We start from the raw sequence: 107,171 nt of genomic DNA on the forward strand, positions 1-107,171 counted from the left end.
GATCGGCGTTACGGCGGCCATAGCGGCGAGGTGCCTCCCGTACCCATCCCGAACACGGAAGATAAGCTCGCCTGCGTTACGGTTAGTACTGGAGTGGGCGACCCTCTGGGAACTTCGTTTCGCCGCCTCCACTCATATCGACCAATTCGGTCGACATTCACCGATCGTGGTCTAACGGCGGTTCGATTCCGCCGATCGGCATTACAGCGGCCACAGTGGCGAGGTACCTCCCGTACCCATCCCGAACACGGAAGATAAGCTCGCCTACGTTACGGTCAGTACTGGAGTGGGCGACCCTCTGGGAAATCCGTTTCGCCGCTTCCATTCATACTATCTCCCCACACAGCGCTCGCTGTGTGGTTTTTGTATTTATATCACAACCGAGATAGCATTGCCTGCTACTTGAAACCGAGGTCAAAAAATCGGAGTCGCGTCGGCTTAGACCAGTTCGATGACGTTTCCGTTCGAGGTAACGTGGAGATCGCGGCCGAGCGTGTAGCCGCGGTTGGATGCCAGTTCGACGTACCCCGAGAATCCGCTCATGTCCTGGTGGGCCGGGATGATGTGCTCGGGCTGTAGTGCATCGAGCATCTCGTAGTGGCCCTCCTGACAGAGGTGGCCGGACACGTGAATGTCGTCGTAGATGCGTGCACCCTGCATGCGGAGGAGCTTTTCGGCCTGGTAGCGCTGGCCTTCGTTCGTCGGCTCCGGGATGACTCGCGCGGAGAAGACGACTTTGTCACCGTCCTCGAGCTGGTACGGTGTTTCGCCACGGCCCATTCGCGTAAGCGTTGCTCGAGGCTCACCTTGATGGCCGGTGACGACGGGAAGGAAGTTCTCTTTCCCCTCGTTCATGATCCGCTCGAACGTCTGCTCGATGGATTGGCGATAGCCGACCATCTCGACGTCGGAGGGGAAGTCGATCCCGATCCGTTTTGCGGTCCCGGAGTAGGTCTCCATCGAGCGGCCGAGGAGAATCGGCTCGCGACCGATGTCGCGGGCGAACTCGATGAGCGATTTGACGCGAGCGATGTGGCTCGAGAAGGTGGTGGCGACGATGCCGCCGTCGTAATCCTCCATGCTGTAGAGGGCGTCGCGCAGGTGCTCGCGGGCGACGGTTTCGGAGGGCGTACGCCCTTTCTTGTTCGCGTTGGTACAGTCTTCGATGTAACAGAGGACGCCGTTGCCCTCGCGACCGATCTCGCGGAACCGCTCCATGTCGATCGGGTCGCCGATGACGGGCGTGTGGTCCATCCGTTTGTCGAGCCCGTAGACGACCGCACCCTCGGGGGTGTGGAGAACGGGGTTGATGGCCTGGACGATCGAGTGCGTCACATTGACGAACTCGAGGTCGACCGCGCCGGAGTCACCGATCGACATCGTCTCGCCGGCCTCCATCTTGACGAGGTCGTTGTCGGTGTTGAACTTCCCTTCCTCCTCGAGTTCGCCTTTGACCAGTTCGATGGTGAACGGGGTCGCGACGATGGGTGCGTCGTACCGGTGTGCGAGTTTGCTGATCGCACCGATGTGGTCCAAGTGGCCGTGGGTGGGGACGATCGCTTTGACGTCCCCTTCGAGGTCGCTCATGACCCGGTCGTCGGGGATGGCGCCCATATCGATCAGGTCGAGACTGTGCATGCCTTCGGTTCGGATGTTGTCGTGAATGAGTACCTTCGAGAGGTTGAGTCCCATGTCGAAGATCACGATGTCGTCACCGGCGCGGACAGCTGTCATCTGTCGGCCGACTTCCTCGTAGCCGCCAATTGTCGCGATTTCAATATCCATTGGTAGGGCCGATCATAGCAGTCCTGTGGACAGTCGTGCAGCCGGAATGGCTGCTGGGAGCCGCGTCCTGCAACGTGAGCCGGCTTCGATCACGTCCTCGGTGGATCGAATCGACGGCTCAGTCCCAACTGTGCCAGGGACAGCGCCTGTTTCGGTTAGTGAATCAACGACTCTCCCGACGTAAGTAGTTCTGGGTTTCAACGCGAGTTCGATGAGAGGGTCGGTCTCGAGGCGGCCATCGAGAGTGGAACGCTGGCGTTCGATCGGTACGTACACGGGTCGTATCTCCGCTCCGCGCTGTCGTCCGGGACGACGGACGGGTCCCTGTCGGCGTCGTGATGTGCCGAGCGTGAATCGACGACACTGGGCTGTGGCTCGCGGCCCGTCTCGTCGACGACCGCCCGTGGTGTTTCTGGACGGAGTCGTTATCTGCACGGTCGGACTGATCGACGCGGGCGAAGCGTGGCTGTGCGGCGGTGGGTGAGCCGCGAGTCCGTCGGACGGGTGTCGTAATAGTCTCGTGTACGTATCCCGAAGGGGTAAAGACGAGTTACCCGTCGATATACTGTTGTTCCCATTCCCGGCGCTGTTCGATGGTTTGTTGGCCGGGATCGCTGATCTCGTAGTAGTTGGTGCGGCGGTCGAGTTGTCCTTTCTCGACGAGGTCTTTGTTGACGAGCGTGTCGAGATTGGGGTACAACCGCCCGTGGTTGATTTCGCTGTTGTAATACGTTTCGACCTCGTCTTTTACGTCCTGCCCCGACGGTTGATCGGCCCCTGCGATCACGTACAGCAGGTCGCGTTGAAACCCAGTCAGATCGTCCATTTTGTACTCGGATGGACGAACGGGAACCCGACTATTTGTTATCGATTTCGTATCAACCGGTCCGAGTACGTTCAACGGGGCTAACTGAGTCATTCGTGGTACTGTCTGTCCTTTCGTCTAGTAATAGCGGCCTACAGTCGGTCGTTTGCTCCCAATCGATTTACAGCGGAGCAGCTCGACCGTTGGAACGATTCACACGCTGATCGCGTCGCTGGGCGTACGAGCAGGTCAGTGGTTGTCAGTGGATACTACAGCAGCCGTCCGCTGTTGGTCTCCCTCTCGGGTGTCGTGCTCCAGTGACGGCGGCCGACAAGCGAGTGGTACCCCTCACTGGGACAGCGGGTTCGGGCCGAGCAACGGGTCGGCGATAGCGTCCGCTGGTTGTCGAGGTGGATGCTGAAGAATGATATTCGAAGTGTGAAACCCGTTACCGAACGTAAAAAGCCGTATTACAGGCGGGTGACGTTGGTGGCGCGGGGGCCCTTGGGGGCCTGTTCGATATCGAATTCGATGTCTGTGCCTTCTTCGAGGTCCGGACCGCCAACGTCTTCCATGTGGAAGAAAACGTCATCGTCCGCGTCGTCCGTCTCAATGAAACCGTAGCCGCCTGTGTCGTTGAAGAAATCAACGTTTCCTTTCGCCATTGCAATTCAATCGAGGCCGGGGACACGTATAACAGTTGTGTTATAGGTCGTGTGTCGAAACAAAAATAATTAGTGCCGAAAGACGACGATCGGACGCCATCTCGCTCGGGAATCGGCACCTCTGTCTTCACTGTTCACTGATGGGTTGACTCTCGAGACGGTCATTAGGATGGCGCTCCGTGCTGGAGCAGTCGTCTGAGACGAGCTGATGGGCTCACTCGCGAAGAAAAGGTCCGACGAACGCAGTCGATCCCGCCCGATTCGGGGCGACTCGAACCGACTGTTCGTCCAGAGTCGGGTTCGAACTCACCGTGGTCTGTTCGGCGGGCTTTCGACTGGGATGGTCGAACGGACCCGCGAGCGGACCCGAATCCGATTCCGTCCATACTCGAGTACTCCGTGAATAGTACCGTTTAGGTGGATTCGGTGGATACGCCGTCCTATGAGTCAGACACAGACCCGTCACGGGCCGACGATCGCGCAGGTCGCGCTGATCGGCCTCTTCGTGACGGCGCTCGTGACCGCGCAGTTGACCGCGTCGAAGGTGCTCGCGTTCGAACTCCCCGTTGCGCTGCCGATCACGGGCGCGCAACTCGCGTTACCCGGAGCCGCGCTCGCGTACGCGCTGACGTTCCTCGCGAGCGACTGTTATACCGAACTCTACGGGCGTCGTGCGGGACAGATCGTCGTCAACGTCGGCTTCGTGCTGAACTTCGTCGTTCTCGCGCTCGTCTGGTCGACGATCGCCGCGCCGGCGGCCCCCACGAGCGTCGATCCCGGCGCGTTCGAGACGGCCCTGGGGGCGTCGACGAACATCGTTATCGGGAGCCTGCTCGCGTACATCGTCAGCCAGAACTGGGACGTGATCGTCTTCCACCGCATTCGGGAGTTCACCGGCCCCGAGAAGCTCTGGCTCCGTAACATCGCCTCGACGGCGAGCAGTCAGGCGGTCGACACCGTCATCTTCGTCACGGTGGCGTTCGCCGTCGCACCCGCTGTCCTCGGCGTCGGTGCGGTCCTCAAGCCCGACCTCCTGGTCTCGTTGATCGTCGGCCAGTACCTGCTGAAACTCGCGATCGCCATTCTGGACACGCCGGTCGTCTACGCTATCGTCTCGCTCGTGCGCTCGCGCGAGGGGAAGCCGGCCGAGGACGCCAGTACCGCCTAAGCGCCCACGGCTCGCAGCCACTCCCCTCATAGCCGCCCCGGGGTTTTCGGTCCGAACGGGGAGCGTTTAGTAGCCCGCTCGAGAGGGTTGAATATGGACGAACGTGTGCGCGAACACGCCGCCGTGCTGGTCGACTGGAGCGCTCGAGTCGAAGCGGGCGACGACGTGGTCCTCTCGGTGGGACCCGACGCCCACGAGCTGGCGGTCGCCGTCGCCGAGAAACTCGGCGAACGGGGGGCGAACCTCCTCGCGACCTACAGTTCGGGCGAGATCACCCGGGCCTATCTCCGGGCACACGACGGAGACTTCGACGAGAACCCCGCCCACGAACTCGCCGTCGTCGAGAACGCCGACGTCTACCTCTCGCTGGGCGGGGGCCGGAACACGAGCGCGACGGCCGACGTTCCCGGCGAGCAGCGCCGATCGTACAACGAGGCGCGAGCTGACATTCGTGAGCGGCGGCTGGGGACCCGCTGGGTCTCGACGGTCCATCCGACGCGATCGCTCGCCCAGCAGGCGAACATGGCCTACGAGGAGTATCAGGACTTCGCCTACGAGGCGATTCTGCAGGACTGGGAGTCGCTGGCCGACGAGATGGCCCAGTTGAAGGAGGTCCTCGATGCCGGCTCCGAACTGCGGCTGGTCTCGAGGGGGACCGATCTCACGATGAACATCGAGGGACGGACGGCGGTCAACAGCGCCGCGTCGGTGGCGTACGACTCGCATAACCTCCCCAGCGGCGAGGTCTTCACCGCGCCCGACGCGACCGAGGGCGAGGTGACTTTCGACGTGCCGATGACGATCCGGGGCGAGTCCGTCCGGAACGTCCGCCTCGAGTTCGACGACGGCGAGGTCGTCGACTACGACGCCGAGCAGGGTGGAGACGTCATCGACGACATCCTCGAGACCGACGCGGGTGCACGTCGGCTGGGCGAAGTCGGTATCGGGATGAATCGCGGGATCGACCGCTACACGGACAACATCCTCTTCGACGAGAAGATGGGCGAGACCGTCCATCTGGCGCTCGGGCGAGCCTACGACGCCTGTCTCCCCGACGGCGAGTCGGGCAACGAGTCGGCCGTCCACGTCGATCTGATCACTGACGTAAGCGAGGAGTCCGTCCTCGAGGTCGACGGGGAGGTCCTCCAGCGCAACGGCGTCTTCCGTTTCGAGGACGGGTTCGACGCGTAGCTCCGCCGCACGTCGTGTCCCCATGCCGGAGGCGGAACGCCCGTCGGTCGGCGGTGCCCGGGGTGGGCTCGGCTCGGTGTGGCTCCGACCGCGACGACCGAGGGTCCTGCCGGCGGTCTCCGTTTCCGTCACGCTCTCGAGTCTCGAGCCCTAACGACGGCTATGCGCGATCGGATCCGGGCCGGCGTCGCCGTCTTCAACGACGGCCACTACCACGCCGCCCACGACGCTTGGGAGGACTGCTGGCTCGATCTCGAGTCGGGGAGCGACGACGAGCAGCTGCTCCACGGCCTGATTCAGTACAGCGGCGCGGTCTATCACGCCCGCGAGGGGAACTGGGTGGGAGCCGTCGGGCTCGCGGTGAGCGGCGGCGAGTACCTCGCGGAGCTGCCGGCCGACTACCGCAACCTCCGACTCGCGCCGGTTCGTTCGTTTCTCGCACAGCTCGCGGCCGATCCCGAAATCCTCGAACGCAGGGGGCCAGTTCGAATCGAACACGAGGGCACGCTCCCGACGCTGTCGACACTCGGGTTCGAGCCGACGGCGATCGCCGCCGTCGTCCTCGCCGAGGCGTTCGGCTACGACGAGGAGCCGGTCGACCGAGCGCGCACGTACGCCCGGCAGGACCTCGAGGCCGGCGCGGACGACAGCACGTTCATCACGCTGCTGTTCGATTTCGTCCGCGAGGACGAGAATCGCGGGATCGTCTATCAGCGGCTCACCGAGCACGTCGGCAGGCGGCGGGCACGCGAGGAGGACGTGACGGGACTGTTCTGAGCGCGGTCTCCCGTCGGGACTCAAGCGATGAGTGCTACGGTTGTCCGCACGTCCGCCGAACCGCATGGTACTTATCGACGCTTTCCCTTCCATCGAACGAATGGCACAGTCAGTCCTGCTTACGGGGGCTGCGGGGCGGGTCGGAGAGGCCATCCTCGGCGGCCTCGCTGACGACCACGAGTGGCGATTACTGGATCGGAATCCGCCGACCGACGACCAGCCGGGCGAGTTCGTCGTCGCGGACATCACGGACGACGATGCCGTCCGCGAGGCGATGGACGGGATCGACGTCGTGATCCATCTCGCGGGCGACCCGCGCCCCGAAGCGCCGTGGGATAGCGTGCTGACCAACAATATCGACGGCACGCAGACCGTCTTCGAGGCGGCCGTCGACGCGGGCGTCGAGAGCGTCGTCTTCGCCTCGTCGAACCACGCCGTCGGCAACTACGAGACCGACGCGCGCACGCCCGAACTGTACCGCGAGCACGACGACTACCTGCTCGACGGTACCGAACTCCCCCGCCCGAGCAACCTCTACGGCGTCTCGAAGGCCGCCGGCGAGACCCTCGGCCGGTACTATCACGACGAACACGACCTCTCGGTCGCCTGCGTCCGCATCGGCAACCTCACCGAGGGTCACCCGCCGATCGACTACGAGCGCGGGCAAGCGATGTGGCTCTCCTACCGCGACTGTGCGCACCTGTTCGACCGCTGCATCCGTGCCGACTACGACTACGAGATCGTCTACGGCATCTCCGACAACGACCGCAAGTACTACTCGATAGCGCGCGCCCGCGAGGCCCTGGGCTACGAGCCACAGGACAACTCCGCGTACTACGACGGCGAGGAGCGGGTCGCCGAACCGGACGCCTGACCGGTCGCGATCGGACCTCGCTCCCGCATTCCCCCCGAGAGCCGGCAACCGACTCGGACGAGCCACGACGTTTTGTCGCCGGCGGTCACACTCCTATCCATGGAGTACACCACGCTCGGATCGACTGGGATGACTGTCAGCCGCATTTGCCTCGGCGGTATGAGTTTCGGGACCGGCCAGGAATGGATGCTCGAGCCCGAGGAAAGCAAAGCACTCATCGAGCGCGCGCTCGATCTCGGGATCAACTTCTTCGACACCGCGAACGTCTACTCCACGGGCGAGTCCGAGGAAATTCTGGGCGAGGCCCTCGACGGCTACGATCGCGATTCGTATGTCGTCGCGACGAAGGTCTTCGGCGACATGAACCCCGAGAACCCGAACGCGAGCGGGCTCTCCCGCAAAGCCATCGAGCAGGAACTCGAGGCGAGCCTCGACCGGCTGGGCATGGACACGATCGATCTCTACCAGACCCACCGCTGGGACTACGACACGCCGATCGACGAGACCTTGCGCGCGCTCGACGATGCGGTCCGTCGCGGACAGGTGCGGTACGTCGGCACCTCGTCGATGTGGGCACACCAGTTCGCGGAGGCGTTACACACCAGCGACGCGCTGGGCCTCGAGCGGTTCGTGACGATGCAAAACCACTACAACCTCTTCTACCGCGAGGAAGAGCGGGAGATGTTACCCCTGTGCGAGCGGGAGGATATCGGGGTCATTCCGTGGTCGCCGCTGGCCCGCGGCGTCGCGACTCGCCCCCACGAGGAGATCGAATCGACGACGCGCGGGCAGACTGACCAGTATCTGGCACAGATGTCGTACCTGCAGGGCGGCGGCGAGGAGATCAACGAACGAGTCCAGGAACTTGCCGCCGAAAAGGGCGTTTCAATGGGGCAGATATCCCTTGCCTGGCTCTTGCACAACGAGTGGGTCGACGCCCCGATCGTCGGGACGACCAGCATCGAACACCTCGAGGACGCCGTCGAAGCCCTCGAGATCGACCTCTCCGATTCGGACATGGAGTATCTCGAGGAGCCATACGAGCCGCTGCCGGTCGCGGGCCACGAGTAAGGAGAGCGCCCCGGCTGTCCGCGCTACAGCAGACCGGCCTCCGCGAGTACCGCCGCGACCCGCTCGAGGTGGGCCGCGTGTTCCTCGCCCTCGAGCCCCTGGTACATCGTCGTGATCGAGAGGAAGTCGGCTCCGAGGTCCCGCCAGGCCTGGGCGCGGTCGATCCACTCGTCTTCCTCGCCAGGCACGGCGTACAGCCGGCCGTTGAGGCCGATCTCGTCTGGGTCCCGGCCCGCGTCTTCGGCGTATTCGTAGAGATCCGCGAGGTGGTCCTCGGCCTCGTCGCCCGGCTGGAACTGGGGTATCCAGCCATCCGCGAGCCGGGCGACGCGGCGCTTGACCGGCTCGGCCATGCCGCCCATCCAGAGCGGAATCGGTCGCTGGACCGGCAGCGGTCGGATGCCGGCGTCCGGAAGCTCGTGGAACTCGCCCTCGAATTCGACGAGGTCGTCCGTCCAGAGCCGCCGGAGCACCTCGACCTGTTCCTCGATGCGCTGTCCGCGCCGCGAGAAGTCCGCGCCCAGCCCGACGTACTCGGGTTCGTTCCAGCCGACACCGACGCCCATACGGAACCGGCCGTCGGTGAACAGATCGAGCTGTGCGGCCTGCTTCGCCACGAGCGCGGTCTGGCGCTGTGGCAGGACGAGAATGCCGGTCATAAACGTCAACTCGTCGGTCCGACCCGCCAGGTAGGAAAACGTCGTCAACGGTTCGTGGAACGTGCTCTCGTAGTCGTACGGGCCGTCCCAGCCCTCCCGATCCGGGTTCACGCCGAGGACGTGATCGTAGGCCAGAACGTGCTCGTACCCCGATGTCTCGACTCGGTGCGCGTAGTCGGCGATCGTCTCCGGGTCGTTGCCGATCTCGAGTTGTGGGAGGACGGTCCCGATTTCCATACCGTTGCCTTCGACCGAGCCGAACTTGAAACGATAGCCGTGGCTGACACTCCGTGACGCCGACGGCCATCGCAATCCCCTTCCACGCCGCACTCGAGTGTTCGTCCATGTCCACGGACACGACACCGACGGATGCCGAGGCCGCCTGTTTCGAGGCCGGCATCAAGTTCGGCTCGCTCTACCACCAGTTCGCCGGCACGCCGGTCTCGCCCGACACCGCGCCGAGCCTCGCGACGGCGATGGCGGACGCGATCGAGAACCAGCCCCACTGCCGCGAGGTCACCGTCGACGTCCGAACCGACGAACTCGAGGCCGCGCTCGCCGAGTCGGCGGCCGACTACACCGAACTGACGGGCCGCTTTCTCGAGGTCGAAATCGTCGTCGACTACGAGGACTGTGTGGTCGTCACCCGTATGGAAATGGAGGACGGCTATCCGTTGATGCGACTCGAGTCGGTTCGGGAATAACCGCGTGCGACGGTCGAACTGGACGGCGTCGACGACTACAACAGCATCGGGATCATGGATCAAGGTACCGAAACCAAGTAGCTCTCCGTCCAGCACGATCGCCTGGAGTACCCGTCCTGAGCGCTCATTCGACTGCCTCCCTCCGAGCACGCAGTCGTCCGACTCTGTACTCGGTCGGTACGATAGCGGCGAGCCCGCGGGGAATGCCGTCGGCGACCTTTCTTTCGAAATCCGATTCCCGTTCGACCGATATCGATCCGCTCCCGACCGATTTCACTTTCACTTTCGGGCTATCTTTTAACCATGGTGCCCGCAAAGACGATGACATGAGCCAAGCCACGCTCGGCGACGACGAGGAACTGTTCGGCGAAGCGGCCAACGAGATGCGCGAGGACGTCGAAGCCTCGCTCGAGGCGGCCTGGGCGGCGCTGCCCGACGCCGACGATATCTGGGAGACCGACGCCGACAACGTGCTGGGAGTGCTCAACGGACTCAACTCGGCGCTCGAGGCCGGCGACGCGGAGGAGAACCTCCGCGATGCGAAGAAGTGGTTCACCATGGGACAACGCGCCGACGCCTTCGACGACGCCGCCGATCTCGAGGCGGAGATCGAAGCCCTCGAAGCGGCCATCACGGATATTTCCGCGGCCGGCGAACAGGTCGGCGAACTCACGTCGACGGTTCCGGCCCTTCGCGGAACGCTGCAGGACGCGGGTCCCGCGGCCGACGACGACGAGGAAGCGGACGCCGATGCGGACGAAGACGAGGAGTAGCTGCTCCGCCCGCCGCCGACGGCCCGCTCGCCCGTCCGCCTTCTATCGGCGCTCGGGCCGCGAGACATCGCGCTCGGCGACCGCCTCGAGCAGCCGAGCCAGCGCATCCGCCGCTCCCTCGAACAGTTCTTCACCCCGCTTGGCGTCACCGTCGTCCGGATCGCCGACGACACCGTTTTCCGTAAACTCCGCCGCGTCGTAGGCCATGTTGACGTAACTCGTCCACTCGCCCCAGCCGTCGGCCCCGCCGGCTCGAGCCGCTTCGATCCGGTCCTCGCGGATCAGTGCCGGCTCGAGGTGTCGCAGGAGCCCCGTCTCGAGGGGGCCGCCGTGGCCCATGTCGTCGCTGTGCTCGCCGACGGCCGCGAACCAGGTGAAGGGGACGACGTACGCGTCGCCGGCCCGCGTGAGCCGGCCGCCCACCTCGCGGAGCGCGTCGACGTTGCCGCCGTGACCGTTGACGAGGACGACCCGATCGAACCCGTGGTGAGCGAGGCTGGCGACGGCCTCGCCGACGTAGTCGCGGAACGTGTCCTCGGAGACCCACATCGTTCCGGGGAACTGCCGGTGTTCCTCGGCGATCCCGACCGGAATCGCCGGCGCACGCACGACCTCGCGGTCGACCCGCTCGATCCCGGCGTCGGCGATCGCCTCGGCGGTCAGCACGTCCGTCCCGAGAGGCGCGTGGGGACCGTGTTGTTCCGTGCTTCCGACGGGGACGATCGCGAGGTCGGTCTCGAGGTCCCGAACGTCCGTCCACGTCGCTGTTGTGAGGTCCATACCGGAGTATGCCGACCGTGTCGGCATGAAACCCGCGGTGGTCGACACGTTCAGGTTTCGCTCACCGGAACCGCGGACCCTGCATGTTCCCGCCCGAGCGTTATCCACGCGACCGTCGAAGTGAGACCGTATGAACCGCGGCGCTGCCCTTCTCGAGTCGATTCGCGACTTCGTCCCGCAGTGGGGTGTGGCCGTTGCCGCGGCCGTCACTCGACTCGGCGACGGCCTGCTGTTGCTCGCGCTCGGCATCGGCGCGTCGTGGGCGATCGCGTGGCGACGGGCGGGTCATCGCGGCCGGCAGTTCGCGACCGGTCGTCCCTGTCGACGGTCGGACGGACCCTGGTTCCTCGCCGTTATCGTCGGCGGCCTGGCGACGCTAACGACGCTGAAACATCTCTTTTCCTTACCGCGTCCCGAACTCGCGACGGTCGAACCGACCGTCTTCCCGTCGCCGATCCGCTCGGTGTCCAACTCGAGCGCCGGCAGCTACGGGTTCCCGAGTGGCCACGCGGTCGGTGCGACCGTCACCTACGGGCTGTTCGCGATGGTGTTCGAGGCGGGGACGCGACGCCTCCGTCTCGCGGTCGCCGGTGTGATCGTCGCCGCCGTCTGTCTCACGCGGCTCGTGCTCGGCGTCCATTACCCGCTCGATGTCGTCGTCGGCGTCGTCGTCGGGTGGTGCTATCTCGCCGGCGTGCGGTGGTTCCTCGAGCGGTCCCCGTTCGACCGAACGGCAACCGCGTTCGCACTCGCACTGGGACTCGCCGGCGCAGCGATGATCGCCAGCGGCCGTGCGGACAGTGCCGTCGCGTACGCCGCGCTCGCAGCCGGCGCGCTCGCGGGCTGGACCCTCGAGCAGTCGACATTACCGCTTGGATCGACAGCCGTCGATCGACGCCGAATAGAGCCGGCGGCGCTGTTGATCGCGGTCGTTTTCCTCGCCGTCGTCGGCGGGGTCGGCGTCTCGAGCGGGCCGTCGAAACTGATCGTTGTGGCCGCCCTTCTCGGTCTCCTGTCGGTACTGCCGGCGCTCGCCGTGTCGCGCTTGCGGATGGCCGACCCAGCGCCGTGCCGCTCACAGCGGTCTCACGGCGAACGCAGGCCGAACCCGTTTGGGTCGCCGACCCCTTCTCGTACGCATGTCCGAAGATAGCCGCGAACTCGGCGTCGAACTCGGTGAGCTACGGGAGACGCTGGAACGCGAGGAGTATCCCATCGGCCACGACGAGTTGCTCGAGAAACACGGCGACGAAACGGTCGAGATGAGCGGCAATACGACGACGCTCGCGGACCTCATCGGGCCGCTGGGCGAGGACGAGTATCGGGATTACGGCGCGGTCGAGCAGGCGATCATGAACATGGTCGGCGACGAGGCGATCGGACGGAAGAACTACAGCGACCGCACGCCACCCGCGGTGGGCGAAAAGCGGCAGGACGAGGGTGGACCGGGGCAGGACGGCCACGGGGAGCAGGAATCGTTCTAGACTGCCGGTCGGAGACGTCGACTGTGGCGTCGGCCCCGGCACCCGTCAGTCGTCGTCGCCGACTTCGGTCCGCGCCTGCCTGCGCTGGGCGCGCTCGATGAACTCCTCGGGAAGTTCGTCGATCTCGCCAGCTTGCACGCCCCAGAGGTGCGAGTAGAGCCCGCCGTTCGCGAGCAACTCGTCGTGTGTCCCCCGCTCGACGATCTCGCCGCCCTCGAGGACGAGGACCTGATCGGCGTCCTTGATCGTCGAGAGCCGGTGGGCGATGGCGAACGTGGTTCGATCCTCGGCGAGGTCGTCGATCGAGCGCTGGATGAGCATCTCCGTCTCGGTATCGACGTCGCTGGTGGCCTCGTCCAAGACGAGGATGTCGGGGTCTTTGAGGATCGCGCGGGCGATGGAGATCCGCTGGCGCTGGCCGCCCGAGAGTTTGACGCCCCGCTCGCCGACTTCAGTGTCGTAGCCCTCGGGGAGGTTCCGGATGAACTCGTGGGCCTCGGCCATCTTCGCGGCCTCGATCACGTCCTCGCGGTCCGCGTCGAAGGCACCGTACGTGATGTTCTCCTCGACGCTCCCGTAGAAGAGGAAGGTATCCTGGCTGACGTAGCCCAGCGATTCGCGCAGGCTCTCGAGGGTCACGTCCCGAATCCGTTGGCCGTCGACCCGAATTTCCCCCTCGTCGACGTCGTACATCCGCAAGAGGAGTTTGAGGACCGTCGACTTGCCGGCCCCGGTGGGACCGACCAGCGCGAGCGTCTCGCCGCCCTCCACGGTGAAGTCGATATTCTCGAGGATCGTCTCGTCGTCCCCCGACTCGCGGCGGTCGCCGTCAGACTGAGCGGCGTCGGGCCGAGTCTCCCCCTCGCCGTACCCGAAGGAGACGTCGTCGTACTCGACGCGGCCCTCGGTCACCTCGAGACCGGGGGCGTCCGGCTCCTCGCCGACCCGGTTGGGTTCGTCCATCAGCCCGAAGATGCGGGCGCTCGAGGCGCGAGCCCGCTGGTACATGTTGATGATCTGGCCGAACTGGGCCATGGGCCAGATGAACCGCTGGGTGTAGAGGATGAAGACGACGAACATGCCGGTGCTGAGGTCGCCCGAGAACGGGCCCGGTGGCCCCTCGATGACCCAGAGCCCGCCGACGAGGAAAGTGATGACGAAGCCGATCCCCGCGAGCACGCGCAGGCCGGGGAAGAACTTGATTCGCGTCCGAATCGCCCCCCAGTTGGCGTCGAAGTACTCCCTGGAAACGGCTTCGACGCGGTCGGACTCGTAGGCTTCGGTCGTACTGGACTTGATGACCTGAATTCCGCCGAGGTTGTTCTCGAGCCGGGAGTTGACCTTGCCGACGGTCGAGCGGACCTGGGCGTACTTGGGCTGGATCGTCTGGATGAACAGGTAGGTGAAGGCGGCGATTAACGGCACCGGGAGCAGGGCGACCAGTGCGAGTTGCCAGTTGATCGCGACCAGCAGCCCGCCGATGCCGAGCACCATCACGAGGAGCCGAAACAGGGAGTTCATCCCGTCGTTGAGGAACTTCTCAAGGCGGTTGACGTCGTTCGAGAGGATCGACATCATCTCGCCGGTCTGCTTGTCGGCGAAAAAGCCCATATCGAGGCGCTGCATCTCGTCGTAGGTATCGGTCCGAACGTCGTGTTGGACGTTCTGAGCGAAGGTGTTGAACCCCCAGTTTCGGGTCCAGTGAAAGACCGCCGAGAGCAGAAAGGCACTCGCGATGATCCCGATCGTCAGCCAGAACTGCGCCAACCGTCCCTCGGGGACGGTGGATGCGATGAGCCCCCCGCCGACCGGGAATGCCTCCACGTACGGGACATCCTGACGGATCACGGCGTCGATCGCGACCCCCAGCATGAGCGCCGGGAGCAGGTCCAGGATCCGCGCGAAGAAACTTGCGACGATGCCGATGACGGCAGCACCCGTGTAGTTCGACCCGTACTCGAGGAACAGCCGTTTCATCGGATTTTCGACCTCTTCGCGCTGTTCCTCGAACGGATCGTCCGCGTCCGGCTCGGCGCTATTCATTGGCCGTGCTCAGGGGTCGCCGGCAATAAGGATTATCGACGTACCGACCCACGCTCGGCGACGACCGCTCCCGGCGCGATCGGCTCGTGCTCCGCCATCGTGACGGCCTGCGTGACCGTCTCGGGGCTGCTCCAGATGATACCGCCCCGATTCTCGAGGTCGATATCGACCTCGTCCCCGACTTCGATGCCGGTCGCGTTCGCGTAGCCGCGTGGCACTTCGAGGACCCACTTTCCGCGCCCGGTATATCTGAGCTCCTCCCCGTCCTCGTCGGGACCGGGCGCGCGGGCGTGGTGGATCGTCGTGATCTCGCGATCCGCGTCGATGAAGACGATGTCGATATCGAAGTCCATCCCGCGCATCACGTAGGTCTGTTCCCGTTCCTCGTCGTGGACGAACAACATGCCATTACCCGGCTCGAGGGAGTCGTGGTCGCTCAACCCGGTGTACCGCTCGACACCGGAGTCCGCGACCGCCACGTCGACGACGGCTTTGGGGGTGCGGTTACCGTCACCGTCCGCAGTTGACTTCTCGTCGACCTCGCCATCGAAAACGCGGACCTCACCTTCGTCAGGCCCCCATGGAGCCGAGACGAGTCCCACCTGAACGAGGAGCATACCGACGAGAGACAGACCGGCGATCACGAGTAGGCCCCGCAATACGTACTCGACTGCCATGCAGGTGTCCTGCACGACGAGAGAGTAAAGGTTATTCGGACGGACCCACTCGTTGCGGATGCGGGCTCGTGGTCTAGCTGGTCATGACGCGGCCTTTACAAGGCCGAGGTCGGTGGTTCGAACCCGCCCGAGCCCACTATTGCTGGCGCGAACGATTTCGTGAGCGCCGGCAGTGTGACGAGAGGGCGGTTCGAATCAGGGAACAGCTTCGTTGTGACCGTGGTTCGAACCCGCCCGAGCCCACTTCCCGTTGGAACTATCCCACGAGCAGCGGGTGTAATCTCAGTTGCGGGTCGACCGCATCGCCCGCTCGATTTCGACTGCCTCGAGCGGTGGCGCTATCCGGATTCGTTCGAGCTGGCAGGATGTCATCGTCTCGTTCCGACGACCGAACGCAGTAGTCCCCTCGAGTCGGCCTCCTCCGTTTCCCTCTCGACCCGAGACCCTCCCGGACCAGTCACTGCTTGAGTCGTGCGACGTTTTCGCGGATCTGGCCGAGGAGGCCATCCCCGGACTCGGTCTGGAGCGCGGCGTGCAGCGTCGAGTTCTCCGGCTCGTCCTCGACGACGATCCGGAGGTACGGCTCGAGCTGTTCGAAGTTGTCCGCGAGGACGACTGTGTGATTGTCTTCGTCGTGGTCGACGACGCCGGCGTCGTCCAGTTTCGGGACGTGGCATTGGACCGACGAGACGTAGACGCTCTTGTATTCGTTCTTCGCGACTTCGTCGGGCGGCACGTCGTGTTCCCAGCCCGCGACCGTCTCCGCCAGTGTCGAGAGTTCGATCGGTTCTTCGTGTCCGCGCAACGCATAGAGGAGGTAGCGACGGCGGCGGTTCGCCAACAGCTCGAGGATGGTATCGGCGTCGAGTTCTCGGGCCTCCTGACTCGAGGTAAGGGCTGCCATAACACGATATTACCCCCCAGTGCTGAAAAGGGTGTCTTGAATATCCGAAATTCCAACAGACGGCGGGTAATCACGTATAGAGATTCCGTATCGTTCACGTTACTCGGTTTTCCGGCACTTACTTCGATCATCGGACCGGTGTCGGGTCTCCTGTAAGTGGCGTGGAACACCGATTCCGATTCGAAATCCTTTTTTATACCCTGGACGGAGAATGGAGTAGGCCGCCTTAGCTCAGACTGGGAGAGCACTCGACTGAAGATCGAGCTGTCCCCGGTTCAAATCCGGGAGGCGGCATTTCTGCTGCGAGCAACTCCGCCAGCAGCGGCAATCTATCCGAGCGGATTTGAACTAGACTGAGGTTCTGCGAGCAAAGCGAGCAGGTTCTCAGACGTAGTTCACAATTCGGGAGGCGGCATGACTTATTTCAGAGCGGTACTTTCTGTAGTGGTGATTATCTCAGCGTACTTTACAGCGTCCGGGTTGCGTGCATTCCGGACAAGAACCAACAGAGATTCGGTTCTTTCGATGATTATGAGGGAGAAACTGGCGTATTCTGTCCGACTTTCCCCGATTCGCGGACACCATCTCCAACCGGACATAGTGAACTTCTACTAATATCGAGTTGTGACACGATCCTGTTGACGGGTAGGCTGGAGCGACGAGTACTTTGTAGTCTGTCTCTCAGAGCATCAAAAGCTATATTTTTCTCCCTACTGAAGGGGATTATAATGTCCAAAGATTGGATCGGTACTGAAGACTTTGCCAGCTATATATTGTCTAAGGGGTGAACTGAATATGAGTAATACTGGAGATCAAAATCACTATATGAAATATACTAATATCGAGGATGGAATTGCAAGATTCACCCTCTACAAGAATAATAAGGCGATTCATGGGTTCAACGAGCGTATTGAAAATGTTCCTGATGAGTACGACATAGGTGATTACTTCTCTACGCAAATTAACTCTGAGGACCCTGATGAGACCGATTTCAATCCCGAGAATCTCAACTTCGATCCCGAATTAACCGAGAAAAAAAGAAAAGAGAATGAAGAAGTGATCGATGAGTTCAAACGGTTACAATCATCTGCCGAAAAAGAATTGGAAGAATGAGTGGGAGTCCTGCACAGAAAATTTTCTCACTCGATGTCGGTCAAGCAGATGCTAAACTTGTCGTCTCTTCTGATGGCACGAAGACACTCATAGATGCAGATGAGTCGAAAGTGATTGATGAATTAGATCGGGTCTTTGAGGAAGAACTCTCAATCGATAACGATAAAGAAAAAACGATTGACCACTTTATCGCAACCCACCTTCATCAGGATCACATACTTGGCCTTTTCGACCTGAAGCAATCCGGGTACAAAATAAACAGTGCTTCACAACCCAACTTAGCAAGATTTGAGGTGGGTGAAGAAAGGGGGCAGGTTGATCCGGACCTCTTTAGAAACTACATTGAAGCACTGTCTGAGCACGGTATTGCAGCAGACGATATTAATAACCTCAGCAGTGGGGATACTATTGAATCAGTCTCTGGCGAAATTCTATCACCACCAGCAAAATCGGGGACTGTTCCATTTAAGAGCCCAAAGACAGAACGCGAGCGGAATTTAAAACCTGAAAAGGCAAACGAGAACGGCCTCGTTATTAAACTCGAGTCGGAGGGAGGAAAATCGACGCTTCTTATGGGCGATATGCAAGATAGTAGCGCCCACCACGGAGAAGACTGGCTCGTCAAACAACACAAGGATGGCAACCTAGATCTAAATGCAGATACACTGCATATCGGCCATCACGGTTCTGATAAGGCTACAAAAGATGGGTACGGCGACACAAACAAGGGGAGTTTCCTTAGCGCTGTTAATCCAGATCTGGTAGTTGTATCCAGTGAATTAGAGAGTGAATATTCACATCCCAGAGATGAGGTATTGGAACGGCTTGAAGAGCATGGAATAGATGTCTTCTGGACGGGTGTCCATGGGACAATCAAACAGGAAAGTGACAAAGAAGCGGAAATAGAACAGATCCCTGAAGTTGATGCCTCATCCCCAGCCGATATTTTGGCACTGAAGTACTTCGCAAAAGCCAATGACGTGACTCAGGAGGAGATCGCTGCTCTTGAAGAAGGTTCAATCTCCGCTGAGGATCTTCCGCGAGACACACCAGAGCTCGCGTTCAAATCTGACTATCTCGAGACTGCATCCAAAGCCTCAGACACGATTCGACGCTACCCCAAAGATGCCGAGAGACTCACCCTCAATCGCTTCCCCAACGCGATGAGCACCGAATACGTAAGCGTCGACGAACACGGAGCCGAATCATCTGTCGCAGAAGGCAATGCAGATGATCTGTCGCCGGAAGCCCAACAAGTGAGTCAATCACTTGGAGCAGCCACTGAGGCGTCCCTAGAGGACATTCTAGAGCAGCGCAAGAAAGCCCTCCAGCGACTCGCTGATACGTCCCCACAGTCGATGTCTCGGTCTTCACAAACGGCGTCCACAACATCGGACCGGTCGACCTCACAAATCCACACCGGAACGAAGCAATCCGGTCAATCAGAAGAGTCTAATAAGCGAGCCCGAAAATAAACCAAATCCATCACCTGATCCGTGACTGAGCCAGCTGGTACGTCTGCTCAGAGATATCGAGTCCAAGCGAGTATCTGTTATGAAGATATTCGAGTAGTTGGCTTGCTTCCGGACCGTGATCGAACGCCTCTGGATCGTGGAGCGCAGCTGTAAGCATGATTTCGTAGAACTGTTCACCTACGTCGTCGCCCTTCTGAAGAATGATCGAATCGAGTTTGTCCGTCCGGAATTGCACGTAGGGGTCAGCGAATCGGTCCTTTGGATATTCACATGGAATTGCCGTGATGGCCGTCGCCGCGGCGATCCCGACGTGGGCATCGGTTGTCTCTACCACCACTCGTTTGAGTACGTCCGCTATCGCCAGCGTTGAGGATTCGTCAAGCCCTTCAGCGTGAGCGAGCGCACGACAGCCATACACTTTCGCGAGTCGACTACCGTCGACGATTCTGGTGAGCAACAAATCCAGGTCATATTCTACGATATCAGGCTTTGTCTCAGCCAAGACAGCGATCACCCGCATTGCATGGCCAGCAACGGTCCCACCGGACTCTACTGGTCGCGTGTCAGCCAGTAATTCTACGAGGTCTGTGCTGTAGCGCTCAACTCGTTCAGGTCTTTTCGAAGCAACCTCAGCGAAAAGTCCTAACGCCGAGACAGCTTCTGCTATGCTCCCATTCTCAATGTTCGTCCACCAGTCTTCGATTTCAGAGTGGTCTATTCTTTGAGTTTCTGTCCAGTTTTGAAGCTGTGGAATTCGATTATTCTTGTTCTCCCCTTCTGTACTATCGGTCATTAATACAGGATAGGAAATAGAGGTATGTAATTCTATTCAGTGACCTATCGAGATATATCGAGCACGAAACCGACCGAGAAAACAAGAGTTCAAAGCGGGTGTCTAATGACGGCCTCAGTTCGCACAACGTCGGCGAACTCACCCGCTTCCCGAAGCACCCCAGCATTCTCGTCGGCGAGTCGGACGAACTGTCCGATTCGCTCGAGAGCGTCGCTACTGATATCTTCGCTGTCCTCGATACGCTTTTGCAGCCGTTCGAGCCGACGGTCAGCATCGCGGGTCATCGTCTATTCAGGGGGTTATCGTATGAGAACGTAAACAACCGATTGAGGTCCGAGAGGCGGTATCCTTCACGATTCGTTACGGAGTGACCGTGATGTGGTAGACTTCGGTAGTGTTTCTCGCATCGATTTCCGGAAGATTTGAACCGGCTTACGAACGTATCCGTCACCGTCGGGCGTTTCGTTATTCACGAAAACACCGGGGGCGAAGCCGCAGCACCCATTGCCCGCGTGATGATCCAGCATATTAACTGTACGTGGAGCGTTCCCCTCGACAATGACGGTTACTACTGAATTACGGCTCCGTTCGCCCTCGCTGCCGCTCGTGGAACTCACTGCCTCACTGCAGCCCGACGAGATCGAGTGCGTACACGCACTCTGTCTTCAGTCGGACGTGCGGATATTTACCGTCCGGATCGATTCGACGGACGATGTCTCCGAGACCGAACTCGCGGCGCTCGAGGAGGTCGTGGAGGTGACGGCGCTCGGACGCACGAACGGGAAACGGATCTACCAACTCACCGTCGAACTCACGGACGCCATCTCGGAGGCGTTCGACCCCGACCGGTTCGACGGGGCACAACTGGAGCCGACGACCATCACGCCGGAGGGGTGGCACGAGAAGAAGGTGTTCAAAGACTACGAGACGTTCGCCGAGTTCCGAACGAGTTGTGAGGAGCACGGTATCCCGATCGAACTCGTCTCGATCACGTCTGACGCCGTACCGACTGCTGACTCGTCACAACACGGATTAACCGACCGCCAACACGAGGCACTCACGCTCGCGATCGCTCGCGGCTACTACGACAGCCCACGCCGAACCTCGACGGAGGCGCTTGCCGAAGAGCTGGACATTTCACAGCCCGCGCTATCGACCCTGCTCCGTCGCGCGGAGCGGCAGGTCCTCACGTCCGCACTCGACGCGCGGAGACACGTCGAGACGGTCTCCGGCTAATATCGCCTACATGTGTGTCTCGATCCGGATGTTGACGATGGGGTTGGGAACAGTCTCGAGTCGCTAACAAGAGACTCGTCGGCGTGTCGAGATCGACTCGCCGACGGACTTCGGCGAGTCGCCGTTCGACGCACCGGTCCGGACGCGAGTACGCGCCCGAGAGTCTCGATCCGGTCCACGATACTACTTAAACACCCTTTCCATATAACAGCAGCCCCAAACCGGTCGCGACCCTCGATTCGGGTGATGACAACAGCGTTCGGTTCTGAACTGGACGGGCAGGTCGCGATCGTTACGGGAGCGTCTTCCGGCATCGGGGAAGCAACGGCGACCGCGCTCGCATCGCGCGGTGCGAGCGTCGTCCTTGCCGCCCGACGCGAGGATGCACTCGAGGAAGTCGCCGCTCGGATCGAGGACGAAGACGGGGAAGCGCTCGTCGTTCCGACCGATATCACGGCTGACGACGACATCGACGAACTGGTCGAGACGACGACTGACGAATTCGGGCGGATCGACATCCTCGTGAACAACGCGGGCTACATGCCACTCGCACACATCGCGGATGCGGATCGGGAGACCCTCACGACGACTATCGACGTCAATCTCGACGGGCTGCTTACACTTACCCACGCCGTCGTTCCCACGATGCTCGAGCAAGAACGCGGGCACGTCGTGAACCTCTCTTCGGTTGCCGGACGGTTTGCGATGGAGAACAGCTCGCATTATATGGCGGCGAAAGCCGGCGTGGCCGGCTTCGGCCGGGCGCTTCGACGCGACATCGCCCAGGAGGGGATCCGCGTTTCGACCATCGAACCGGGGGCAGTCAATACGGAACTCACCGAGGACATCCCCGACGACGAGGTCAAGTCGTACGTCGAGGACTACAACCAATCGATGCGACAGCTCGAGCCCGCTGATATCGCCCGGACGATCGCGTTCGTCGTGACACAGCCAGCCCACGTAGACATCAACGAAGTCCTGATTCGGCCGACGGATCAGGTTCAACCGTAGCACACACCCGAGGGCGGCAAACTCGGCCGGCATCGGTATCGGACAGCGCCGGTGACGGTCGGTGGACGAGACGACGGCCGCCCCGGAGGTGCCCATCGTCTTGTAGACAAGATACTCCTGACCGGAGTCGTAATCCGTGATCGAAACGCCAATCATGACGGCTATTACTCACTCGAGACGTCCGATAACGGAGGCAAACCCCATCCGATGACGATTACGACCGAATTCCGCCTCGAGTCCCCTTCGCTTCCGCTCCTCGATGTCGCCGAATCGGTCCGGAGTACGGAACTAACGTGCGTTCACGGGCTCCAGCTCCGAGACGGCGTCCAGTTGTTCCTCGTCCAGATCGACAGCACCGACGACGTCTCCGAAACGGAACTCACAACGCTCGAGAACGTGAGGGCGGCGACGCTGGTCGGACACACGAGCGACGAAGCGATTTACAAGATCATCGTCGAACTCGAGGAGCGGCTCACACGCCTCTTCGACCCCGAGCGGTTCGATATCGCGCCAGTCGAACCGCCCACGATCTCGCCGAACGGCTGGTACGAGCACAAAATATTCAAGAGCTACGCGGAGTTCAACGACTATCGAACCTATTGTCAGGAACGTGATATCGAGGTCGAACTCGTTTCGGTCAGCCCCGATCCGTCTGCGATCGAGGACCCCTCACGGCACGGGTTAACGGAACGCCAACACGAGGCGCTCACGCTTGCGCTCGCTCGTGGCTACTACGACAGTCCGCGCCGAACGTCGACCGAAGACCTCGCCCACGAACTCGGTATCTCGCAGCCGTCGATGTCGAGTCTCCTTCGCCGCGGTGAACGGCAACTCCTCTCTTCCGTACTCGACTCTCGGAAAGAAGGTCGGATTCGTTCCGGCGGGGAGTGACCGTCACCGGGACGAACTCGCCTCGTCCGTCTTCCGCTCGGTGGGACACTTAAACATGCTTTCTGAATAGCATCGAATCCATGCGAGACGACACCCAACGATGAGTTGGGTAGCACCTCTCAATCATGGAGTACACAACCCTTGGATCGACCGGGATGGAGGTCAGTTCGCTCTGTCTCGGGTGCATGAGTTTCGGATCGAGCGAGTGGCAACCGTGGGTCCTCGACGAGGAGGAGTCGCGGGAGATCATCGAACGGGCGATCGATCTCGGCATCAACTTCTTCGACACCGCGAACGTCTACTCGTCGGGCAAGTCCGAGGAAATCCTCGGGAACGTTCTCGCGGAGTACGATCGTGACGAACAGGTCGTCGCGACGAAAGCATTCTTGCCCCCCGAGGAGGACCCGCACCCGAACGCGACGGGGCTCTCCCGGAAAACCATCGAACAGGAACTAGCGAACTCGCTCGATCGGCTCGGCATGGAGACGGTCGATCTCTACCAGATTCACCGCTGGGACTACGAGACCCCTATCGAGGAGACGCTGCGAGCGCTCGATGACGCCGTTCGTCGCGGGCAGACTCGCTATATCGGTGCCTCCTCGATGTGGACGTATCAGTTCGCAGACGCGCTCCACACCAGCGACCGTCTCGACCTCGAGCGGTTCGCGACGATGCAGAACCACTACAATCTCGTCTACCGCGAGGAGGAGCGCGAGATGCTCCCGTTCTGCGAACGGGAGGGGATCGGCGTGATGCCGTGGTCGCCGCTCGCGGGCGGCTACCTCACCCGTCCCCACGACGAACTCGATGCGACGACGCGCGGCGAGACGGACAAGTACATCGATCGGCTCCCGTATCGGGATGGCGGCGGTCCCGCGGTCAACGAGCGCGTGGCGGAACTCGCCGCCGACCACGGTGTCACGATGGCACAGATCGCGCTCGCGTGGCTCCTCCACAAGGAGTGGGTCACGACACCGATCGTCGGGACGACCAGCGTCGAACACCTCGAGGACGCCGTCGAGGCGCTCGAAATCGATCTGTCGGACTCGGACATCGAATACCTCGAGGAACCCTACGAACCGCTGCCGGTCGCCGGACACGAGTAACTGCGCGCCGTTCGGGCGGTCCCGCGATCGACTCGAGAGGGGAGGTCCAATACCGTCACGGGAGTCGAGCGACGGGAACTCCGTTCGATAACCGGCATTCTATCCGGGGAAGCCAACCCCTCAAGGGGGACGAGGCTGTCAATCCGATCGTGAGCAGCAACTCGATCACAAACGAGAGCGATACGTTCGAGATCGGCGGTTCGACCGTTCGTCGGCTGGGGTTCGGCGCGATGCGGATCACCGGCGAGGACATCATCGGTGCACCGGAGGACGAGGAGTCCGCACGCGAGGTCGTCCGGCAGGCGGTCGACTGCGGCGTCGATCTCATCGATACGGCGGACTCCTACGGTCCCGCAGTGAGCGAGCGCCTCATCGGCGAGGCGATCGGCGACCCCGACGACGTCCTGATCGCGACCAAGGCCGGTCTGCTGCGCAACAGTGAGGGCGAATGGCTCGCCCACGGCGACCCGGACTACATCCGCAATCAGGTCCTCACGTCCCTCGACCGGCTCCGGACGGACACGATCGATCTCTATCAGTTCCATCGGCCGGACGACGACACGCCCTTCGAGGACTCCGTCGCGACCTTCGCGGAACTCAAAGACGAGGGCCTCGTCGACGCGGTCGGCGTCAGTAACGTCTCCGCGGAACTCCTCGATCGGGCCCGCGAGCAGGTCGAGATCGAAACCGTCCAGAACCGGTACAACCTGAACGACCGCGGCAGCCGGGAGGTACTCGAGATCTGTGACGAGGCGGGGATCGGCTTCATCCCGTGGGCCCCGATCGACGGCGACGATCTGGCCGAACACGGCGACCTCCTCGACGGGATCGCCGAGACCCACGACGCGACGCGACGACAGGTCGCGCTGGCCTGGCTCCTCGAGCGGTCCGCCGTCATGCTCCCGATTCCGGGAACGTCCGATCCAGCCCACCTCGAGTCCAACCTCGCGGCCTCGCAACTCTCGCTCGGCGACGACGAGGTCCGCCGACTGACCGCGGCCGCCGACTGAAGCCCGCCGTCCGCCGGGCGTCCCTCGAGCGACCGGTCACTCCTCGAGTCGGCCGGCGATACGCCGGGAGAGTGCCGTGAGGTAGAACGAGCCCCAGATCGCGGCGACGACGGCCCCGACGACGTCGTAGACGAGATCGACGATCGTGTCGTTGAGACCGTGCTGGGCGAGGACCGCGTCGAGCCCGACCCGTTGTGCGCTTCGGTCGATCCCGAACTCTATGAGTTCCCAGACGACGCCGAATGCCAGGACGAACACGAGGATGAACGCGAACAGCATCGCGGGCGGGACGTAGATCTCGTCGGTGTGGAAGTCGATCGCCCGGACGACCGCGTAGCCCGCCGCAGCGACGATCGATGCTGAGATCGTATGTGTCATACTGTCCCACGGCCCGATCCGGGCGTACAACCCAGCCGAGCCGAGGACGTGGAGAAACACGGCCGCCGTGAGCCAGAACACGAGCCCCGACTCGAGTGGCAGTTTGGCGTCTCGCTCGAGGACGGCCGAGAGGAACGTGATCGCGAGCGCGATGGCGGCGTTCGAAACCGTCGTCAGATCGCGGCCGGCGATGCCATACAGTAGGAGGACGGCGAGGGCCACCTGCATGAGCCGCGAGAGCCGTCTGACGGTCCCGTCGGGAACGTCCAGGAGATCACGGATCAGGGACGGAACGGGGGCGGGTTCCCCGTCGGGCGACGTCTTCCGCGGCGTCGGCGGGCGTCTGGCCTCGTTATCGTCCGCGCCGTAGGACCGGAAGTAGCGCCCGAAGACGGTACCCGCGAGCAGGCCGGCGACCGCCGCGTAGGCGAAGTTATGCATCAATGCGCGGTTGGCGGCGTCCTGCGAGCGGCCGTCTAGAATGTAGTCAGTTTCGAGGGTCACGTCGGCGAGCCACTGGGCAACGTGCCACGCCCCGGCGACGGCCAGGGTCGTCAGCACGACGAGCACCACCGCGAACGCGTGGTTCATTCGTACCGCGGTAAAGCGGTCGATCTCGACGCACGCGACGAGCGCGACCGCAGCGACGGCGACGTACACGGCGATCGACGTCAGAAACGACGCACCGGAGACTGCCGCATCGATGACGGGGAGTAGGACCAAGCCCAACAGTTTCCAGGGTGGCATCACGAGCGGATTTCGGAACGCGGCGGCCGGTAGCAGGACGATCGCGACCGCGAACGCGGTAAACGCGAACCAGCGGTAGGCGTCGGAGAGCCCGTGGGCGATCGTGAGGACGACGAGTGCGCTCGTGACCAGCCAGGCGAGCACCGCGTTTCGCCGCGTTTTGTCGAACCGCTCGCCGAATCGACCGTCCGCCATATGCCCCCTACGCGACGACGCTCCTAAACGCGAGAGCATGCGAGAGCCACCGAACGGCCGGCTGTCCGTCAACTGGCATCGTCCCGGTCACGTTCGACTCACCCGCCGCCGATCGTCTTCGGTTGCGCTCCGCAAGCCGCCAACAGGCCTCTGCCACGTCGTTGGCCCGAGCCCCCGCCATCGCCCGCTCCGGCGGTCCCCGTCGAACGGGCTCGGATTCCCGCAGGAACCACGCGGGAACCGCTCGCTCGTTTCGTTCCGTACCGAAGACTGATATTTCAGCCTCCGAACGTTGTCGTATGGTCGCACACGACGACCTCGAGCACGGACGGGCCCGCGTCAACGGCGTCAAACTGCACTACGTGACCGCTGGCGACGGACCGCCGCTGGTATTGCTCCACGGCTGGCCACAGACCTGGTACGAGTGGCGGGACGTGATCCCACACCTCGCCGACGAGTACACCGTTATCGCGCCCGACCTTCGCGGACTGGGCGACTCCGAAACCCCCGTTTCGGGGTACGACAAGGACACCGTCGCGACCGACGTTCGGGTCCTTCTCGACCACCTCGGACACGGCGACGACCCGATCGCGCTCGTCGGCCACGACTGGGGAATGCCGACTGCGTACGCCTACGCCGCCCAGTACCGCGACCACGTCCGTGCACTCTGCGTACTCGAGGCGGGACTGCCGGGGATCAACGAGGACGAGAAACGCCCGCTGTGGCACACGCGCTTTCACAGCGTTCGCGACCTCCCCGAACGGCTGGTCGCCGGCCGAGAGCGGCTCTACCTCGACTGGTTCTACGGTGAGGGTGCATACGATCCCTCGGCGATCGACGACGCCGCCCGCGAGGAGTACGTCCGCTGTTACTCGCAGGCCGGCGGGCTGCGGGGTGGCTTCGAGTACTACCGCGCCTTCGACACCGACGCCGAGCACAACCGGGACCACGCGGACACTCCCCTCGAGATGCCCGTGCTCGCACTCGGCGGCGCGGCGTCTTTCCGGGACCGTCCGATCAGGGATATGGAAGCGGTCGCGACCGACGTCGAGGGCGAGATCGTCGACCGCGCCGGTCACTGGATCCCCGAGGAACGGCCGGCGTACTTCGTCGAGCGGCTGACCGACTTCCTCGCGGACGCGGCGTGAACGGCCGGGACACGAGCCGGTGGCTCGCCTCGAGTTCAGTACTGGTCTCGAACGCGGTCGATCTGACACCGGACACAGAGATCGTCGGCGAAACAGGCGATGTCGTCGTACGGGCACTCGTATTCGTCGACGTCGACGGAGAGACGGCGCTTTGCGCGCTCCCACTCGGTCTCCCAGTCGCCGATGTCCATCTCGGACGACGTGAAGACGACGGCACCGTCACGATCCAGGATCTTCGCGACGGTGACCGAGCGGTGGTTCTCTTTGACGACGGCGATCGCGTCCTGGTAGGACGGACACCGGATCTCCTCTCGTCCCGCCTGATCGTCCAAGAGACGGACGACGATGGAGCCGTCGTACTCCTCGGTCGGCTCCAGTCCATTGGTCATGGCAGCAACTGTTGGAACGCCGCGACAAAAAGTTGCACGTCGGGACCCGGACTCGCGTCTCGTCGGATTTGCCCGCTCACCGTTTGACTCGCCGCGAAAAAGTCCGGGTGCGAGAATCGAACCGTAGCCAGACGGTCGGCCTCGCTTCGCTCGACCGCTGCGACTGGCAGGGTTCGATCTCGGTCGGATTTGCGCCGCTCACGGATTTGTTCGCGGCGACAAAGTCCGGGTGCGAGAATCGAACCCGCGTCTCAGCCTCCACAAGGCTGAAGGATAACCACTACCCCAACCCGGACACGTGTACACGTTACCCTACAGCCGGTTGGACTAAAATACGTTACGACTCTCCGACGCGGTGTGGGTCTCCGTACCGCGCGATTTCCGTCCCGTGACTGCGCGACGGTCGCTCGAGACATCTGCCCCGCTCGCGACCGGGACGCTTTTCGGCGTACGGCGGGTAGCGCCCACAAGCGTGGCCATCACCGACAAGATCTATATCAAGAACCACCGGCAGCTCAGCTCCCAACTCGAGACGAACATTCCCAAGGGGGCGTTCAAGGGCGCGACGCTCGACATGCTCTTTCAGGGCGACGGCCTCGAGAAGTTAGACGACGCGACCCGCGACCGGGTGCTCGATTTCACGCAGGACTTCCTCGACTGCAACTGCGACAACAATCCCTACTGTGGCTGTCCGGAGCGGAAGTTCATCCAGTACCTCCTCGAGTTACGCGCTCAGGGGCTTGGGCCGGACGCGATCGTCGACGTGATGACCGACGACTACATGGTCTATGCCTATCCCGGCGACGTGCTGTCCTTCCTCGACAACGGCGTCCGCACGCTCGAGGCCGCGGAGGGGCTCGCTCGCGTCGAGGGTGCGGACGAGAAGTACGATCAGATTCGGCAGGCGAAACGGGAACTCGAGCGATAGGTCCGTCTCGAGGTGTGCGGATGAGTGTACTACTGTGAGCGCGTCTACCGCCCACATACGGCCATTCTGGAGGCGCTAAGCCCCGTCCGTGGTTCCTGCTGGATCGGAACCGTAACCGCTCATATACGTCGCAGCCGGCTAGCCACAAACGATGTCTCAGACGGCTTTCGAGACCATTGATACGATGCTTGCGAGCGTTCAGTCGGACGTCGATGACCCGGACCTCCGGTTCAAGCTCCGGACGTCCCGACAACTCCTTCGCTTGCTACACGAACGACACGAGGCGGGACGTGACGCGTTGGAGGAGACCGATCTCGATGAGGCGACGCGTGCGAACCTCGAACGACTCGGCTATTTGGAGTAAGCCTTTGACTCTCTCTTCTACCCGGTGATCTGAACCGTTTCGGGCCTGCGTCTCCTGTCTCCGTTCGCTATCGTAGCTGGTACGATTCGTCTTCGTCGTCTAACTCGTCGAGCAACAGCACTTCGTCTTCCTCGTCCTCGAGTCGGTCTTGCAGGTCGTTGACGTATCCTTTGTACTCGTCGAGTTGTTCCCGGAGGTGCTCGGCCTCGAGTTCGAGCCGTTCGTGTTCGCGGATGAATCGCTTCGGGACTTCGACGGTCGGCGGGAACGAGATCTCCTCGTCGGCTCCCGCTCCGCCAGCGCGGGCCTCGAGTTCGTCCTCGGGGATGACTTCGACCCGGCCGTCGTGTTCGACGAGTCGGTCGACGTAATCCCGGAAGACGGCGGACAGCGAGATATCGCGTTCCTCGGCGATCGCCTGTAGCGCCTCGAACGCGTCCTCGTTGACCCGGAACGAGATCGTCTTGTTCTTGTTCCCCATCGATACCTCTAGTCGTCGGTCACGATACTTAACCATTTGTCAGACGACTGTGCGAGCGACGACCGGGCCGTTCGTCCGGTGCTCGAGCGAGCCGGTGGGCACGCTCGAGCGCGCCGAAACAGACTCGTCCGGGAGTCGCGTTCAGTTCGTCGCTTCCGCGTCCGCGTCGTCCGCGCCCCCGACGTTTTCGAGGCTCTCGAGCGCCTGAATCACGTCGTTGCGGTAGTTGACGACGGGGGAACCGTATCGTTCACGGGCCATTTCGGCGTACTCGTTGGTCGGTGCCGTCGAGCCGCTTTCGGGCGCTTCCTGCTCGGCTTCCCAGGCCTCGAACGCCTCGATGCGATCGAGTGTTCGCTCGGCCGTTTCGACGACCCAGCGGTCGCGGGTCTCGTCGTCGACGACCGCGATGGACTCCGGTCGCAGGGAGACGTTGACCGTCCCGTCGTCGGTCTCGTAGGTGCGCGGTTTGCCGACGATGGAGACGTACTCCGGCGGTTCCGTGTCACGGAGCACCGATGCGGCCTCGGGTTGGTACTGACCGGCGTAGACGAAGAACGTCCCCGTCGGATCGACGACGCGGCCGCGCCAGTACTCGCTGTCGTCGCCGACGTCCTCGGTCTCGGTAAGGGTCCCGACCACGAACACGCGGTTCGCGCGGTCGCCCGTCGGGAGCAAGGCGTAGTTGGGTGCTCGCTCGTCGTCGCTCTCTTTGAATGCGTACGTCGAATCGTTGAATTCGGAGGCGAAGACGCGGCGGGCGACTTCGCGCGTGAGTTCGGACTGGCTCATGTTACATCGACCTCGCTTTGATCAGCAGTTCCTCGGGATCCGCCGGCCCGTCGAGTTCCTCGACGTCGTCGGCAAGCACGTACCGGCCGAAGGTGGGCCCCTCGATGCGGTAGTAGGTGCCGACGATATCCGCTCTGATCTCGTCTGCGACGACGGTCGTATCGAGCGCGTCCATCGCCATGTCCTTGGCCTCTTCGAGGCTCAATCCCGTCAGGTCCTCGGTCGCGTCCTTGTCGAAGATGACCTCGTGGGCGTCGATGCCGTCGTCGACGACGGCCTTGATGCGGAGGTCGAACTCGCCTTCGCCCTCCCCGTGTTCGTTACAGCGCCCGTTCTGCAGAACGCGGGTACAGTCCTCCTCCGGACAGCGCTTGATCAGCCCGCTGCCGCTTTGCATGTCGACCAGTGCACCCTCGATTTCGCTGGTGTCGTTGCCGACCTCGAGTTCCTCGTCGAGTTCCTCGATTACCGTCGTCGAGTTGAGTTTGACCGAGTATCGGCCCTGATACTCGTCGGTGACGACGTTGCGAAGCTCGTAGACGCCGCCTTCCTCGAGCGCGGGCAGATCGGATTTGGCCCACTTGGTGAACTTGATCGTCCCGGTCGGGTCGCCCAACAGGCCGACCTGTGCAACCGAGTCGCTGCGGGGGTCCCAGAGTTCGATGACCTTCGCGGTGAGGTCGATCCACTCCTCGGGTTCGTCGACGTCCTCGATGGTGGCCGCCTCGCTGTCGCCGCTCGAGATGTCCTCGCGCTCGAGGCCGGCCTCCTCGAGATAGTGGTTGGTGACGCTTCGCCGTGCCTCGTCCATCGGCACTTTGTACTCGTCGACGAGCGTGGTCAGGCGCTCTTCGACGTCCTCGACGTCGACGTCGAGGTGGTCCGAAAACTGCTCGTGGATGTCGTCCGCGTGTTGTCGTACGTCGCTCATTGTGTCTCGCCTCCTCTTTGGTTTCACTGGGAGGCATACGTCCGTTCGCGCCCGATAGTATTTAAAGTACCGCCACCGGAGCGAAAGTGAACGTCGGTGAAAGAAACCGCTAGGCGGCGTCGAGGGGTCGTGTGCGGGACGCCGATCAGTAGCTGTTGGCGTCGCCGACCACGAGTACGGCTTCGAGGGCGTCGCGATCGGTCCGTCGAACGGCGTCGCTGTCGACCGGGTGCTCTCTCGTCGTTCCCGCCGGTCGCCGTGTCGATCGTCCCCACCGGCGACGGGCCTATGTGCCCTGCGGTCGAACGGTGTGCCAATGCCGGATCGGCGTCAGCTCGAGCGGCTCCTCCGCTCGACGCTTCAGGAGGCGGGCGAGCAGTTCGAGGAGCTCCGGAAATCGACCGACGAACAACTCGAGGAGGCCCGCGATTCCTACGAGGTCGCGAAGAACGCTCGCGGGCTGCCGGCCGACGACGCGGGCCGGGCGAAGATCGTCTGTCGACGCTACGCCGAACAGCGGGCGGCGAAGCTCGACGCGGAGTACCGGCCGGCCTGTTACGAGGCGGACCACCCCGACTGCGAGGGGTGTGCGGAGGACGTCCGAGCCGGCCGGATCGAAACCTGGTAACCCGGCTCGATCCGTTGCCGCCCCTCGTCGCCGAACTGCTACAGTGCGTTCGCGACGTGGTCGCCCACCGTCGTGGCCCTCGAAAAATCGATTCTGCGGCTTAGCTCGAGCCCGATAGCTCGGCCTCGGCGTTCCCGTTCGGGGGCCACACCGCCCAGAGCACGACCGCGAGGACGGCCATACCACCGAGGACGAGCGACTCGAGGATCGAGAGTTCGATCCCGAACCACGAGAGCGCCGTCCGGAACTCGACCACGAACGGGACGAGGACGGCGATGACGACCAGCAGTGCGCCCTTCGAGATGCGCACTACGGCATCACCTCGCGGACCGACTCGAGGACGAGTGCGGGATCGGTTTCGATGGCGAGTTGGAAGCCGCCGATGTCGGGACCGAACAGGCCGCCGGAGTCGACGATGCTCGCGAGCGGCAGCGTGTAGCCGACGATCACGAGCACGACGGCGATCGCGGTCCAGAGCTTGAGGTTGTCGAGGACGGCCGGCGAATCCTCGGGGCCCGAGAGCGTACCGGCGTAGGTGTTTGCGGGAAGCGAGTCGCTATCGTCGTTGAACGAGGTCATGACCATGTTCAGCAGGAACATGGCCAGCGCGACGGTCAGGAGCACTGCGCCGAGTGCCACCTGTGCGTTGATCTCGCCGACGGTCCCGACGGCCGGTTCGAAGTCGAAGCCCTGGTACTGCGGTTCGGCGGTTCGGCGTGGCATCCCGAACAGCCCGGAACGGTGCATCGCGTTCGACATGAACGTCATGCCGACGAACCAGACGAGGACCTGTCCGAGTGCGAGCCGGCGACTCCACAGCTCCTTGCCGGTGACCTGCGGGATGAACCAGTACGCGGCCGCCATGAACGTCAGGGCGACCGCGGTCCCGACGGTGAGATGGAAGTGACCGACGACCCACCAGGTGTTGTGGACGAGATAGTTGATATTCATCCCGGCGTTGATCATGCCCGAGAAGCCGGCGGCGGCGAACATCAGGCCCGCAAGCGCCATCCCGGTAAACACCGGGTCGCGCCACGGGAGGGCCTTGAGCCAGCCGAGATAGCCCGTTCCGCCGCGCTGTCGTGCGCCGTGTTCCATGCTGGCAACGACGGTAAAGGCCGTCAGCAGGCTGGGCAACAGCAGGAACATCGTGTTCGTCATCGCGATGAACTTGTACCCTTCTGCGATGCCGGGATCCAGATACTGGTGGTGGATCCCGACCGGCGTCGACAGCAGCAGGAAGAGAACGAAGACCACGCGTGCAAGCGGGTCGCTGAACAGTTTGCCGCCGGAGAGTTTCGGCAGCATGATGTACCACATCATGTACGCCGGCATCAGCCAGAAGTAGACGACGGCGTGACCGAAGTACCAGAACAGCGTTCTGGTCAACAGCGGGTTGACGGAGTCGACGATCCCCAGCGACCACGGCAGCAGGAAGACGAGGATCGACAGCGCGACGCCGAGCGTACAGAGATACCAGAACAGCGTCGTCGTCAGCGCCATGAACGTCGGCAGCGGGATCCGCTCGTCGGGGTTCTCTTTCCGCCAGGCCCACCAGGTCCGGAACCAGTCGGCGCCGGCGAGCCACGAGCCGACGACGAACAGCACCAGTCCCACGTAGAACGCGGGATGGGCCTGCAACGGAGCGTAGAACGTAAAGAGGACGTCGGCGTTCGTCGGAATCGCGTCGACGACCCCGCCGAGGATCGAGACGCCGACCAGTATCGTTCCGACGACCATCATGATGTACCAGGCCCAGGTAAAGCGGATATCGACGACGCCGCGATCGAGGCTCGTCGTCACCGCCCAGGTGAAGATCCCCACGAGGAAGAAGATCGTGAAGGTGATCGCCAGCAGTACGCCGTGGGCGGTGAGGACGGTGTAGTAGTCCGCCGAATCGATGAACCGGAGGACGTCCGTCCGGTGGAGCGCCTGCACGAGCCCGAGCAGGCCGCCGATCGCCAGCGCCATGAACGAGCTCCAGAAGGCCGCCTTGATTACCTTCGCCTCTGCCGGGAACTGATCGAGATAGGTTTGACCCGCAGTACTACTCATTCGTGTCACCTCCATCCGTCTCGCTGACGACCGAAAGCGTCCCGCTTTCCTCGTGGTCGTCGACCGTGAACGTCCAGTCGTGCTCGCCCTCTCCGAGCGCGTCAGTATCGACGTCGAACGTGAGTTCCGCGCTGCCTTCGCCGTCGATGGTCACATCCCGTTCGTACTGCTGCTCACCGATCTCGAGGGTCGCGGTCGTCTCGAGTCCGTCCTGCATCCCGTTGCTCACGGTGGCGTTGATCGTCGTCTCGTTGCCCACCTCGACTTCGCGTGGCGCGTCGGTCGAGAGTTCGGTCAGATCGAACTCGTCCTCGGGGACGACGGTCAGCAGGCCTTCCATCGTGTGATGGCCTTCCCCGCAGTACTCGTTACAGAGGATGCCATACTCGCCCGGCTCGTCGAATTGAACCGTCATCTCCGAGATCTGGCCGGGAACGACCATCGTGTTGACGTTCGTTCCGACCACGGTGAAGCTGTGGGTCACGTCGCGGCTCGTCACGTAGAACGTCACTTCGCTGCCGGCCGGCACCTCGATTTCGCTCGGCGAGTACGCCCACGCCTGGGCGACGACGTTGACTTCGTACTCGTTGCCGCCGAGGTGTTCGACGCCGGTTTCGCCGAACCGTTCGTGATCGGAGATCTCGTTGGGATCGATCGACCCGGCGTCGTCGTCGATCATCGCGATCCCGGGGCCGACCGCACCGTAGGTAATCGTCGCGATAAACCCGACGATCAATACCATGGCCGCGACCAGCCATGCCTTTTCGTAGGTGTGGATATTCATGCCAGTCCCACCACCGTCAGGAGCGCCCCGACGACGGTCGGCCCGTTGCCGAGGAACTCGACGAAGTACATGAATAGCCACAGCAGTACCAGTATTAGGAAGTAGATCCCGATCAGGATCGCCGTCCCGATCGGATCGTACTCCTCGTGACCGATCTCGTGAACCTGATCGGTCTCCCTCTGTTCCGTTGCTGAAGCCATACGGAGTGGTAGGTGAGGGGGATGACTTACCACCGGCCGTGCTTCCCACTCCTTGGGAACGTCTCGTGGTTTTAACTCGTCTACGACCTCACCCACGGGTATGTTCGAGACCGCCACGCCGCGACAGGCGGCGACTACCGGATTGCTCGCGTTCATCCCGGTGATCGTTTACGGAGTGACCCACTCGCTGTTCGCCAGCGGCGTTACTGCTGTCAACCTAGTCATCATCTTCAGTTCGCTGTATATCGCCATGTCGCCGGTCGACACCGGACACGGACACGACCACGCCGGTGACGCAAACGGTACCGCGAGCTGAGCCCCGTCTTTCTCATGCTTTCAGGGTCGCTCCTGTTGGACCCGGTCTCGGCTCTGCCTGCGGTCCCCCTCGAGAGCGCCGTCTCCCTGTGCTCGGGCGCCGAGCACGTCGACCTGCTCGTTCTCGTCGTCGTCGGACTCCTCGCGGGCGCACACTGTCTGGGGATGTGTGGCCCGCTGGTGACGACCTACGCGGACCGGATCGGCTCCGCGAGCGACGCGCGTCGCGACGACACGTTGACCGCCTTCGAGGTGCGCCAGCACGCGTTGTTCAACCTCGGCCGAACGGCGAGCTACGCGGCCATCGGCGGCCTGTTCGGGCTTTTGGGGGCGGTGACGATCGCCTCGAGCGAGGCCGTCGCAGCCATCGGTAATTCCGTCAGGGGCGCGACCGGCATTCTCGTCGGCATCGCGATCGTCGGGAGCGGCCTGTACTACCTTCGGGGGAAAACGGCCGTTCCCGGTCACGATCTGCCGGTCCTCGGCTCGCTGTTCCGACGGCTGTCGGGGCTGCTCTCGAGCCGGATCGATCGGCTCGCCACGTCGCCGGGGATCGTCGGGCTCGGGGCGGTCCACGGACTGATGCCCTGTCCGATTATCTATCCGGCCTACCTCTATGCGTTCGCACTGGGGTCGCCGGCGCGCGGGGCGCTCTCGCTGGCCGCGCTCGGGGTGGGAACGATTCCGACGCTGTTCCTCTATGGCACCCTATTGACCACGATCGAGGCGGACACGCGCGTTCGACTTCACCGCGGGCTGGGCGCGGCGTTCGTTCTCCTCGGCTACATCCCGCTCTCGCACGGACTCATGCTGTACGGCATCCACCTCCCACATCCGCCACTCCCGTTTGCACAACCGTTCTAACATGGGGTACGAATCACGACCGTCGACGGACCAATCCGCACCGGAAGCCGGCTCCTCGAGCGCGCGTTCGACGCGGCCGGCCAGCGACGCTGCGACCTGTGACCTCTGTGGCCTTCCGACTCCCGCGGACCCGCTTACCGAACCGGACGGCGACGGCACGTTCTGTTGTCGGGGCTGTCTCGAGGTCTCCCGAACGCTCGACCGGGCCGACGATGCGCCCGACGAATCGGCCGTCAAATCGCGCCTGGACGAGTCCCAAGACGAGGGCGGACTCGACGATCTCGACGGGGAGGACGCCTTCCTCGCTGTCGACGGCATGCACTGTTCGACTTGCGAGGCTTTCCTCGAGACGACCGCGGAGCGAACGGAGGGCGTCCTCGGGGCGACGGCCAGCTACGCGACGGATACGATCCGGCTCGTCTACGACCCCGATCTGATTTCGGCCGACGAGTTGCCGGAACTGGTCTCCGGTCACGGCTACACCGCGTCCGACCGAGCGGCCGCGGGCGAGGAGACGGGCTCCGACGACGGCCTCGCCCCGCTCCTGCTGGGCGGGTTCTTCGGGATGATGGTCATGGTGTGGTACGTTCTCTTCCTCTATCCCACCTACTTCGGCTACGAACCGGTCGCCGACTTCGGCGGTTACGCCGGCTCCTTTCTGGCGTCGAATATCTGGGTGTTCACCTCGTTCATCCTCTTTTACACCGGCTATCCCATCCTTCGCGGGGCGTACGTCAGTCTCCGCGCGGGCCGACCGAACATGGACCTGCTCGTCGCGACGGCCGCGTTAGGGTCGTACACCTTTAGCGCGGTCGCGACGCTGCTCGGGCGGGGCCACCTCTACTTCGACGTTACCGTCGCGATCGTCCTCGTCGTCACCGCGGGCACCCGTTACGAGCAGGCGGTCAAGCGCCGCGCGACCGGTCTCCTCTCCGAACTGACCGAACGACAGGTCGACGACGCTCGCCTCGAGACCGGCGAGACGGTGCCGCTCGAGGCCGTCGAGCCCGGCGACCGTCTTCTCGTACGGCCGGGCGAACGCGTGCCCCTGGACGGCGAGATCGCGTCGGGAACCGCCGCGATCGACGAGTCGCTGGTGACCGGCGAGTCCCTGCCCGTCGACAAAGCGCCGGGCGATTTCGTCCGCGGCGGGACCGTGGTCACGGACGCCCCGATCGTCCTCACGGTCGGGGACGAGGCCGAGAGCACGCTCGATCGGCTCGTTTCCCTGCTCTGGTCGATCCAGAGCGCCCGGCCGGGCGTCCAGCGACTCGCGGACAAGCTCGCGACCGTCTTCGTTCCGCTGGTCGTCGTCCTCGCCGTCGGCGCGGCGGTCGTCTCGCTCGCGACCGGCTCGAGCCCGTCGGACGCGTTGTTGCTCGGACTGACCGTCGTGATCGTCTCCTGTCCGTGCGCGCTCGGGCTCGCGACGCCGCTCGCAATCGCCGCGGGGGTTCAAGCCGCCGCGGAGCGCGGCGTCGTCGTCGCCACGGAGACGATCTTCGAGGACGCTCCGGACGTCGACGTCGTCGTCCTCGATAAGACGGGCACGCTCACGACCGGCACGATGACCGTCGAACGCGTCCACACCGCCGACGCGATCGCGCCGGACGACCTGCTCCGGCGCGCCGGGACGCTCGAGGCGCTTTCCGAACATCCGATCGCCACCGCCGTCGCCGACGCCGCACCGGGGTCCGCGACCGACGACGACGCTGCCGGGGACGCGGTCGCGGCGTTCGAGCGGGCGGACCGCGGCGTCACCGGGCGCGTCGATGGCGAGCACATCACGGTCGGTCATCCCGACTTCCTCCGCGAGCGCGGGCTGGACATCCCCGACGCGCTCGAGTCGTGCGTCGCCGACGTTCGCGAAGCCGGTCACGTTCCCGTCGCGGTCGGCTGGGACGGCCGGGTCCGCGGTGTGATCGCCGTCGGCGACTCGCCGCGCGCGGAACTGGACGACGCGCTCGAGGCCGTCGCCGCGGGCCGTGAGGTCGTCGTCCTCACCGGCGACGAGGGACCGGCGGCGGAGGGGCTCCGCGAGTTGGACGGCGTCGACGAGGTCTTCGCCGGCGTCCCGCCGGAAGCGAAGGCCGAAACCGTCGATCGGCTGCGGGGACGCGGGACGGTCGCGATGGTCGGCGACGGGAGCAACGACGCGCCCGCGTTGGCCGCCGCCGACGTGGGGATCGCGATGGGCGGCGGGACGAAACTCGCGACCGACGCGGCCGACGCGGTGATCGTCGACGACGACCTTGAGGCCGTCGCCGAGACGTTCACCGTCGCGACGCGGACGCATCGACGGATCCGACAGAACCTCGGCTGGGCGTTCGCTTACAACGCGGTCGCGATTCCCCTCGCGGTCGCCGGTCTGCTGAACCCGCTGTTCGCCGCCATCGCGATGGCCGCGAGCAGCGCGCTCGTCGTCTGTAACTCGGCCCGATCGATCTAGACCGGACCGACGACGGAGCTTACGCGTCGTCGTCGGCCGTTACGACCCGTTCGACCGCCCGGCGCTCCCCGTCCTCGTAGACGTAGGTCGTGCCGTCGTCTTCGTCGCGCGTCCGTCGATGGCTGCCGTCGCAGAACGGAAACGACTCCGAAAGCCCACACTGACAGACCGCGATATCGCCCTTTTCGTCGTCGAGATCCGACGGATCGAGTTTCCGTGGCCCCGTCTCCTCGAGTTCGACGAGTCGTGTCATCGAACGCCTTTCGGCCCGCCGACGACAAAAGTGACCCGCCGGTCTCGAGCGCGGGACCGTCGTGGCCGCTTCCCCGGCGAGCGGTCGGTTTGGCCGTCCGCGCTGCGATCCGGTTACGGGGTCCGCTGTCATGTCCCACGCCTTTCGGGAACGACAAGGTTCTTGGTACCGGTCTCGGATATCGAAACGAGAACAGTATGTCCTCCGCCGCGGCAATGCCGACTGCGATCGCGCTCGCGGTCGTCAAGACGCTCGTCCTCCTCGTCGGCGGCGTTATCACGTTCTTCGCGTACAAGGCCTACCGGCGAACCCGCCAGCCGGCGCTTGGCTATCTCTCGCTTGGCTTCGGCCTCGTCACGCTCGGGCTAGTCCTCGCCGGAATGCTGTACGAAATCCTCGACGTTCCGCTGATGATCGGCATCCTGCTCGAGAGTCTGCTCGTACTGGCCGGCTTCCTCGTTATCGCCCGCTCGCTTTACGTCACCTGAACCCCGTTCGATCCATCGAACTGACGGGTGCCCATCCCGACTCACTCACTGCCATCCGAGCGAAGCGTCCGGTCCGAACGGCGACCCACCAAATTCTTTTGGGAATACTGGTATGTGTGATGCCGTGAAACAACCGCGGTACGGCAGGAGAGACGGCACTGAACCATGGAGCTCGACCTGCTGTCGTACCCCTCCCCCTTCCTCCCGTCCGCGACGACTCGTCCCATCGAGGTCTCGGTCCGTCCCGACCGACAGCAGCGACGCACTCCCGCGTCGATCACCCAGAGGTAAGTGAGTCCCGACTCGAGTAGCGGCCATGCAAGCCGATTTCGATCGCACAACGGCAGCCGACGGTCGCGGCTCGAGTCGTCCGTTCCAATCCACGTTCCCAAGTGATCCGTCATGAGCGGGGCCGACGAGCCCGAACTGGCCGTCGGCGCGGACGCGTTCACAGAGCGAGGTGCGGGTCTCGAGGTCGCCGTCGTCGGCGCGGGAGCCGTCGGCGCGACTGCAGCCTACGACCTCGCGAGCGAGGGGGCGGACGTGACCCTCTACGACCGCGAGTCCGTCGCGAGCGATGCGACCGGGCGAGCGGCGGGGATCTGCTACGACGCCTTCGCTGACGGGCTCGACGCCGAGATCGCGAACGGCGCGCTCGAACGGTTCCGCGCCTTCTCGGGCGACGATACGTTCCCGTTCGTCGAATGTCCCTACGTCTGGCTCGCCCGCGAGGACGACGCGGACAGGGCCGATGCGATCCGCGAACAGGTGCGTCACATGCAGGACAACGACGTCGTCGCCTTCGAAATGGACGGTGATGCGCTCGGGGAGCGCTTCGCCGCCCTGCGAACGGACGACATCGCAGTCGCGGGGGTCGCTGGCGGGGCGGGCTACACCGATCCGGCCCGGTATACGGCTTGCCTCGCGGCCGCGGCCACCGGTGCCGGCGCGACCCTCGAGACCGATACGCCGGTCGAGGTACGGACCGACCCTCCCCGCGTCGTCCGTCCGGACGGCGCGGTCCACGAGGTCGACGCCGTCCTGGTGGCCGCCGGGTCCCGAACGAAAGCACTGCTCGCGGATGCGGGGCTCTCCATCGCGATGAAACCCTACCGCGTGCAGGCGCTCGTCGCCGACGGTGACCTCGCGGAGCCGATGTGTTACGACGCGACCGGTGACTTCTACCTGCGGCCCCATCCCGACGGCTTCCTCGCGGGTGACGGTACCGAGGAACGCGAGGCCGATCCCGACGCGTACGACCGCGGTGCCGACCCGAATTTCGCGGCCGATCTCAGCGAGCGGCTCACACACCGCGTTCCGACCGTTGCAGACAGCGACCTCGAGCGGGCGTGGGCCGGGCTCTGTACGGCGACGCCGGATCGTGATCCGCTGGTCGGGGCGCTCGAGGACGGGCTCTACGTCGCGACCGGGTTCCAGGGCCACGGCTTCATGCGCGCGCCGGCGATCGGCGAGCGGATCGCGGAAGAAATACTCGGCGGGTCGGGAATCGATGCCTTCGATCCGACCCGGTTCGACGGCGACGAGACGTTCGACGTCGTCGAGGGAATGACGCTCGATCGGGACTGAGTCAGTCGTCGATGGCGACCGGTTCCGTTTCGGTATCCGTATCCCGTTTGCGGTCCGATTCGGACGCCGACTCGCCGCTCTCCGCGGTATCACCCACCGCCGATCCCTTCGGCAGTTCGACGCTCAACGTTCCCGTTTCGCTGAGTCGCGCCGTGCCGGCGTCCGGATCGACGACGGCGTCGGGCGGGAGTTCCGCTTCACCGTTCAGCGACATTCCGCGACCGGGGAACCGTCGCTCGTACCCCTCGTGGAACTGCCGGAACCGGTCGATGCGAATCTTGACGTTTCCGTCGAGGTAGCGGACCTGTACGTCGTCCGGTTCGGCTCCGGGTGCGTCGAAGACGACGCGATACGAGGAGTCATTTTCGAGAATGTCGACGGGGAGCGACCGGTGGTTCTGGACGCGGCCGTTCGCGCGACCGACCTGTCGGTAGAGCGCGCTTCCGACGGATTTCCCGAACTCTTTGAGGCTCACGGAGGGTCACCTCGGGCGGGGTGGACGGCGGCCGCGGGGACCGAGAGAAAGGTCTGAGAGTGTATGGCAGACATGGCCGTACGGACGGCTACGGCAGCCCCATTCATATCTCTTTCGTCAGGATAAAAAGAAAGGTCTGACGGGGGTGCCCACACTCGAGTCGCTCTCGTCGGGATGGGGTGCCGGACGAACACCGCTCAGAGTTCGACCCGCTCGAGGCAGTCGGTCCCGCCACAGACCGGACACGACAGTTCCGAGACGTCGAAGTCGTCGGGGACGTCGTAGGTGTAGTGGTTCTCGAAGATATCGAGAAAACAGTCCGAGGCGGTACAGACGATCTCTTCCGTCGGAGGCATATCGGCCCTTGGCGGGCCGAACTAATCAACATTGGCTTCACCCCCGGTGGCTGCAGGCATCGCGTCCGTTTACGGAGGCTCGGGACCCGTCCACGGCTGTCGGCTGCGGTCACTCGGTCGGCAGTTCCACGTCCGACGCGAGCCGACTGATCACCGCCGGTCCCTCGCGCTCCCTGACGACGAGTCCCGCGTCCGCCAGCGTCGTGAGGTGGTGGGTTATCGTGCTCGGGTCCCGATCGAGTTCGTCCGCGAGCGTCGTCGTCTGTGCCGGCCCGCGCTCGGCCAGCACTTCGAGTATCCGTCGGGTCGCCGGCTTCTCGAGCGCCGTCCGGAGCGCGATGTCGACTTCGTCGGTCGCGTCAGCCCGATAGTAACACCGCTTTCCCTGGATCTTCTCCGAATGAACCAGTGTCTCCTCCTCGAGAATGCGGAGGTGGTGTCGAACCGTCGACAGCGATACATCGGTCGCGGCCGCGAGTTCGGAGAGGGAGATCCCGGGATCGTCGCCGACCGCTCGATAGATCTCCGCCCGGGACTCGTGTGCGAGCGGATCGGAGTCGTCGAACCGGCTGTACCGGAACAGCGATCCGAGATACCGCCACCAGTCGTCGGCACTGGCCCGCTCGACGGTCATCGTTGCCAGTCGAACCGTCCCCCCGAGCGACGACTGTCCGACGACGAGCGACGTGCGTCCGACCGCCGAGGCGTTGACAGCGGTTGCCGCGAGTAGGGTCGCAAGCGCAGTCCCGGTCGCTTCGCCTCGACTCGGTGATGTCTCCGGCGGCGTCTCATCACCTTCGTCAGCGTTCGTCTCGTCGGCTGCGGTCGTCGTTACGCCGGGGTCACTCGTCTCGCCGACCGCAGCGTCGTTTTCGACGCCAGACGGGAGGTCGGTCGCGTTGCTCGAGTCGCCGGCATCGTCGGAGTCGTTCGAACCGTCTGAGGTATCGGAGGCGTCCGAGTCGCGGGGGCCGTCCGAGTTACTTGACTCGTCGGGGTTGTCGGAGGGACCAGGGGTGTCGGCAGTATCGGACTCACCAGCGGAACCGGAACCGTTGGCGGTATCAGACGGGTCGGAGTCGTCAGGGCTGTCTGAAGTGTCGGAGGAATCAGACGGGTCGAAGTCGTCGGGACTGTCTGAAGTGTCGGAGGAATCAGACGGGTCGGAGTCGTCAGGGCTGTCTGAAGTGTCTGAGGGGTCAGATGGATCGGAGTCGTCGGGACTGTCGGAAGTGTCGGAGGAATCAGACGGGTCGGAGTCGTCGGGACTGTCGGAAGTGTCGGAGGAATTAGATGGGTCAGAATCGTCGGGACTATCGGAAGTGTCTGAGGGGTCAGATGGATCGGAATCGTCGGGACTGTCTGAAGTGTCGGAGGAATTAGATGGGTCAGAATCGTCGGGACTATCGGAAGTGTCTGAGGGGTCAGATGGATCGGAATCGTCGGGACTGTCTGAAGTGTCGGAGGAATTAGATGGGTCAGAATCGTCGGGACTATCGGAAGTGTCTGAGGGGTCAGATGGGTCAGAATCGTCGGGACTATCGGAAGTGTCTGAGGGGTCAGATGGATCGGAATCGTCGGGACTATCGGAAGTGTCCGAGGGGTCAGATGGATCGGAATCGTCGGGACTGTCGGAAGTGTCCGAGGGGTCAGATGGATCGGAGTCGTCAGGGCTGTCTGAAGGGTCGGAGGTGTCAGATGGGTCGGAATCGTCGGGACTGTCGGCGGAATCAGGAGCGTCGGGCTCGTCGGGTTCGTCTGAATCGTCTTGGATCGCAAGTGACGGATAGCTGTCGTCCGCACGGTCCGTGAGCGTTTGTCCGGTCTCGAGGCCGACGGTTGCCGTCGCTCCCGCAGTGAGCGTTGTCGCGACGAGTACCGCGACGATACTCGCACGGAGTATCGATCGAAGCGCTGTTCTCCTGGTCATTATACTCGAGGGTCCGTCCGGGGTTCGTGAGCGTGGCGTCTGAACGTCGGGTCTCCGGTCGTGAGCCGAACCGGTGATCTGGCGGCACGGCTCACAGTGCACGGGGACGGATCGGCGGGCGGTACCACCGGGGGAGCGGAAACGGATGGAGACGGGCGGACGCACTGCTCGCCTGTTCGTGGACTCCTGTTCCGTCCGTTTCGCCCGCTTCGGTTGTTGGATACAATTCCTTCTCGCCGTATTAAACTAATGCAACCGGGCGATGTCGGTCGGTGACGGTCGTGCCGCGCCGGCCCCGTGACTCGCGTCTCGCCGCGTGGGCAGTGTCACGAACTCACGACCGCGCCGCGCCTGACGCGATCGACGGCCGCCGATCGACCGCTCGAGGCGGACCGGCGGCGTGTAGTCACCGTTTTATCACTCGAGGCGCTATCGGGAGCCATGACTGACCCCGAGACGCTGTCGGTGACGATCGTCGACGGCTACGTCGACGAGCCCGCACACTTCGGGGTGCCGCCGTACATCTCGACGTACCCCCGGTACGCGGCCGGCGCGCTCGTCGATGCGGGCGTTCCGCGCGATCAGATCACGTACCACACGATCGACAGGCTTCGCGAACAGCCCGACTATTGGCGGGATGTCGACGAGGCCGATCTCATGATCTACCTGGGCGGGATGACCGTCCCCGGCAAGTACGTCGGCGGCACGCCGGCCGAGCCAGACGAGGTTCGCAAACTGGCCTGGACCGCCAACGGGACGAGTTTGATGGGGGGGCCGGTCAAGTTCGGCGTCGGCGAGGAAAACGCCGGCGCGACCGAGACCGAACGCCAGGACTTAGACTTCGACTTCGTCGCCAAAGGTGACGTCGAGGCCGCCGTCCACGACCTCGTCGACAGCGGTCTCGAGGGGTTCAACAATCGAATGCGGGATCTCGACGAAGTGTCGCGGTGGGCCCAGGAGGGTGCGTTCATCGTCGAGCAGCATCCGAATCATCCGGCGCATCTCATCTGCGAACTCGAGACCTCGCGGGGCTGTGCGTATCGCTGTTCGTTCTGTACGGAGCCGCTGTACGGCAACCCCGAGTTCCGGCCGCCGCCGACGGTCGTCGGCGAGGTCGACGCCCTCTCGGACTACGGCGTCAAACACTTCCGGATCGGTCGACAGGCCGACATTCTCGCCTACGGTGGCGACGGCGAGGCCCCCAACCCCGACGCCTTGCGCCAACTCTATAGCGGCATCCGCGAGGTCGCGCCCGATCTCGAGACGCTCCACCTGGACAATATGAACCCCATCACGATCGTGAACTGGCCCGAGCGGAGCCGGGAGGGGATTCGGATCATCGCCGAGCACAATACGCCCGGCGACACGGCCGCGTTCGGCCTCGAGTCGGCCGATCCCGTCGTCCAGGAGGAGAACAACCTGAACGTCACCGCCGAGGAGTGTTTCGAGGCGGTCAGGATCGTCAACGAAGCGGCCGGGTGGCGGCCCGGCGAGGATCCCGCAGACGCGCCCACCTTCGGCGACGGCGCGCCGCGCCGACTCCCCAAGCTCCTCCCCGGGATCAACCTCCTGCACGGGCTCAAGGGCGAGCGCGAGGAGACCTACGAACGAAACCGTGCGTTCCTCCAGCGGGTGTACGACGAGGGCTACATGCTCCGCCGGATCAACATCCGGCAGGTGATGGCCTTCGACGGGACCGACATGAGCGATACGGGAGCCAAGATCGCAAACGACCACAAACAGCTGTTCAAACGCTACAAAAAGCGGGTCCGCGAGGAGATCGATAACCCGATGCTCGAACGGGTCGCGCCGCCGGGAACCGTCCTCCCGGACGTCCACCTCGAATACCACCAGGACGGCACGACCTTCGGCCGCCAGCTCGGGACCTACCCGCTGCTCGTCGGGGTGCCGGGCGAACGCGAACTGGGCCGGACGATCGATGTCGCGGTCGTCGATCACGGCTACCGTTCGGTAACCGGCGTCCCCTATCCGCTCGATCTCAACGCGGCCTCGATGAACGAACTCACCGCCATCCCCGGCATCGGCGACAGCACCGCCGGCGACATCGTCGTCAACCGTCCCTACGACTCGATCGCCGACGCCGACCTCGGGACGGCGTTCGATCTCTCCCAGTTCGTCACGACCCGATCGCTCGAGTCCGCGGACTGAGCTTTGTAGTCCCGTCGAACCACGTCGCCTGCCAACTGACGGCACGGTGTCGGTAGTTCTATTATGGAGGCGGATCTGAGGTGAAATCGAGGGTCTGCCTGTGGAAATATCTGAAAAGCTGCTGTGTCTGTTCAGTACGGACGTTTCGGAAGAGGAGGATCGTTACGTCATCGAGGTACCACGTCAGGAGGTCGAGACCGGCGATATCGACCCGGGCGAGGTCTACCGCGTCGCGCTCATCTCGCGCGAAGACGAAGAGACCGGCGACGACGACGGCTCGGCGGCTACCGCGCCACAGAGTGCACCGTCCGAGCCACAGCCGCCGGTCGACTCCGGCGAAACGCGCTACGTCGAGATCGAAGACATCGGCAAGCAGGGCGACGGGATCGCCCGCGTCGAGCGCGGCTACGTCATCATCGTTCCCGGGGCCGACGTCGGCGAGCGCGTCAAGATCGAGGTCACCGAGGTCAAGTCGAACTTCGCTGTCGGCGATATCATCGAAGACACGTTCTAACGCGGCCTTTTTGCGTCCGGGTCGGCGACGCCGACCTCGCGCAAAACCTCGACGAGAAGGGGCGGGTACGAGCACCGTCCACGCTCGGCGATATGGGTTGCTCCTGACCTTCCGAGCAGTAGATTCCGAACTGCTAATCCGACAGCGTGGCCGATGTCGTCAGTTGCACAACTCACTCACTCACTCACTTTCCTCGAGCGGCGTCCCGTCGACTCGCTTTGCCCCCTCGGAATCGTGGACGACGATCTCGCCGGGATCGGGATCGGCGGGCGCGTACTCGTCTCTGACGGCGATGGCCTCCTCGAGTTCCCGCACGGCTCGTTCCTTCAGCGCTCGAGCCAGTGTCTCGGCGTCCTCTCGAGAGATATCGCGGCCGAGTCCGTCACACTCGTGGGCGCGGACGACGCCGCCCTCGTCGCCGGCGTCGTGTTCCGCGTCCAGCGCAACGCTGTCGACGGCTTCGCCCATCGGCTGGCTGGTTCCCGCGAGCGCGATACTGAACGGGTAGGTCCGACAGATCAACGGGCGGTCGTCGTGAGCGGTACAGGCCCCCGTTCCCGACTCGTCTTCCTCGTAGAAGGTACAGTCGCCACAGCCGTCGGTCTGCAGCGCCCACTCGAAGGTCTCGCCCTCGAGTCCGTCGTCACCCGTCGAGAGCCCGTATGGCATGGGCCGAGCGACATCACGCCAGTCGTAGTCGGCGTCCCTGTCGCTTTCCTCGAGCGTGCGCACTTCGTCAGGAAAGACGGTCGCCGTGTGATCGTCCTCGGCGTCGGCCTTGCAGCAGGCTCCACAGCGAGTACACTCGAAGCCGATCGATTCGATCGCGTCCGCGAGGTCGGCAACGGACAGTTGGCGGGCGTCTTCGAGTTCGGCGTCGAGCGATTGCACGCTCGAGGGGAGGGAGTCGACGCGGAAAAGTCAGTCGCCCTCGGGTGGGGTTGCCCGCTCGCCGTCCCACGCGACACGGCCTTCGACGGCGAGTTTCCCGAGGTGGGCGCGGACCGTCGCCCGCGCGAGGTCGCGCACGCCGGCGAGATCCTTCTCGTACGCTTCGTCGAGGAGTTCGCCGATCGTCTCGGCACCGTCGATGACGGCCTCGAGCACCCGTCGTTCGCGGTCGGCCCGGTGGGAGAGCAGTCGTTCGAGGGTCGCTCGCGGGGCGTCGATTTCGGGGCCGTGGCCCGGATATAGTGCGGGCGGGTCCATCGCCCAGAGTCGACGCAGCGTCGTCACGTACGCGCGCATGTCGCCCTCGGGTGCGCCGACGACGACGCTCCCCTCGCGGACGGCACAGTCGCCACACAGGATCGGGCCGGTGTTGCCGGCCGCGATCGCGACGTGATCCGGCGCGTGGCCCGGGGCGTCGAGGAGTCGAACGCGCTCGTCGCCGAGCGGGATCGTCGTCCCCGGCGCGAACGTCCGATCGGGGTCCCGACCCGTCGCATCTCGAAACCGATCGACGCGTCCGTCACGCGCCCAGACGGTCGCGCCGGTCTCGGCCGCGTAGGCGTCGACGGCACCGACGTGATCGGGATGGGTGTGGGTGACGAGGACGTGGTCGACGGAGCGCTCCCGGACCGCGCGGTCGAGGGCATCGGTTCTGGCTGCCGGGTCGACGAGGATGGCCGATTCGGGGCCGGATTCGCGACGGTCCCGGTCGTCGTTCGGCGACGAGCCAGTCGTCCCCCGAATCAGGTAGGCGTTGGTCTCGCCGGTCGGCGCACGCGTCGCAACCGGGACGGACCACCGAGTGACATCCATGTCCGGACCGTGCGACCGAGCGGAAAAAGGCGTATCGACGGACGGCCGGTGTGCGGTTCCACCCCCCTCGTAGTAGCCACCCGCACCGAGCGGATCAGTGGTTGAGGAAGTAGACCTGTTTGCGGGCGTCTCGGAAACTGTACCTCGAGCCGACGAGCCCGACGTCCTCGAGTCGATTGAGCGCGTAGCGAACGGTGCGGTCCGGAAGCAGCGATTCCTCGGCGAGTTGGCCCTGCGAGAGCGGCGACTCGGTCTCGAGGACTTTCGCGACGAGTTTGGCACTCGGTGGGAGATCACGGAGGCGGTCGCGGTACTCGTCCTCGGAAAGGGTTTCCTCGGCGGCAGCGCCACGGTTCTCGGCTGTACTCGTGCTCATACCTACGTCAGCGGAATCGTCAGTGGTAAAGCTTCCCTATATGTGGATACGAACAATGCAGTTTGTATAAGGCATATCGATACGATATTAACACACTAATATTCCGGTGCGTTTCCGGTGTCGATCGGTTCGTGACCGCGGCGACGGCGGGCGACGAATCGGCCGACCTCGTCGGCGGACTCCAGTATCGTTTTATCCCATCGCAACAGTAGATTCGCCCAGTGTGAAAGGACAGGAGTGGTACCAAGCCGACGACATCGCCGAGGAATACGACGACAAGCGGTTCTCCCAGGGTGGCCAACTGATCGACCGCCGGGAGAAGGAGGCCGTCCTCGAGGCCATCATGCCGGTCGAGGACCGGAAGGTCCTCGAAATCGCCTGTGGTACCGGGCGATTTACCGTCATGCTGGCCCATCAGGGGGCCGACGTCGTCGGACTCGATATCTCGGCAGCGATGTTACAGCAGGGACGCCGGAAGGCCAAAAACGCCGACCTCGCGGGGACGCTCGAGTTCCTCCGCGGTGACGCCGGGCGGCTGCCGTTTCCGGACGATCACTTCGATACCGTGGTCGCGATGCGGTTCTTCCATCTCGCGGACGACCCGAAGGCGTTCTTGGAGGAAATGCGGCGGGTCTCCCGCGATCAGATCGTCTTCGATACGTTCAATCGGTTTTCGACGCGCAGTGTCTACAACTGGGCGCTCCCGATGGGGTCGCGGCTCTACTCGACGAGCGAGGTCGCGGTCCTCCTCGCGAAGACCGATCTCACCCTCGTCGACGTCGAGGACGACTTCCTCCTGCCGTACGGCCTGTACCGGTCGATCCCCAACGGCCTCGCATCGCCGCTTCGCGCACTCGACAAGGCGGTCGGCGAACTCCCGATTACTGACCACTTCGCGTCGGTGTCGTACTGGAACGCGCGCGTTCGCTGATCGAAGCGAGTGAAATCCCATCTATTTACTATCAGGGGCTCCTATCGGACGGTATGGAGCTCTCGGTAGTCGTCTCGACGCTCAACGACCGGGAGCGATTGCTGTCGTGTCTCGACGCCCTCGCGGCGCGGACGCCGTCGTCGACGGAGATCATCGTCGTCAACGGGCCCTCCTCGGACGGGACGACCGGCGTCGTCCGAGAGCGCGACGACGTCGACGTCCTGGTCGAAATCTCCGAACGGAACCCCGGCGTCTCCCGCAACGCCGGCTTCGAACTCGCGACGGGGGACGTCGTCGCCTTCCTCGACGGCGAGTACGCCGTCGACCACAGCTGGTATTCCGCCATCGACGAGTCGCTGGCCGACGAAACGGCCGTCGTCACCGGCCCCGTCACCGGCGGTCCCGTCGGGACCGATCTGCAATCACCGCGGCGGGTCGCGGGGCAGCCGGTCACCCTCTTTCACGGTAACAACGTCGCGTTCGAGCGCTCCGTTCTCGAGTCCTTGGACGGGTTCGACGAGTATCTCGAGGACGGGAGCGAGCGGGATTGCGCCCACCGCGTGGCCGGCCTCGGCCACGACGTATCGTGGTCGGCGACGATGGCCGTCCGGTGTGAGATCGGGACGGACGGCGGCCGGGCCGACCCCGACTGGGGGGCGACCTACCGGTCGCTGTCCTACCGGCTCGCGAAGAATTACGGGCCGCGACCGACCGTCCTCGCTCGAGCCGTCGGAAGCGCACTGTACGACGGCGGCAGCGGCGTTCGTCGGCTGCTCTCCGGCGAGGCCACGCCGACGGGTTGGATCTCGGACGGCACTGACGTCGTGACGAACATCACGCGCGGACTCTGGGATGGCGTTCGCGCCCGGTATACCGATCGCTCGAGCCGGCGCAACCCGAACGGACTCTCGAAGCGCCACGACCGAGCGGTCCGGGTCTACGACCGGCGCTGATCCCCTGGGTTCGATTTCGGAGCCCGGACCGGCCGCGTCGCTCGACGTTTCCCCTCTCACGTCGCCTCCCTGGGTTTCGTCTCGGCACCGACGAACTCGAACGTGTCGGGCAACTGCTCTTCGGCGTGTGCCAGTTCCCCACCGGGGACCCGTTCGCTAACGAGTTCGACGACGGCCCCGATCCGGTAGACCGCCTCGGACCGGTCGACGCTCGCCGGGCGGCTGTACGAAACGTCGAGGTCCAGATCGTCGTCGTTCAGTCGCTCGAGCACTCGATCGACGAACGTGTCGTAGTCGGAGGCCTGACCGTGGTCGGCGGCCAGCAGGTACCGATCGATCTCCATCGGGAGCGGACTCGCGATGTCGGTCGCCCCGCCTTCGCCGACGAATTCGGTATCGCTCGTGCTCATGGTGGGGCCGGGGTCGGAACTGTCGAGCGTGCACTCAAAAAACGCCGCCCGCGGATTCGCAAGGCGGCCGTCGCCGTGACGGTTTGGCCACGGTGCTGCCGCGACCGCTGCTCGCCCGGATCGCCGACGCCACCGCTACAGCCGGGCCGGTGCGAGCGCGTCGATCGTCGTCTCCGCGACCGCGTTCGAGGCCGGTTCCGGAACCACGACGATCGGGTGATCGATTCCGGTCTCGGCGACGAGCGTCCGGAGTCGGTCGCGGGCCTCGGCGGGCGTTCCGGCGACACCGAGATCGGCGAGCATCTCGTCGGTGACGGCGCTTACGGCCGCGCTCTTCTCGCCGTCGCGCCACATCTCGGCGATCCGGTCCGCCTCGTCCGGGAACTCGGTCGCGACCGCTCTACGATACCCCTCGCCGCTTCCGACGTAGTACGCGACGTGTCGCCGCAGCGTGTCGCGGGCCTCTGTCGGGTCCGCGCTGACCGCCGCGGGCACGTAGGGCGCGATCGTGATGTCGTCCGGATCGCGGTCGCGTTCCCGTGCAGCCGTCGCGACCTCTTCGAACGCGTCATCGAGCCGCGAAAACGGGATATTGTGCGGAATCCAGCCGTCGCAGAGCCGGCCGACGACGCGGCGATTCGCCGGCCCGAGCCCGGCGTGGTAGATCGGCACCGCGCTCTCGATCGACGGGAACGCCGCCGCCGCGAGCAGTTCGCCGTCGTAATCGACCGGCTCGCCGGTTCCCGCGGTGAACTCGCGCAGCAGTTCGATCGTCTCGTGCGCGCGTCGCACCGGCCGGTCGAACGCCATCCCGTGGAGGTCCTCGACCGCCGCGGCCGTACTCGTGCCGAGGCCGAGCGTGAACCGTCCGTCGGACGCGTCCTCGAGCGAGGCCGCCGTCATCGCGAGGACGGCCGGCGACCGGGAGTAGACGTTCAGGATCGCGGTCCCGATTTCGATTGCCTCGGTCCGACAGGCCATTTCGGTGGCCTGGACGACGCCGCTGGCACCCCAGAGCTCGCCGACCCAGACCGCGTCGTACCCCTGCGATTCGGCGCGAACGGCGACATCCGCGAGGTCCACGTCGCCGAAGGCCGTGACCATGAGTCCAACGTCCATGCGCCTCCCGTTGTGCTCCAATGACAAAAATCGACGCCTCGGTCAGGTTGCGGACTCCGGCCGACTGCCGGCGTCGGTTCGGCGACCCGTTCCGTCTCGCACGGTGTCGTCCGGCCGCGGTCGCGATGAACCATGGGCGGCGGTGACGCCTGTGCCCGCTCTCACGCCTCGCGACCGTCGAAGACGACCTCGCCGTCGACGAGCGTCATCGCGACGTCGATCTCGTCGATCCGATCCGGCCGCTCCCACGGTGACGCCTCGAGCACGACCAGATCGGCGCGCTTGCCGGACTCGACCGTCCCGAGCCGGTCGTCGTCGAAGCCGGCGACGGCTGCACCCCGCGTGTACGCTCGCAGCGCCTCGGTGACCGAGAGCCGCTGTCGATCCGTCGGTGCGTTCACTGCGTGGTGGACCCCCAACAGCGGGTCCAATGGCATGCAGTCCGAGCCGAACGCGAGGGGGACGCCCGCATCGAGCACCCGGCGGAACCGGTTCGTCCGCTCGCGTCGGTCCGTGCCGAGACACCGATCGTAGAGCCCGCCCTCGGCGGCCCAGCGGTGGAAGTTCGGCTGCATCGAGGCGACGATCCCCGTCTCGGCCATGCGCTCGAGGTGGTCGTCGGTTGCCAGCTCCGCGTGCTCGATCCGGTGGCGCGAGCCGCCGGGATCGGCGGTCGACTCGAGGATCGACAGCGTCTCTTCGATCGCTTCGTCGCCGATGGCGTGGATACAGACCTGATACCCCTCGCCGTCGGCGCGGTCGACGAGGGCGGAAAGCGCCTCGGGGTCGACGACCCACTGCCCGCGCTCGCCGTCGGATGCGGACGCGTCGTCTCCACGACCGGTATCGTCGGTCTCGCCCCGGTCCCCGTCTTCGTCCGCGTACGGCTCCCGAAGCCTCGCCGTCCGACTCCCGAAACTCCCGTCCGAGAAGGACTTGATCGCCCCGGTCCGGACCCGGTCGCCGCCGTCGTTCGTTCCGACGCCGACGTCGACGAGCGCCTCGAGATGGTCGCTCCAGTAGTCGATCCGGACGCGCAGGGGAAGGTCGCCGTCGGCGGCCATCTCGCGGTAGGTCCGCGGGGCGACCGAGCCCCGTACCTTGTCGTGGACGCCGGTGACGCCGCGTTCGACCGCGTACTCCGTCGCGGCCGCGAGCACCGTCCGCATCTCCTCGCCGTCGGCCGTGAGCCCCGTTCTGACCGCCTCGGCGGCGTCTTCGACGGCGACGCCGGTCGGCTCGCCGCCCTCGGTTCGGAGGTCGGAGTCGGGTAGGTCGTCGGCGAGGCGCTCGAGCGCGACCGCGTTCAGCGAGGCGGTGTGCAGATCGACCCGCATCGCGACGACCGGCCGATCCTCGCTGACGCGGTCGAGGTCCGCCCGCGTCAGCGGCGTCGATCGCGTGTCGGTCCACTCGCTTTCGTCGTAGCCGAACCCGAGAATCCACTCGCGATCCGGGTCCCGCTCGGCCTGCTCGCGGAGCAGTCGGACGCACTCGTCGGGACCGTCGGCGTCCGAGAGGTCGGCGTGGACGAGGTGTTGGCCCAGTTGCTCCATGTGCGTGTGCGCGTCGATGAATCCCGGGAGGACGACCCGCCCGCCGCAGTTGATCACGTCGGTTTCGACGCCCGCGAGGAACGTGATCTCGGACGTTCTCCCGAGACGGACGATCTCGCCGTCGCGGATCGCGACCGCGTCGGCGACGGTATCGGGCTCGGTGAGCGTGTGGACCTCCGCGTCGACCAGCAGGCGATCAGCGGCCGCAGTCATGCGAGAGTGCCCGCGGGCGAGCGACAAAACAGTTCCGTCACCGGTCCCGACGCCCGGATCGCGCGCCCGTCGGGCACAGTAGGGATCGCCAAACACCCACTCGAGCGCGTACGGCGGGCTTACCGCGCCCGCTCGAGCGCAAGGTTGACTTGGCCGTCCGTTGACCGGCTCGTATGATCGATCGCGAAGGCCGCGTCATCTTCGGCTCGCTTCTCCTGGTCGTCCTGTCGCTCGCCGGGTCGCTCGCCGTGGAGCGCCAGTTCGGGGTCGCGATCTGGGATCGACCGCTCCTCGCGTTCCTCCTGTTCGCCGGCGTCGCCGTGGCGGTGCCGCAGTTGTACCTCGCGGCCACCGACGACAACGAGGCTCGCTTCCGGAGCAGGGTCCGGTTCGCTGCGGTCGCGACGGCGACGCTCGCGATCGTGTTCGCCGCCGATGCGGACGGGGGCCGCCATCTGGTGATCGCCCTGCTCGGAACCGGCTCGATCGTCGCGCTCGTCTGTTACGAGGTGGTGGCGGACTATCGCACGCCGAGCGACGACTCCGTGACGGGAGTCCCGTAACCGCGGCGATGCCGTCGCCGTGACCGTGTGCTTCCCGGGGCAATCAGCAACTGTTAGGACCCATCACCCTCTTGGCCCATCCATGACGGACCCCGAGGACCTCGCCGAGCGGGTACGCGAGGGTGACCTTCGAATTCACGAACTCGAGGAGCACGCCGACTACGACACCGCAGCCCACGCGCGCCGGCTGTTGATCGAACGCGAGACGGGAACCGAACTCGAGGCGATCGGCGACTACGCGTTCCCCGCCGAAGAGGCGGACCCGAACATCGAGAACATGATCGGCGCGGCGCAGGTGCCGATGGGTGTCGTGGGTCCCGTCCCCGTCGCGGGTGGCGCGGCCGACGGCGAGCACTATCTGCCGCTCGCGACGACCGAGGGCGCGCTGCTGGCGTCGGTCAACCGCGGCCTCGGCGTGATCCGGGAGGCCGGCGGTGCGGACGCGCGCGTGACGAAAAACGGGATGACTCGAGCGCCGGTCTTTCGGGTGGCAGGCGTGGCGGAGGCCGCCGAGACGGTCGCGTGGGTCGAGGACAATCTCGAGGCGCTCCGGGCGGCCGCCGAATCGACGACCAGCCACGGCGAACTGCTCGATATCGAGCCCTACGTGGTCGGCGACTCCGTCTACCTGCGCTTCGCCTACGACACCAAGGACGCGATGGGGATGAACATGGCCACGATCGCGACCGGCGAGGCCTGCGAACTCGTCGAGAGCGAGACGCCTGCCTCGCTCGTCGCGCTCTCGGGAAACCTCTGTTCGGACAAGAAACCGGCCGCCATCAACGCCGTCGAGGGACGGGGGCGATCCGTGACCGCCGATGCCCTGATCCCCGGCGAACTCGTCGAAGAGCGCCTCCACACGACCGCCGACGCCATCGCCGAGGCCAACACGCGAAAGAACCTGATCGGCAGCGCCAAAGCGGGCAGCCTGGGATTCAACGCTCACGCCGCCAACGTCGTCGGCGCGGCCTTCCTCGCGACCGGCCAGGACGAGGCCCAGGTCGTCGAAGCGGCGAACACGATCACGACTATGGACGCCCGCGAGCGCGAGGACGGTACCACCGACCTCTACGCCAGCGTCTCGCTGGCCTCGCTCGAGGTCGGAACCGTCGGCGGCGGCACGAAACTCCCGACCCAGGCCGAGGCCCTGGAGATCCTCGGTCTTCGGGGCGGCGGCGACCCGCCGGGCTCGAACGCCGACGCGCTCGCCGAGATCATCGCCGTCGGCGCGCTCGCCGGCGAACTCTCCCTGCTCGGTGCGCTCTCTTCGCGACACCTCGCGAGCGCGCACGAGGATTTGGGTCGGTAGCGTCGGCAAACTCCGTGTCGCAGACGGCACATTACAGTTCGGGTGCTCTCAGCGGCTCACATCCAGTCCGCCGCATCCGAAAGATGTCTCGGCGGTGAGAATCAGTCCGGCGGAACCGAAACCGGTTAGCGCCCCGCTGATGGCTCCTTGGAACCGTCGTCGCGGCGTCGCCTCGTTCTGATCGCGATGTACCCGCCCGACAGGACGAGCAGGACCAGTCCGAGCGCGACGTGGGGTCCCGTCGATCCGAGCAAGACGAGGAGCCATCCGACGGCACCGCCCCCGTGTCCGAGCGTGAGGTCGTACTGCCCGACGCTCGCGTGGATCGCGGCGAGCGCGGCGAACGTCGCCGCGAGAACCCACGTCGCCCCGACGGCGGCGTCGATTCCGACGATCGTCTCGCTGACGACCCGTCCGTAGACGAGCAACCCGATCGCGACCACCAGCCCCCCGCCGACGACGGGTGCCTGGAGGTCGACGGTTTCTGCCATACCCCACACGGACCCGCCGTGACGGGATAGCCGTGGCGATACGGCGCCGACGGCCTACACCAGCCGGTACCGCCCGCGGCTCTCGCTGACGATCCCGCGCCGCGTCAGCTTCTCGAGCACGGCCCTGGCGTCTTCGGCCGAGACGCCGCGCTCGCCGGCGTACTCGGCGACCTCGCCCTCGGTCGGCCGGTCGAGAGCCTCGAGTGCGCCTTCGACGATTTCCTTCTTGCTCCCGCTACGGCTCGGACCTCGCGGATCGCGGTCGCCGGCCGCGTCGACCTCGTCGATGTCCAGGCCGGACTCCGCGAGATACTCGTCGTCGTCGACGACGCCGTCGGCGACCTCTGCCTCGAGGGCGGCGAAGGAGTCGAGTTCGGCGAAGGCCTCGCCCTCTCCCTGACGGTTCGCGAGCATCGACGCTCGGACGTCGCGAGCGTGGGCGGCGTCGTCGGTCTCGACGAACTTTTTGCGCTTCTCGTAGGCCCGACGCGAGCCACAGCGAGGACACTGCGTCGTCTCCGATCGCCCCTCGATGATCCAGAGGTTCGAGCACTCGCTACAGCCGACGACGGCGTACATGTCTCGCCGTGAGCGTTCGACCCTGTTTAATCGCTCGGAGTGGCGGCAAGTGACAACGTTTCTGTATGCGCCCCGCCAGGGGTGTCCCATGAGCGACGACGTGGGAATCGACACGCCCGACGAGATAGCCGGCATCGGCGATGCCCGTGCGGTCCTCGGTATCGATCGCGACGCGGACGACGACGCGATCGATGCCGCGTTCGAACGGCTCGCCGACGACGCGGACGGCGACCGGTACTGGACCGCGGTCGCAGCCCGCGAGGTCGCCCGGCTCGGCTCGGTCCGGAACGGACTGGTGATCGCCGACGTGCTTCGGCGGCAGCCGACGCCGGCCGATCTCACTTCCCTCGCCGATGCGGCGTCACTGCTCTCGTACAGTCCGCCGCCGAGCGAGTCGCGGCGACGGTCCTCCTACAACCGCGGCCTCAGTCGCACGCTCGAGACCATCACCGATCGGCTCGCAACCCTCGCGGCCGGGGCCGAGTTCGACGTCCCCGAGGGGACCGTTCGAGCGGTCGAGGTCGCGTCTCATGCCCTTCGGGAGCGGGATCTCGCGGCCGGAAAGCGGTGGGTGCTCGGGCCGGAAGCCGGCGCAGAGACGGTAGCCAGCGACGAGTCGGCCGCCGAATCCGACCCGATGCCGGACCGAGACACGCTCGTCCACGGTTGGGCATACAGCGTCACCCCGGACGGTTCGACCGAGTACTACGCCGCACCAAACGGCGACACGCTCATCAGACTGCTGACGTCGACCGCCCCCGGCGGCCCGGAGACCGGCTGTGAAGCGACGCGCATTCGGGATGGCGACGACCGGGAGACGCGAACCGGCAGATACGGCGAACTGAAGCGCCTCGTCAAGCGATGGATCATCGACCACGACGCGACCGATAGAAACTGCTGAACGTCACTGCACACCTGCTCGCACGACGGCCGTGCGAGCGACGCTCTCTCGGTTCGGTGTCCCCGTCCCGAGCCGACCGCGATGTGCGCCCGCCCCGTCTCGAGTCGAGTCCGACCGCGACGCCAGCGTACTCAGTGTGCGGAGACGTCCGAGAGGATATTCAGACAGTAGACGCCGGCGAGGATGAGTCCCATCCCGGCGACGGCCGCCCCGTCGAGGTGTTCGTCGAACGCGAGCACGCCGATGGCCGCGACACCGATGATCCCGAGCGCGGCCCACGTCGCGTAGACGATGCCGACCGGCAACTCCTCGAGCGTCAGCGAGAGCAGATAGAAGGCGAGGCCGTAGCCGCCGATGACGCCGAGACTCGGCAACAGCCGCGAGAACCCGTCGGAGAGTTTGAGGGCCGTCGTTCCGAACAGCTCCGACAGGATTGCCCCGCTGAGTATGACGTACGGGTTCATACAGCGACGTAGTTTTAGAAAACTACTATTTCTTTCGTATCGCGACGGATCGACGGGAAACCACCGGTAGCCGTGGAACTATGTGTGCCATCGTCGTTTCGCCGCTTTCGTAGTAGGGCCGTCCCGAGTTCGTTCGCAGGGCAATCAGTGGGTCCGTGAGTAGCTGCTAATAGTCACGAATACCACGGAGTTATATATTCGACTTCGAAAGAGGGACCGATGGCAACCGAGTCACGGTCGTCGGACTCGTGGAGTATCGGACGGATCGGAGCGTTTCTCGAGCGGCTGGGGCCGACGTGGCTCGCCGGCGCGATCGCGGCGGGGCCGGCGACGATGGCCAGTCTGCTGGTCGCGGGCGCGAGCTTCGGTTACGCTTTACTGTGGGTGGTCGTCCTCTCGGCCGTCCTCGGTACCGTCGGGCAGTATCTCTCGATGCGGCTGGGGCTGCTCACCGAAGCGGGAATCGTCGCGGTCGTCGAACGCCACCTCGGCTCGCGGTGGGCCTGGGTGCTCGTGATCGATGTCGTACTGGCTGCGGGGTTAGCACAGCTCGTGATTATGAAGACGCTCGCGGGCGTGACTGCGACGATCGTCGCTAGTGCTGGCGTCGGTATCGCCGCCCTGACCGACCCGCGACTCTGGGGCGTCGTCTGGGCGCTGGTGCTCGCCGCGGGGCTCGCGGGGGGTGGCTATCGCGTCGCCGAGGTCGGCGCGAAGGTCCTCGTCTCGGTCGTCGTCGTCGCGTTCGTCGCCTCGGCGTTCGTCGTCCCGATCGACCCGGCCGCGGCGGCGAGCGGGCTGCAACCCACGATCCCGTCCGGCGTCGACGGGGCGCTCGTCGCCGCGGGCATCCTCGGCGGCGCGGTCCACATCACGCTGTTGACGATGCAGAGTTACACGATGCGCGCCCGCGGCTGGACGCGCAGCGAGACCGACATCGCGACGTTCGACGTCGTCAGTTCGATGCTCGTCGCCTTCGGCGTCTTCAGCCTCGGCGTCTTCCTCGTCGCGGCGAGCGTCCTCCCGTCGGCCGGCGTCGATCCGGCGACGATCGACGGCGTCGGAGCGGCGCAGACGCTCGGTCCGGTCGCCGGCGAGTACGCCACGTGGCTGTTCTTCGCCGGACTGTTGGGCGCGGCGGTTTCGACGCTCGGGGGCAACACGATCGTTCCGCCGTACCTGCTCGCCGACAAGTTCGGCTGGGACCGGTCCGTCAGCGATCCCCGCTATCGGGCCACGATCGTCGTCGTCGCGCTCGCCTCGGCGATCGGCCCGTTCCTCGGCGGGACGTTCTTCCAACTCCTCGTCCTCACGCTCGCGTTCGGACTCGTCGGGACGCCCTTCGCTATCGCGGTGCTCCTCGCCCTGTTGAACGATCCCAGCGTCGTGCCCGAGACGAACTCGGTGCCGGCCAACGTCGGCGGCCTCGCGCTCTTCGCCGTCGCCACCGTCCTCGCCGGCGAGTTCGTCCTCGCGGAACTCGAGACGGTCGCCGAGCCGCTTTCGGCGTTCGTCGTCGCCTTCGCGGCGGCGATGGCGCTGGCGATCCTCGGCGTCGCCGGGCGCTACGGCCGCGATCGGATCGCCGCTCGCTGAGTCGGATCGCGCATCGGTCGCATCACGACGCGAGGTCAGCCCAGAACGGCGGTGATCACCGCGAAGAAGACGAGCACGCCGCCGGCAGTAACGGCGGCCGAGACCGTCAGCGGGAGGAGGAGCCGCGCGGCCGTCCGTACCGTCTCCGTCGCCGAGCCGACCGCGGTTGCGGGACCGTGAACGTCTCGTTCCATACCAGCCACGCCCACATCCTGACCCTTGAAAGTCAGTCAGACGGCCGACAGACGCCGACGCGATCCCAGCCGCGTCCGTCTCGCGTGTTACTCGAGCGGCCGGCCCGAACTCGTTTGCCGGACGGTCGTGACCTCAGTCGATCGTCTTCCGCATCTCGACGTGTGGGATACCGGCTTCCTCGAACTCCTCGCCGTAGCGCTCGTACCCCAAGCTCCGATAGAAGCCGGCGGCCCGCGTCTGCGAGTGGAGTTTCAGCGCCGTGACTCCCGCATCGATGGCCCGCTGCTCGAGCGCATCCATCAGCGCGCGACCGACGCCGTCCTCCCGGTGGGACTCGAGGACCGCGACGCGTTCGACTTTTCCCACGCCCGCTTCGGACTCGCGCAGTCGCGCCGCGCCGATCGGCTCTGCGCCGTCGTACGCGACGAAGTGGACGGCGGTCTCGTCGTAGTCGTCGTACTCCAGTTCTTCGTCGACGCCCTGCTCCTCGACGAACACCGTCCGTCGAACCGCGAAGGCGTCGTCGCGCTCGCGATCGGTCTCGGCGGCTCGGACCTCGAGATCGTCCATCGAGCGGGCGTACGGCCGCCGATGACGAGTGCGTTACGACACGCGCCGCCGACGCGTGACTCGCCGTTTGCCGGACACGTCGGAAAGAGAATCGGGAGAGTAGAACGCGTCCGAGAACCCCCTCCGGGAGGTTCCCGCGTGCGTCAGAACACGTCACGTTCTGACTGGCCGAACCGCCGGCGTCCGCCAGCGCTTCGATGTGCTTGCGGCGTCGCCGCAAGCGGACGAGAACCCCTCTACGAGAGCTTCTCGATGTTCTTGACGACTTCGTCGGCGAACTCGCTGGTGGCGAGCTTCTCGGCGTCCTCGAGGTTCCGCTCGAGGTCGTAGGTGACCTTGCCGGCGGAGATGGTCTCCTCGACGGCGTCGCGGACGAGGTCGGCGGCGTCGTCCCAGCCGATGTAGTCGAGCATCATGCGGCCCGAGAGGATCATCGCGGTCGGGTTGACCTTGTCCTGACCCTCGTACTTGGGCGCGGAGCCGTGGACGGGTTCGGCCAGCAGGAGGCCGTCGCCGAAGTTCGAACCGGGGGCGATGCCGAGGCCACCGATCTGTGCGCCGGCGGCGTCGGACATGTAGTCCCCGTTGAGGTTCATCGTCGCGATGACGTCGTAGTTGTCCGTGCGGGTCAGGAGCTGCTGGAGCATGTTGTCGGCGATGCGGTCGTTGACGACGACCGCATCCTCGGGCGCTTCGCCGTCGCGCTCCTCCCAGAGAGTGTCCTCGGTGATGACTTCGTCGCCGTACTCCTCTTCGGCGACCTCGTAGCCCCAGTCGCGGAACTGGCCCTCGGTGAACTTCATGATGTTACCCTTGTGGACCAGCGTGACCGAATCGCGGTCGTGCTCGAGGGCGTAGTCGATGGCGCGGCGGACGAGTCGCTTCGTCCCGAACTCCGTGATCGGCTTGACGCCGATGCCGACGGGGCCGTCGTGGATGGTGTTGTCGAAGCCCATGTCCTCCTCGACGAACTCCTTGACTTCCGCGACTTCGTCGGTACCTTCTTCCCACTCGATGCCGGCGTAGACGTCTTCCGTGTTCTCACGGAAGGTAACCATGTCCATCTGTTCCGGCTCGGAAACGGGCGACGGGACACCGTCGAGGTAGTAGGTCGGGCGGACGTTCGCGTAGAGGTCGAGTTTCTTCCGCAGGGCGACGTTCAGCGAACGGAAGCCGGCACCGACGGGTGTCGTCAGCGGACCCTTGATCGCGACGCGGTGTTCCTTGATCGCTTCGACGGTCTCGTCTGGCAGGTTCTCGTCGTACTTCTCGCGCGCGGACTCGCCGGCGTAGAGACGCATCCAGTTGATGTCGCGGCCGGTCGCCTCCGCGGCGGCCTCCAGGACCTTCTGTGCGGCGGGACCGACGTCGCTCCCGACACCGTCCCCGTAGATAATCGGGATGATCGGGTTGTCAGGAACCTCGAGTTCGTCCTCGGTTCCCTCTTTCAGCGTGATCTGTTCCCCCTCCTCGGGGACCTCGATCTTCTCGTAGCTCATTTCGTCTGTACGGTTCTTCGACGGGGGTAAAAGGTCTACCATTTCCATCGCGGGCCGGCAAAAGTTGAACGATTCCCTGCCCTTCTTGAGTGGCTCATCGCCCCGAAAACGCCAGTGTTGGTGGAGACACTACGTCGGCGTATGGCGGCTCTCGATATGACTTCCCATCAAATGACGGGCATACGCACAGCGAAATCGGCACGTTCGTTCGCACCCGTCGTTTGCACTCCCTCTCGACGGTGCGATTGGCGGAACGGACTCCCCGTGGCCGCCACCGCGAACCGACGTCCGCCCGCCGGGTGCGTCGTTCGTGCCCTCGGTCTCGCGGTGGTGTCACGGGACTCGAGTCGATAACGGCGGCGTTCGACGTGGATCGATGGCGTCTCTCACGCCACTCGGCTTCAGACACGCGGCGGGTATAACCCGTGGCGACTGTTTCACGGATTTCGGGGCGTTACGGGTCGTTTCCGTCCCGAACGGTCGGTTCAGCGAACCGTTCGGTTGCTGCTCGAGGGATGCCACCGTTGCCTGCGGCCGGGAGTTCGACGATCGTCGTGAGGAACATTTATTATTGACGTATCCGTGGATCGAACCATGTTTCGAGCGCCGCAGTACGCCTCGAGTCGGTGTCCGCGTTGTGACGTGACGTTGTCGAGCGTGCAAGGGGTCGTCGCCTGTCCGGCGTGTAACTGGGTCGATGGGGAGCCGACGACCCGCTGAGACGGCTGCGAGTCGTCCCCAGCGTTCGTCGGAGAGACGGAACCTCTTTTTGTCGACCCATCCAACCCCGGGATATGGCCGAATCCGAGGTGGACCTCGAGTCCGAGCAGTACGAAAAGCACCGCGAAGCGGGGGCGATCCTCGCGCAGGTACGTGAAGAGACCGCCGAGCGCGTCGAGGTCGGTGCGAGCCACCTCGAGGTCGCCGAGTGGGCGGAGGACCGAATCCGGGAACTCGGCGGTCAGCCCGCGTTCCCCGTCAACATCTCCGTCGACGAGGAGGCAGCCCACGCGACGCCGTCGATCGACGACGAGACGACTTTCGGCGAGGAGATGATCAACCTCGATATCGGCGTCCACGTCGACGGCTGGCTGGCCGACACCGCCATCACCGTCGATCTCTCCGGCAATCCGGAACTCGCCGAGGCCTCCGAACAGGCCTTGGAGGCCGCGCTCGAGATCGTCGAACCCGGCGTCGGGACCGGCGAGATCGGGGCCGAGATCGAAGACGTCATCGACGGCTACGGCTACAACCCCGTCGTCAACCTCACCGGCCACGGGTTGGGTCACTGGGAACAACACACCTCGCCGAACATCCCGAACCGCGCCGTCTCGCAGGGGACGACGCTGGAGGTCGGCGACGTCGTCGCGATCGAGCCGTTCGCGACCGACGGCGGCGGCAAGGTCACCGAGGGTGCGAGCGAGGAAATCTTCTCGCTCGAGCGCGAGGGCACGATCCGAAACCGGCAGGCCCGCGAGGCCCTCGAGCAGATCACCGACGAGTTTCGGACGCTGCCGTTCGCGACTCGATGGCTCGAGACGGACCGACCCGAAATGGCGCTGCGCCGACTCAAGCGCAACGATATCGTCCACAGCTACCCGGTGCTCAAGGAGGACGACGGCTTCCTCGTCAGTCAGAAAGAACACACGCTCATCATCACCGAAGACGGCTGCGAAGTGACGACCGAACGGTGACCGTCTCGCTGCGGTAACGACAGCGACCCACATTCGCCGCGGATGTCGGTATATTACAGGACAGCTGTGATCAGCATCGTCTATCGTTGGCCGCCGCTATCGTCGTCTTCGACTGTAACGAGGCGAGGAGAAAGTCAGAAGTGACGCGACGCCCACTCGCGATCCCGTCGGTTATCGCCGTTTACGAGGGCTGTAGAGGGCGAGCATGAGTGAGACTCACTCGCTCATAGAACTCCCACATCTAGTCACCTCAGCGGAGGGCCCGCCATCGACGAGCGCCCTGTCCGGCGGGGTCCGACTTGGACCGGGCCCGAATAGAGCACTCGTATTCTCACCACTCGTTACGCGTTGTTCATCCGCTGGCTCGAGCGGTTGCCACATCGTTGACACTCGCTCACGCGGTAGGGCTCGCGGGAGAACTGTGCGTTTTCTTGCTTGAGGCTTTCAGTTCTGATCTGGACGGACACCTCGTGGAGCGTTTCTAAGCCACACTCCTCGCAGTACTCGGTCATCCCGTTGACGGAGTCATCAGTCGTTGCCATTACCGGATTACTTGCAGTAGCCCTATCTTAAACCCACGCTTCATTTTGTGCCGTGAGCCGTCAAAACCGCACGAGGGCGGCGACCTCGTTTCGAGATCGTCTGAGAGCGTTCGATACCGTTTAGATCCGTCTTTCGTGGCTTTATAGGGAAATTATGAGTCACTGTTGCATGGATTTACCGACGAATTACCAGTTCGTTCCGGCCCGAGTCGGCGGACTGAAACGCTTTAGGGGCACCTCGAGTGGTATCGAACATGGAACAGGTGTTCGCACCGTGGCGAATCGAGTGGATCAGACGCGACGAAACGAACCCCGATATCGAGGAGTGCGTCTTCTGTGAACTCCCCGATCTGGACGACGATCGGGAGAACTTACTCGTCGCGCGAAGCGAGCACGCGTTCGTCATGCTGAACAACTATCCGTACAACCCGGGACACCTGATGGTAATCCCGCACAGCCATACCGGCGAGTACGCGGCTCTCGCGGAGGATGTCCTGCTCGATCATGCCTGCTTGAAACAACGGACGTTCGACGCACTCGAGGCCGCCCTCGAACCGGACGGTTTCAACGCCGGCTTGAACCTCGGTGATGGGGCCGGTGGCTCGATCGACGACCACCTCCACACACACGTCGTGCCGCGGTGGGAGGGCGACACCAATTTCATGCCCGTGCTCAGCGAGACGACGGTGATCGTCGAGGCGCTCGAGGCGACTTACGAACACGTCCACGACGCGTTCGCCGCACAGGAGGGGACGACGGTCCCCAGCGAGGGCGGTGCCGTCGTCGTCGAGTAACGGCACCGCTCGCGGGAGGACGATCCATGGCCCCGACAGTCGGGGACTCGCTCGAGCGCCGCTGGACGGGTGGATCGGTCCCGCCGGCCTTGCCGGCACGCGGGCCGGTCGACGGGACACTTTTGATGACCGTTGCCATGTGTTATAGTGGCATGGACTACGAGGTAGTTCACACCGACGACGTGCCGATGACCGATCTCTCCGCGGTCGACGAGATCCCGCCGGACCTCCGTATCCGCGCGCTCGACGACTTCTTCGACACCGACGCGCTCAACCTCAAACTCTGGTACTTCGAGCCCGGTGAGGAGATCCAGTACCACGCGCATGCCGAACAGGAGGAACTGTACTACGTCCTCGAAGGCGAGTTCTCGCTGAAACTCGGCCGGTCGGGCGAGGAAACGTACGTCGACGCAGGCCCGGGAACGTTCTGGATCGCCAAACCGGAGGTCGGCCACGGCCACCGCAACGTCGGCGACGAGGAGGGCGTCGTCCTCGCAATCGGCGCACCCGCGGTCGAGGACCCGGGACTCGATCCCCACGGACTCGACGACGGCGACTAGCCGTGGCGAGTGCCCGACCCGCGTCAGGCGTAGGTCGCCTCGAGATAGTCGAGGATGCGGTCCGACTCGGCCATCGTCACGCCGGTCGCTTCGTCGACGACGACCGGCACCTGTCGCTGGCCCGAGACGCGCTTGACCTCGTTGCGCTTCGAGTGCAGTCCCTCGACCCAGACGCTCTCGTAGTCGACGTCGAGTTCCTCGAGTCGATCCACGACGTGTTCACAGTACGGACAGCCCTCGAGACGATAGAGCGTTACCATACCTCGCGGTACGGGTTGGGTCGGCAAAAGCATACGTCCTGACGCGTCCGATACCGGCGGCCCGTTCGGCCGCGGAACGGAGTTTTTTGTAGTCACGTGACAGTCCTCGCGTATGCCACCGAGCGAGGGTGAGACCGTGCCCGACTTCGCGTCGCTCCTCTGTGACGGCGAGACGTTCCGATCGACGCCCCTCTCCGACGCGCTCGGCGCTCGCGGCGGCGTCGTGGTCTGTACCGGCTTCGCGTTCAGCGCGATCGCACGGAACTGGTGGAAGCGCTTCGTTCGCGCCGGCTGGGACGAGTTCGACGGCGTGCCGGTACTCGGCGTGAGCCGCGACGGTCCCTACGCGCAAAACGAGTTCCTCCGCTGGCTGGATCGACCGGACTTCCGGTTCTTCGCGGACGTCAACGGCGACGTCAGCGAGGCGTTCGACCTGCTCGGCGAGCGGTCGCACATGGCGAACGTCTCGACGCCCTGGCGCTCCGCGTTCGTGCTCGACCCCGATCGCGAGATCCAGTACGCTTTCGTCGCTGACGACTGGATCTCGCCGCTCCCCGTCGCGGACATCGGGACCGCCGTCGCGGACCTGTAGACGAGACGGTCTCGAGTCCGGGAGGCCCCGCAGTCAGGGCTCACAGTACAGCAGTCGTCCGTTACACGTACACTCGATCCGAAGCGGCTCGTCGTAGGTTACCGAAACGTGGTCCATCGCCCGGACGTAATGTCCAGGGGTTCCCGTCCGTGACCGCTCGTTGAGTTGTGAAAGCAGTCCGGCCTCGTGCAACTCCTCGACTTTCCTGTACGCCGTCGACTGGGGGAGATCGAGGGCCTCGGAGATGTCGCTAACCGTCGCCGGCTCCTCGACGTATAGAAACACCGCTCGCGCGTCGTCGTCGCTGAGCAGGTCCATGATTCGGTAGGGGTCACACCCGAGTTCGCCGTCCCGGTCGATCCGCGGGCACCGACTCGGTTGGTCGACTGTGTCGCCCATATGCCACGATTCGGTCTGTCCTTACTTTGCTATCGGTCCCTATTCCCGAGAACTGGGAGCCGTCACTACCGATCGGGTCACGAGGCCGCGACGCTATATCGGCTTCCCGAGCGCGTACATCGTCTCGTGGGCCGTTACCTCGAGATCGACGAAGTCACCGGGTGCGATGCCGTGATCGCTCGCGTTCTGGACGATGAGCTGTCGGTAGGCGGAGTCGCGGCACTTGACCGAGTCGGCGGTACCCTCCTCGACGACGAGGACGTCTTCCCGGACCTCGCCGACCATGTCCGCGTAGGCATCGGCGACGAGATCGCGTTTGACCGCGCTCATCTCCTTCGAGCGCTCCTTTTTCACCGTGCCGCCCAGCCCCTTCATCTCGGCGGCGTCGGTTCCCGGCCGCTTCGAGAAGCGAGTGACGTTGATCTTCTCCGGACGGGTCTCGCGCAGCAGTGCCATCGACTGCTCGTGGTCCCGATCAGTTTCGGTCGGGAAGCCGACGATGAAGTCCGTCGACAGCGTCCAGTAGTCCAGGTAGTCGTCGAAGGTCTCGACGACTTCGACGTACTCCGCGACCTGATGCTGGCGGCGCATGTCGCCGAGCACGTCGTCGCTGCCCGACTGGACGGGCGCGTGCAGGAAATCGTAGAGTTCGTCGTGCTCGGCGAAGACGGCGGCGAGTTCCTCGCGGATGCCGTGGACGCCCTTCGGGTTGGCCATCCCGACGCGGACCCGGAAGTCGCCGTCGATCTCGCAGATCGCCTCGAGCAGCCGGTGGAGTTTGCGGTCGCCCTCGTCCCAGCCGTAGACGCCGGTGTCCTGTCCGGTGATGCGGATCTCCTTCGCGCCGGCGTGGATCAGCGCGCGGGCCTTCTCGACGTTCTCCTCGATCGAGGGGGAGTCGATCTTGCCGGTGGCCTGCTTGGTGATGCAGTACGAACAGTCTGACATACAGCCCCGCGCGATCGGGAGAATGCCGACGACGCCGTCGAGGATGGGCTCGGCGTCGGGCGTCGTCGTCGGACACTCGCCGTTGGTGACGGCTTCGGGAACCTCGTCCCAGTGGAGGACCTGACCGTCGACGTCGGCGCGGTCGAACTCCTCGCCTTGGGCGAGCGCCATACAGCCCGTGATGAAGAGATCGGCCGTCTCGTCGGCCAACTCCTCGGCCCGCCGGAGCATGTTGCGCTCGGTCTTCTCGACGACCGTGCAGGTGTTGAGGATGGCGACGTCGGCCTCCTCGGCCCCGTCGACCCGGTAGTGGCCCGCATCGCGGAGCCGGCGCTCGATCTCGCGGCTCTCCCCGCGGTTCGACGTACAGCCGTAGGTTTCGATGTGATACCGGGCCATTCGCTTGAACCGTTCTCGGGGCTGGGAACGCAAAAACGCGACGGATCGGGGTCGTCGGCGAGTAGCCAGTGTGACAGTCCCCCTCCTCGATCACCGCTCGTCCGCGTCGCCTCCGTCGGCCGCCGCCTCGAGCACCTCCCGTGCCGACGGCGACCCTCCGACGACCGTCGGCGGCGGGCTCCCCGTCGCAACGTTCGCGACGCCTACGGGACTCGTCACATGGGGACGACGAGCAGTCGCGCGAGGACGAGCACCGTGGCGATCGCCCCCAACATCACGAACAGCGCGTTCTCGAGGTCCGGATCGCCGGGCTCGATCGGCGTCGACCCGGCTTCGGGCGCGTGCTCGTCCGCATCGGCCGCCCCCGGGCCCGGGCCGGAGAGATCGATCGGGATGCGGTCGCGGCCGCCGTCCGACTCGTCACCGCCCGTCGGACGGTCGGCTGCACCCCACTCGTCGCTCGAGTCGATGTCCACAGACCCGTCTCCCGGTCCAGCGCCCGGCTCCGTCCCCGAGGGATCGTTCCGTCGGTCGTCGGTCGCGTCGTCGTTCCCGGGGGCCTCGTCTGGCATACGGGGCCGTACTCGGTCCGTCGTCAAAAACCCGTGGTCCCGTCGCGGACCACCATCCCGCGGACGGCTCAGAGCCGCTCGGTTCGGTCCCCGATCTCGCCGCCGTAGACGATGCCGCGCTCGGCGTCGATGGTGACGATCTCGCCGTCCTCGAGGTCCCCGATCTCCGCATCGCTGATCATTGGCAACTCGAGTTCGCGCGCCACGAGCGCCGGGTAGCCGGTCATCCCCCGCTCGGCGTTGACGATGCCGCCGAGTCGGCTCGTGTCGCCGGCGAACTCCGCGTCGAAATCGGCGGGGAGCGCGAGGATCGCGCCGTCGGGAACGCCCGAGAGGTCGCCGTCCGTCACGCGGACGACGGGGCCGGTCGACCGCCCCTCGACGACGACCTGGCCGGTCGTCAGCGCGTCCGCGGCGACGTGGACCTTCAGCATGTTCGTCGTGTTCGCCCCCTCGAGATCGGTCATCATGCCACAGAGGACGACGACGGTATCGCCGCTCTGGGCGACGCCGGCGTCCAGTGCCGCCTGCACGGCCTTCTCGACGACGGCGTCGGCACCCTGATCCGAGACGGGCGCGTACAGCGGTGTCACACCCCACGTCAAGGCGAGCTGGCGGCGTACCGTCTGGCTCGGCGTCGAGGCGACGACCGGCACGCCCGGACGGTACTTCGCCGTTTTCAGCGCCGTGTAACCGGACTCCGTCGCGGCGACGACCGCGTCCGCGTCGATGTCCCGCGCCAGGAACCGCGCGGAGCGCGCCAGGGCGTCCGTTCGCGCTTCGCCCGACGCCGGGACCCGCTGCTCGAGCAACTCGGCGTACTCGTTCGAGCCCTCGACCTCGCGGACGATGCTATCCATCGCGTCGACGACCTCGATGGGATGGTCGCCGACCGCGGTCTCGGCCGACAGCATGACTCCGTCGGTGCCGTCGAGGACCGCGTTGGCCACGTCGGACGCCTCCGCGCGCGTCGGCCGCCGGGCGTGGACCATCGAATCGAGCATCTCCGTCGCCGTGATGACCGGCCGTCCGGCCTCGCGACACTTCCGAATGATGCGCTTTTGGATCATCGGTACGTCCTCCATCGGACACTCCACGCCGAGGTCCCCGCGCGCGACCATCACGCCGTAGGCCGCGTCGATGATCTCGTCCAAGTTCTCGACCGCGCCGGCGCGCTCGATCTTCGCGATGATCGGGATGTCCGCACCCTCCTCCTCCAAGACTTCGCCGACTTCGTAGACGTCCTCGGCATCCCGGACGAAACTCGCCGCGACGAAGTCGACCCCTTTCTCGGCCGCCAACTCGAGGTCCGCGCGGTCTTTCTCGGTGACGACGTCGAGGTCGAGTTCGACGCCGGGGACGTTGACGCCCTTGCGCCCGCTCAGTTCGCCGCCGGTGTCGACCCGCGCTCGAACCCCGTCGCCGTCGTGCTCGAGAACGGTCGTCTCGATCAGTCCGTCGTCGAGCAGGACGCGGTCCCCGGGTTCGACCGCGTCGATCGAGACCGAGAGTCCGACCGTCTCCGGCGTCGCCGTCTCGCCCTCGACGAACCGGATCTCGGAACCGGTTTCCAGCGTCACCGTCTCCCCGTCCGGCAGCGGTGCGGTTCGGATCTCCGGCCCTTTCGTGTCGAGCATGATCGCGACGGGCTCCGTCCGCTCCTCGTCGACCGCTCGGACGCGATCGATCAGGTCGGCCCGATCCTCGCGGCTGCCGTGGCTCGCGTTCAGCCGCGCGACTGACATGCCGGCCGCCGCGAGTTCTCGGATCGTCTCCCGATCGCTCGACGCCGGCCCCAGCGTACAGACGATTTTCGCGTTTCTCATACCGGTAGTTAGCTCCAGCAGTGCCTAAAAGATGGTCACTTACTCGCGTCCGAGTACCTGTCTCGTCGTCCCGAAGCCGATCCCGTCAGCTGCCACGTCAACCGTTTTCCGCGGATCGCCCGTTCGAACCGACATGCCCACTTATGCGACGCTCGTCAACCTCGCAGATCGGGACGTCCAGAACGCACAGGACCTCGCGACCATCTGGGGCGACGTCCGGACGGAGTTCGAGGAACAGGGTGCGGACCTCCGGGGACTCGTACGCCGCCCTCGGCGAACACGACTTCATCATCCTGTTCGAAACCGACGACACCGAGGCGGCGTTCAAGTCGGCGCTGACGCTCCACCGCCACGGTCTCGAGGGACAGACGATGCGGATCGTCGATACGGACGACTTCTCGAACATCGTCGACGAGATCTGAGACCGGCGACTCTCGGCCAGCACGCCACGGGCAACAGTCGCGGCGAGGCCGACGGATAGTCCCCGTCGACTGCCTCAGTCCGGCGACCGCTCGAGCAGGCGGGTCACGCGTTCGCCGCTGACGACTTCGGGGATGATGACCTCGTCGGCACCGGCCTCTTTCGCGACCGACTCGTACATCTCCTCGCCGACGCGAACGAGGGTTTCGGGTGTGTCGGTCGCCGCCCCGCTGACGACCGCGATCTGAATGTTGACGTTCGAGTCGTCGATCGCCGCGACGAGTTTCGTCGCACGCTCGACACCTGCGGCCCGCAGTGTCCGTCCCTGTCTGGCGTCGCCCTCGACGAGCAGATGGCCGTCCTCGCGGGCGCGTTTCGCGTTGTCCTCATCGATCTCGATGACGACGACCGTGCGACCCGCCTCGGCGAGTCGATTGGCGATCGTCCGCCCGAACATGCCGTAGCCACAGACGATCACGTGGTCCTCGCTGGTATCGATTCGTCGTTGCATCGTTGCTCGTGAGACCTCCGTTGGAATCCCTCCGCCGAACGTCTCGGTGACGACCGTCTCGCCGATCCATAGCCCCGAGAGGACGAGTCCGACCGTCACCACGATGGCGTAGGCCTTCGTTGCTCGCTCGGGGCCGGCATGGTCCCGAAAGTGCAGGTCGATACTCGTCAGATCGAGCAGCCAGAACGTCGCCTCGAGGAGGCCGACACCGCCGAGAACCGAGAGGCCGACGACGCCGGCGACGACGACCGTGGCGAAACAGCCGATCGGAACCAGTGCGTGTCGCAGGATCGGGAGCCCTGCGAACTGGGAAACGATCCCTCGCTGCACACTCGTTTCTCGGTACCAACTCGCATATATCTGTGCGTCAGCACGGCCGGTAGTCACGCCGCTCGACTGGTATCCAGTCCTCCAAACGGCGTCGACAAAATATCTGGGATCAGGCCGCGGCTACTGGATCTTTTCGCCGAGCGCGGCGTCGCCGTGGGTCGTCAGCAGATCCGCCTCGTCGCCCGCCGCGAGGATCATGCCGTTCGACTCCACGCCGAACAGCTCCGCGGGCTCCATGTTCGCAAGCAGCACACACCGCGTCCCCGGCAACTCGTCGAGGTCGTGGAGTTGCTTGATCCCCGCCACGACCTGGCGGGTTTCGAAGCCGATGTCGACCTCGAGACGAGCCAGGTCGTCGGCACCTTCGATCCCCTCGGCCGCTTCGATCCGTCCGACGCGGATGTCCAGGTCTTGGAAGTCCTCGAATCCGATCCGTTCCTCGAGCAGGGGCTCGATGTTCTCGGTGGCTGTCATGGTCTCGGCTTCGTCCCCGGCGGTGTCGTCGCTTTCGGTTTCCGTCCCCTCGTCGTCGGCCGCGGCGGTTGCGACGCGTTCCTCGAGTTTTGCCGTGAGTTCCGCGACCCGGTCGTCCTCGATCTTCTCGAAGAGTTCGCCCGGTTCGTCGAAGGTCCGCGGCGGGGCCTCGAGCGCGTCCTCGAGACGGGCGTCCGCGATCTCGCCGTCCTCGCCGATCTGTGCCCACAGTTCCTGGGCCTTGTCGGGGGTGATCGGCTCGAGCAGGACGGCGACGGCCTTGGCGATCTGGACGCAGTCGCGGATGACCTGTGCGGCCCGGTCGGGGTCGTCGTCGGTGAGCTTCCAGGGCTCGTTGCGCTGGATGTACTCGTTGCCGAACTGGGCGAGCCGTGTCGCGGCCTGCCCCACCCCGCGCATGGAGTAGTCGTTGACGTTCTCGCGGACCTCGTCGATGGCGGCCTCGATGCGCTCGCGGACCTCCTCCGAGACGGCCGTCTCCGGCGTCCCTTCGTAGTTGCGGTAGGCAAAGAGCAGCGAGCGGTACCAGAAGTTGCCGACGGTGCCGACGAGTTCGCCGTTGACCGTCTCCTGGAAGGCGTCCCAGGAGAAGTCGACGTCCTGCTGGAGGCCACCGGTCGTCGTCAGGTAGTACCGCAGCAGGTCCGGATGGAACCCTTCGTCCAGGTACTCCTTCGCCCAGATCGCGCGGTTGCGGCTGGTCGAGAGCCCCTTGCCGTTGATCGTGATGAAGCCGGTCGCGGCGACCCCGCGGGGTTTGTTGTAGCCCGCCCCCTCGAGCATCGCCGGCCAGAAGATCGTGTGGTGTTGGATGATATCGCGGCCGATGATATGGACGATCTCGCCGTCGTCCTTCCAGACCTGCTCCCAGTCGAACGCGTCGGTCCCGTCGCGCTCGGCGTACTGCTTCGAACTCGCGATGTACTCGATCGGCGCGTCGACCCAGACGTAGAGGACGAGGTCGTCGCCCGCAGTGTCGTCATCCCCGTGGGGGTAGTCGATCCCCCAGTCCATGTCCCGCGTGATACACCAGTCCTGAAGGCCGTCTTCGATCCACTGGCGGGGCTGGTTGCGCGCGTTCGAGGTCCCCTCGAGACCGTCCAAAAAGTCGGTGAGGAAGTCGGCAAACGCCGAGACCTCGAAGAACTTGTGGGTGCGCTCGCGGTACTCGGCGGGGTTGCCCGTGATCGTACTCGTCGGGTCCTCGACCTCGCCGGGTTCCAGGTGGCGCTGACAGCCCTCGTCGCACTCGTCGCCGCGGGCCTTCTCGCCGCAGTAGGGACAGGTCCCCTCGACGTAGCGGTCGGGCAGGTACTGGTCGGCATCGGGATCGTAGGCGACCTGGATCTCCTTTTCGTAGACGTACCCCTCGTCGTCCAGCGTCCGGACGATCTCCTGGGTCAGTTCGGTGTTGGTCTCGTCGTGGGTGTGGCCGTAGTTGTCGAAGTCGACGTTGAACTTCGGGAACGTCTCCTCGTACTGCTCGTGCCACTCCAGCGCGAAGTCCTCGGGGTCGACGCCCTGCTGTTCGGCATTCACGGCGACCGGGGTGCCGTGCATGTCCGATCCACAGACGTAGATCGAGTCCTGCCCCAGCGTTTGCAGGGTGCGGTTGAACGCATCGGCACCGATGTACCCCCGCAGGTGACCGATGTGCAGGTCGCCGTTGGCGTAGGGCAACCCGCAGGTCACGACGGCGGGGTTCTCCGTCGGAAAGTCCTCGTGGCTCATGCTCGTCACGTTGCGCTCGCGGGCGTAAAACCCGCCGGTTTCGATCGCTGCATGTGCTCCTCGGATCGCATCTCGAGTACTGGTTGTCGAACGATCCGAAGACGCGAATGCGAGCCTGATCTGAGAAGCTGCCGTCCCGACTCACGGTTCGACACGGCAGCGTGGGAAAGAGACGCCGTCACGCCGGCGACTCTGTCCGAGCAGAGTCGCGGACTGACGCTCCGAGACGATCGTCTTGATCGGCATCATCGTTCGTCGGGGAGCGCGTTCGTGTCACCGTTGCCCGCTGTGCTGTCCAGCTACTGCTGTGCACTGCCCACTAGTCCTCGAGCCAAGAGCGGACATTATTTCATATGCCCAACGAAACAACTATTGCGACGAAGTCAGAAGAGTAGCTATCAACAATGGGGTTTCGGTCATCGAGACGCTCCCGAACGGAAGCTTCGTCTAACACGACGACCTCAATTAACTCGTCGAGTGTGCGAGAGTCCAAGTCACACTCTGCCGACGACATCGTGACCGCAAATCGGCCCTCGAAAGCATCACGGGACACGGGCATGGACGCGCAGGAACGGGAAAATGCGCTCTCGGTTCGCCGGAGCACCGTCGCCGCGCATCGGGATGGGCCAGCCGGTGACACGGACACGCCTGAAAGCGTTCGGAACGTCATTGCTTCGCCGGGCCAGTCGCTGGATACGTCGATTCAGCGCGCGATGGAAGACCGGATGGGGGACTCGCTTGGAGACGTGCGGGTTCACACCGGGCCACAGGCGGCCAAGGCGTGTGAGGCCATCAACGCCCGTGCGTTTACCGTGGGGAATCACATCGCGTTCAATCACGGTGAGTACGATCCCTCCAGTCCGGACGGTCAGCACGTGCTTGCCCACGAACTCGCGCACGTGCGCCAGCAGACTGGTGGGGCGGTGTCGATGCTCCCCCAAGAGAATCTGGAGTTAGAGATCGATCCTGAGCCACAGTTAGAGCGCGACGCCGAGGAAACCGCACAGCGCGTGATGGAGGGTGGTGAGTTGGGCATTCAGCGAATGAAAGAGACGGAGGTACACGTACAGCGGATGGGGCTAGGTGTGTTCACTGGCTCGGGGACGAGCGAAGGGCCGATCGAGCAACTCCGGAGTCACGTCGAAGATGCCACAGCGGCGGGCGAGGAAAAAGTCGACGACTTGACGACCAAAACATACCGACTGACCAGAGACCAATTGCTGGACATGGTGGAGTCTGTCGAAACGCCGAAAGGACTAGCTGACTACCTCGAGCACCACGATATCGACGTAGCAAGTCGCATTCAGGACGCGGCGAGTAGTTCAGTCAAAGGTGCGACAAAAGGGTGGACAGTGGGATCGATGGCTGGCTCCCTTGCCGGCCCCGTCGGTGCCGTCGCCGGTGGTCTCCTTGGCGTACCGTTAGGAGCGTTCCTCACGACCAAATTCGGTGAACAAACGGCCGGCAAAATTCAGAACGTGATACGGAACGTACTCGGACTCAAAACCGACCAAGAGTTCGATTCCGAGGACTGGACCGGCTCGGATAGTGAGGAGGTGAACTTCTAACCATGCATGGTGAGATCAAGAAAGAGACAGATGATGGGTTCGGCTTGCTAATCATCGACAACAACGATGTTGAGCACAAAATAGGAGTCCAGTATAGTGGAGGGATTGACGGCCACCTTCAAGACCGTTATCCAGACAATCCGGGTGAGCGCACACACAGCCAGGGTGAACACGTCGGCCACGCTCGCAAATACGCCCAGTACTACGTGGACCAAGAGACGGAGCACGACACGCTACCGTGGGACATCGATGCGGAGCGATTCGAGACGGTCCGGCAAGCGTTGCAGGAGCTCTCGATCGGGAACATCGAGACGTACTTCGGTGAGTTACTCGAGCAGAGCCTGAGTCATTACGCGGACGATCCGGACGTCGACATCGGCAATACCACACGCCCGCAGTCGCTGCCCGCGGAGATGATCGGCGGTGACGATGCCGTGATGTACAAACAGGAGATTTACCTCGACGAGGACGACCGGATCGAGGCGACATCGGGCATCGGGATCATGTACTACGTTGCCAGAGGGGACCGAACGACAGTCTGGCACGGTGACGCACCGGATCGAGAGCCGGATGCCAGGGTGGAAGTTTTTCCCGCGCCGCTGGTCGATCCTGCACCGTTTCGGGATTATCTCGTGTACAACCTCCGGTGTCAGATTCGTGATTGCTATCTCATGATGGGCATGGAACCACCCGAAGCGTACAAAGTGCTCGGGCACGGCCAGTACCGCTTTACCGGCAAATACGATAGCTTTGACCTGTATCCGCCGTATTACGACTTCAGTGCAGAGATACCCGGGTACAGTCACGAGTTCCGACCCGATCTGCCGATCACCTGGGACGAACTCGGGAGCATCGTCAGCTCGGAACGCGAGCAGTCGCTGTTCGACCAAATCAAAGGGTCACTGTTCAGTAGGTGAGCGCGATGGGCTCTCGGTCTGCATCGCGGAGGTAGAATCGGAAACGGGCGCCCCCTCCAGTGCTGTCCAGATTCATGCTGGGCCACAGATGACCAAGGCGTGTGAGACCATCACCGACCGTGCGTTTACGGTGGGGAATCACGTCGCGTTGAACCACGGTGAGTATGATCCCTCCAGTCCGGACGGCCAGCACGTGCTCGGCCACGAACTCGGCCCGCTTGATGCGGACGACGACCGTCCACCGAAGCCCGAGTCAGACGGTCTCCATTCGCTTTAATCGTCGCTCGCGACGGGGACGCTCGCGCGCACCTCGAGCCGGTCCAAATCCCCGACGAACGAGGCCAGCATCTCGCGAGTGACGTGGGGCATGCAGACGATCCGCAACTCGTCGGTCGCGGTCCGGGAGAGTCGCCAGCCTTCCGCCCGCAGGGCGTCGAACGTCGACCGCGGCACGTCGGCCGCCACCAGCGGTAGGGTTGGATCGGCTACCTCGTAGCCGCGTTTCTCGAGGGCGTCGGCGAGCCACTCGGCGTTGTTCTGCGAGCGGACGTACTGCCGGCGGTATCCCTCCGGCCACAACTCCTCCATCGCGGCGACGGCGCTGGCGACGCCCGCGCCCGAACGGGTGCCGGTCAGCGTCGCCTGGGACGTCGACTCGAGGTAGGGCGTATCGACGGCGAGTTCGTCGAGCAAGGCCGCATCGCGGACGAGCAGTCCGCCGGCGGGGACCGCTGCCTGCCCCATCTTGTGGGGATCGATCGCCATCGTATCGATCGCGGCGTGGTCGAAGTGCCAGTCGTAGTCGGTAAAGGGAAGGACGAAGCCGCCCCACGCGGCGTCGACGTGGCACATCGCACCGACCGATCGCGCGATCTCTCCGAGTTCCGGAATCGGGTCGACCCGGCCGTACTCGGTGGTTCCCGCGACGCCGATCACCAACGCGGTGTCCTCGTCGACCGACGCGCGGACGGCCTCGAGATCGGCCCGCTGCCGGTCGTCGGTCGGGACGATCCGCAGTTCGACGCCGAGCAGGTCGGCGGCCTTCCGGAAACTGAAGTGGCCCGATTCCGGCATGACGACGTTCGGCGTCCGGCCGTCGGCCCGTTCGCGGGCGATCCGGACGGCCTGAATGTTGGCTTCGGTGCCGCCGCTCGTGATGTAGCCCGCCGGGTCGTCCAGCCCCGCGATGTCGCCTAACAGATCGATCGCATCGTCCTCGAGCGCCGCGACGGCCGGGTAGGTGCCGGGATCGCCGGGGTTCGTCGCGAGAAACCGTTCGGCCGCGTCGCGCGCCGCCGGGTGGGGGTCCGTACACATCGAGGAGAGGACCCGGTCGAACGCTTGCGGCTCGATTTGCATATCACGTATGTAATCGGTCGTGGGTTTATTTGTTGTGTTTGGCGATGTTTCTCGCGGCCGGTCGTTCGTTTCGGGTCGTCCCACCGGTGTCCCCGACGGTGCAAGCCACGTCGAACGAACCCGACGCGAACGCGGGCGGTTCGACCGTCGACGCCGAGGCAGCGATCGTTTCATGACAATGTTAATAAAACGTCGACTTGAAACCCCCAGCAATGATTTCGACAGTCCCTCGAGCCGTCGAACACGGGGCCACCGCTGTCGGTGTGCTCACCCTGTTAGTGTTCGGATTCGCGCAGGGACGGGAAATCCAGCAGTACTCGCTCGATCTGCTCGTCGTCTCCGTACAGGTCGCGTTCCTCGATGCGCTGTCGTCGATGGCCGTGTTCACGTGCTTCGTGGCGATCACCGGCCTGTTGCTGGTCCGCGAGGTGTGGTCGTCGCGTGACGCCATCGAGCCGGTGACCGACGGGCCGCGGCTGACCGCCATCGTCCCGGTGTACCGCGATCACGACGTGCTTGAGACGAGCGTCGAGAGCCTGCGTGAGAGCGCGTACGACCCCCTCGAGATCGTCGTCGTCGCCGAACCAAACGACACGCCGACCCTCGATCGAGCCCGCGAACTCGCGAGCGCCCACGACCGCGTCGAGTGTCTGGTCAACGGGTCTCCGGGGTCGAAAGCGGGCGCGATCAACGACGCCGTTCGCGAGACCGACGCCGAGTATATCGCGGTCTTCGACGCCGACGAGTCGATCACCCCCGCGTTCCTGCCGCGGGCGATGGGCGCGTTGCGCGGGGATGTCGACGTCTTCCAGGGCCGTCGGATTCCGCGGCCGAGCGGCGTCATCGAGACGATCGCCTACTGCGAGCGGGTCGTCTTCCACGCGAGCTACAAGCTGGTCGAACTCTCCGGTTTCGCGAACTGCCGGAGTTCCTCGACGGTGCTGACCCGCGAGGCGTTCGACCGGGTGGGCGGCTACGACGACATGCTCACCGAGGACCTCGACTTCGCTCACGACTGCTATCGGGAGGGGCTGACCGTCAGACAGGCCCGCCAGTGTACGAACACGATGGAGGCACCCCACACCCTGCGCGACCTCTGGGGACAGCGGAAACGCTGGCGCGTCGGGCAGATCGAGGTACTCCACGCGACCGCCCTCGAGCTACTGAACGGGGACATCGACCGCCGCGGACTCGTCTCGATCGGCCGCATGTGCTCGAGCCTGTTCGGCTGCCTGTTCACGCTCGCGCTCACCTCGAAATTGCTCCTGTTGCTCGTCTTGGGCGTCGAATCGGCGTTTCTCGTCCTGGCGACGCTCCTCGTCGCGACCATCGGCGGCGTCGCGTGGCGCGACGCCAGCGACGGCCGGATCGACGGCCTCCGCTGGAGCGTCGTCCTTGCACCGCTGCTCTACCCCGCCTTCGGCGTCCTGACGCTCAAATCGCTGCTCGAGTACGGGCTCAGTTGGGACGGAACCTGGTACCACGTCGACAAAACGGGGTCGTAGCTGCGGGACCGACGGGGTCGCGAACCGGCCGACCGCCGTCCGACGGAAAGCGTGCCTTCAAGTCCGCCGCTGCGCAACGCCATCACATGAACCCAGGCGACCGCGTCCGCGTGGATCGCGCGGACCGTACGTACGAAGGCGTGTTGCTCCCCTCGAGCACGGACGACCAGCTCGTCGTGAAACTCGAGGGCGGGTACAACGTCGGCGTCGACCGGGACGGAGCCGACGTGGAGGTCCTCGCGGAAGACGTCTATCGGATCGACGGCACGGACGCCGCCGGCGGCGACGAGGGCGACGCGAGTTCCGAAATCGAATTCGACGAGGACCTGCCGACGATATCACTGATCTCGACCGGCGGGACGATCGCGTCGACGGTCGACTACCGGACCGGCGCGGTGACGGCGCAGTTCGACGCCGAGGACGTGCTGCGGGCCGTCCCGGACCTGGCGGGCCGGGCGAACTACCGCGGTCGCGTCGTCGCGAACATCCTCTCGGAGAACATGGAACCGCCGATCTGGCGGGACCTCGCCGACGCGGTCCACGAGGAGATCGAGGCCGGTGTCGACGGCGTCGTCGTCATGCACGGCACCGACACGATGCAGTACTCCGCGTCTGCGCTGTCGTTCATGCTCGAGACGCCGGTTCCGATCGTCTTCACCGGCTCCCAGCGCTCGGCCGACCGGCCGTCGTCCGATAACGTCATGAACGCCGTCTCGGCCGTCGAGGCCGCCAAGAGCGACTGTGCGGAGGTACTGGTCTGTATGCACGCCACCGAGTCCGACGATGTCTGTGCCCTCCATCGGGGGACGCGCGTGCGAAAAAACCACACGTCCCGCCGGGACGCCTTCGAGACCGTCGGCGCGGAACCGCTGGGCGAGGTCGACTACGAGACCGAGGCGGTCAGCTTCCGGCGCGACTACCGACGGCGTGGCGACACCGACCTCGAGATCAGTCCCGACCTCGAGAGCGACGTGGCACTCCTCAAGTTCACGCCCGGAATGGACCCCGCGTTCCTCGACGTCGTCGACGGAAGCGAGGGGCTGATCATCGAGGGAACCGGTCTCGGCCACGTCCACACCGATCTCATTCCCCGCATCGAGGAACTGATCGAGGACGGAACGACGGTCGTCATGACTAGCCAGTGTCTCGAGGGCCGAGTCTGTGACCGCGTCTACGATACGGGACGGGACCTGCTCGAGGCCGGCGTCGTCGAAGCCGGCGATACGCTGCCGGGGACGGCGAAAGTGAAGTTGATGTGGGCGCTTGCAAACAGCGAGCACGTCGCGGAGGCGATGGGGACCGCTCTGGCCGGCGAGATCCAGGAGCGGTCGGTCCCCTGGGAGTAGATCGCGGTCGCTCGGGTCCCGACGTTGGGACCTCCTCTCCGTCTGCGAAATTCTTTCCCGTCTGCCGACATCATCTAGCGCTGTCCAACGAATAATGACAACCAATACAAATTTCGCGTCTCCGATCGAGATCCGCCGCGCGACTCCCGACGACTACGAGGCCGTCGCCGACTTCACGAGCGATATCTGGCCCGACCGGGGCGGCGACTACATCCCGCGGGTCTACCACGACTGGCTCGAGGACGGCCCCGGTCAGGGGAAAAAGACTTTCCTCGCGGAAGTCGACGGCGAGGCCGCGGGGATCGTACAGGCGGTCATGCTCTCGCCCGACGAGGCCTGGTTCCAGGGAATGCGCGTCGCGGCCGAGTATCGCCGGCAGGGCGTGAGCCGCCGGCTGAACGAGGCGTCTTTCGAATGGGCCCGCGAGCAGGGAGCGACCGTCGGCCGCGTCATGGTGTTTTCGTGGAACGCGGCCTCGCTGGGTGCGGCGCGGACGAGCGGCTTCGAACCAACCACCGAGTTCCGCTTTGCGACTCCGGACCCCGATCGCGACGCGGAACTGCCCGACGAGTACGCCGTCTCCACCGATCCCGCGACTGCATGGCGCTACTGGACCCACAGCGATGCCCGCTCGCATCTGTGCGGGCTGGGACTGGCACCCGAGGAAACCTGGGCGATGCGGGAACTCACGCGGGCCGATTTCGAGTGGGCGGCCGACGAGACGGCCGTCCTCGCGCTCGAGAGCGGTAATGGGCCGGCGGGAACGGCCGTTCGGATTCGGACCGTCGAACGGACGATCGACGACGTGGTTGGTGACGGGCGAACGGAGACGCGAGCCGAATACGCCGTCAGCGCCTGGGACGATCTCGAGGCGGCGCGGGCGCTCTTCGCCGCGATCGCGAGAGACGCTGCCGAAATCGGTGCCGACGGGACGCGCATCTTACTCCCCGAAACGGCGCGGTTCGTCACCGATGCCGCCGCGACGGGTGCCGAACTCGCCGACGAGCCGGATATCGTGTTGTCGATCGATCTGGCGTCCTAAGGATATCGACTCGAGCCCGGGTGGTCGCTTCGGTCACCGATTCACCGCTCCTGTCTCGAGCGAACAACCGATCAGCCGCCGCTGACGGGCGGGAACAGCGCGAGTTCGTCGTCCGCGTCGAGTACCGTTTCCATCCCCTCCTCCTCGACCAGGACGTTCGTGCCGTTGCGCAGCACGTTGATCTGCGATCGCAACTCGCCGTCCTCGAGCACGCGGTCCTCGAGTTCGGGTGTCGCTTCGAGCAGCGCCTCGAGAGCGTCCCCGACGGTGTCGCCGGCCGCGGCATCGACGGTCACGTGTTTGTCGCCCGCACGTTCGGCGAGGTCGGCGAACAGTTTCCACTCCGTGGGCATACGTGGCGCTATCGGTGCCGACGGCAAGTAGCTACCGCTCCCGTGCCCGGTTTCAGTTCCGCTCGGACGCCGAACCGGAATCGCGGTCGGGGTCCACGCTTTGCGCCGTCATCTCGATCAGTGTCCGCTCCGTCACCCGACGAAGCGCCTCCGGCCGGCCAAGCACGTAGGCCACGTCGCCGGCGGCCAGTCGCAGGTTGCCGGCCGGCAGCGGCAGATGCTCGTCGCCGTCGCCCGCGGCGGTCTCGCGCTCGAGCGCGAGTACCAGCACCGGCAGCGACTCGATCGGGACGTCCACGAGCGGATCGTCGGCCTCGAGCGAGACGGTCGTGACCGTCTCGTCGGCCGCCCGGAGCAGTGAAACGAGGTCGCGCTCGGCGTCCGGACTGCCGGGCAGCGTCACGAGCCGATATCCCTGCTCGGGGTCGAGATCGCGGGCGTCGTCGGCGTCGAGGGCAATGGTCGCAGTGTCGTCGACGGTCGCGCGCAGTTCGCCGCCGGCGACCCGCCTGGCGGTCCCGCCCTCGTCGTCGCGCTCCCAGATCCGAACCGCGTCCCCCGGGCTGGCGTCGGCCGCGGGATCGCCCGCCAGCGCGACGGCGACGGTCCCCGGTGCGAGCGTCGGCCCGATCCCCGCCGGCCGACTCCCGACCGCGAGGTAGTCCACCGTCCCGTCGGCGGTGAGGTCGACATCGACGTGGCCGATCCCGAAGTCGCGCTCGAGGCGGGTGATCAGCCGGTCGCGCAACTCCTCGTCGGAGAGCCGGCGCGGGAAGAGCAACGTCTGGCCCGCGAGGTCGGTTTTCACCGACTCGTCGACGGGATCGTAGCCGTCGATGTCGCCGATCTCCGCCGGCAGTTCGACCGTGACGACGCGGCCGGCCGAGCGAACGAGTTGCGTGACTTCGGTGATCGTCCGCGGGGTCGCGACCACGAACACGTCCAACGCGAGGTAGTCGCCAAGCCGTCGTCCCGCGTCGGCCGCGATCGCGCTGGCGACGAACGCGGCGACGGTGTAGACGGCGGTGGTCGGCTCGGTCAAGCCGGTGTTCCCGATGATCGCCTGGGACAGCGCGCTCTGGGTGTTCAACCAGATCGCGACGAGGGCGACACCGACGAGGACCGCGATGCCCTCCGGGATCTCGTCGGCGCTGTACCACCGGTAGAGAAACGCCACGCCCGCTCCGGCCCCGGCCGCCAGCAGGGCGAACGCGAGGATCCGAACGAGCGCATCCAGAAGCGTCTCGGTCGGGACCAACTGGGCGACGACGAGGGCTAACACGACCGCTCACCGCCGTCCATGTCGCGGCTGAACGCACGGGGGAACCGGCTCATCTCGCGATCGCCTCCACGAACGTCTCAGTTGCGTCGTCCGGCCCCGCGACGAACGCCTCGTCGCCGGGCTCGAGTCGGCGTTCGATGCCGGGGCCGAACACCCAGCCGCGGCGGCGACCGCTCGTCTCGTTGCCCTGCCGTCGCACGGCGAGGAACGTCACGTCCGCCGGCGAAGCCGCCGTCTCGAGGGCGGCGGTCTCGTTGTCCGCCCCGGTCACACCGACGGTGAATCTGCGGATGGCGTACCCCTCGCGTTTGACCAGCGCGAGCGCCTCGAACTCGCGGCTCGTTCCCCGGGACCGTACGACGAGGCGCGGCGACTCGCCCTCGAGAAGGGGTTTCACGTCCCGTCGAGCGACGGCGAGGGTCACGCGGCCCGGGCCGCCGGCGGTCGCCGTGTTCGGTTTCGCGTCGGCGCTTGCGGGTTCGATGGCGTCCCCGCCGTCGGTCGCCATCTCGTCCGGCGTCTCGGGGCCGGCGGCCGCCGCGCGGTCGCCGTCGATATCGGTCCGGGCGCTCAGGACCGTTCCGTTGATCGAGCGGTCGCCGACGCGGACGGTCACCTCGTCGCCGCGAGCGATGCCCGTCGGGACGAGGGTCGCGATCGAGACGGCGCGTTGGCCCGCCGGCACGCGTCGCGAGAGGCTGCCGGACGGCGGCGCCGCGGTGATCGTCGCCCGCGCCCGTTCGTCGATCGCGACGTCGATATCCGCGAGGTCGTGGTCCGTTCGGAGCCGCTCCTCGAGTCGAGCCTCGAGTTCCGAGAGGGGAAGGTCGGCCGGCAGTCGCCACGATCCTGTCTTCAGTGTCCCGCGGAGGGCGGGCGAGAGCGGCGGGTAGCCTTCCATGTCGCGGACCTCGCCGGTCGGGCGGACCGTGACCTGTCCGACCGAGCCGACGAGTTCGACGACATCGGCCGAGAGGGTCCGCTGTCGCAGACGGGTAAACGAGAGCCGGCGCGGGAGCTCGGCACCGAGCTTGTCGCCCTGGTTGTGGGCGTAGAGCGCGAGCATGAGGACGATCAGGACGGCAATGAACAGCCGCGGCGACTGCGCGATCGTCGGTTCGACGAGCCCGAGCAGTCCACCCTGGACGCTGGCGATCGACAGCGCGAGGACGACGACACCGAACCCTGGCAGCGTGACGCCGGTGAAATACCGCACGAGAAAGCCCAGCGACCCGGCGACGAACGCGGGGACGATCCCGGTCAGGAGCCCGAGATAGAGCCCGAGCAGGACTTCGATCAGCAGGTCGACCGGAAGCGATTGCATTGTGGGACCGTGGGCCGGCCTCGTTAAATCAGCACCGACACCGGCATCGTGACGGCGGTCCGACGGGGATCACCGTACCGGCGGCGCACCCAGACGGAGACGTTTAACTAATGCCGTCGCACAGCGGTGTGTATGGTCGACCGGTTGCCTCGAGCGCGCTTCCCGGAGAACTGGCGGCGAGTGGCCACGACGCGGATCGCCGTCGTGCTCGTGTTGCTCGTCGCCTTGCTTTCGGTCGCCACCGCGGTCATCAACATCGGGACCGAGACGGTCTATGGGCCGCTCGCGGAGTACGTTCCCGACGCCGTTCAGGACGCCGCCGGTTTCACCGGCGCACTCACCGGGTTCCTGATGGTCGGCAGCGCGCTTGCGCTCCGGCGTGGACTCAAAGCGGGGTGGCGGGCGACGTTCCTGCTCTTGCCGCTGACCGCGGCGCAGGGACTGCTCCAGACGAGCCAGTACTCGGTCCCGCTGGTCGTCCTCTCGCTGGTCGCGATACCGATCCTCCTGCTCACTCGCGACCGGTTCCAGAAACCGCTCTCGCTGACCACGACCCAGATCGCCGCCGGATCGGCGCTCGTCGGCGTGCAACTGTACGGCACCATCGGCGGCTACGCCCTCCGGGAGCACTTCGACGGCATCAACACCATCCTCGACGCGTTCTACTTCACGCTGATCACCTCGAGTACGGTCGGCTACGGCGACGTGACGCCCAACCCCGAATCGGTTCAGGGGCTGTTGTTCACGATGACCGTGCTCGTGCTGGGCGTCGCCAGTTTCGGTATCGCCATCGGTGCACTCGTCGGTCCGCTGATTCAGGACCGCATCTCGAAAACACTCGGAAAGATGAGCGAATCACAACTCCAACTCCTCGAGGAGCATCTCCTCGTACTCGGCTACGGCGAACTGACGGAACCGATCGTCGACGAACTCGCCGACAGCGGTCGGAAGTTCGTCGTCGTTACCAACGACCGCGAGGCCGCGACGCGACTCGGTGAACGGGATATTGCGGTCGTCACCGGCGATCCCAGCGACGAGGACCCGCTCCATCGCGCGAAGATCGACCGGGCGAGCGCGATCCTCGTCGCCACGAACCACGACGCCGAGGACGCGCTCGCCATCCTCACTGCCCGCCAGCTCGCGCCGGATCGGCGGATCGTCGCCGGCGCGACCGACCGCGAGAACGTCAAGAAACTCGAGCGAGCCGGCGCTGACACGGTGATCAGCCCCTCGATGCTCGGCGGGCACCTGCTCGTGCGATCGGCGCTCGGCAGCGACGAAAGCGATCTGATCGATCGCATCCTCGAGCGGGAGTAAGCGTCATCGCCGACGGCCGCGGTGGACGATCGCCACGTCGGTCTCGAGGTCGCTGAGTTTCCGGAACGTCGGCGGGGAGACGAACCGCGAGGCGGCCGAGCGGTCGGTGCTCGAGCCGACGAAGCAGACATCGTAGCGGGGGGCGGCCCGGCTGAGGTAGGGCGCGACCGCTGCGGTGACGACGTGGGTCTCGAAGCGCCCCGAGAACGCGTCGACGAGGTCGGCGAGCGTGCTTTCGGCCGTCCGCCGCCGCGATTCGCTGTCGATACAGGTACAGACGCTGACCGGCCGCCCGGGCTCGCTCACCCGAATCGCGAAGTCGAGCATCGCGCGAGCGGTGTCGCCGGCACCCCGGACCGCCACGAGGCTGTCCCGCCAGCGGCGTCGTGGGACGCCGGTCGACCGGAACGCGATCACGTCGATCTCGCTGTCGAACAGGCCCGTGATGAACGACGAAAGACCGCCGCTCTCGCGTTCGGCGTACGGCGTGACGATGAGATCGCAGTTTTGCTCCCGGGCGGCCTGGAGCACGAGCCCGGCCGAGCGGCCCCCGTCACCGGCGACGACCACTTCGCAGGGAACGTCGTACGCCATCTCGAGATCCGCGGCAAGCGACTCGAGGCGGCGTGCGGCCTCGGTGGCAGCGCGTTCGGTGCGGTCCGTCTCGGCCGGCCGATCACTCTCGGGGCGGTCCTCGGACTGTTGCTCGACGCTTGTCTCGTCGATCACGTCGAAGAGCACGACCTTTCCGGCGTCGTGTGCTCCGGCGATCGACGCGGCAAAGCGGGCGACCGTGTCCTCGCCGTCGCCCAGCGGGACGAGAACGTGGTCGTCCCCGCTGGTCGTCTGGTAGAGGTAGCGCGCTCGTTTCTCGTAAAAGCGGTTCCGCCAGAGGACGAACGCGCTCGCGACGAACGCACTCGAGACGACGATGCCCAGGACGTAGGCTACCTGTGCGTTCCCGGTGACGAGGACCAGCAGCGCGGTCGAAAACGCGGTCGGCACATCGAGGTCGAGCGCCCAGGTACACACCCCGGTGAAGAAGACGCTGAGGGCGGCCCCGGACGCGCTAGCTCCGCCACTGCTCAGCCCGATCGCGGCCGCGAGTACGACTGCGAGCCACCCGCAACACGCCCCGACGGTCATCCCGCCGACGAACGCCCACGGCGTGGCGTGTTTCCCTTCCGGATCGGCAAAGAGCGTGTACGTGCCGGAGGCCAGCGGCGGGAACAGCAGAAACGAGACCGCCGCGGTCATGTTCGCCAGCCACGTCACCGCAGCGATCAACAGCGGAACGAAGACGAGCACCGAGAGCTGCAGGAGGTTTCCCGTGTGCTCGAGCCACCGCACGAACGCGTCGAGTTCGCGTCGCTCCAGTCGACGGAGTCGCCTCGCGAGCGCGCGGAATCGAACCCGCACCTGCTCGAGCATGGGGCATCGTTGCTCGCGGCGCGAGGAAAACCGTTCGGCTCGGCTCGAGAGCGCGTCGACCGGGACACACGCGGACCGGACCGACTGTGCGATCCGAGATCGGCCGCTGATCGAGTCTCATCCCCCGTCGGGAGAGCGGCTCCGGAGGAGGTGGTGGGAGAGGACGCCGCCACAGAACGCGGTCAGGCTACCGGCTACGAGTGCCGCATCGATCACTCGCGAAAGTACATCCGTGGGACCGACGCTGATCGTGAGTGCGACGTACGCGTTGAGTGCGAGGTACGTGGTCGGCAGGAAGACGACAACACACAGTAGCCCGGCGATAGTCGAACGCGTGAGATCGCCGTCCGGATTCAACGAGGCCATTTAGTGAGCCGTTATCGTCCTGTCACTAAATATATCCGACAGAGGGACGACGTACGGGGGTCCGCGTCCCGCCGTCGATAACCACTGCTCGAACCGAGAGACCGGGTTCCCATGCGGTTCCCCGCGCCCGGCTACTCCGGTGCGCCCTCGAGAATGTCGACCCCGCTCGAGGCCCCGATCCGTTCGGCACCCGCCTCGAGCATGGCCACGGCGTCCTCGTAGCTGCCGATTCCACCGCTGGCCTTGACGGGGAGGAAGTCACTCATGAGTTCGACGTCGTCGACCGTGGCCCCTCCGTCCGCGAACCCGGTCGCGGTCTTGACCATCGCGGCGTCGGCCGCCGCCGCGGCCTCGCAGGCGCGCCGTTTCTCCGCGTCGGTCAGGAGCGCGGTTTCGATAATCACCTTGACCGGAATCGGCACGGCGGCGACCAACTCCCCGAGTTCGTCCCTGACCGCGTCGTCAGCGCCCGCTTTCAGCCGTCCGACGTTGATCACGATGTCGAGTTCGTCCGCGCCGTCCTGCCAGGCGGCGACTCCCTCCGTTCGCTTCGCGTCGGGCGCGTGCTGTCCATGCGGGAACCCGATCACCGTCGCGAGAGTCACGTCGGGAGCGTACTCGGCCGCCAGTTCGACCGCGTACGGCGGAATACAGGCGTTCATGCCGTACTCCGTGGCTTCGTCGAGGACACGCCGGACGTCGGCGGGGGTCGTCTCGGGACCGAGGACGGTGTGGTCGATCAGGGGCGCGAGTTCGCTGCGATCCATATCCGGGCGGACTCGCCGGACGGGCAAAAAGCCGCCCGATCGTCTTCGACTGGTACCGTTCGTGACCGACACTCGACCCGCGGTGTTGCTGCGATCTCCGCTCGTCGAGGGACGGACTCGAGCCAGCGGTATCGCGTCCGACCGGTGCCGCGAGCGACGCCGACTCGTCCGCTGACGGGTCCACACGGGACCGACCGACAGCATCCTTTTCAGCGCCGGCGTGTAACTCCCCGGCATGGCCGATGCCGAACCCGGGGTCGTCCCGGCCGTCGAAGCCACTGCCGACGATATCGCCACCATGGAGATTCGGGGCGCGGCGACGATCGCCGACGCGGCCGCCGCGGCGCTGGCGACCCAAGCCGAACGCTCCGGGGCCGAGAGCCCGGCGGCGTTCCGACGCCAGCTACGAGCCGCCGCCAGAACGCTCTACGAGACCCGGCCCACCGCGGTCAGTCTCCCGAACGCCCTCCGGTACGTGCTCCGCGGGATGGACGGCGAGACCGTCGCCGACCTCCGGGCGTCGACGATCGCCCGCGCCGAGGCCTTCCGTCGGGACCTCGAGCGCGCCCAGGAGACGCTCGGCGAGATCGGCGCGAACCGGCTCCGGGATGGCGACGTCGTGATGACCCACTGCCACTCGACGGACGCGCTGGCTTGTATCGACGTCGCCCTCGAGTCGGGGAAAGCGATCGAAGCGATCGTCAAGGAAACCAGGCCGCGCAAACAGGGCCACATCACGGCCCGACAGCTCCGGGAGTGGGGCGTTCCGGTGACCGTGATCGTGGACAACGCGGCCCGCCGGTACCTCGACAGGGCGGATCACGTGTTAGTCGGGGCCGACAGCATCGCGGCCGACGGCAGCGTGATCAACAAGGTCGGAACGAGTGGGCTCGCGGTCAACGCCCGCGAGCGGGGCGTCCCCGTCATGGTCGCGGCCCAGACGATCAAACTCCACCCGGACACGATGACGGGCCACACCGTCGAGATCGAACTGCGCGACGAGCGCGAAGTGCTCTCCGACGAGGAGCGAGCGACGATCGTCGGCGGTGGGGACGACGACGAATCCGCCGCCGAGGACGACGGCCTGACCGTCGACAACCCCGCCTTCGACGTGACGCCGGCGCGGTACGTCGACGCGATCGTCACCGAGCGCGGCCAGTTCCCGCCGGAAAGCATCGTGACACTCATGCGAGAGCTCTTCGGCGAGACGACCGACGAACCGTGGACGGCCTGAATCGGCCGCAAATCGACGAGCTGCGCTGTATTCGCCGCCGATCGGACTAGAATTTTTCACCGGGCTGAACCTTCGATAATCGGAAAGTGTTAGTTTCTGGTGTGAGCTATTGGCCCTATGGTATTACCCGAGGGGTTCGTCGTCCCGCCGTGGTACCTGCTGGTACCGGTTATCGTCATCCTCGGCAGCATCATCGCACTGCTGTGGGCGCTCGAGCCGCCGGTGACCGACCGGACGGTCATCGCCTTCGCGCCGTGGATGATGTTCGGTGCGACGCTCCACGTCCTCTACAAACTGGCCGCGTTCCCGCCGAGCATCGAGCCGTTGTTTACCGCGCCGATGGTCTATGCGGTGACGGCGACCGTCGCGGGGGCCGTCTGGATCGTCGCCGTCTTCCTCCACGTCGGCGGCCTCCAGCGGACGATCCCCCGGTTCGTCGGCATCGCCGGCACGGCGTTTTTCACCGTCTTCGCGACCGGCGCGCTCCTGCTCGGCCTCGAGACCGGGACCATCGCGCCCTTTTGGCCGGTTATCGGCGTCGTCGCCGCCGGCATCGTCACCGCGGTCGTCTGGCTCGTGGTGAGTCTCTGGGTCACCGACATCGCGGCGACCACGGGCGCGACGGGCGTCCTCGTCGTCTTCGGCCACGCGTTGGACGGCGTCACGACCGCGATCGGATACGACGTCCTCGCGGCCGGCGAGGACGTCCCGCTTTCCCTGTTGATCCTCGAGGCCGGCGAGGCGCTGCCGACCGCCGAGTACATCGGTGCCGGGTGGCTGTTCGTCCTCGTCAAGGTCGTCCTCGCGGTGGTCATCCTCGGTCTCTTCCGCGAGTACGTCGAGGACCGACCCCAGCAGGCCCGGACCGTCCTCGCGTTGGTCGCCGCGGTCGGGCTCGGACCCGCCGTTCACAACACGCTGTTGTTCGCGGTCGGCTGAGCGCCCCCTCCCGTCGGGCGTCCGTCCGTCGTCACCTAGGTTTTTGCCGCGCGCGGTCGTCGTCCCACTGTCATCGAATGGATTCGGTTACGGTACTCGCCGCCGGACACGTCAACTGGGACGTGACCCTCCGCGTCGACAGGTTCCCCGAACCCGACGGCGAGGCGTCGATCCGATCGCAACGCCAGTCCGGCGGCGGCAGCGCCGCCAACGTCGCCGCCGCACTCGCCGGTCTCGAGGTCGAGACCGGGCTGATCGGCAGCGTCGGCGACGACGATCACGGCCTACTCGCCCGCCGTGAACTCGAGAACGCGGGCGTCTCGCTGTCCGGCGTGCGCGTGGTCGAGGGGGCCGAAACGGCGGTCAAGTACCTCCTCGTCGACGAGACGGGGGAGGTCGCGATACTCGGCAACGACGGGGTCAACGAGGCGGTCACGCCCGACGATGTCGACCCGGAGCGGGTTCGGTCGGCCGATCACGTTCACCTCACGGGGCAACGGCCGGACACCGCCGCTGCGATCGCCCGGATCGCGAGCGACGCGGGGCGGACCGTCAGTTTCGATCCCGGCCGCCGGCTCGCGGACCGGGAGTACGGCGAGGCGCTCGCGCTCGCGGACGTCGTCTTCGTGACCGAGCGGGAAGCCACGGTGCTGTTCGGGGACGATCGGACCGACGCGGCCGACGGGAGCATCATCGTCGTCACTTGCGGAGCCGACGGGGCCGAAGCGTACACCCCGGACCGGACCGTCGTTCACGCGGGATTCGATGTCGATCCCGTCGATACCGCCGGAGCGGGCGACGCCTTCGCCGCCGGCTTTCTCGCGACGTGGCTCGAGGGAGCGGATATCGACCGTGCGGTCGCGTACGGGAACGCCTGTGGGGCGCTGACTGCGGGTCGCGACGGTGCACGGAGCGCGCCGACGGCCGCGGCCGTCGAGGACGTTCTCACGGAGCGGTCGTAACCGATGGATTCTTATGAGCCGTGTGAACGGGGGCCAGTACCGCAGTCACGCGATTCTCACCGGGTGTCGTCTGACGGTAGTTATATGCGTGGGGACGTTGGCCACCTGAGTGAACAGTCACGATCCCGTGACTGAGAGACATGACGGAAGGAAGGGTAAACGACTCGAACGGATGCGGCCTCAGACGGCCGGTCCGGTACGAGCGACGAGCGGACGAACCGCCGAGTATCGCCGCTGCGATGGCACTGGCCCGGTATTACGGTGACGACGCCACCGGGACCAGCACGCAGCTCTACGAGTACATCGATCCGGACGCACTCGACAGCCTCTTCGCCGAGACGAACCGCGGCGATACCCGGACGACAGGGCTGGTCGAGTTCGAGATCGACGACGCGGTCGTTACGATCCGTCCGGAGCGCGTCGATGTTCGTCCGGCCGAGTGAGATCGCGGGCGTAGCCGCCGTCGAGCGGGAGAAAGGGGTGGCGTCGAGGATCGCCGGTCGCACCGATCGCTGCGTGGCCCTCCCTCGAACCTTTTTTGCCACCGCCCACGGAACCCGACGGTATGGCGACGCAGCCACACTTGTTGGTCGACGACGGCGACTTGACAGACATCGCGCTCATTCCGGGCGATCCCGGGCGGGTCGATCGCATCGCCGACCACTGCGACGAATCGGAGACGATCGCACAGAACCGCGAGTACAAGGTCGTCAACGCCACCTACGAGGGTCGGGAGCTGACGATTTGTTCGACGGGGATCGGCTGCCCCTCCGCCGCGATCGCTATCGAAGAGCTGGCAAACGTCGGCGTCGAGACGTTCATCCGCGTCGGCACGACCGGCGCGCTCCAGTCGGGTATCGAGATCGGTGACATGATCGTCGCGACCGGCGCGGCGAAAAACGAGGGGACCTCGAAACGGTACGAGGCCCCCGAGTACCCCGCGGTTCCGGACTACGACGTGCTGTCGGCGTTAGCGGACGCCGCCGAGGCGAACGACGAGGACGTCCACGTCGGCCCGATCGCCTCCGACGACGCCTACTACGCCGAGACCGACGCGGCCGTCGACGACTGGGAGGCCGCCGGCATGCTCGCCGTCGAGATGGAGGCCGCCGCCGTCTTCTCGCTGGCCCGCCGCAAGGGCCTGCGCGCCGGTGCGATCTGTACCGTCGACGGGAACCTCGTCGAAGGGACCCAGAAGGGAACCGCCACAGAGGACGACGAACTCCCCGAGAAGGCCAAGAACAACGTCGGCCGCGCGATCGATCTCTCGCTCGAGGCCGCGACCCACCTGTAACGGATCGACGCGAGCCGGTCGTCGCGAGTCGAGCGACGGCCGTTACTGCTCCGCTCTCGAGCGACCGAACAGCCGTTCGCGAAGCGATCGCTCGGTCGGCCGCTCGGCCGGTGAGGAACACCCCACCGACACCGTGCGTCGCGCTGTCGTTACGCCGCCGTGAGCCGTTCGGCCAGCGTCGTCGTCCGCTCGGTCAGCGTTTCGGTCGTCTCGGAGGCTCCCTGGAGCCGGTCGTTGATCGTCGTGAACAGTCCCTCGAACGCGAGGGTGCCGTCGTCCTTGCGCCACGCCGCCGTCTCGCGGGCCGTGAGCCCACAGGTCGCACACGACTCGCCCTCGAGCGACTCGAAACAGCCCTGACAGCGCTCGAGGCCGATGGGGACCGTTTCGCTCAGTGCGACGACCTCGCGGAGTGTCGACTGGAGGTCCGCCGCGGTGTCCGAAAACGCCGCGAGCGCGCGCCGGGTCGCCGGCTCGTATCCCTCGTCGTCGAGCGCCGCGAGTCGCTCGAGTCGGGCGTCGACGACGGCGATGGCGAGCAGAATGTCGCGCCTGGTTCGGCGATACTCCGAGACCGAGTCGTCGACGGCGGCGTCGGTCCCCGTTTCGAGGGCGGACTCGAGGGTCGACGGGAGCGCCGTCGCCAGCGACGCGAAGTCGGCGACCGCCGAGATCGTCGTTCCCTGGAGTCGGGTGGTCTCCCGGACGAGGTGAAACAACTCGTCGGTCGCGATCGGCTCCGTCGCTGCCGGCTCCTCGAGCGTCTCGAAACACTCGTCACAGACGGTAACGAGCGCACTCTCGTGGACCTGCCCCTCGAGCGGGATGTCGCCGACGGGGTAGGCTCGGAGCGTCGCCGGATCGTCGCCGCCGTCGGTCCCGCAGTGGCGACACGTGAACGCGTCGCGGTCGAAAACGGACTCTCGGTCGGCACGCCAGTCGCGTGAAGTCACGGGCGAGCGAAGACAGCGCGGCGACAAAAACGCTCCGACAGTCGCGCGGCCGACGCCCGTTGCTATCCCGCTCGGCGAGTGCGAAATATTAACACACCGCCGGTCGTACCTCGGCCTATGAACGACACGCCGGACGACACGGACCGACCGGAAGAATCGGCCGCGGCCGACGGGGACGAGTTCGACTTCGAGCGCGCGTACGACCGCGCCGACCTCGCCGCCGTCTTCCGCGAGTTCGCGACCGCCTTCGAGTCCGGCCGCCCCGTCCGCCTGACCGGCGCGGACCGGACCGCTAGGATCGCCGTCCCGGAGCGGGTCGTCGCCGAATTCGAGGCCGAGTACGCTTCCGACGCCGACCCGCCGGTCGGCGAACTCGAACTCGAACTCGAGTGGGACGACCCCGAAGGCTCGAGCGTTCGCCTCTTCGACCGCGATTCGACCGCCGACACTGCCGAGTCCGCCGCAGCCGACGGGACCGACGGAGCCGACGAGCGCGGTACGGAGGCGGACCCGACGGCCGTCGATCCCGCGGCGGCGGTGATGCCCCTCGACGTGGATGCGGACCACGACGCTGGGACGGACGGCGTCGAGACGGCCGAGACGGCGGTGACGACCGACGGGGAGACCGACCGACCGGACGACTCGGGCCGGACCAGCCGCTTCGAGGTCTACGAGGACAAGGCGGGCCAGTGGCGCTGGCGGCTCGTCCACTGGAACGGGAACATCGTCGCCGACAGCGGCGAAGGGTACAGTTCGCGATCGAACGCCGAACGGGCGGCCCGGGGCGTCATGCGCAGCGCACCGACGGCGAGTATTCGGCGACTCGAGTAGACGCGCCGTCGGCGAACTACGGCCGAACGTCGTCGGCCTCGAGATCCACGTCGAGCTCCGCGGAGTGGTCGACCCGTTCGTACTCGAGTATGGGCGTGGTATCGTCGGGGACGGCGTTGTACTCCCGGAGGAATCCGACGATACCGCGCTTGCCGCCGAAATCACCGCGGTACTGCCGGAACAGTCGCGGGACCGTCGCGGTGTTCGCCGCGTCGTCGTAGGTGACGTTTTCCTCGAGGAACCACTCGATCGCGATGTCGAGTTCCTCGTCGACGTCTCGCGGCGAATAGACCGCGATCGGCGGGCAGTGCTCCGAGCTATGACCCAGCGCGAAGTGCACGCGCGGGTCGCAGTCGGCGAGTCGGAACTGCCGTTCGAACGAGGAGGGGAACAGCCGAGGGAGGTAGCCAAAGCCCCACGGCTGCTTCGAACTGCGGAGCAGCCCGTGCTCGATGTCGTTGAGGCTCAGCCAGACCCCGCCCACGGGGATCTGGTCGCGCGCGAAGAACTTCCAGCTGTCGAGGAGCCCGCCCTCGCCCAGGTCGGGCTCTTCCTCCTCTAACAGCAACTGAGCGTAGGCGTTGTAGCAGTTGAGCCAGAAGGAGAGTTTCTCCTCGCGACTGGCGAGTGCCCGCTCGAGTTGCGATCGCTCGACCGACGCCAGATGCTCCCGCAGCGGGTCGGCGTCGCCCTCGGTCTTGACCGTATACAGGAGATCGGCCGAGAGCGAGAGGGGATCGAGCTGGGTCGACATTCGGGTCGAAATTCACCGAGCAGGCTCTTGAAGCCGTGTGACGAATTCACACGACAGTCCGGTGTGGGAACAGGTCCAAGCCGTGGTTTTATGCCGACGTGTTCGAAAATAAGCAGCGTGAATCTCAGCAAGGGGTTCCTCCTCGCGCTCATCGCTGTCTTTGCGTACCTCTCGTTGTTGCTCGTCCTGCCGTTTACCCAGTACATCCTGGGTGCCATCCTCATCGCGTACGTCCTCTATCCCATTCAGGAGCGCCTCGAGCAGCGCGTGTCGCCCTCGATCGCCGCCGGCGGACTCGTCGCGCTCGCGATCGCCGGCTTCGTCGTCCCGCTGCTCGTCGTCGTCGCGGCGGTCGCCAGCGACGCCCGGCGGCTCCTCGAGCAGGTCAACACCGACTCGCTGGAGATGGCCGAACTCGAGCGGGCGATCGAGGAACAGACCGGCCGGACCGTCGACCTGCCGTCGGTGCTCGCCGACGCCGCACAGAACGTCGGGTCGGTGGTGCTCGGCCGTTCGACCGAGTGGTTCAGTGCGATCACGCACGTCCTGGTCGGGTTGGGACTCGCCGTCTTCCTGCTGTATTACTTACTCAAAGACGGCAGCGAGCTCCTGGCCTGGATGCGGGAGCTGACGCCGCTTCCGGGCGACGTTCAGGACGACTTCTATCGGCGGCTGGACGAGGTCATGTGGGCCGTCCTCGCCGGACACGTCCTGATTGCGATCATCCAGGGGACGATCGCCGGACTCGGACTCCTCGCGACCGGCGTTCCCAACGCCGCGTTCTGGACGTTCGTCATGATCATCCTCTCGCTGATCCCGTTGATCGGATCGTTCATGGTGTGGGGGCCGGCCGTGATCTACCTCGGACTGACTGGCGACCTCCTGCTCGCCGCCGGGTTGTTCGGATACAGCGTGATCGTCGTCGGCCTCTCCGACGACTACCTCCGGCCGATCGTCGTCGATCGCTACGCCGAGCTCAACCCCGCCGTCATCATTCTCGGGGTGCTCGGCGGCGTCTACGCGTTCGGCGTTATGGGGCTGTTCTACGGCCCCGTCGTCCTCGGCGCGCTGATCGCGACGCTGTCGGTCATGAACGACCACTACGACCGCCTCGAGAACGAACCCGGAATGCAGTGACTGGCCGGCGAGTCGCGGCCCTACTGTGGCTCCCGTGTCCCCGCGAGTAATTCGTCGACGAGCCGCGTGAACCGATCGACGAGCCGATCGGGAACCGTCGGCGTCACCGTCGTCAGTAGTCGCCCCGTCGCTTCGGGTTCCGCGAGTTCGAGGACGACGCGGTTCCGCTCGTCGTAGCGCTTCTCGACGAGGCCGTGATCGACCAGCCGGTCGACGTGATACTCGAGCGTGCTCCGAGCGATATCGAGGGCGTCGGTGATCGCTCCGGGGCCGGCCGGTTCGTGCTCGATCAGGTAGACGACGATCTCGCGGGCGGTTTCCCGCCGAAACAGTGCCAGTGCGGCTCGCTCCCACTCGTCGTACGTCGGCGGGTAGTAGTGGGTCCGGCCGTAGAACTCCTCGCGGACGAGTCGCCCCTCTTCGCGCAGCAGTCGGACGTGGTACTGGACCTGTCCCGGCGCGAAGTCGGACTCCCTGACGAGTTCGTTGAAATGGACGCCGGCGTTCGCGCCGACGTGTGTCCGAATCCGTTCTCGAGTATCAGTCATGGCTCTCCCTTAGTGGAACGTACCCGTCGCTAGTGCCGTGGTGCATATAACGGGTTTCGCGCGTTCCCAGCCCCCGGGAACGGCGGCGGCGAGGCTCGCAGGCGATCCCCGACGGCCGCTGTCTTCGCGGTCTCGGTCGCCCGAGCGGGAGCCCGCCGTCTCCATCCCACCGGCCGCATCGAAACACCGCCGTGTGACCGACGCTTTTGGCGGTCCCAGGTGCTGTCACGAATCGGACCGCAACACTCCGCCGCGCTACTCGCTCGAGCGACGCGTCTCGACGGCGGTCCCGGAGAGGTTGACCCACAGCATGCCTTCGCCCATCTCCTCGTAATCGAACGTCGCGCCGACGACGGCGTCGGCACCGACCTCCCGTGCCTCGGCCTCGAGGTCGGCGATCGCTTCCGTCCGTCCCGTCTCGATCTTCTTCTCGTAGGACCCGCTCCGGCCGCCGACGACGTCCCGGATGCCGGCGGCGATGTCGCTGACGACGTTCGCACCGATGACCGCTTCGCCCGAAATCACGCCGCGATACGCCGTGATCTCCCGTCCCTCGAGACTGTCCGTCGTCGTGATCGTCACGTCTGCATCACTCATACGGGGGAGCGTACGCCCGAGTGAGGGATAAACCGGGAGGAGGAGTTACAACGTCGGCACATCGAAGTCAGATATATGTATCCGCGTTCGGGCTGACTCGAGCGCGGTCGCTGCCGGTCGGAGAACACCGAAGCGAATAGGTGGGTGTCCGCCCCAGTATGGGTATCGATTCATGGTGCTTGCACTGTCGGTCGCCAGCGAGTGGTTGGACCCCCAACTCGCGCCGGTCCTCGTCTGCGTGATCACGCTCGCGGCGCTGGGAACGACGGTGTTGTTCGTCGCCGGCGTCGTCGCCTACTCTCGGCGTCGGACGCTCCGCTATCTGTTGATCACGGTGGTCCTGGGCGTGCTCGTGGTCCGTTCGGTAACCGGGCTGGGGACCGTTCTCGGGCTCGTCCCGATGACGGTCCACCACCTCGTCGAGCACGGTTTCGACTTCCTGATCGCGGTGCTGGTCCTCTATGCGGTCTACCGGAGCGGGCCGGCAACCGACACGCCCGCTCCCGAACCGGGCGATTCTCGGAACGACTGAGCCGATTCATACCGATCGCACGGCCGTCGTCCGGGCGGGGAGACAGCGACGTGCGGTGACCGCTCGTTCACGCGCTCGAGCCGTCCGATCCGAGTCGATCGTGTCGCCCGTCGTGAGATATAAGTTCTCGGAGGGGCCGCTACCGGTATGTCAGTCCCCGACGCCGCGACGACGGTGGCAGCCGTCGTCGACGAGATCCGCTCCGCAGTCGTCGCCGATCGCACCGTTCTCGAGGAGGTCACCGCCGGCGTGCTCGCCCGCGGGCACGTGTTGCTCGAGGACGTGCCCGGAACGGGCAAGACGCTCACCGCACGGTCGTTCGCAACCGCGCTCGGCCTCGAGTTCTCCCGCATCCAGTTCACGCCCGATCTGATGCCTGCCGACATCACCGGTTCGTACGTCTTCGAGGAAGAGACGGGCGAGTTCCACTTCACCCCGGGTCCGGTGTTCGCGAACGTCGTGCTGGCCGACGAGATCAATCGCGCGCCGCCGAAGACACAGTCCGCGCTGCTGGAGGCGATGGCGGAGGGGCAGGTGACCGTCGACGGCGAGACTCACGAGCTTCCCGACCCGTTCGTCGTCATCGCGACGCAGAACCCGGTCGAGCAGGAGGGGACCTTCGAACTGCCGGAGGCCCAGCGCGACCGTTTCATGATAAAGACATCGCTCGGTTATCCCGACGCCGAGGGAACGCGCGAATTGATCGACCGCCGGGCCGACCGCGACCGGCCGACTCCGACGGTCGAACCGGTCGTCGACCGGGAGCGAGTGCTCGAACTCCAGGCCGTTTCCGAGGGGATCGACGTCGAGGGTCCGGTTCGCGACTACATCGCCGCGATCTGTCGGTCCACGCGGACCGACGGCCGTGTCGACGTCGGCGTCTCGCCCCGCGGCGTCCAGCGGCTGTTCGAGGTCAGTCGCGCCCGCGCCGTCCTCGAGGGCCGCGAGTACGTCGTCCCGGAGGACATCAAACGAATCGCCGGGCCCGCGCTCGCCCATCGGCTCGTGTTGACTCCGGACGCGACCGTCGACGGCGTCTCGCGACGCACGGTTATCGACGCCGTCCTCGAGCAGTGTGACGTCCCGGCGATGGACCCGCAGTCAACGGACTAGGACCCACGTGCCGCCCACGACCGCGGCTACGGCGACGATCACGCCGGCGGTCGCCGGGACCGACAGCGTCGGTGCGAGCACCGTCGCCCCCGCCATCCCGAGCGCGCCGACGGGAACGCCGACGGCCGCGACGCCGCCGCTCCAGCCGAGTCGCACGAGCTGTGGCCGGCGGGATGCCTCGGACCCGATCTCGCGAGCCAGCGTCCGTCCGTACCGACCGACATCGTACGCGAACAGCGCGGCCGCGATCGGGACGAACGTCGCCACTCCCGCCCGCCCCGTCTCGAGGCCGAGCGTCGCGGTGTCGACGCTCGCCCCGCTGACGACGCCGCCCGCGGCGAGCGCGGCCGCGACGGCGGTTTCGGGATTCGTGGCCTCGCTCCGTCCCACTACGCCCTCGTAGAGCCAGGCCACAAGCCAGCCGACGCCGAGTACGGCCGCCGCCGCGCCGAAGAGCGTCGCCACGGTCGTCGTCCCGATGCCGACGACGCCGATCGCCGCCCCGAACGGCAGTCCTACGCCCGATAGCGAGCCTGCGACGATCGCGACCGCGGCGTTCCGTCGGCCTCCCGTCTGTCTCCAGACGCTTCGAGCGACGACCGCCATCGCGACGCCGAGGAGCGCCGCCCCCGTCACGGCCGCGAGCAGCCCGCGGACCGCGGCGCTGCCGGTGACCGCTTCGACGACTGGCTCGAGAGCCGGGACGAGTACCGACCCGATCGTGAGTATCGAGAGCCCGCCGATCGCGATCACAGTTGCGACCGTGACGAGCGTCGCGAGCGCGTTTCTGCTCGTGACGTACGAATCGTATCTCGAGGGGACGGTAACCGCCGCCGGCGGAACGACGAAGAGGACAGCCACGATTGCGGCGGCGGCGACGACGAGCGCGACGAGCAGTCCGGAGATGCCGTCGCCGGTGAGCCACAGCGCCGCGACGAGCGCCGCCTGCGTCCCGCCCGCCGTCTCGATGCCGATCGCGACCAGCGCACTCCCGCCGGCGAGGACCGACGCACAGAGCGCGGCCCCGCCCGTTCGCATGAGCGCGACCGGCGTCGGCTGGCCGATGACGACGCCGCAGACGGCGGTGGCGAGGGTCGCCCCGACGACCGCCGAGAGCCCGGCGACCGGCGTCCCCGCGAGCCCGACGGTCGCGATGCCGGCGAGGACGACGATCGGTAGCAGCGCGGCCCCGACCGCGACGCGACGGTCGGAGCCGTCGACGGCCCCGACCGCGACTGCGAGACCGAGCCCGATCGGGACGCCGGCGGCGACGATCGGTTGGGAGACGGCGAGCGCGAGCGCACCCACGAGAGCGGCGAGCACGAGTCCCCGTGCAATGGTCGTCGGCAGCCGGTGGTCGGGCGGGCTCATCCGGTCGTCACCTCCCCGACGACGGTGCGAAGTACCACGCCGAGCGATCGCTCGCGGTCCCAGTCGAGGACGCGAGCGCCGGTCGCACGCGCTCGAGCGAGTCGCGTCCCGCGCTCGAGAGCCGTCAGCCGCGTCGCGGTGTCGGCAGCGTCGGCAGTGACGTCCGGGGAGACGACGCGAACGTCGTACCCCCGCGCCCGAAGCGCCTCGACGAGCTCGAGCGGGTCGTCGTCGACGAACGAGGAAAACAGGTACACCTGGGCGTCACCGGGAAGCGACCTGAGGAGGGCGGCGGACGGGTCGCCCGTCTGTGAGCGGGCGGCCGCGACGTAGCCGGGCACCCGCATCGCGTCCAGCAGGGCCGTCGCCTCCTGCCTCGTCGCGGGACCGGTTCCCGGCGGGACGCTCGTCAGCCGCTGCTCGTAGATGCCGACGATGCCTGTCGGATGGCCTGCGGCCACCAGCGCCTCGAACGCTCGCCCGGCGGCGTCGGCCGAGCGCTCGACCGCCGGCACCCGCTCGGTCGTCGCCGCGCGGAACTGGTTCGGCCGCGCATCCACGACGCAGACGATTCGCGTCGACCGCTCGGCGCGGTACTCGACGGTCGCCAACTCCCGCGTGCCGGCGTACCGCCGCCAATCGATCGCGCGTACCGGATCGCCCGGCTCGTACTCTCGAACGGCGTGGAACTCGAGGCCGCTGCCGCCCTCGTCGGTGGGCACCTCGCCCGCGTACTCGTTCGTCCCGTCGCCCGGCGGCACCGTCTCGACCGTCGGCGAACAGTGGAGCGCATCGTCGCCCTCGACGCCCGCCGTCCAGGTTTCGGCGACCGTGCCGGTGAGATCGCGCGTTCGCACCGTCGCGTCGTCGAACGCGTGCTCGCCCCGCCGGAGTTCGACCTCGTACTCGAGTGTCGCCGTTTCGAGGGGCTCGAGCGTCTCGCAAGCGCGCGGCGAGCCGGAGACGACCGGCAACGCGTCCGGAACGCCGTCGACGACGCGCAGATCGACGACCGTCTCCGAGCCGGCGTTTCGGACGGTCGTTCGCACGGTCGCGGTAGCTCCCGGGCTGGCGGGTATCGGCCCCTCGCCCTCGTCGGCGTCGACGCCCTCGCTCGAGGCGTCGTGAACCGTCACGCGGCGACGGACCCGGACCATCGTCGATCGGTCGCTTCCCAGGACGGCCGCGGCGACGTACCACAGCGGGAGCGTGGCGGCGGCAACGAGGAGTTGACTCCCGACGGTAATTCCCAGCCCGGCGAGCGCGACCGTCGCGGCGACGGCCCAGTCGCCGTCCGCGAACCGGTCGACGGTTCGATCCGTCATCGATCCACCTCCTCGTTCCGCACCGTCCCGTCGTCGATCCGCTCGATCGCCGCGAGCGTGCGACGGACGCGGCGGTGATACGCCGCCCCGGGGTCGACCGCGGCTCGCAACCGTTCGCGGGGCGGCTGGGACAGGTCCTCCGCAAGGAACGCGGCGGCGATCGGATCGTCGGTCCACGTCCCCGTGCGAACTGCTTCCCGGGCCGCGCCGGCCGCGAGGCCGCGTTTCGTCGTGACGACGCGAACCGCTCCGTCGGCGAGCCGTCGGCGAACCGTCGCGGCCGACTCGTTTCGACGACAGCGGTATCGACCCTCCCCGGCGGCGAGGAGAGTCCGCGCCGTCTCGCGACCGACCGGGTGCTCGGTTACGGTGGTCGCCGCTTCCGGCGGCGGCCCCTCGACTAGCTGCGAGCCGTCCGACCGGTCGGCGGTCCACATCCACCTGCACGCGCCGACGGCGAGGACGGCCCCGATCGCCGGAAACAGCGCCGCGAACGGATACAGTAACACGGTGAGCGTCCGGACGGACGGCAGAAAGCCGCCGAAGACCACCACACCGATCGCCAGGGCGGCCCCGGCACCGACGATGCCCACCGCGATCGCCTCCGGATGGATCGCCTCGAGTCGGGTCAGCAGTCGCTGCCACGGCCCCGGCGACGAGCGCCGACTCATTCCGACCCCTCCTCGTCGGGCTCGTGATCGAGCAGTTCGCGGGCCATCGCGCGCGCCGCCGCCACCCGGTCCGGAGACGCCTCGCGACCGCCGTACTCGACGTCGCGAACGATCGCGACCAGCTGACGCACGTTCTCGGCCGGGAACCCGGCGGCGAGCGCGTCGCGGGCCACTTCGCCGGGGGTCGCCGTCTCGCGGTCGTCCACCTCGAGTCGGTCGAGGAACGCGTGCCACGCCGCGCGGATCTCGGCGCGCGGCCCGCGTGGCGCGAGCGGGGCGGCCGCGAGGTCGGGGCCGTCGTCCGCGGGCTCGTTCGACGCGTCGGAATCGTCGTCGCGGGTTCCGAACACGGCCGCGAGTATCGATCCGTCGCTGCCACTCGACGACCGACTGAGCGACCCGAGCGACGGAAGGGTCACGAACGCGCGGCCGATCGACGAGAGGGCCGGCCCGAGCGACGGGAGCTCGCGACCGCTCCCGCCGAACTCGAGGCGCGGCAGCGATATCGCCGGCAGCGATACCGACGGCCACCCGAACTGGCCGATGCCGTTCACGAACGCGCCGAGCGCGTCGGCCAGCGCCCCGAACAAGTCCGCGAGCGCGACGAACAGATCGGTCGCCCCGCCCCTGCGTCCCCGCTCGGCGTTTGCAACCAGTCGGAAATAGGTCACGACGCCGCCGATGACGAACCCGGGGACGAACACGACGACCGCCGTCAGCCGGAGATAGAGGTTTCCGACGGTCGCCGTCGCGTGCTCCTCGCCGACCGCGACCGTGACGGTCGCCTCGTCGTCGATCGGCAGCCAGACGTGGGTCCGCCCACCGCTGCCGGTCGTCGCCGTCCCGCCGCTCTCGAGGGAGACCGTCGCGTTCGAAACGCCCGTTCCGTCGGCGGACACCTGGACGGGAGCGGGCGAGCCCGGGAACAGGAACGGCGAGACGAACTCGACCCGCGGTTCGGCGACGTCGACGGTCCGATTGCCCGTTACCGGACCGCGTGCGACGTACAGATCGACCGGGCCGGCGGTCTCCGGCAGCCTCACTTCGGCTTCGCCGTCCTCGTCCGTCATCCCGACGGCGTCCCCGTCGAGGGTCACCGTGGCGTTGGCCACCGGTGTCTCTCCGACCGTCGCTTCCAACTCGAGGTCGCGGTCCGGTGCCGCCCCGCTGTGTGTGGTGATCGTTACGTCGGTCGCCACGTCGACGGTCCGCGAGCGGTTGTCCTCGGGAACCGCGACGGTCATCTCCTCGGCGTACGGCACGGTGACCGTCGCGCGGCCGATCCTGTCGACCTCCGCGACGGGCTCACCGTTCACCGTGAGCGTCTTCCCCGACGCGAACCCGCTAAAGCCGACATTGACCGTCACGTCGTTCCCCGGCTCGACCGCCCCGTCGATCTCGATCTGGTCCCCGTCCGTCGGCTGTGGCTCGTTCTCCGACTCGTTCCCGTCCACCTGCGGCGTCGTGTTGAAATCCGGCCGGTCTTCCAACGCCTCCCAGTCGCCGGCGACCGGGTCTCCGTCACCGCCAGCGGCGGGATTCTCGAGCCGCGGATCGGCTGCGGGGAGCGCGGTCGCAACCGCAAGCAGGCAACACAGGCAGCCGACGACGAACAGGAGTCGGCGCGCCCGGGTCACGCTCGCCCCCTCCGTTCGGCCGCCATCTCGGAGAGTCGCCGGACGCGGTCGTCGACGGGCGGGTGCGTCGCGGAGCCGTCGTCGACCGGCCCCGGTGGCGTGGCGGCCTCGAGCCACGAGGTCACGCGCTCGCGGCGACGGGCATCGGTCGTCGGCCGACCGATTCGGGGCAGCGACGACGTATCCGCGCCCGTCACGGGGTCCGTCGGGACGATACACAGCGCGCGAGTTTTGGCGGTTCGGAGATCCGTCTCGGGCGTTCCGGTCGTCTCGGAGAGGGTCACCAGCGCGCTCGCAAGGGCCATCGGGTTACCGGTGATCCGGGCGGCCGCGGCGTCCGCTGCGAACTCCCGGCTCCGCGAGAGCGTACGCGTCGCCCAGTCGGCGACGGCGGGGAACACCCACAGCAGCGGTGCGACGAAGACGTACGTCAGTGCCACCAGTGGGAGGAACCAGTACAGCGCGATCCGGCCACCGTCCGACAGTTCGCGCGGTTCTGCCAGCGCACGGCGGGCGAGTCGCGCCGCGTGGTACGCTCGATCGGCGGTCTCCAGAAACAGCGTCGTAATCGTCATCAGCGTCACGTCGCGGTTGGCGACGTGGGCGATTTCGTGGGCCAACACGGCCTCGAGTTCGTCGGCGTCGAGACGGTCGATCAGCCCCGTCGTGACGACGATCGTCGCGTCGGTGAGTCGGCCGACGGTGTAACAACTCGCCGTTTCGTCGGCGACGACGCGGACGGCCGGCTCCGGAATATCGGTTCGCATCGCCAGCCGTCGGACCGTTCGGGCGACGGCGTGGTCCTCGTCGCCGGCACTGCCGTGGGTCCCCGCGAGAACGCGCTGGTAGCCGTAATACGTCTGTGCGGCGAGGAAGCCGACGATCAGTACCAGCGCCGTGAGCCACGAGACCGGCAACCGAACGAGATCGAGTTCGACGGCCCCGTGCTGGAGGAAGACGATCGTCCCGCCGACGAGCCTCGGCACCAGGACGCCGTACGCCCACAGCAGCGCGAGGACGAACACGCCTGTAACCGCGACGAACACGCCGAGGACGGCACCGATACGCAGGCGAAGGGTCATGGAGGGCGTTCGGTCGAATTCCGTCCCGCGGGCTCAAAAATTTTCCCCGAACGTTTCGGTCGGGTATCGTCTTCCGCCCCCGATCGATCGCTCGGCCGCCGCGAACGCGACTGCCGAGGATCGCCGGTCGATCGACCACCGACTCATCGCTGTCGGAACGGTCGCGGGGCCGAGACGCGATCCTCCCATAGGCTGTCGATCCGAACGGTACCGTGGCGCTGACAAACATTTAATTCGCGCGAGGCTATAGCGCTAAGTATGGTCGAATCCCTCGTGGGGAACGTGCCGCTCCTGCTCTTGGTCGTTGGTCTCGTGTTGATGGTGCTCGAGGCCATTTCGCCGGGAGCTCACCTCATCGTTATCGGGATCGCCTTGGTCGGTGCGGGGTTGATCGGCGTCCTCTTTCCAAGTCCGCTCAGCCCCATCATCTTGGCGGGTCTTACCCTCCTGATCGGGCTCGCGGCGGCGTACGTCTACAACGAGTTCGACTTCTACGGCGGGAAAGGCACCGCCCGAACGACGGATTCGGATTCGCTGTCCGGCGTGACGGGCTACGTCACCGAGACGGTCACGACCCGCACCGGCGAAGTGAAACTCGACGAGGGCGGGTTCGCCCCCTACTACAGCGCGCGGACGACCGACGGGACGATCGAGGAGGGAGAAGAGGTCATCGTCATCGATCCCGGCGGCGGGAACGTCCTGACGGTCGAATCCGTCAACGCGATCGGCGAGGACGAAATCGATCGTGCGCTCGCACGCGACGAGGCAACGAAGGGAGCCGATCGGGAGGCCGCGGACGGCGGCGGCGAATCCGTCCCCGACCCGGAACCCGAGACCGAAACGGAAACCGAGAACTCGGGGTGAGAAACGCGAGCGGCCCCCAAATGTTGTCGAAACAAGGGAACGCTTTTCTCCCCACCGCCGTAAGGCCGAAATATGGTGGTCCAACTGTTCCCAATGCAAACTGCCGGCGGTGCGCTGTTGCTCGTCGGTGCTCTCGTCCTCGTCGTCGTCATCGTCGCGTTGCTCAGCGCGATCGAGATCGTCGATGCCTACGAGAAACGCGCCCTGACTGTCTTCGGCGAGTACCGCAAACTGCTCGAGCCGGGGATCAATTTCGTCCCGCCGTTCGTCTCGAACACGTACGCGTTCGACATGCGTACCCAGACGCTGGACGTGCCCCGACAGGAAGCGATCACGCGAGACAACTCGCCCGTGACCGCCGATGCCGTCGTCTACATCAAGGTGATGGACGCCAAGAAGGCGTTCCTGCAGGTCGACGACTACAAGAAAGCCGTCTCGAACCTCGCCCAGACGACGCTCCGTGCCGTGCTGGGTGACATGGAACTGGACGACACGCTGAACAAGCGCCAGGAAATCAACGCCCGCATCCGCGAGGAACTCGACGAACCCACCGACGAGTGGGGTATCCGCGTCGAAAGCGTCGAAGTCCGCGAGGTCAACCCCTCGAAGGACGTCCAGCGCGCGATGGAGCAACAGACCTCCGCCGAGCGGAAACGCCGCGCGATGATCCTCGAGGCGCAGGGTGAACGCCGCAGCGCCGTCGAGAAAGCGGAAGGTGACAAACAGAGCGAGATCATCCGTGCCCAGGGTGAAAAGCAGAGCCAGATTCTCGA

General features: G+C 65.7%; 115 protein-coding genes, 3 tRNA genes, 2 rRNA genes and 2 pseudogenes (1 of these 122 running past the window's edge). 61 read left to right on the plus strand and 61 right to left on the minus strand.

The genetic code is table 11. From position 1 onward, the window contains the following. Positions 1-9 precede the first annotated feature (9 nt). Both rrf (ALTAJ2_RS12755) and rrf (ALTAJ2_RS12760) read left to right on the plus strand, forming a co-directional pair. Positions 10-131 (plus strand): 5S ribosomal RNA (rrf, locus tag ALTAJ2_RS12755). Positions 132-202: 71 nt separating this feature from the next. Next, positions 203-324: ribosomal RNA gene (gene rrf, locus ALTAJ2_RS12760) — 5S ribosomal RNA — on the plus strand. Positions 325-438: 114 nt separating this feature from the next. Here rrf (ALTAJ2_RS12760) and ALTAJ2_RS12765 read toward each other — a convergent pair. From ALTAJ2_RS12765 to ALTAJ2_RS12775, 3 genes are all read right to left on the minus strand, one after another. Further along, positions 439-1,785, minus strand: coding sequence for an RNase J family beta-CASP ribonuclease (locus ALTAJ2_RS12765; protein ID WP_006187178.1), 1,347 nt, complete (start codon positions 1,783-1,785; stop codon positions 439-441). Positions 1,786-2,335: 550 nt separating this feature from the next. Further along, positions 2,336-2,611 carry a PadR family transcriptional regulator gene (locus ALTAJ2_RS12770; protein ID WP_007107597.1) on the minus strand — a complete coding sequence of 92 codons (276 nt, stop codon included), beginning with the start codon at positions 2,609-2,611 and terminating at the stop codon, positions 2,336-2,338. 449 nt (positions 2,612-3,060) lie between these two features. Then, entirely contained in the window at positions 3,061-3,255 is a 195-nt protein-coding gene (locus ALTAJ2_RS12775; RefSeq protein ID WP_006187181.1) for a cold-shock protein, read from the minus strand. Positions 3,256-3,697: 442 nt separating this feature from the next. Between ALTAJ2_RS12775 and ALTAJ2_RS12785 the strand changes: the two genes are divergently transcribed. The 5 genes from ALTAJ2_RS12785 (at position 3,698) to ALTAJ2_RS12805 (ending at position 8,336) form a co-directional block, all read left to right on the plus strand. Further along, positions 3,698-4,423 (plus strand): queuosine precursor transporter, encoded by a 726-nt coding sequence (locus ALTAJ2_RS12785; RefSeq protein ID WP_007107599.1) that lies wholly within the window; start codon positions 3,698-3,700, stop codon positions 4,421-4,423. 93 nt (positions 4,424-4,516) lie between these two features. After that, entirely contained in the window at positions 4,517-5,614 is a 1,098-nt protein-coding gene (locus ALTAJ2_RS12790; protein ID WP_007107600.1) for an aminopeptidase, read from the plus strand. A 162-nt stretch (positions 5,615-5,776) separates the two neighbouring features. After that, on the plus strand, positions 5,777-6,391 hold the full coding sequence (locus ALTAJ2_RS12795; protein ID WP_007107601.1) for a DUF309 domain-containing protein: 615 nt from the start codon (positions 5,777-5,779) through the stop codon (positions 6,389-6,391). Positions 6,392-6,491: 100 nt separating this feature from the next. Then, positions 6,492-7,265 (plus strand): NAD-dependent glucose-6-phosphate dehydrogenase Azf, encoded by a 774-nt coding sequence (azf, locus tag ALTAJ2_RS12800; RefSeq protein WP_007107602.1) that lies wholly within the window; start codon positions 6,492-6,494, stop codon positions 7,263-7,265. A gap of 99 nt (positions 7,266-7,364) precedes the next feature. Further along, positions 7,365-8,336: an aldo/keto reductase gene (locus ALTAJ2_RS12805; RefSeq protein ID WP_007107603.1), complete on the plus strand. Its 972-nt coding sequence runs from the start codon at positions 7,365-7,367 to the stop codon at positions 8,334-8,336. A 23-nt stretch (positions 8,337-8,359) separates the two neighbouring features. Here the strand turns inward: ALTAJ2_RS12805 and ALTAJ2_RS12810 are convergent, their stop codons facing one another. Next, entirely contained in the window at positions 8,360-9,232 is an 873-nt protein-coding gene (locus tag ALTAJ2_RS12810; RefSeq protein WP_007107604.1) for an LLM class F420-dependent oxidoreductase, read from the minus strand. Between the two features lie 107 nt (positions 9,233-9,339). Here ALTAJ2_RS12810 and ALTAJ2_RS12815 point away from each other — a divergent pair, with 107 nt between their 5' ends. Both ALTAJ2_RS12815 and ALTAJ2_RS12820 read left to right on the plus strand, forming a co-directional pair. Then, positions 9,340-9,699, plus strand: coding sequence for a dihydroneopterin aldolase family protein (locus ALTAJ2_RS12815; protein ID WP_049899634.1), 360 nt, complete (start codon positions 9,340-9,342; stop codon positions 9,697-9,699). Between the two features lie 326 nt (positions 9,700-10,025). After that, on the plus strand, positions 10,026-10,472 hold the full coding sequence (locus ALTAJ2_RS12820) for a DUF5790 family protein (protein WP_007107606.1): 447 nt from the start codon (positions 10,026-10,028) through the stop codon (positions 10,470-10,472). A gap of 42 nt (positions 10,473-10,514) precedes the next feature. Here the strand turns inward: ALTAJ2_RS12820 and ALTAJ2_RS12825 are convergent, their stop codons facing one another. Beyond that, positions 10,515-11,252: a creatininase family protein gene (locus tag ALTAJ2_RS12825; RefSeq protein WP_007107607.1), complete on the minus strand. Its 738-nt coding sequence runs from the start codon at positions 11,250-11,252 to the stop codon at positions 10,515-10,517. 130 nt (positions 11,253-11,382) lie between these two features. Here ALTAJ2_RS12825 and ALTAJ2_RS12830 point away from each other — a divergent pair, with 130 nt between their 5' ends. Next, entirely contained in the window at positions 11,383-12,405 is a 1,023-nt protein-coding gene (locus tag ALTAJ2_RS12830) for a phosphatase PAP2 family protein (RefSeq protein ID WP_007107608.1), read from the plus strand. Continuing rightward, positions 12,392-12,736, plus strand: a complete 345-nt coding sequence (locus ALTAJ2_RS12835; RefSeq protein WP_007107609.1) for a DUF5789 family protein — start codon at positions 12,392-12,394, stop codon at positions 12,734-12,736. Before ALTAJ2_RS12830 ends, ALTAJ2_RS12835 begins: the two co-directional genes overlap by 14 nt. 45 nt (positions 12,737-12,781) lie before the next feature. Here the strand turns inward: ALTAJ2_RS12835 and ALTAJ2_RS12840 are convergent, their stop codons facing one another. Both ALTAJ2_RS12840 and ALTAJ2_RS12845 read right to left on the minus strand, forming a co-directional pair. Then, on the minus strand, positions 12,782-14,779 hold the full coding sequence (locus ALTAJ2_RS12840; RefSeq protein ID WP_007107610.1) for an ABC transporter ATP-binding protein: 1,998 nt from the start codon (positions 14,777-14,779) through the stop codon (positions 12,782-12,784). Positions 14,780-14,811: 32 nt separating this feature from the next. Continuing rightward, the gene (locus ALTAJ2_RS12845) at positions 14,812-15,456 is read right to left on the minus strand and encodes a DUF192 domain-containing protein (RefSeq protein ID WP_007107611.1); all 645 of its coding nucleotides are present in this window, start codon (positions 15,454-15,456) and stop codon (positions 14,812-14,814) included. 62 nt (positions 15,457-15,518) lie between these two features. Here ALTAJ2_RS12845 and ALTAJ2_RS12850 point away from each other — a divergent pair. Beyond that, positions 15,519-15,592 (plus strand) — tRNA-Val (locus ALTAJ2_RS12850). A 321-nt stretch (positions 15,593-15,913) separates the two neighbouring features. Here the strand turns inward: ALTAJ2_RS12850 and ALTAJ2_RS12855 are convergent. After that, positions 15,914-16,360 carry a DUF7344 domain-containing protein gene (locus ALTAJ2_RS12855; RefSeq protein ID WP_007107612.1) on the minus strand — a complete coding sequence of 149 codons (447 nt, stop codon included), beginning with the start codon at positions 16,358-16,360 and terminating at the stop codon, positions 15,914-15,916. 220 nt (positions 16,361-16,580) lie between these two features. On the opposite strand from ALTAJ2_RS12855, the gene ALTAJ2_RS12860 reads away from it, so the two are divergent. The 3 genes from ALTAJ2_RS12860 to ALTAJ2_RS18760 all read left to right on the plus strand — a co-directional run bounded on the left by ALTAJ2_RS12860 (position 16,581) and on the right by ALTAJ2_RS18760 (position 18,948). Then, positions 16,581-16,654: transfer RNA gene (locus ALTAJ2_RS12860), tRNA-Phe, on the plus strand. A 501-nt stretch (positions 16,655-17,155) separates the two neighbouring features. Next, on the plus strand, positions 17,156-17,473 hold the full coding sequence (locus tag ALTAJ2_RS12865) for a hypothetical protein (protein ID WP_049899602.1): 318 nt from the start codon (positions 17,156-17,158) through the stop codon (positions 17,471-17,473). Beyond that, complete coding sequence (locus ALTAJ2_RS18760) at positions 17,470-18,948, plus strand: ComEC/Rec2 family competence protein (protein WP_007107614.1); 1,479 nt, start codon at positions 17,470-17,472, stop codon at positions 18,946-18,948. Before ALTAJ2_RS12865 ends, ALTAJ2_RS18760 begins: the two co-directional genes overlap by 4 nt. 10 nt (positions 18,949-18,958) lie before the next feature. Here the strand turns inward: ALTAJ2_RS18760 and ALTAJ2_RS12870 are convergent, their stop codons facing one another. Both ALTAJ2_RS12870 and ALTAJ2_RS19770 read right to left on the minus strand, forming a co-directional pair. Further along, a complete protein-coding gene (locus ALTAJ2_RS12870) occupies positions 18,959-19,741 on the minus strand; it encodes a hypothetical protein (RefSeq protein ID WP_239647736.1) in 783 nt (260 codons plus the stop codon). A gap of 89 nt (positions 19,742-19,830) precedes the next feature. Beyond that, positions 19,831-20,025 carry a hypothetical protein gene (locus tag ALTAJ2_RS19770; protein ID WP_007107616.1) on the minus strand — a complete coding sequence of 65 codons (195 nt, stop codon included), beginning with the start codon at positions 20,023-20,025 and terminating at the stop codon, positions 19,831-19,833. Between the two features lie 274 nt (positions 20,026-20,299). Between ALTAJ2_RS19770 and ALTAJ2_RS12875 the strand changes: the two genes are divergently transcribed. The 5 genes from ALTAJ2_RS12875 to ALTAJ2_RS12895 all read left to right on the plus strand — a co-directional run bounded on the left by ALTAJ2_RS12875 (position 20,300) and on the right by ALTAJ2_RS12895 (position 24,995). After that, positions 20,300-20,977: a helix-turn-helix domain-containing protein gene (locus ALTAJ2_RS12875; RefSeq protein WP_193365036.1), complete on the plus strand. Its 678-nt coding sequence runs from the start codon at positions 20,300-20,302 to the stop codon at positions 20,975-20,977. 246 nt (positions 20,978-21,223) lie between these two features. Next, positions 21,224-21,988: an SDR family oxidoreductase gene (locus tag ALTAJ2_RS12880; protein ID WP_007107618.1), complete on the plus strand. Its 765-nt coding sequence runs from the start codon at positions 21,224-21,226 to the stop codon at positions 21,986-21,988. 207 nt (positions 21,989-22,195) lie between these two features. Continuing rightward, a complete protein-coding gene (locus ALTAJ2_RS12885) occupies positions 22,196-22,879 on the plus strand; it encodes a helix-turn-helix domain-containing protein (protein ID WP_007107619.1) in 684 nt (227 codons plus the stop codon). 125 nt (positions 22,880-23,004) lie between these two features. Continuing rightward, the gene (locus ALTAJ2_RS12890) at positions 23,005-23,985 is read left to right on the plus strand and encodes an aldo/keto reductase (RefSeq protein WP_007107620.1); all 981 of its coding nucleotides are present in this window, start codon (positions 23,005-23,007) and stop codon (positions 23,983-23,985) included. 149 nt (positions 23,986-24,134) lie between these two features. Next, the gene (locus ALTAJ2_RS12895) at positions 24,135-24,995 is read left to right on the plus strand and encodes an aldo/keto reductase (RefSeq protein ID WP_007107621.1); all 861 of its coding nucleotides are present in this window, start codon (positions 24,135-24,137) and stop codon (positions 24,993-24,995) included. Between the two features lie 36 nt (positions 24,996-25,031). On the opposite strand, the gene ALTAJ2_RS12900 is transcribed toward ALTAJ2_RS12895, so the two are convergent. Further along, entirely contained in the window at positions 25,032-26,315 is a 1,284-nt protein-coding gene (locus ALTAJ2_RS12900) for a hypothetical protein (protein WP_007107622.1), read from the minus strand. A 299-nt stretch (positions 26,316-26,614) separates the two neighbouring features. Between ALTAJ2_RS12900 and ALTAJ2_RS12905 the strand changes: the two genes are divergently transcribed. After that, positions 26,615-27,463 carry an alpha/beta fold hydrolase gene (locus ALTAJ2_RS12905; RefSeq protein ID WP_007107623.1) on the plus strand — a complete coding sequence of 283 codons (849 nt, stop codon included), beginning with the start codon at positions 26,615-26,617 and terminating at the stop codon, positions 27,461-27,463. Positions 27,464-27,498: 35 nt separating this feature from the next. On the opposite strand, the gene ALTAJ2_RS12910 is transcribed toward ALTAJ2_RS12905, so the two are convergent. Continuing rightward, complete coding sequence (locus ALTAJ2_RS12910; RefSeq protein WP_007107624.1) at positions 27,499-27,852, minus strand: hypothetical protein; 354 nt, start codon at positions 27,850-27,852, stop codon at positions 27,499-27,501. Between the two features lie 223 nt (positions 27,853-28,075). Then, positions 28,076-28,147, minus strand: a tRNA-His gene (locus tag ALTAJ2_RS12915). Positions 28,148-28,324: 177 nt separating this feature from the next. Between ALTAJ2_RS12915 and ALTAJ2_RS12920 the strand changes: the two genes are divergently transcribed. Continuing rightward, positions 28,325-28,780, plus strand: coding sequence for a DUF5814 domain-containing protein (locus ALTAJ2_RS12920; protein ID WP_006187206.1), 456 nt, complete (start codon positions 28,325-28,327; stop codon positions 28,778-28,780). 151 nt (positions 28,781-28,931) lie between these two features. Then, positions 28,932-29,144: a hypothetical protein gene (locus ALTAJ2_RS12925; RefSeq protein ID WP_049899606.1), complete on the plus strand. Its 213-nt coding sequence runs from the start codon at positions 28,932-28,934 to the stop codon at positions 29,142-29,144. 67 nt (positions 29,145-29,211) lie between these two features. On the opposite strand, the gene ALTAJ2_RS12930 is transcribed toward ALTAJ2_RS12925, so the two are convergent. From ALTAJ2_RS12930 to ALTAJ2_RS12940, 3 genes are all read right to left on the minus strand, one after another. Further along, on the minus strand, positions 29,212-29,625 hold the full coding sequence (locus ALTAJ2_RS12930; protein ID WP_007107625.1) for a ribbon-helix-helix protein, CopG family: 414 nt from the start codon (positions 29,623-29,625) through the stop codon (positions 29,212-29,214). A 141-nt stretch (positions 29,626-29,766) separates the two neighbouring features. After that, a complete protein-coding gene (locus ALTAJ2_RS12935; RefSeq protein ID WP_007107626.1) occupies positions 29,767-30,417 on the minus strand; it encodes an RPA family protein in 651 nt (216 codons plus the stop codon). 1 nt (position 30,418) lies between these two features. Continuing rightward, positions 30,419-31,348: a hypothetical protein gene (locus ALTAJ2_RS12940; protein ID WP_007107627.1), complete on the minus strand. Its 930-nt coding sequence runs from the start codon at positions 31,346-31,348 to the stop codon at positions 30,419-30,421. Positions 31,349-31,664: 316 nt separating this feature from the next. Here ALTAJ2_RS12940 and ALTAJ2_RS12945 point away from each other — a divergent pair, with 316 nt between their 5' ends. Then, entirely contained in the window at positions 31,665-31,976 is a 312-nt protein-coding gene (locus ALTAJ2_RS12945) for a DUF7091 family protein (protein ID WP_007107628.1), read from the plus strand. A gap of 100 nt (positions 31,977-32,076) precedes the next feature. Here the strand turns inward: ALTAJ2_RS12945 and ALTAJ2_RS12950 are convergent, their stop codons facing one another. The 4 genes from ALTAJ2_RS12950 to ALTAJ2_RS12965 are packed head-to-tail and all read right to left on the minus strand — an operon-like array spanning position 32,077 to position 35,015. Continuing rightward, positions 32,077-32,286, minus strand: a complete 210-nt coding sequence (locus ALTAJ2_RS12950) for a hypothetical protein (RefSeq protein WP_007107629.1) — start codon at positions 32,284-32,286, stop codon at positions 32,077-32,079. Further along, positions 32,286-34,031 carry a b(o/a)3-type cytochrome-c oxidase subunit 1 gene (locus ALTAJ2_RS12955; RefSeq protein WP_007107630.1) on the minus strand — a complete coding sequence of 582 codons (1,746 nt, stop codon included), beginning with the start codon at positions 34,029-34,031 and terminating at the stop codon, positions 32,286-32,288. The genes ALTAJ2_RS12950 and ALTAJ2_RS12955 overlap by 1 nt, the downstream gene beginning before the upstream one ends. Then, positions 34,024-34,815 carry a cytochrome c oxidase subunit II gene (locus ALTAJ2_RS12960; RefSeq protein WP_049899610.1) on the minus strand — a complete coding sequence of 264 codons (792 nt, stop codon included), beginning with the start codon at positions 34,813-34,815 and terminating at the stop codon, positions 34,024-34,026. Before ALTAJ2_RS12960 ends, ALTAJ2_RS12955 begins: the two co-directional genes overlap by 8 nt. Then, on the minus strand, positions 34,812-35,015 hold the full coding sequence (locus ALTAJ2_RS12965; protein WP_007107632.1) for a hypothetical protein: 204 nt from the start codon (positions 35,013-35,015) through the stop codon (positions 34,812-34,814). The genes ALTAJ2_RS12960 and ALTAJ2_RS12965 overlap by 4 nt, the downstream gene beginning before the upstream one ends. A 100-nt stretch (positions 35,016-35,115) precedes the next feature. On the opposite strand from ALTAJ2_RS12965, the gene ALTAJ2_RS12970 reads away from it, so the two are divergent. Genes ALTAJ2_RS12970 through ALTAJ2_RS12980 form a run of 3 tightly spaced genes read left to right on the plus strand, consistent with a single transcriptional unit; the run spans position 35,116 to position 38,643 of the window. After that, positions 35,116-35,331, plus strand: a complete 216-nt coding sequence (locus ALTAJ2_RS12970) for a hypothetical protein (protein WP_007107633.1) — start codon at positions 35,116-35,118, stop codon at positions 35,329-35,331. Between the two features lie 14 nt (positions 35,332-35,345). Then, on the plus strand, positions 35,346-36,194 hold the full coding sequence (locus ALTAJ2_RS12975; protein ID WP_007107634.1) for a sulfite exporter TauE/SafE family protein: 849 nt from the start codon (positions 35,346-35,348) through the stop codon (positions 36,192-36,194). Between the two features lies 1 nt (position 36,195). After that, complete coding sequence (locus ALTAJ2_RS12980; RefSeq protein ID WP_007107635.1) at positions 36,196-38,643, plus strand: heavy metal translocating P-type ATPase; 2,448 nt, start codon at positions 36,196-36,198, stop codon at positions 38,641-38,643. Positions 38,644-38,662: 19 nt separating this feature from the next. Here ALTAJ2_RS12980 and ALTAJ2_RS12985 read toward each other — a convergent pair whose 3' ends face one another. Further along, complete coding sequence (locus ALTAJ2_RS12985) at positions 38,663-38,896, minus strand: CDGSH iron-sulfur domain-containing protein (RefSeq protein ID WP_007107636.1); 234 nt, start codon at positions 38,894-38,896, stop codon at positions 38,663-38,665. Between the two features lie 197 nt (positions 38,897-39,093). Here ALTAJ2_RS12985 and ALTAJ2_RS12990 point away from each other — a divergent pair, with 197 nt between their 5' ends. Together ALTAJ2_RS12990 and ALTAJ2_RS12995 are read left to right on the plus strand one after the other, a co-directional pair. Next, positions 39,094-39,384: a DUF7521 family protein gene (locus ALTAJ2_RS12990; RefSeq protein ID WP_007107637.1), complete on the plus strand. Its 291-nt coding sequence runs from the start codon at positions 39,094-39,096 to the stop codon at positions 39,382-39,384. Positions 39,385-39,786: 402 nt separating this feature from the next. Next, positions 39,787-40,971, plus strand: coding sequence for an NAD(P)/FAD-dependent oxidoreductase (locus tag ALTAJ2_RS12995; protein WP_007107638.1), 1,185 nt, complete (start codon positions 39,787-39,789; stop codon positions 40,969-40,971). A 1-nt stretch (position 40,972) separates the two neighbouring features. On the opposite strand, the gene ALTAJ2_RS13000 is transcribed toward ALTAJ2_RS12995, so the two are convergent. The 3 genes from ALTAJ2_RS13000 to ALTAJ2_RS20115 all read right to left on the minus strand — a co-directional run bounded on the left by ALTAJ2_RS13000 (position 40,973) and on the right by ALTAJ2_RS20115 (position 42,436). After that, the gene (locus tag ALTAJ2_RS13000) at positions 40,973-41,446 is read right to left on the minus strand and encodes an Hsp20/alpha crystallin family protein (protein ID WP_007107639.1); all 474 of its coding nucleotides are present in this window, start codon (positions 41,444-41,446) and stop codon (positions 40,973-40,975) included. 197 nt (positions 41,447-41,643) lie between these two features. After that, positions 41,644-41,802, minus strand: a complete 159-nt coding sequence (locus ALTAJ2_RS19775; protein WP_007107640.1) for a DUF7559 family protein — start codon at positions 41,800-41,802, stop codon at positions 41,644-41,646. A gap of 109 nt (positions 41,803-41,911) precedes the next feature. After that, the gene (locus tag ALTAJ2_RS20115) at positions 41,912-42,436 is read right to left on the minus strand and encodes a winged helix-turn-helix transcriptional regulator (protein WP_007107641.1); all 525 of its coding nucleotides are present in this window, start codon (positions 42,434-42,436) and stop codon (positions 41,912-41,914) included. A gap of 1,737 nt (positions 42,437-44,173) precedes the next feature. On the opposite strand from ALTAJ2_RS20115, the gene ALTAJ2_RS13010 reads away from it, so the two are divergent. After that, complete coding sequence (locus ALTAJ2_RS13010) at positions 44,174-45,901, plus strand: radical SAM protein (protein WP_007107642.1); 1,728 nt, start codon at positions 44,174-44,176, stop codon at positions 45,899-45,901. Positions 45,902-46,001: 100 nt separating this feature from the next. After that, positions 46,002-46,415 carry a TRAM domain-containing protein gene (locus ALTAJ2_RS13015; protein WP_007107643.1) on the plus strand — a complete coding sequence of 138 codons (414 nt, stop codon included), beginning with the start codon at positions 46,002-46,004 and terminating at the stop codon, positions 46,413-46,415. A gap of 180 nt (positions 46,416-46,595) precedes the next feature. Here the strand turns inward: ALTAJ2_RS13015 and ALTAJ2_RS13020 are convergent, their stop codons facing one another. From ALTAJ2_RS13020 to ALTAJ2_RS13030, 3 genes are all read right to left on the minus strand, one after another. Beyond that, entirely contained in the window at positions 46,596-47,306 is a 711-nt protein-coding gene (locus ALTAJ2_RS13020) for a YkgJ family cysteine cluster protein (protein ID WP_007107644.1), read from the minus strand. Between the two features lie 30 nt (positions 47,307-47,336). Beyond that, entirely contained in the window at positions 47,337-48,179 is an 843-nt protein-coding gene (locus ALTAJ2_RS13025) for an MBL fold metallo-hydrolase (RefSeq protein ID WP_007107645.1), read from the minus strand. A gap of 94 nt (positions 48,180-48,273) precedes the next feature. After that, on the minus strand, positions 48,274-48,555 hold the full coding sequence (locus ALTAJ2_RS13030) for a MarR family transcriptional regulator (RefSeq protein WP_006187229.1): 282 nt from the start codon (positions 48,553-48,555) through the stop codon (positions 48,274-48,276). A 223-nt stretch (positions 48,556-48,778) separates the two neighbouring features. Here ALTAJ2_RS13030 and ALTAJ2_RS13035 point away from each other — a divergent pair, with 223 nt between their 5' ends. Further along, positions 48,779-49,486: a class I SAM-dependent methyltransferase gene (locus tag ALTAJ2_RS13035; protein ID WP_007107646.1), complete on the plus strand. Its 708-nt coding sequence runs from the start codon at positions 48,779-48,781 to the stop codon at positions 49,484-49,486. 53 nt (positions 49,487-49,539) lie between these two features. Next, on the plus strand, positions 49,540-50,439 hold the full coding sequence (locus ALTAJ2_RS13040; RefSeq protein ID WP_007107647.1) for a glycosyltransferase family 2 protein: 900 nt from the start codon (positions 49,540-49,542) through the stop codon (positions 50,437-50,439). 56 nt (positions 50,440-50,495) lie between these two features. Here ALTAJ2_RS13040 and ALTAJ2_RS13045 read toward each other — a convergent pair whose 3' ends face one another. The 3 genes from ALTAJ2_RS13045 to ALTAJ2_RS13055 all read right to left on the minus strand — a co-directional run bounded on the left by ALTAJ2_RS13045 (position 50,496) and on the right by ALTAJ2_RS13055 (position 53,737). Then, positions 50,496-50,849, minus strand: coding sequence for a DUF2267 domain-containing protein (locus ALTAJ2_RS13045; RefSeq protein WP_007107648.1), 354 nt, complete (start codon positions 50,847-50,849; stop codon positions 50,496-50,498). A gap of 135 nt (positions 50,850-50,984) precedes the next feature. Beyond that, positions 50,985-51,968: an LLM class flavin-dependent oxidoreductase gene (locus ALTAJ2_RS13050; protein WP_007107649.1), complete on the minus strand. Its 984-nt coding sequence runs from the start codon at positions 51,966-51,968 to the stop codon at positions 50,985-50,987. A gap of 161 nt (positions 51,969-52,129) precedes the next feature. After that, positions 52,130-53,737, minus strand: a complete 1,608-nt coding sequence (locus ALTAJ2_RS13055) for an amidohydrolase (RefSeq protein ID WP_007107650.1) — start codon at positions 53,735-53,737, stop codon at positions 52,130-52,132. 173 nt (positions 53,738-53,910) lie between these two features. Between ALTAJ2_RS13055 and ALTAJ2_RS13060 the strand changes: the two genes are divergently transcribed. Both ALTAJ2_RS13060 and hmgA read left to right on the plus strand, forming a co-directional pair. Next, positions 53,911-54,300, plus strand: coding sequence for a hypothetical protein (locus ALTAJ2_RS13060; protein WP_007107651.1), 390 nt, complete (start codon positions 53,911-53,913; stop codon positions 54,298-54,300). Between the two features lie 82 nt (positions 54,301-54,382). After that, positions 54,383-55,609 (plus strand): hydroxymethylglutaryl-CoA reductase (NADPH), encoded by a 1,227-nt coding sequence (gene hmgA / locus ALTAJ2_RS13065; RefSeq protein WP_007107652.1) that lies wholly within the window; start codon positions 54,383-54,385, stop codon positions 55,607-55,609. Between the two features lie 125 nt (positions 55,610-55,734). Here hmgA and ALTAJ2_RS13070 read toward each other — a convergent pair whose 3' ends face one another. Together ALTAJ2_RS13070 and ALTAJ2_RS13075 are read right to left on the minus strand one after the other, a co-directional pair. After that, a complete protein-coding gene (locus ALTAJ2_RS13070; protein WP_007107653.1) occupies positions 55,735-56,100 on the minus strand; it encodes a hypothetical protein in 366 nt (121 codons plus the stop codon). Between the two features lie 54 nt (positions 56,101-56,154). Continuing rightward, positions 56,155-56,679: a DUF5817 domain-containing protein gene (locus ALTAJ2_RS13075; RefSeq protein ID WP_007107654.1), complete on the minus strand. Its 525-nt coding sequence runs from the start codon at positions 56,677-56,679 to the stop codon at positions 56,155-56,157. Between the two features lie 88 nt (positions 56,680-56,767). Here ALTAJ2_RS13075 and ALTAJ2_RS13080 point away from each other — a divergent pair, with 88 nt between their 5' ends. After that, positions 56,768-57,580 (plus strand): hypothetical protein, encoded by an 813-nt coding sequence (locus ALTAJ2_RS13080; protein ID WP_007107655.1) that lies wholly within the window; start codon positions 56,768-56,770, stop codon positions 57,578-57,580. A 131-nt stretch (positions 57,581-57,711) separates the two neighbouring features. Here ALTAJ2_RS13080 and ALTAJ2_RS13085 read toward each other — a convergent pair whose 3' ends face one another. After that, positions 57,712-58,044, minus strand: a complete 333-nt coding sequence (locus ALTAJ2_RS13085) for a DMT family transporter (protein ID WP_007107656.1) — start codon at positions 58,042-58,044, stop codon at positions 57,712-57,714. A gap of 219 nt (positions 58,045-58,263) precedes the next feature. Between ALTAJ2_RS13085 and ALTAJ2_RS13090 the strand changes: the two genes are divergently transcribed. Then, complete coding sequence (locus ALTAJ2_RS13090; RefSeq protein ID WP_007107657.1) at positions 58,264-59,640, plus strand: NRAMP family divalent metal transporter; 1,377 nt, start codon at positions 58,264-58,266, stop codon at positions 59,638-59,640. Between the two features lie 35 nt (positions 59,641-59,675). On the opposite strand, the gene ALTAJ2_RS19780 is transcribed toward ALTAJ2_RS13090, so the two are convergent. The 3 genes from ALTAJ2_RS19780 to icd all read right to left on the minus strand — a co-directional run bounded on the left by ALTAJ2_RS19780 (position 59,676) and on the right by icd (position 61,904). Beyond that, on the minus strand, positions 59,676-59,834 hold the full coding sequence (locus ALTAJ2_RS19780; RefSeq protein WP_007107658.1) for a hypothetical protein: 159 nt from the start codon (positions 59,832-59,834) through the stop codon (positions 59,676-59,678). A 133-nt stretch (positions 59,835-59,967) separates the two neighbouring features. After that, positions 59,968-60,405, minus strand: a complete 438-nt coding sequence (locus ALTAJ2_RS13095; RefSeq protein ID WP_007107659.1) for a GNAT family N-acetyltransferase — start codon at positions 60,403-60,405, stop codon at positions 59,968-59,970. A 236-nt stretch (positions 60,406-60,641) separates the two neighbouring features. Then, complete coding sequence (gene icd, locus ALTAJ2_RS13100) at positions 60,642-61,904, minus strand: isocitrate dehydrogenase (NADP(+)) (RefSeq protein WP_007107660.1); 1,263 nt, start codon at positions 61,902-61,904, stop codon at positions 60,642-60,644. Positions 61,905-62,498: 594 nt separating this feature from the next. Between icd and ALTAJ2_RS20305 the strand changes: the two genes are divergently transcribed. After that, on the plus strand, positions 62,499-62,624 hold the full coding sequence (locus ALTAJ2_RS20305; protein ID WP_275039494.1) for a hypothetical protein: 126 nt from the start codon (positions 62,499-62,501) through the stop codon (positions 62,622-62,624). A gap of 74 nt (positions 62,625-62,698) precedes the next feature. Continuing rightward, positions 62,699-63,598 carry a type II methionyl aminopeptidase gene (gene map / locus ALTAJ2_RS13105; RefSeq protein WP_007107662.1) on the plus strand — a complete coding sequence of 300 codons (900 nt, stop codon included), beginning with the start codon at positions 62,699-62,701 and terminating at the stop codon, positions 63,596-63,598. A 341-nt stretch (positions 63,599-63,939) separates the two neighbouring features. Here the strand turns inward: map and ALTAJ2_RS13110 are convergent, their stop codons facing one another. Further along, the gene (locus ALTAJ2_RS13110) at positions 63,940-64,140 is read right to left on the minus strand and encodes a DUF7835 family putative zinc beta-ribbon protein (RefSeq protein ID WP_007107663.1); all 201 of its coding nucleotides are present in this window, start codon (positions 64,138-64,140) and stop codon (positions 63,940-63,942) included. Between the two features lie 254 nt (positions 64,141-64,394). Here ALTAJ2_RS13110 and ALTAJ2_RS13115 point away from each other — a divergent pair, with 254 nt between their 5' ends. Then, a complete protein-coding gene (locus tag ALTAJ2_RS13115) occupies positions 64,395-64,934 on the plus strand; it encodes an HIT family protein (protein WP_007107664.1) in 540 nt (179 codons plus the stop codon). A gap of 152 nt (positions 64,935-65,086) precedes the next feature. Beyond that, positions 65,087-65,494: a cupin domain-containing protein gene (locus ALTAJ2_RS13120; protein WP_007107665.1), complete on the plus strand. Its 408-nt coding sequence runs from the start codon at positions 65,087-65,089 to the stop codon at positions 65,492-65,494. 23 nt (positions 65,495-65,517) lie between these two features. Here ALTAJ2_RS13120 and ALTAJ2_RS13125 read toward each other — a convergent pair whose 3' ends face one another. Then, a complete protein-coding gene (locus ALTAJ2_RS13125) occupies positions 65,518-65,754 on the minus strand; it encodes a glutathione S-transferase N-terminal domain-containing protein (protein WP_007107666.1) in 237 nt (78 codons plus the stop codon). Positions 65,755-65,866: 112 nt separating this feature from the next. Between ALTAJ2_RS13125 and ALTAJ2_RS13130 the strand changes: the two genes are divergently transcribed. Continuing rightward, positions 65,867-66,346, plus strand: coding sequence for a redoxin domain-containing protein (locus tag ALTAJ2_RS13130; RefSeq protein ID WP_007107667.1), 480 nt, complete (start codon positions 65,867-65,869; stop codon positions 66,344-66,346). Between the two features lie 33 nt (positions 66,347-66,379). Here ALTAJ2_RS13130 and ALTAJ2_RS13135 read toward each other — a convergent pair whose 3' ends face one another. The 5 genes from ALTAJ2_RS13135 to pyk all read right to left on the minus strand — a co-directional run bounded on the left by ALTAJ2_RS13135 (position 66,380) and on the right by pyk (position 70,490). Beyond that, positions 66,380-66,745 carry a winged helix-turn-helix domain-containing protein gene (locus ALTAJ2_RS13135; protein WP_006187252.1) on the minus strand — a complete coding sequence of 122 codons (366 nt, stop codon included), beginning with the start codon at positions 66,743-66,745 and terminating at the stop codon, positions 66,380-66,382. A 93-nt stretch (positions 66,746-66,838) separates the two neighbouring features. After that, a complete protein-coding gene (locus tag ALTAJ2_RS13140) occupies positions 66,839-68,092 on the minus strand; it encodes a tRNA (N(6)-L-threonylcarbamoyladenosine(37)-C(2))-methylthiotransferase (protein ID WP_007107668.1) in 1,254 nt (417 codons plus the stop codon). Between the two features lie 90 nt (positions 68,093-68,182). Then, positions 68,183-68,311, minus strand: coding sequence for a hypothetical protein (locus ALTAJ2_RS20310; RefSeq protein WP_275039495.1), 129 nt, complete (start codon positions 68,309-68,311; stop codon positions 68,183-68,185). Beyond that, on the minus strand, positions 68,308-68,664 hold the full coding sequence (locus ALTAJ2_RS13145; protein ID WP_007107669.1) for a DUF7312 domain-containing protein: 357 nt from the start codon (positions 68,662-68,664) through the stop codon (positions 68,308-68,310). Before ALTAJ2_RS13145 ends, ALTAJ2_RS20310 begins: the two co-directional genes overlap by 4 nt. A 68-nt stretch (positions 68,665-68,732) precedes the next feature. Further along, on the minus strand, positions 68,733-70,490 hold the full coding sequence (gene pyk / locus ALTAJ2_RS13150; protein ID WP_007107670.1) for a pyruvate kinase: 1,758 nt from the start codon (positions 70,488-70,490) through the stop codon (positions 68,733-68,735). Positions 70,491-70,623: 133 nt separating this feature from the next. Here pyk and ALTAJ2_RS13155 point away from each other — a divergent pair. Continuing rightward, positions 70,624-70,912 (plus strand): annotated as a pseudogene (locus tag ALTAJ2_RS13155) (GYD domain-containing protein). 74 nt (positions 70,913-70,986) lie between these two features. Here ALTAJ2_RS13155 and ALTAJ2_RS13160 read toward each other — a convergent pair. Both ALTAJ2_RS13160 and metG read right to left on the minus strand, forming a co-directional pair. Continuing rightward, positions 70,987-71,751 (minus strand): potassium channel family protein, encoded by a 765-nt coding sequence (locus tag ALTAJ2_RS13160; RefSeq protein ID WP_007107672.1) that lies wholly within the window; start codon positions 71,749-71,751, stop codon positions 70,987-70,989. Between the two features lie 120 nt (positions 71,752-71,871). Beyond that, positions 71,872-73,977, minus strand: coding sequence for a methionine--tRNA ligase (gene metG / locus ALTAJ2_RS13165; RefSeq protein ID WP_007107673.1), 2,106 nt, complete (start codon positions 73,975-73,977; stop codon positions 71,872-71,874). Positions 73,978-74,534: 557 nt separating this feature from the next. Here metG and ALTAJ2_RS13175 point away from each other — a divergent pair. The 3 genes and pseudogenes from ALTAJ2_RS13175 to ALTAJ2_RS13185 all read left to right on the plus strand — a co-directional run. Continuing rightward, positions 74,535-75,545, plus strand: a complete 1,011-nt coding sequence (locus tag ALTAJ2_RS13175; protein ID WP_007107675.1) for an eCIS core domain-containing protein — start codon at positions 74,535-74,537, stop codon at positions 75,543-75,545. Positions 75,546-75,547: 2 nt separating this feature from the next. After that, complete coding sequence (locus tag ALTAJ2_RS13180) at positions 75,548-76,462, plus strand: hypothetical protein (RefSeq protein WP_049899625.1); 915 nt, start codon at positions 75,548-75,550, stop codon at positions 76,460-76,462. A gap of 22 nt (positions 76,463-76,484) precedes the next feature. After that, positions 76,485-76,673: pseudogene (locus ALTAJ2_RS13185) on the plus strand (eCIS core domain-containing protein); the annotation flags it as partial. A 62-nt stretch (positions 76,674-76,735) separates the two neighbouring features. Here the strand turns inward: ALTAJ2_RS13185 and mfnA are convergent. Beyond that, on the minus strand, positions 76,736-77,821 hold the full coding sequence (gene mfnA, locus ALTAJ2_RS13190) for a tyrosine decarboxylase MfnA (RefSeq protein ID WP_007107678.1): 1,086 nt from the start codon (positions 77,819-77,821) through the stop codon (positions 76,736-76,738). Positions 77,822-78,033: 212 nt separating this feature from the next. Here mfnA and ALTAJ2_RS13195 point away from each other — a divergent pair, with 212 nt between their 5' ends. From ALTAJ2_RS13195 to ALTAJ2_RS13205, 3 genes are all read left to right on the plus strand, one after another. Next, the gene (locus ALTAJ2_RS13195) at positions 78,034-79,326 is read left to right on the plus strand and encodes a glycosyltransferase (protein ID WP_007107679.1); all 1,293 of its coding nucleotides are present in this window, start codon (positions 78,034-78,036) and stop codon (positions 79,324-79,326) included. 86 nt (positions 79,327-79,412) lie between these two features. Beyond that, on the plus strand, positions 79,413-80,672 hold the full coding sequence (gene gatD, locus ALTAJ2_RS13200; protein ID WP_007107680.1) for a Glu-tRNA(Gln) amidotransferase subunit GatD: 1,260 nt from the start codon (positions 79,413-79,415) through the stop codon (positions 80,670-80,672). A gap of 94 nt (positions 80,673-80,766) precedes the next feature. After that, on the plus strand, positions 80,767-81,714 hold the full coding sequence (locus tag ALTAJ2_RS13205; protein ID WP_007107681.1) for a GNAT family N-acetyltransferase: 948 nt from the start codon (positions 80,767-80,769) through the stop codon (positions 81,712-81,714). Between the two features lie 71 nt (positions 81,715-81,785). Here ALTAJ2_RS13205 and ALTAJ2_RS13210 read toward each other — a convergent pair whose 3' ends face one another. From ALTAJ2_RS13210 to ALTAJ2_RS13220, 3 genes are read right to left on the minus strand one after another with little or no spacing between them, the layout of a single operon-like run. After that, positions 81,786-82,067 (minus strand): ubiquitin-like small modifier protein 1, encoded by a 282-nt coding sequence (locus ALTAJ2_RS13210; RefSeq protein ID WP_007107682.1) that lies wholly within the window; start codon positions 82,065-82,067, stop codon positions 81,786-81,788. Positions 82,068-82,119: 52 nt separating this feature from the next. Beyond that, positions 82,120-83,349 (minus strand): TrkA C-terminal domain-containing protein, encoded by a 1,230-nt coding sequence (locus ALTAJ2_RS13215; protein WP_007107683.1) that lies wholly within the window; start codon positions 83,347-83,349, stop codon positions 82,120-82,122. Between the two features lie 49 nt (positions 83,350-83,398). Then, complete coding sequence (locus ALTAJ2_RS13220) at positions 83,399-84,673, minus strand: hypothetical protein (protein ID WP_007107684.1); 1,275 nt, start codon at positions 84,671-84,673, stop codon at positions 83,399-83,401. 132 nt (positions 84,674-84,805) lie between these two features. On the opposite strand from ALTAJ2_RS13220, the gene ALTAJ2_RS13225 reads away from it, so the two are divergent. After that, on the plus strand, positions 84,806-85,990 hold the full coding sequence (locus ALTAJ2_RS13225) for an NAD-binding protein (RefSeq protein WP_007107685.1): 1,185 nt from the start codon (positions 84,806-84,808) through the stop codon (positions 85,988-85,990). 3 nt (positions 85,991-85,993) lie between these two features. Here the strand turns inward: ALTAJ2_RS13225 and ALTAJ2_RS13230 are convergent, their stop codons facing one another. From ALTAJ2_RS13230 to deoC, 3 genes are all read right to left on the minus strand, one after another. Continuing rightward, positions 85,994-87,421, minus strand: coding sequence for a universal stress protein (locus ALTAJ2_RS13230; protein WP_007107686.1), 1,428 nt, complete (start codon positions 87,419-87,421; stop codon positions 85,994-85,996). A 117-nt stretch (positions 87,422-87,538) separates the two neighbouring features. Next, a complete protein-coding gene (locus ALTAJ2_RS13235) occupies positions 87,539-87,787 on the minus strand; it encodes a hypothetical protein (RefSeq protein WP_007107687.1) in 249 nt (82 codons plus the stop codon). Positions 87,788-87,918: 131 nt separating this feature from the next. After that, on the minus strand, positions 87,919-88,554 hold the full coding sequence (deoC, locus tag ALTAJ2_RS13240) for a deoxyribose-phosphate aldolase (RefSeq protein ID WP_007107688.1): 636 nt from the start codon (positions 88,552-88,554) through the stop codon (positions 87,919-87,921). Positions 88,555-88,789: 235 nt separating this feature from the next. Here deoC and ALTAJ2_RS13245 point away from each other — a divergent pair, with 235 nt between their 5' ends. From ALTAJ2_RS13245 to ALTAJ2_RS13265, 5 genes are all read left to right on the plus strand, one after another. Then, entirely contained in the window at positions 88,790-89,788 is a 999-nt protein-coding gene (locus tag ALTAJ2_RS13245) for a ribose 1,5-bisphosphate isomerase (protein ID WP_007107689.1), read from the plus strand. A gap of 117 nt (positions 89,789-89,905) precedes the next feature. Beyond that, positions 89,906-90,727, plus strand: coding sequence for a DUF63 family protein (locus tag ALTAJ2_RS13250; RefSeq protein ID WP_007107690.1), 822 nt, complete (start codon positions 89,906-89,908; stop codon positions 90,725-90,727). 77 nt (positions 90,728-90,804) lie between these two features. Then, on the plus strand, positions 90,805-91,689 hold the full coding sequence (locus ALTAJ2_RS13255) for a carbohydrate kinase family protein (RefSeq protein ID WP_007107691.1): 885 nt from the start codon (positions 90,805-90,807) through the stop codon (positions 91,687-91,689). Between the two features lie 140 nt (positions 91,690-91,829). After that, complete coding sequence (locus ALTAJ2_RS13260) at positions 91,830-92,132, plus strand: HalOD1 output domain-containing protein (RefSeq protein WP_007107692.1); 303 nt, start codon at positions 91,830-91,832, stop codon at positions 92,130-92,132. 122 nt (positions 92,133-92,254) lie between these two features. Beyond that, positions 92,255-92,983, plus strand: a complete 729-nt coding sequence (locus ALTAJ2_RS13265) for a nucleoside phosphorylase (RefSeq protein ID WP_007107693.1) — start codon at positions 92,255-92,257, stop codon at positions 92,981-92,983. Between the two features lie 149 nt (positions 92,984-93,132). Here the strand turns inward: ALTAJ2_RS13265 and ALTAJ2_RS13270 are convergent, their stop codons facing one another. Next, positions 93,133-93,936, minus strand: coding sequence for an HNH endonuclease (locus ALTAJ2_RS13270; protein ID WP_007107694.1), 804 nt, complete (start codon positions 93,934-93,936; stop codon positions 93,133-93,135). Positions 93,937-94,053: 117 nt separating this feature from the next. Between ALTAJ2_RS13270 and ALTAJ2_RS13275 the strand changes: the two genes are divergently transcribed. Beyond that, on the plus strand, positions 94,054-94,767 hold the full coding sequence (locus tag ALTAJ2_RS13275; protein ID WP_007107695.1) for an amphi-Trp domain-containing protein: 714 nt from the start codon (positions 94,054-94,056) through the stop codon (positions 94,765-94,767). Between the two features lie 16 nt (positions 94,768-94,783). On the opposite strand, the gene ALTAJ2_RS13280 is transcribed toward ALTAJ2_RS13275, so the two are convergent. Beyond that, complete coding sequence (locus ALTAJ2_RS13280; RefSeq protein ID WP_007107696.1) at positions 94,784-95,521, minus strand: DUF547 domain-containing protein; 738 nt, start codon at positions 95,519-95,521, stop codon at positions 94,784-94,786. Positions 95,522-95,638: 117 nt separating this feature from the next. Here ALTAJ2_RS13280 and ALTAJ2_RS13285 point away from each other — a divergent pair, with 117 nt between their 5' ends. Then, positions 95,639-96,658, plus strand: a complete 1,020-nt coding sequence (locus ALTAJ2_RS13285) for an AI-2E family transporter (protein ID WP_007107697.1) — start codon at positions 95,639-95,641, stop codon at positions 96,656-96,658. A gap of 20 nt (positions 96,659-96,678) precedes the next feature. Here ALTAJ2_RS13285 and ALTAJ2_RS13290 read toward each other — a convergent pair whose 3' ends face one another. Further along, entirely contained in the window at positions 96,679-97,206 is a 528-nt protein-coding gene (locus tag ALTAJ2_RS13290) for a winged helix-turn-helix transcriptional regulator (RefSeq protein WP_007107698.1), read from the minus strand. 255 nt (positions 97,207-97,461) lie between these two features. Beyond that, on the minus strand, positions 97,462-97,803 hold the full coding sequence (locus ALTAJ2_RS13295; RefSeq protein ID WP_007107699.1) for a YbjQ family protein: 342 nt from the start codon (positions 97,801-97,803) through the stop codon (positions 97,462-97,464). A gap of 172 nt (positions 97,804-97,975) precedes the next feature. On the opposite strand from ALTAJ2_RS13295, the gene ALTAJ2_RS13300 reads away from it, so the two are divergent. Together ALTAJ2_RS13300 and ALTAJ2_RS13305 are read left to right on the plus strand one after the other, a co-directional pair. Then, complete coding sequence (locus ALTAJ2_RS13300) at positions 97,976-98,335, plus strand: DUF7471 family protein (protein ID WP_007107700.1); 360 nt, start codon at positions 97,976-97,978, stop codon at positions 98,333-98,335. A gap of 147 nt (positions 98,336-98,482) precedes the next feature. Then, positions 98,483-99,448: an AAA family ATPase gene (locus ALTAJ2_RS13305; protein WP_007107701.1), complete on the plus strand. Its 966-nt coding sequence runs from the start codon at positions 98,483-98,485 to the stop codon at positions 99,446-99,448. On the opposite strand, the gene ALTAJ2_RS13310 is transcribed toward ALTAJ2_RS13305, so the two are convergent. From ALTAJ2_RS13310 to ALTAJ2_RS13330, 5 genes are read right to left on the minus strand one after another with little or no spacing between them, the layout of a single operon-like run. Further along, positions 99,437-100,819, minus strand: coding sequence for a hypothetical protein (locus ALTAJ2_RS13310; RefSeq protein ID WP_007107702.1), 1,383 nt, complete (start codon positions 100,817-100,819; stop codon positions 99,437-99,439). The two genes, ALTAJ2_RS13305 and ALTAJ2_RS13310, sit on opposite strands and share 12 nt — an antisense overlap. Then, positions 100,816-102,144 carry a DUF58 domain-containing protein gene (locus ALTAJ2_RS13315; RefSeq protein WP_007107703.1) on the minus strand — a complete coding sequence of 443 codons (1,329 nt, stop codon included), beginning with the start codon at positions 102,142-102,144 and terminating at the stop codon, positions 100,816-100,818. The genes ALTAJ2_RS13310 and ALTAJ2_RS13315 overlap by 4 nt, the downstream gene beginning before the upstream one ends. Continuing rightward, positions 102,141-102,815 (minus strand): DUF7269 family protein, encoded by a 675-nt coding sequence (locus tag ALTAJ2_RS13320; RefSeq protein ID WP_007107704.1) that lies wholly within the window; start codon positions 102,813-102,815, stop codon positions 102,141-102,143. The genes ALTAJ2_RS13315 and ALTAJ2_RS13320 overlap by 4 nt, the downstream gene beginning before the upstream one ends. After that, entirely contained in the window at positions 102,812-104,452 is a 1,641-nt protein-coding gene (locus tag ALTAJ2_RS13325) for a DUF4129 domain-containing protein (RefSeq protein ID WP_007107705.1), read from the minus strand. The genes ALTAJ2_RS13320 and ALTAJ2_RS13325 overlap by 4 nt, the downstream gene beginning before the upstream one ends. Continuing rightward, positions 104,449-105,534, minus strand: a complete 1,086-nt coding sequence (locus tag ALTAJ2_RS13330; protein WP_007107706.1) for a M48 family metalloprotease — start codon at positions 105,532-105,534, stop codon at positions 104,449-104,451. The genes ALTAJ2_RS13325 and ALTAJ2_RS13330 overlap by 4 nt, the downstream gene beginning before the upstream one ends. 258 nt (positions 105,535-105,792) lie before the next feature. Between ALTAJ2_RS13330 and ALTAJ2_RS13335 the strand changes: the two genes are divergently transcribed. Both ALTAJ2_RS13335 and ALTAJ2_RS13340 read left to right on the plus strand, forming a co-directional pair. Then, positions 105,793-106,398, plus strand: coding sequence for an NfeD family protein (locus ALTAJ2_RS13335; protein ID WP_007107707.1), 606 nt, complete (start codon positions 105,793-105,795; stop codon positions 106,396-106,398). A gap of 72 nt (positions 106,399-106,470) precedes the next feature. Next, positions 106,471-107,171, plus strand: partial view of an SPFH domain-containing protein gene (locus tag ALTAJ2_RS13340; RefSeq protein ID WP_007107708.1) — the 5' portion only. It continues 478 nt past the right edge of the window; the window shows 701 of its 1,179 coding nt (coding positions 1-701); its start codon is at positions 106,471-106,473; its stop codon lies beyond the right edge, outside the window.

Source organism: Natrinema altunense, assembly GCF_000731985.1.
GTDB classification, from domain to species: Archaea; Halobacteriota; Halobacteria; order Halobacteriales; family Natrialbaceae; genus Natrinema; species Natrinema altunense.

Excerpts from the sequence above, each read along its gene's own strand:
- ALTAJ2_RS12765 (WP_006187178.1), bottom strand. The coding sequence starts at position 1,785 with ATGGATATTGAAATCGCGACAATTGGCGGCTACGAGGAAGTCGGCCGA.
- ALTAJ2_RS12770 (WP_007107597.1), bottom strand. The coding sequence starts at position 2,611 with ATGGACGATCTGACTGGGTTTCAACGCGACCTGCTGTACGTGATCGCA.
- ALTAJ2_RS12775 (WP_006187181.1), bottom strand. The coding sequence starts at position 3,255 with ATGGCGAAAGGAAACGTTGATTTCTTCAACGACACAGGCGGCTACGGT.
- ALTAJ2_RS12785 (WP_007107599.1), top strand. The coding sequence starts at position 3,698 with ATGAGTCAGACACAGACCCGTCACGGGCCGACGATCGCGCAGGTCGCG.
- ALTAJ2_RS12790 (WP_007107600.1), top strand. The coding sequence starts at position 4,517 with ATGGACGAACGTGTGCGCGAACACGCCGCCGTGCTGGTCGACTGGAGC.
- ALTAJ2_RS12795 (WP_007107601.1), top strand. The coding sequence starts at position 5,777 with ATGCGCGATCGGATCCGGGCCGGCGTCGCCGTCTTCAACGACGGCCAC.
- azf (WP_007107602.1), top strand. The coding sequence starts at position 6,492 with ATGGCACAGTCAGTCCTGCTTACGGGGGCTGCGGGGCGGGTCGGAGAG.
- ALTAJ2_RS12805 (WP_007107603.1), top strand. The coding sequence starts at position 7,365 with ATGGAGTACACCACGCTCGGATCGACTGGGATGACTGTCAGCCGCATT.
- ALTAJ2_RS12810 (WP_007107604.1), bottom strand. The coding sequence starts at position 9,232 with ATGGAAATCGGGACCGTCCTCCCACAACTCGAGATCGGCAACGACCCG.
- ALTAJ2_RS12815 (WP_049899634.1), top strand. The coding sequence starts at position 9,340 with ATGTCCACGGACACGACACCGACGGATGCCGAGGCCGCCTGTTTCGAG.
- ALTAJ2_RS12820 (WP_007107606.1), top strand. The coding sequence starts at position 10,026 with ATGAGCCAAGCCACGCTCGGCGACGACGAGGAACTGTTCGGCGAAGCG.
- ALTAJ2_RS12825 (WP_007107607.1), bottom strand. The coding sequence starts at position 11,252 with ATGGACCTCACAACAGCGACGTGGACGGACGTTCGGGACCTCGAGACC.
- ALTAJ2_RS12830 (WP_007107608.1), top strand. The coding sequence starts at position 11,383 with ATGAACCGCGGCGCTGCCCTTCTCGAGTCGATTCGCGACTTCGTCCCG.
- ALTAJ2_RS12835 (WP_007107609.1), top strand. The coding sequence starts at position 12,392 with ATGTCCGAAGATAGCCGCGAACTCGGCGTCGAACTCGGTGAGCTACGG.
- ALTAJ2_RS12840 (WP_007107610.1), bottom strand. The coding sequence starts at position 14,779 with ATGAATAGCGCCGAGCCGGACGCGGACGATCCGTTCGAGGAACAGCGC.
- ALTAJ2_RS12845 (WP_007107611.1), bottom strand. The coding sequence starts at position 15,456 with ATGGCAGTCGAGTACGTATTGCGGGGCCTACTCGTGATCGCCGGTCTG.
- ALTAJ2_RS12855 (WP_007107612.1), bottom strand. The coding sequence starts at position 16,360 with ATGGCAGCCCTTACCTCGAGTCAGGAGGCCCGAGAACTCGACGCCGAT.
- ALTAJ2_RS12865 (WP_049899602.1), top strand. The coding sequence starts at position 17,156 with ATGAGTAATACTGGAGATCAAAATCACTATATGAAATATACTAATATC.
- ALTAJ2_RS18760 (WP_007107614.1), top strand. The coding sequence starts at position 17,470 with ATGAGTGGGAGTCCTGCACAGAAAATTTTCTCACTCGATGTCGGTCAA.
- ALTAJ2_RS12870 (WP_239647736.1), bottom strand. The coding sequence starts at position 19,741 with ATGACCGATAGTACAGAAGGGGAGAACAAGAATAATCGAATTCCACAG.
- ALTAJ2_RS19770 (WP_007107616.1), bottom strand. The coding sequence starts at position 20,025 with ATGACCCGCGATGCTGACCGTCGGCTCGAACGGCTGCAAAAGCGTATC.
- ALTAJ2_RS12875 (WP_193365036.1), top strand. The coding sequence starts at position 20,300 with ATGACGGTTACTACTGAATTACGGCTCCGTTCGCCCTCGCTGCCGCTC.
- ALTAJ2_RS12880 (WP_007107618.1), top strand. The coding sequence starts at position 21,224 with ATGACAACAGCGTTCGGTTCTGAACTGGACGGGCAGGTCGCGATCGTT.
- ALTAJ2_RS12885 (WP_007107619.1), top strand. The coding sequence starts at position 22,196 with ATGACGATTACGACCGAATTCCGCCTCGAGTCCCCTTCGCTTCCGCTC.
- ALTAJ2_RS12890 (WP_007107620.1), top strand. The coding sequence starts at position 23,005 with ATGGAGTACACAACCCTTGGATCGACCGGGATGGAGGTCAGTTCGCTC.
- ALTAJ2_RS12900 (WP_007107622.1), bottom strand. The coding sequence starts at position 26,315 with ATGGCGGACGGTCGATTCGGCGAGCGGTTCGACAAAACGCGGCGAAAC.
- ALTAJ2_RS12905 (WP_007107623.1), top strand. The coding sequence starts at position 26,615 with ATGGTCGCACACGACGACCTCGAGCACGGACGGGCCCGCGTCAACGGC.
- ALTAJ2_RS12910 (WP_007107624.1), bottom strand. The coding sequence starts at position 27,852 with ATGACCAATGGACTGGAGCCGACCGAGGAGTACGACGGCTCCATCGTC.
- ALTAJ2_RS12925 (WP_049899606.1), top strand. The coding sequence starts at position 28,932 with ATGTCTCAGACGGCTTTCGAGACCATTGATACGATGCTTGCGAGCGTT.
- ALTAJ2_RS12930 (WP_007107625.1), bottom strand. The coding sequence starts at position 29,625 with ATGGGGAACAAGAACAAGACGATCTCGTTCCGGGTCAACGAGGACGCG.
- ALTAJ2_RS12935 (WP_007107626.1), bottom strand. The coding sequence starts at position 30,417 with ATGAGCCAGTCCGAACTCACGCGCGAAGTCGCCCGCCGCGTCTTCGCC.
- ALTAJ2_RS12940 (WP_007107627.1), bottom strand. The coding sequence starts at position 31,348 with ATGAGCGACGTACGACAACACGCGGACGACATCCACGAGCAGTTTTCG.
- ALTAJ2_RS12945 (WP_007107628.1), top strand. The coding sequence starts at position 31,665 with ATGCCGGATCGGCGTCAGCTCGAGCGGCTCCTCCGCTCGACGCTTCAG.
- ALTAJ2_RS12955 (WP_007107630.1), bottom strand. The coding sequence starts at position 34,031 with ATGAGTAGTACTGCGGGTCAAACCTATCTCGATCAGTTCCCGGCAGAG.
- ALTAJ2_RS12960 (WP_049899610.1), bottom strand. The coding sequence starts at position 34,815 with ATGAATATCCACACCTACGAAAAGGCATGGCTGGTCGCGGCCATGGTA.
- ALTAJ2_RS12965 (WP_007107632.1), bottom strand. The coding sequence starts at position 35,015 with ATGGCTTCAGCAACGGAACAGAGGGAGACCGATCAGGTTCACGAGATC.
- ALTAJ2_RS12970 (WP_007107633.1), top strand. The coding sequence starts at position 35,116 with ATGTTCGAGACCGCCACGCCGCGACAGGCGGCGACTACCGGATTGCTC.
- ALTAJ2_RS12975 (WP_007107634.1), top strand. The coding sequence starts at position 35,346 with ATGCTTTCAGGGTCGCTCCTGTTGGACCCGGTCTCGGCTCTGCCTGCG.
- ALTAJ2_RS12980 (WP_007107635.1), top strand. The coding sequence starts at position 36,196 with ATGGGGTACGAATCACGACCGTCGACGGACCAATCCGCACCGGAAGCC.
- ALTAJ2_RS12985 (WP_007107636.1), bottom strand. The coding sequence starts at position 38,896 with ATGACACGACTCGTCGAACTCGAGGAGACGGGGCCACGGAAACTCGAT.
- ALTAJ2_RS12990 (WP_007107637.1), top strand. The coding sequence starts at position 39,094 with ATGTCCTCCGCCGCGGCAATGCCGACTGCGATCGCGCTCGCGGTCGTC.
- ALTAJ2_RS12995 (WP_007107638.1), top strand. The coding sequence starts at position 39,787 with ATGAGCGGGGCCGACGAGCCCGAACTGGCCGTCGGCGCGGACGCGTTC.
- ALTAJ2_RS19775 (WP_007107640.1), bottom strand. The coding sequence starts at position 41,802 with ATGCCTCCGACGGAAGAGATCGTCTGTACCGCCTCGGACTGTTTTCTC.
- ALTAJ2_RS20115 (WP_007107641.1), bottom strand. The coding sequence starts at position 42,436 with ATGACCGTCGAGCGGGCCAGTGCCGACGACTGGTGGCGGTATCTCGGA.
- ALTAJ2_RS13010 (WP_007107642.1), top strand. The coding sequence starts at position 44,174 with ATGACTGACCCCGAGACGCTGTCGGTGACGATCGTCGACGGCTACGTC.
- ALTAJ2_RS13025 (WP_007107645.1), bottom strand. The coding sequence starts at position 48,179 with ATGGATGTCACTCGGTGGTCCGTCCCGGTTGCGACGCGTGCGCCGACC.
- ALTAJ2_RS13030 (WP_006187229.1), bottom strand. The coding sequence starts at position 48,555 with ATGAGCACGAGTACAGCCGAGAACCGTGGCGCTGCCGCCGAGGAAACC.
- ALTAJ2_RS13040 (WP_007107647.1), top strand. The coding sequence starts at position 49,540 with ATGGAGCTCTCGGTAGTCGTCTCGACGCTCAACGACCGGGAGCGATTG.
- ALTAJ2_RS13045 (WP_007107648.1), bottom strand. The coding sequence starts at position 50,849 with ATGAGCACGAGCGATACCGAATTCGTCGGCGAAGGCGGGGCGACCGAC.
- ALTAJ2_RS13050 (WP_007107649.1), bottom strand. The coding sequence starts at position 51,968 with ATGGACGTTGGACTCATGGTCACGGCCTTCGGCGACGTGGACCTCGCG.
- ALTAJ2_RS13055 (WP_007107650.1), bottom strand. The coding sequence starts at position 53,737 with ATGACTGCGGCCGCTGATCGCCTGCTGGTCGACGCGGAGGTCCACACG.
- ALTAJ2_RS13060 (WP_007107651.1), top strand. The coding sequence starts at position 53,911 with ATGATCGATCGCGAAGGCCGCGTCATCTTCGGCTCGCTTCTCCTGGTC.
- hmgA (WP_007107652.1), top strand. The coding sequence starts at position 54,383 with ATGACGGACCCCGAGGACCTCGCCGAGCGGGTACGCGAGGGTGACCTT.
- ALTAJ2_RS13070 (WP_007107653.1), bottom strand. The coding sequence starts at position 56,100 with ATGGCAGAAACCGTCGACCTCCAGGCACCCGTCGTCGGCGGGGGGCTG.
- ALTAJ2_RS13075 (WP_007107654.1), bottom strand. The coding sequence starts at position 56,679 with ATGTACGCCGTCGTCGGCTGTAGCGAGTGCTCGAACCTCTGGATCATC.
- ALTAJ2_RS13080 (WP_007107655.1), top strand. The coding sequence starts at position 56,768 with ATGAGCGACGACGTGGGAATCGACACGCCCGACGAGATAGCCGGCATC.
- ALTAJ2_RS13085 (WP_007107656.1), bottom strand. The coding sequence starts at position 58,044 with ATGAACCCGTACGTCATACTCAGCGGGGCAATCCTGTCGGAGCTGTTC.
- ALTAJ2_RS13090 (WP_007107657.1), top strand. The coding sequence starts at position 58,264 with ATGGCAACCGAGTCACGGTCGTCGGACTCGTGGAGTATCGGACGGATC.
- ALTAJ2_RS19780 (WP_007107658.1), bottom strand. The coding sequence starts at position 59,834 with ATGGAACGAGACGTTCACGGTCCCGCAACCGCGGTCGGCTCGGCGACG.
- ALTAJ2_RS13095 (WP_007107659.1), bottom strand. The coding sequence starts at position 60,405 with ATGGACGATCTCGAGGTCCGAGCCGCCGAGACCGATCGCGAGCGCGAC.
- icd (WP_007107660.1), bottom strand. The coding sequence starts at position 61,904 with ATGAGCTACGAGAAGATCGAGGTCCCCGAGGAGGGGGAACAGATCACG.
- ALTAJ2_RS20305 (WP_275039494.1), top strand. The coding sequence starts at position 62,499 with ATGTTTCGAGCGCCGCAGTACGCCTCGAGTCGGTGTCCGCGTTGTGAC.
- map (WP_007107662.1), top strand. The coding sequence starts at position 62,699 with ATGGCCGAATCCGAGGTGGACCTCGAGTCCGAGCAGTACGAAAAGCAC.
- ALTAJ2_RS13110 (WP_007107663.1), bottom strand. The coding sequence starts at position 64,140 with ATGGCAACGACTGATGACTCCGTCAACGGGATGACCGAGTACTGCGAG.
- ALTAJ2_RS13115 (WP_007107664.1), top strand. The coding sequence starts at position 64,395 with ATGGAACAGGTGTTCGCACCGTGGCGAATCGAGTGGATCAGACGCGAC.
- ALTAJ2_RS13120 (WP_007107665.1), top strand. The coding sequence starts at position 65,087 with ATGGACTACGAGGTAGTTCACACCGACGACGTGCCGATGACCGATCTC.
- ALTAJ2_RS13125 (WP_007107666.1), bottom strand. The coding sequence starts at position 65,754 with ATGGTAACGCTCTATCGTCTCGAGGGCTGTCCGTACTGTGAACACGTC.
- ALTAJ2_RS13130 (WP_007107667.1), top strand. The coding sequence starts at position 65,867 with ATGCCACCGAGCGAGGGTGAGACCGTGCCCGACTTCGCGTCGCTCCTC.
- ALTAJ2_RS13135 (WP_006187252.1), bottom strand. The coding sequence starts at position 66,745 with ATGGGCGACACAGTCGACCAACCGAGTCGGTGCCCGCGGATCGACCGG.
- ALTAJ2_RS13140 (WP_007107668.1), bottom strand. The coding sequence starts at position 68,092 with ATGGCCCGGTATCACATCGAAACCTACGGCTGTACGTCGAACCGCGGG.
- ALTAJ2_RS13145 (WP_007107669.1), bottom strand. The coding sequence starts at position 68,664 with ATGCCAGACGAGGCCCCCGGGAACGACGACGCGACCGACGACCGACGG.
- pyk (WP_007107670.1), bottom strand. The coding sequence starts at position 70,490 with ATGAGAAACGCGAAAATCGTCTGTACGCTGGGGCCGGCGTCGAGCGAT.
- metG (WP_007107673.1), bottom strand. The coding sequence starts at position 73,977 with ATGAGCCACGAGGACTTTCCGACGGAGAACCCCGCCGTCGTGACCTGC.
- ALTAJ2_RS13175 (WP_007107675.1), top strand. The coding sequence starts at position 74,535 with ATGGACGCGCAGGAACGGGAAAATGCGCTCTCGGTTCGCCGGAGCACC.
- ALTAJ2_RS13180 (WP_049899625.1), top strand. The coding sequence starts at position 75,548 with ATGCATGGTGAGATCAAGAAAGAGACAGATGATGGGTTCGGCTTGCTA.
- mfnA (WP_007107678.1), bottom strand. The coding sequence starts at position 77,821 with ATGCAAATCGAGCCGCAAGCGTTCGACCGGGTCCTCTCCTCGATGTGT.
- ALTAJ2_RS13195 (WP_007107679.1), top strand. The coding sequence starts at position 78,034 with ATGATTTCGACAGTCCCTCGAGCCGTCGAACACGGGGCCACCGCTGTC.
- gatD (WP_007107680.1), top strand. The coding sequence starts at position 79,413 with ATGAACCCAGGCGACCGCGTCCGCGTGGATCGCGCGGACCGTACGTAC.
- ALTAJ2_RS13205 (WP_007107681.1), top strand. The coding sequence starts at position 80,767 with ATGACAACCAATACAAATTTCGCGTCTCCGATCGAGATCCGCCGCGCG.
- ALTAJ2_RS13210 (WP_007107682.1), bottom strand. The coding sequence starts at position 82,067 with ATGCCCACGGAGTGGAAACTGTTCGCCGACCTCGCCGAACGTGCGGGC.
- ALTAJ2_RS13220 (WP_007107684.1), bottom strand. The coding sequence starts at position 84,673 with ATGCAATCGCTTCCGGTCGACCTGCTGATCGAAGTCCTGCTCGGGCTC.
- ALTAJ2_RS13225 (WP_007107685.1), top strand. The coding sequence starts at position 84,806 with ATGGTCGACCGGTTGCCTCGAGCGCGCTTCCCGGAGAACTGGCGGCGA.
- ALTAJ2_RS13230 (WP_007107686.1), bottom strand. The coding sequence starts at position 87,421 with ATGCTCGAGCAGGTGCGGGTTCGATTCCGCGCGCTCGCGAGGCGACTC.
- ALTAJ2_RS13235 (WP_007107687.1), bottom strand. The coding sequence starts at position 87,787 with ATGGCCTCGTTGAATCCGGACGGCGATCTCACGCGTTCGACTATCGCC.
- deoC (WP_007107688.1), bottom strand. The coding sequence starts at position 88,554 with ATGGATCGCAGCGAACTCGCGCCCCTGATCGACCACACCGTCCTCGGT.
- ALTAJ2_RS13245 (WP_007107689.1), top strand. The coding sequence starts at position 88,790 with ATGGCCGATGCCGAACCCGGGGTCGTCCCGGCCGTCGAAGCCACTGCC.
- ALTAJ2_RS13250 (WP_007107690.1), top strand. The coding sequence starts at position 89,906 with ATGGTATTACCCGAGGGGTTCGTCGTCCCGCCGTGGTACCTGCTGGTA.
- ALTAJ2_RS13255 (WP_007107691.1), top strand. The coding sequence starts at position 90,805 with ATGGATTCGGTTACGGTACTCGCCGCCGGACACGTCAACTGGGACGTG.
- ALTAJ2_RS13260 (WP_007107692.1), top strand. The coding sequence starts at position 91,830 with ATGACGGAAGGAAGGGTAAACGACTCGAACGGATGCGGCCTCAGACGG.
- ALTAJ2_RS13265 (WP_007107693.1), top strand. The coding sequence starts at position 92,255 with ATGGCGACGCAGCCACACTTGTTGGTCGACGACGGCGACTTGACAGAC.
- ALTAJ2_RS13275 (WP_007107695.1), top strand. The coding sequence starts at position 94,054 with ATGAACGACACGCCGGACGACACGGACCGACCGGAAGAATCGGCCGCG.
- ALTAJ2_RS13280 (WP_007107696.1), bottom strand. The coding sequence starts at position 95,521 with ATGTCGACCCAGCTCGATCCCCTCTCGCTCTCGGCCGATCTCCTGTAT.
- ALTAJ2_RS13290 (WP_007107698.1), bottom strand. The coding sequence starts at position 97,206 with ATGACTGATACTCGAGAACGGATTCGGACACACGTCGGCGCGAACGCC.
- ALTAJ2_RS13295 (WP_007107699.1), bottom strand. The coding sequence starts at position 97,803 with ATGAGTGATGCAGACGTGACGATCACGACGACGGACAGTCTCGAGGGA.
- ALTAJ2_RS13300 (WP_007107700.1), top strand. The coding sequence starts at position 97,976 with ATGGTGCTTGCACTGTCGGTCGCCAGCGAGTGGTTGGACCCCCAACTC.
- ALTAJ2_RS13305 (WP_007107701.1), top strand. The coding sequence starts at position 98,483 with ATGTCAGTCCCCGACGCCGCGACGACGGTGGCAGCCGTCGTCGACGAG.
- ALTAJ2_RS13310 (WP_007107702.1), bottom strand. The coding sequence starts at position 100,819 with ATGAGCCCGCCCGACCACCGGCTGCCGACGACCATTGCACGGGGACTC.
- ALTAJ2_RS13315 (WP_007107703.1), bottom strand. The coding sequence starts at position 102,144 with ATGACGGATCGAACCGTCGACCGGTTCGCGGACGGCGACTGGGCCGTC.
- ALTAJ2_RS13320 (WP_007107704.1), bottom strand. The coding sequence starts at position 102,815 with ATGAGTCGGCGCTCGTCGCCGGGGCCGTGGCAGCGACTGCTGACCCGA.
- ALTAJ2_RS13330 (WP_007107706.1), bottom strand. The coding sequence starts at position 105,534 with ATGACCCTTCGCCTGCGTATCGGTGCCGTCCTCGGCGTGTTCGTCGCG.
- ALTAJ2_RS13335 (WP_007107707.1), top strand. The coding sequence starts at position 105,793 with ATGGTCGAATCCCTCGTGGGGAACGTGCCGCTCCTGCTCTTGGTCGTT.